Genomic DNA, 113,658 nt, shown 5'->3' on the forward strand with positions numbered 1-113,658 from the left:
CCGCCACCGGACTGCGACGGCACCGACGACACCGCCGAGTCGCCGCTGCCGCCCTGGTGGCGGGTGGCGCTGCCGTACCTCCCGGTGGGTGGGGCGATCATCGCGGTGGTGCTGGCCCGTCGGCCCACCGGGCAGACCCCGCAGTTGGTGTTCGTGACCATGATGGTGTTGCTGGCGGCCCTCGCCGTCCGGCAGGGGTTGGCCGCCAACGAGAACCTCCGGTTGGTGGCCCGGCTGCGCCGACTCGCGTACGGCGACCAGCTCACCGGGCTGCCCAACCGGCTGTTGTTCAACCGGCGGCTGCGCCTGGCCCTGCGCGACGGGCGACCGGTGGCCGTGCTGCTGCTCGACCTGGACGGGTTCAAGCAGGTCAACGACCGGTTCGGGCACGCCACCGGTGACACCCTGCTGACCGGGCTCGCGGCCCGGATGCACACTGCCGTGGACGGCGACGGCACCATCGCCCGGCTCGGCGGGGACGAGTTCGCGGTGCTGGTCGACGGCGACCGGCCGGTGTCACCCGAGCGGCTCGCCGAGCGGCTGCTGGACGCGTTGCGGCCCTCCGACGACGAGGAGGACGTGGGGGTGCACCCGTCGGCGAGCATCGGGATCGCCGAGTTCGGCCCGCAGCACGCCTCCCACACCGACCTGCTGCGCGACGCGGACATCGCCATGTACGCGGCCAAGGCGGCCGGGAAGTCCGCGTACCGGACGTGCACCCCGGCGCTGCGGGAGTCGGCCGTCTCCCGCGCCGAGTTGATCGCCGACCTGCGCCGCGCGGTCGACGAGGACCAGCTGCACCTGGAGTTCCAACCCATCGTCGACCTGGCCACCGGTGCGGTGCGCAGCGCCGAGGCGTTGGTCCGTTGGCGGCACCCTCGGCTGGGGATGTTGCCGCCGTCGAGGTTCCTGCCGCTGGCCGAGGAGACCGGGCTGATCCTGCCGATCGACCGCTGGGTGATCCACGAGGCGTGCCGGGCCGCCGCGACCTGGCGGGGCCGGGTGCCGGAGGCGACCGTCGCGGTGAACATCGCCGCCGCGCACCTGCGTCGGCCGGACCTGATCGCCACGGTGACCGCGGCGACCAGCGCCGCTGGGTTGGCACCACGGGCGTTGACCCTGGAGTTGACCGAGTCGGCGCTGATCGAGGGCACCGAGGCGGTGCTGGAGCGGCTGCACCAGCTCCGGGAGTTGGGCATCCGGATCGCCATCGACGACTTCGGCACCGGCTACTCGTCGCTGAGCTACCTGCACCGCATCCCGGCCACCGAGCTGAAGATCGACAGGTCGTTCGTGGCCCGGCTGGGCACCGACGACCGGGCGTACGCCACGGTGGAGATGGTCACCCGGCTGGCCGGCGCGTTCGACCTGGCGGTGGTCGCCGAGGGGGTGGAGACCGAGCGTCAGCACGAGGCGGTCACCACGATCGGCTGCCCACGCGGCCAGGGCTATCTGTACGGGCGGCCGGACGGTGCCGCCATGGTGGGCCAGAATCGGGGTTGACTCTCACGTAACGGCAGGCAGGAGCCTGGTTCCCGGAAGGGAGGGGGACCATGGCGTACACGGTGGGTCAGGTGGCGAAGGTCGCCGGCGTGACGGTGCGGACGTTGCACCACTACGACGAGATCGGGTTGCTCTCGCCCAGCGGGCGCACGTCGGCCGGTTACCGCCGCTACGACGATGCGGACCTGCAACGGCTGCAACTCGTCCTGTACTACCGGGAGCTGGGTTTCCCGCTTGAGGAGATCACCGCGATCATCGACGACCCGGCGGCCGATCCGGCCGCGCACCTGCGCCGTCAGCACGAGCTGCTGACGGTACGGCTCAAGCGGTTGCAGGAGATGGTCGCAGCGATCGAGTTCGCGATGGAGGCGAGCAAGATGGGCATTCAACTCACCCCCGAGGAGCGGTTCGAGGTCTTCGGTGACTTCGATCCGGAGGAGCACCAGGCCGAGGCGGAGCAGCGGTGGGGCGACACCGACGCGTACCGGGAGTCGAACCGGCGGGTCGCCCGCTACAGCAAGGAAGACTGGCTGCGCAACAAAGCGGAGAACGAGGACTGGGGTCGGCGGATGGTCGCCGTGCTGGCCTCGGGCGCGCCGGCGGACAGCCCGGAGGCGATGGAGTTGGCCGAGGAGCACCGGCAGCTCATCAGCCGCTGGTTCTACGAGTGCTCGTACGAGATGCAGACCGGGTTGGCCGACATGTACCTGGCCGACGAGCGGTTCACCGCGTACTACGAGAACATCGCCCCGGGGCTGGCCGCCTATCTGCACGAGGCGATCCACGCCAACGCGATCACCCGGGCCTGATCGGCCGGGAGGCCGACCGGGAACAGCAGCGGGCGCGGTCCGGCTAGTCTGGCCGGACCGCACCGCCCGGGGGAGACGATTGTGCCGAAACCGAAGCTGATCGCCGCTGTCGCCGTGCTCGTGGTGGCGGTCGGTGCCGGGGCGTGGGCGCTGGCCGGCGCCGGCGACGACGGACCAGACGCCAGTCGTCCGGCGGTGTCGGCGGGCGCGACCGACCCGGTCGGTGTGCTGAAGGCCGCCGCCGCGAAGGCCGACGAGCAGCCGTACACGTTGACAGTGGGCACCGGTGGCGCGGACGGGGACGCCACGGTGCTGGTCTGGGACCCGAAGGCGAAGCGTGGTCTGGAGACCACCTCGCTGAAGGTGCCCACCGGCGTGGTGAAGATCGAGCGGTTGACCACCGGGCCGGACGTGTACGTGCGGGTCACCGCCCCGGACCGCCGCGTCCCGGTGTGGGACGGCAAGACCTGGTGGCACGTCGGCGCCCCGGGGGCCCCGGCGGCCAAGCAGGGCCTGGACAACACCCGGCTGGCCAGCACGCTGGGCGCGCCGGCGGGAGTCCGGCAGACCGCCGAGCGGGAGTACGCCGGCACCCTGGACCTGCGCCAGAGCGGCGCGGTGCTGGGCAGCGGCGTCGGCAGCGTGCTCGGTGACCGGGCCGGGGCGGTGCCGTTCACTGCGGCGGTGGACGAGCAGGGTCGGCTGGTCCGCTACCGCATCGAGCTGGCCAGCGCGCAGTCGCAGACCGCCCAGCTCGACCTGACGTACTCGGATTTCGGATCACCGGTGTCGGCGGACCCGCCGGCGGCCGACCTGGTGGGCGAGGACCCGCCGGCGAACATCCCGGGCGCCTGAGGTCGACTCACTCCTCGACCGCCCCGTCGACCGGGGTGACCAGGAAGTCGTAGACGGTGCGGGCCATCCGCCGGACCGTCTCGTCGCCGGTGGCCATGGCGCCGGCGGTGAGGAACGCGACGGCGGTCTCGGTGCCGGGGATCAGGTAGTAGCCGACGTCGTGTGAGGCGTCCGGCAGGTCACCGGTCTTGTGGGCCACCGGCACGCCGGGTGGCAACGCGGCCGGGATCTTCGTGTTCAGGGTCTGTTCCCGCATGAACCCGATCATCAGGTCGCGGGAGGCGGGGGTGAGGATCTCGCCGTCCCAGACCGCGCCGAGCAGGGACACCACGTCGTCGGGACTGGTGTAGTTCTCCTCGCCGCGTTGCGCGGCCGCGCTGTCGAGCATCCGGCGGGCCAGAATGGTGGACCGTTGGTTCATCGAGTCGATCAGCGCGTTGACCGGGGCGAACCCACCCAGGTAGGTGATCAGCACGTTCGCGGCCACGTTGTCGCTGTACTTGATCAGGTACTGGGCGAGCCGGCGCAGGGTGACCACCTGCGGGAACGTCTCGAACTGCAACTGACCGGTGCCGCCGACCACGTCCTCCGGCGTGACCAGCACACCGTCGTCGAGAAAGACCTGTCCACAGTCGACCCGGCGCAGCAGCTCGACGAGGATCCACAGTTTGATGACGCTGGCCGCCTTGGGGCGCAGCGAGCCGTTGACGGCGATCTGCTGGTCGCCGTAGCGGCCGGACAGGTCGCGGACGGTGACCCCGGCCGGGTTGAGGCTCGCGTCGGCGACCACCCGGGCGAGCTGCCCGCTGAGCGGGAAGAGCCGGGCCCCGGCGACCGGGTCGGTGGGCGGCTGCGGGCTGGTGACCACCACGCCGGTCAGCGTCGTCGGCGGGCGGTGCCGTTGGATCACCTCCAGCGTGCCCTCGCTGCGCCCGACCAGCGGCACCCGGTAGCGGTAGGCGGTGCCGCCGACGACGACCGCCCCGCTGGCCACCCCGGCGGCGACCCGCATGGTCGGGTCGGCGACCCGGCCGGTGTCGCCGTCGCAGGCGCGGTAGCGCACGGTGTGCCCGAGCGAGTCCACCGCGAACACCCCACCGGGGAACGACAGCCAGGACACCTCGCTGGTCGGTGGGCGCTCCGGTGTCGGGTCCACCCCGGGCTCGTGGCTCTGACCGTCGCCGGGCTCAACTCCGTACCCCGGCTCGGTCGTCTGCGCCGGGTCCGCGACGGGCCCGCGGCCCGGGCCGTCCGCGGTGGCCGGCCCGGTCGTCACGAGCACCGCGAGCGCGACCGCCGCCGACAGCACCTTCAGGGGTACGCGGGCAGAGTTCCCCAGCAGGGAAGATGAGCGCCTCTTGTCGCTTTTTCTCACGTTTGCACGATATGAAGCGTCGGAGGCTGATGAGACCGGCGGGACCGGCGTCACCCGTCCGGGCGGCAATGTCCCGGCGAGCGCCACGACCCACAGGTATAACTGTGACGCACAGGCATCACGCTTTGCTCTGCACCCGCCCATGCGCCAGTTACGGACCGTGCGTGTCGCGCGGGCGGGTGCAGAGCAAAGGTCAGCCACTCACCCCGGAGGACCCATGCTGATCATCGCCGGCAGTTTGCAGGTCGAACCGGCCACCCGCGAGGCGTACCTGTCCGGCTGCGAACAGGTCATCGCACGGGCCCGCGCCACCGCCGGTTGCCTCGACTTCCTGCTGGCGGCCGACCCGTTGGAGCCCGGCCGGATCCACGTCTACGAACGCTGGGAGTCCGCGGAGCAGTTGGCCGCGTTCCGTGGCTCCGGGCCGGACGACGCGCAGGAAGCGGCCATCCTCGACGCCGACGTGCAGCGCTACCTGATCGCCGGCGTCGAAGCGCCCTGACCCACCGGCGCGAGCCGGCACCGGTCAGGCCGGTGGTGGTGGGCCGGTGGGCAGGCCGGGTGCCATCCGGCGGATCGAGGCGAAGGCGGGCGTGAGGGCCTCGTACAGCTCGGCGAAGAGCGGCAGCAGCGCCGCGTAGGTGGCGGCGGCGGCCGGGTCGGGGCGGACCGTCTCCTCGATCTTCACGAGGTCGGCGGCGACGTCGATGCTGGGAATCAGGCCCAGCGCCTCCATGCCGAGCAGCGCCGCGCCGAAGCTCGACCCCTCCTGCGCGGCCGGGAAGCTCACCGGCAGGCCGAGGGCATCGGCCAGCATCTGCCGCCACAGGCCGCTGCGGGCGAAGCCACCACCGGCCCGCACCTCGCGGACCTCGTTGCCGGCCGCGCGCACCGAGCTGAGCACCAGCGCGAGCTGCTGACAGACGCCCTCCAGCGCGGCCCGCACCAGATGCTCGCGGCGGTGCGCGTGGGTCAACCCCACGTACGCGCCGCGCGGCAGAGCACTCCAGTGTGGTGCCCGTTCGCTGTGCAGGTACGGCAGCATGATGAGCCCGCCCGAGCCGACCGGCGCGCGGGCCGCCAGGGCGACCAGGTCCTCCTCGGAGTGCTCGCCCAAATCCGGGGCGAGCGCCGCACCGGCCCACTTGAGCACGATGCCGCCGTTGTTGATCGCGCCGCCGACCGCCCAGCGATGCTCGGTCAGCGCGTAGCAGAACACCCCGCCGAGCGGGTCCACCCCGGGCCGCTCGACCATCACCCGCATCGCGCCGCTGGTGCCGATCGAGCAGGCCACCATGCCCGGGTGCACCGCGCCCAGGCCCAGGTTCGCCAGCGGTCCGTCGCCCGCGCCGACCACCACCGGGGTGCGCTCCGGCAGGCCGGTCTCGGCCGCGGCCTGCGGGGTCAGGTTGGGCAGCACGGCGGTGGTGGCGACGAGCTGCGGAAGCTTTTCCTGGGTGATGCCGGCGATGCTCAGCGCCTCGGGGTCCCACTCCAGCTCGTGGATGTCGAGCAGGCCGGTGGCCGAGGCGATCGAGTGGTCGGTGACCAGCGTGCCGCAGAGCCGCAGCAGCACCCAGTCCTTGATGCCCACCCAGTGCGCCACCCGCTCGAAGAGTTTCGGCTCCTGCTCGGCGTACCAGAGCAGCTTGGGCAGCGGCGACATCGGATGCATCGGCGTGCCGGTGCGCCGGTGCAGGGCCAGCCCCGACGGCACCGCCCGCAGCCGCTCGGCCTGCCGGGTGGACCGAGAGTCGGCCCAGGTCACCGACGGGGTAAGCGGATCGCCGTCCCGGTCCAACCCGATCAAGCTGTGCATGGCGGAGCCGAACGACAGCCCGGCCACCGGCTGGACCAACTCCGCCACGACCATGCTGATCGACGTGAGCACCGCTTCGAGGATGAGCTGCGGGTCCTGCTCGGCGTAGCCGGGTTGCGGGTTGTTCAGCGGGTAGCCGACCAGGTGACTGCCGAGCTGCCGCCCGTCGGTGTCGTACGCGACGGCCTTCGTGCTGGTGGTGCCGATGTCGACCCCGATCACGACCCCGGGCAGCGTGACTGCCGGCACGACCGCCACCCCCTCGGAGAACATGAACGTCGGCATCAGTATCCCCCTATCGTGTTGGTTGCTCCGCCGATCGGGTAGTTCGCCCGTTTCGGCGTGTCCGGGCGCCGCGCCGGACCTGTTAAACCTCGTGACACCCCAGATTGGTGGCCAGCGCGGCGAAGGAGTCGGCGTGGCGAAGACTGATTCGACGGGTTCCACTTGGCGGTACCGGTGGGCGCACCGGCAGAACGTGCGGCGGGTCAGCACGTACCGCGGCGCTGAGGCGGCGTGGCGGCGACGCGACGACGAGTTACGGCGGCTGCGCGCCCTGGCCGCCGACTTCCAGGGCTCGGCAGCCGCCGGCGCCGGGCTGGCGTTGGAGTTGGCCGCCGACGAGGTGGTGCTCTGGGCACTACCCGCAGCACAACTGGTCGAGATGCGGCACACCACCGTGCTGCCCGCGCCCGACCTCACTGTCGCCCCGCGAACCGGGCCGCTGCGCCCACGCCGCCCGGACGGCGTACGCGTCACCGACGCCGGCATGGCGGTGATCACCAGCCGTCGGCTCGTGCTGCTCGGCGGGCGGGGCCGGCGCGACTGGGCGTACGGCCGAATAACCGGCCTGGCCCACGACCCGGCGGCGCCGGTCACCCTGATCCAGGTGCTGGACCGGCGGCGCACCTCCGGGTTGTTGCTGCCCACCGACGCCGCGCCGGACTTCCGGTTCAAGCTCACGCTGGCCTTCGCCGACGCGATCGAACAGCGCGCCGCGGTGATCGCCCAACTCGACGAGCTGATCGCCGAACACGCCCAGCTCAAGCCGTTCCGGCCGGCCGCAGCCACCCCCGGGCAGGCCCGGCTGTCGTCGTTCGTGCCCGGTGGCCGCAGGACCATCGCGGTGGCGGCGGCCATCGCGCTGCTGGTGCCGGCGGCGCTGATCGAGTCGGACCCGTCCGACCCGACCGGCGGCCCGGAGGTCGCCGTCGCCGCCACCCCGGCACCCACCGCCAGCGTGGCACCGGCGCTGATCCCGGCCGGCCCGGCGCTCGCGCTGAGGACCCCGCCGCCCAAGCCGACGACGTCGCCACGCCCGTCGCCCAGCGCCACCCAGGGTCCGCGTTGTGGGGCGCCGGAGAACCCGCTGGGGTACGGCTTCTGTGGCGGCACGCGGATCCGCAAACCGGCCGCCGAGGTGTGCGACTGGTTCGACTGCGTACCGCAGTTCTGGGCCGGGCGCGGTTACCTCGTGCAGTGCCGCGACGGTTCGGTCAGCCTGGCCGGCGGCCGGTCCAACGCCTGCGCCGAGCACCAGGGAGTGCGGCGAACCATCATGAAATGACCGATTCGGGAGCTAAAGTCCGCTTCGCTCGGCCAGAATGATCGAGTGGAGATCCGGTCTGACGATGGTGCTCGGGTGCGGATACGCCCCGTCGGCTACCAGCCCGGCATCGACCCGCCCGACGACCCCGACGGGGCCACGCCCGGCTGGCACGACTGGCTGCTCATCGAGGTGGACGCCCGCACCGCCGACGGTCAGACCTGGTCACACCACTACCCGAGCCTCATGGTCGAGGAGGCCCGCGCGCTCGGCGGCTGGCTGCACGGGCAGTCCACCGCCGCCCTCGGGCTGAGCGCGCCACCCGCGATGGTCCGCTTCACCGAACCCAACCTGGCCCTGCGCAGCCGGGTGCTGCGTCGGCGGCGGCTGGAGCTGATCGTGGAGTTCTCCGCCGAGTCGCTGCCACCGTGGATGCGCCGCCCGTCCACAGCGATCTACCCGCTGATCCTCACCGTCTCCGCGGACGCCCTGGCCACCGCCGCCGAACACTGGGCCGAGCACTGCGAGGCGTACCCACCACGTACCCAATCGCGGTTTCCGACCCACGACCCGCAGCCGTACCGACGGCAGGCCGGCTGATCACCTGCAACTCTCTCCTTCCGGGCAGAAGGGGACACATCGATCCTGGTCGCGTTGCCTGTCACGTACGTGAGCGGTTGTACCGCGTGTGACCGTGACCTCTGTGTCCTGCGCCCCCTGGCGGATCGCCTGGGCCGAGCGCGAGAACGAGCGCCGGCAGCGCGCGTACCGCGACGCCACCGACGCCTGGCGGCACCGCGACGACCACCTGGCCCGGCTCCGCATCGAAGCCGCCAGCTTCCTCGGGTGTACGCAGCCCCGCACCGGCCTACCGGTGGAACTCGACGACGACGAACTCGTCTTCCGCGTCCTCCCCGTCGCCCAGCTCGTCGAGGCCGAGGCGCGGCACATCCCCGGCCTGCCCAGGGCGGGCGGCTTCTGTTCCTTCGCTGAGACTTCTTCCCAGGCGCTGCCGGCGGGCCTGCGTGTCGTCGACACCGGCATGGCGGTGGTGACCAGCCACCGGGTGGTCTTCGGCGGCCGGGAGCACCGCCGCGAGTGGCGGTACGCGGACCTGGTCGGCCCCGCCCACCACCCCGACGTGCCGGTCACCCTGCTGCCCGACCGCAGTCGACTGCAGGGGCTGCTGGTCCCGGCCAACGCTGTGGTGAACTTCCGCTTCTATCTCACAGTCGCGGCTGCCGACGATCGCGGTGCCGTCATCGCGCAGGTCGACGAGCTGCTGGCGGCGCACCGGGCCGCCCCGCCAGCGCCTCTCTTGTTGGTGGAGCCCGACGACGCACCGCTGACGGCGGTACGCCCCGACCGGCGGGCGCTCGGCGCTGCCGCCGTCGCGGCCGTGGTGTTCGTGACGCTCGGCCCGGGCGCTCTGGGGCCGGGCGCATGGGGTCCTCGCGGGCCGGTGCCCTCGGCGGAGATCGTCTCCCTGGATGTGCCGAGGGCCGGGGCGACTCTCCTTCCGATCGGGCCCGTCGGGCCGGTGGCGCCCGAATCGCGGATCGGCTCAGCCGAGAGTGCGGTATGGAGTCCGCCGAATGTCCCGGTTGCGCGGCCGTCTGCTGTCTCCACGGTGGCGGAAGCCGCTGTTGCGGTGGCCCTGCCGCCGACCGCTGCGCCGTCCGTTGCTCCCGTACCGTCCGCCAGTTCGGTGCCGACGCCTGGTCCGGTCCCCACCACGGACCCGCCCGCGTCAGCCCTGCCGACGCCGCCCGTCGTGTCGGCCTCGCCAACGCCGACTGTTACGGCGACGCCTTCGCCGGATCCGGGACTGCTGGCGATCTGCCTGGACCCTCTTCAACTGCCGTTGTTGGACCCGTTGCTCTGCCCGTCTCCGGTGCCGTGATCAGGGTCTTCTTTCCTGCGGGGCTCAGTTTGTGGCGCCTCAGTCCATGGCGCTGAAGTCGGGGACGGTGAGGGTGCCGTCGTCCGCGAGGGTGAAGCCGGGGTTCCAGGCGATCTCCCAGAGGTGACCGTCCGGGTCGGCGAAGTAACCGGCGTAGCCGCCGTAGAAGGTCTCCCGGGCCGGCTTGGTCACCGTGGCACCGGCCTTGGTCGCCGTGGCGATGACCTCGTCGACCTCGGCTCGGGAGCGGACGTTCTGGGCGAGGGTCATCGCGCCGGTGCCCGGCCCTTCGATGCCCGCGTCGTCGGCGAGCGTGTCGCGGCCCCAGAGGACGAGGGCCAGGCCGCCAGCCTGGAAGAAGACCGTCTCCTCGATCTCCTGGCCCTGCCAGCCGAGCTGCTCGTAGAACGCCTTCGCGCGGGCCACGTCCGTGACTCCCAGGGTGATCAGACTGATCCGCTGTTCCATGGTCCTCAACCTAACGCCAAGAGCAGGCTCGCACCCTGGACGTCAGGTTCGCCTCGAACGCGGACGCGGCCTGACCAATGGTCGGAGAAGGCTAGGCGGCGATCGTTCGGGCGGTGGCGTACACGTCTGCGGGTAGGGCGTGGCGGAGCTGCCACAGGACGCGCATGGGTCGGTCCCCGGTGTGCGACTTGTACGTCATGGTGCCGGCGTAGAGGTACGGCGGCGCGCCCAGGTCGCGGTCGGCGATGCGGGTTTCTCGAACGAAGAGGTGCACGGTCGAGCCGCCCGACGTGTAGCGCTGCCCGGTCGCCGACGCCGCAGACGTGGTGCTCTGCGACTCCCACTGGAACAGGGTGTCGGTGATGGCCCGGTCGGCGTACATGGTGGTGGGGGAGTAGTGGGCCTCCGACTTGACCAGGGTGACGAAGAACAGGTCGGCCTGGGCGTCGGGCAGCCACTTCACCCCTTCGCGCAGTGACCCCGGGTTGGTCATTCCAAAGGCGGCGCATGCCTCGTTGCGGCTGTACCGGGCGTGCACCCGCATCGGCACCGCCCCCGGAGCGGCGGTTGGCGTGACTCGGTGGATGCGGTCCCGCAGCACCTCGGCGACTTGCCGCAACTCGGCGCAGCGGGCCGGCTCTTTCCACAGCCGCGCCAGCCGTTCGTCCCGCGTTGCCAGCGGGGCATTCGGCCCCCAGAGGCTGAAGTGCAGCATGTCCAGCAGTCGATCGTTGCCCGCGTACACCTGCTGGCCTGGCGCGGGCGGTCCGGCCGCGACCCTCGTTAGCAGCTCTAGCCGGTCGATGTCGTCGGTGTGCAGCATGCGACCGATGGCCCGGCCCAACTCGCGGTCGTCGGGACCGGGTGTGGACGTCTCGGTGCCGGCGAGCCGCCGCAGCCCGACCCAGCCGCCGAAGCTGGCCGATCGGTACACGTCCTCGATCTCCAGGCCGGTTTCGCGGAGGAACGTTGCCAAGCTGACGTCGCCGAGTTGGCGCAGCTCAGAAACGAGGCCGGCCTTCGAGGTGGGCAGCGCCGATCGTAGGTTGGCGAGCACGACTTCCTTCGCTACCCGGTCCAATTCGACGTGGCAGCCGCTCGGGAGGCTCGGGAAGTCGTCGCGGACGGCTTCGGTGATTGCCCGTCGGCTGACCCCGGTCAGGGCGCGCCAGCGTAGGTCGAAGCGGAAGTTGGCGTGCTGCCCGCCGATGAAGTCGAGCACCGTGAGGCAGGGCTTGTCGTCGTCGAGGCGCAGGCCACGGCCGAGCTGTTGCAGGAAGATCGTGGCGCTCTCAGTGGGCCGCAGCATCAGGATCGTGTCGACCATCGGCAGGTCGACGCCCTCGTTGAACAGGTCCACAGTGAAGAGCACGCGCAGCTTGCCGGCCTTGAAGTCCCGCAACAGCGCGGCCCGATCGGTGCCGGCCCGCGAGGTCACCGCCGCCGACGGGACGCCGCGCTCACTGAACCAGGCGGCCATGAATTCGGCGTGCCCGATGCTTACGCAGAACCCGAGCGCCCGCATTCGCCCGACGTCCACCTTGTCGCGGACCGCCCGCAGCACCGTCCTCGCCCGTGCATGGTTGCCGGTGTAGATGGTGTTCAGCTGCGTCGGGTCGTAGCCCTGGCCGCGCTTCCAGGCGACGTGCGACAGGTCCACGTCGTCGTGCAGCCCGAAATACTGGAACGGCGCTAGCAACTGCCGCTCCAACGCGTCCCACAGGTGCAGCTCAACGGCCGCGCGCCCGTCGAACCACCGGCGCACGTCGCCGCCGTCGGTCCGGTCGGGGGTCGCGGTCAGACCCAGGAGTACGCGGGGACGCAGCCGCTCCAACAGCCGCGTGTACGTCGGCGCTTCGGCGTGGTGGAACTCGTCCACGATCACCATGTCGTACGCCTCGGGGTCGACCTCCCGCCGGTGTAGCGACTGGATGGAGGCGAAGACGTGCTTCCAGCCGTTCGGCTTTTCGCCCGCGACCAGCGTCTCGCCGAAGCTGCCGTCTCCCATGACCTGCCGGAACGTCGACAGGCTCTGCCGCAGGATCTGCTCCTGATGAGCGACAAAGAGCAACGAGTCGGCTCGTCCCGCCTTGTGCAGCCGGCGGTAGTCGAGAGCGGCCACCACGGTCTTGCCGGTGCCGGTCGCCATCACCACCAGGTTGCGCCAGCGCCCGTGCACCAGGCGCTCGGCGTCCAGGTCGGCCAGGATCTCAGCCTGATAGGGGTACGGGCGCACGTCCAGGTTCGAGATCGCGGTCGGTGCTTCGTCGCGGCGCTCCCCGCTCAACGCGTGCCGTAGCCGTTCGGCGTCTCGGGCCGCGTCGTACGCCTCGAACGCCGGATCGTTCCAGTAGTCCTCGAACGTCGCCGTGAACGTGTCGATGACGTGCGGCTGCTCCATGTTCGAGATGCGCACGTTCCACTCCACGCCGTCCACCAGCGCGGTCTTCGACAGATTCGACGAGCCGACGTACGCGGTGCTGGTGCCGTTGCTCCGGCGGAACAGCCATGCCTTGGCGTGCAGGCGGGTGGTCCTCGTTTCGTACGACACCTTGATTTCCGCGCCCAACTCGGCGAGCCGGTCTAGCGCTCGCTGGTCGGTTGCACCGAGGTAGGTGGTGGTGATGACGCGGACCTTGCCGCCTCGGGCGATCAGCTCGCGGATGGCTGGCTCGACGATGCGCAGGCCGTACCACTTGATGAACGCGCAGAGCAGGTCCACCTGGTCGGCGGAGGCCATCTCGTGGTTGACCTCATGGCCGATGCGGGGCTGGTGGCGGCCGTTGACCAGCAGCGCTCCGGTGGAGAGGGGAGTGGTGGGGCGCTGCGGAAAGGTGGGCTCGGCGGGTGGGGTTGGTGGGGCGGCGATGGCGTGGAGCAGGTGCTTGGCGTCGGTTACCTGGTCCTGCTCTGTGGCCGCCTTGGGGCTCAGGGTGGCGATGGCTTCGGCGATTTGGTTCGCCATGGCGATCTGGTGATGGAGCTTGTCGTCGCCGCCTGGGACGGACTGGAGGGCTCGGGCGGCCAGGGTGGCGATGTGGCGGGCGAGGGTGTGGTGCGCATCAGCCGGGTCGAGCTTGTGATGCTGGATCAGGGCGGGATCGACGCGCTGGAGGCGGGTGGCCAGCTCACGGGTGATCAGGTGCTCGTAAACACCCCGCTCAAGATCCGTCATCCACGCAATCTAATCGGTCGTGACGCCCGGATCGAGCGTCAAACCCGGCGGCTCCACGGCTAGCTAAAAGGACGAGGGCAAATCGGGGCGATGCGAACCATGACATCGAAGATTGGTGCGGTTTCCCAGTTGGGACGCAGCTTGGTGACCTTGTTCCAGCCCCAGGAGCGGTACGCCATCTGGGCGACAGCATTGTCGGGACGGACCAAGAGCGTGGATCGCGGTTCAGCCCGGCCCGCGACCAGCTCGTCGTGCAGTGCCGCCGCAATGCCCTTACGTCGCCAGGCAGGGTGTACCAGCAGCTCGCTGATCGCAAAGGTGCGTTTCCCGTCCTCCTCGGTGAACCCGGGCGGGACGGGCTCATGGATGCCCTCCCACCACCGTGTCTGCGGAGGTAGCGGAAAGCCATAAATGTAGCCGACCAGAGACCCATCGACCGATGCGGTAATCAACTCCCATCCAACTCGCTGCATATGCAGGTCAAGCTGACGCCGGTAGCGGTCCTCGCTGTAGAACTCGCCGCCACCCGCGTAGACCTCCAGGTAGAGGCCCACGAGCTGATCGAGGATTTCCTTAGCCTCGTCGGCGCTGTGATGACGAAGTTGCAAGCCCTCGATCATGCCTGGACCGCTCGGTCATAAGCGTTGACGAACTGGCGCGTTGCCGTGGTCGCCTGCCGTGGTGCCGCCAGGTTCGAGCGCACCTGCGCAAGGTGCCGGCTAATCCTCCCCGAGTTCATCTGGCTCACCGCGGGCAGGACGTCCAGCGCGATCCGCGCTGCCTCGTTGACGTCGCCCTGCTGATACGCGGCTTCCGAGAGGTGCACGGTGTAGTAGACCTGGTTGCGTCGATGGCTGGGCGACGGATTGGCGATGATCGCGCGGAACGACTGGGCGGCCCGGTCGGGCCTGTCCAGCGCGAGGTACGAAAGCCCCTGGATGCCGTTCACTTCCTGCTCGTTGACGAAGTCGACAAACCCGAGATCATCCTCGTGCGGTCCGCGCTCCAACTCGCGGCGGGCCTTGGTCATCTCCCGACTGAAGCCGCTCGCATCCGTAAGCACGGCGTACGTGTGTGCTCTCCGTAGATGTAGCAGCGTGGTGAGTCGGGGTGTCGCCCATCTGGCGGAGACGCGTAGTGCGGCTTCGGCGCAGTGCAGCGATTCGCCGGGCTGACTCTCGCGTAGCAGCATAGATAGCTGGGTCAGGGCTTGTACTTCCATACGTGGGTCGTCGGCGATGCGGGCACGCGTAATGGCCTCGTTCAGGTAGGGCCTGGCTTCGGGCCTGCGTTCGGCATCGGTAGCGAGCCATGCGGCCTGGATGCTGAGGTCAGCGAGGGCGCTTTGAAGGGCATCGCCGACTTCTCGGCTGTAGGTCGCCCTCGCTGCCCATGTTGACAGCCTGGCGTGCGCCTGGACGGCAATGTCGCAGAGTTGGTCGGCACCGGCTGCCGCATCGGCTCGTCGGAAATCTTGAACCAGCGAACTAGCCAGTCGTACCTGGTCCATGCCAATGTTCCGGGGCACCTCGGCAGGGCCAGTGAGCAGGTAAGGGTGACCGGCTGCGGCGAGTCCTGCGAGCGCGGCCATTGCGTTGAAGCGTCGCCGGTCCGTAGCGCCACCCCCTCCGATTGATGCCCCCTCCACGGTAACCGCCATGGCCGGCAATTCGCCCTGCTCAGTTGTCGGGTCGTGGGCATGAGGATCGTCTGTTGTGCCCTCTGCGGCGCCGTCGTCGAACCGGTAAGGCTGGCCAGGCAGACCGAACCAGAGGCAGGAAGCAGGTATCCCGAGAAGCTGTGCCCAATGCGCCAGCCTGTCCAGGTGCACGAGCGGCGGGCCATTTTCCACCCGACTCAGCTGCGCCTGCGTGATCCCCAGCCATCCCGCCACCACGGACTGCGGCAACGCGACCCGCCCGTGGTACGGATGGCACCGGTACGCCCTGATCACCCGCCCCAGATGCCGCTCCATCAGCCCGAGTCGTACCGGCTCGTGCTCCCAGAAGCTCGCCGGAACCTTCGGCGGCGCGCTCAGCCGGTCCCGCTCCGCGGCCTGGCACGGCGCACACCGTCCGCTGTCGTTGTCCCGGGCCAGCCGTCCGCCGCACCGAGGGCAGTTCGCGTGGGTCACCGGCGGCTCCGTTCGTCTCGCCTCATCGAGCGTATCCATTGAACACGCTGCGTGGAGCGCTGGTATACGCGCGACGCATATCGTCAAAGGACCGCCGAAAAGCGAACCGACTACAACTACTCAGGACGGGCGTACCGCCCGCAGCGCCTCGACGACCACGCTCCACCGCCCCGGCCCGTTCACCGTTCCCAGCGGCTTTCCGTCCGCCACGACCACGCCGGCAGCGCGCAGCACCGCCAGGTGACCCGCGTACGCCGGATGAGCGGCCAACTCCGCCTTGGTGTGCGGAAACGCGATGATCGGCAACCCACCCCCCAACGACTCGTTGAGGACGCCGAGCGCCAGCGTGTCGTTGATGCCCAACGCCCACTTCGTCACCGTGTTGAACGTGACCGGCGCGGCCACCACCACATCAGCCGGCGGGTGCGGCTCCGGGTCGCCGGGCATCCGCCACTCCACGCGTACGAGATAGCCGGTCTTGTCTTGCAACGCCGCCCGGTCGAGCCACGGCGCCGCATTCGGGCTGACGATCATGCACACCCGCCACCCGTCGCCGATCAGGAGGTCGACCAGCTCGTCGATGTGTTCCGCCGGGCCCGCAGCGCAGACGACCAGATAGAGCACCGGGCGTTCCGTCATGCCCGCAGTCTGCCCGATTCGACAGTCGCGACGTCGAGCGCATATACCGATCGCGTATGCCGCCCATGATCACGGTGGCATGCCGTTGTGCCTGGTCAGCCGCGACAGTCGACGCATGGCCCGGGGCGGGTGCTCGGTCCCGGAGCTGCGCCGGCCCTCAACGGCGCAGCTCCTCCGCCCCGGTGCCAGCCCATGAATCAACGACTTGGAGCCGGCATGCCCACCGTGAACGACGACCATCCGGCTCGCGGGAGGCTGGCCGCCGCCTGGGAGTCGGTCGACGTGCGGGCCGCCGGCGACTTCTGGTGCACCCTCGAAGACCGCCGACCCGGGCTGCTCCCACACCGCGACGCGCCGCTGTTCTTCACCGCGCTGGGCCGCCTCCTGGTCGGCGGGGACGATCCGGCGAATCGGGCGGCGCTGCTCCGGGTGCTCGGCCACGCGTACCGTCATGTCGACCTGCTCCCGCACGCCGCCACCATCGGCGACGCGCTGCTCGCCATCGTTGCTCGCCACGCGCACCCACTGTGGACGCCGCAACTCGCCATCGCCGCCGAGCGCGCCCTGTGCCGCGCCGGGCACGCCATCCGTCGCGCCGCCGCACGGGCCGGCGACGGTCCGGCCTGGTGGCACGTCGAGGTGATCGGCCACGATCGGCCGTCGCCCGACATCGCCATCCTGACGGTACGGCCCTGGCGGCGACTGCCCTTCCAGCCAGGTCAGGCCGTGCCGGTCTGCACGCCGCGCCTGCCCGGGCACTGGCGCTGGCTCTCACCGGCCAACGCCCCACGCGCGGACGGCACCGTCGAACTGCACGTCCACGCCGTACCCGCCGGCACCGTCTCCCACCGCCTGGTTCATGAGGTACGTCCCGGCGAGCTGCTCTGGCTCGGCCCACCCGGCGACACCGGGCTGAGCCTCGCCCCGGCGAGCACGAACAATCTGCTGCTCGTCGCCGGTGGCACCGGCCTGGCGCCGCTGCGCGCCCTGGTCGAGCAGGTCGCCGCCGCACCGGACGGCCGACGGGTGACGCTGATCGTCGGCGCGCGCACCTTCACCGACCTGTACGACTCGATCGCCCTCGACAAGCTGCAATGCGCCCACGACTGGCTGACCATCGTGCCGGCCCTCTCCAACGACCCCTGCGCCGAGCCGGCCGAGCAGGGTGACGCCCTGACCATCGCGCTCGACCACCACCAGCCCGGCCAGGACATCTATCTCTGCGGCCCGCCCGCGATGCTGACCGGCGCGCGCCCACGGCTGCGCGCCCTCGGCATCCCCGCCGCCCGCATCCACCTGCCCAAGAGCTTCGCCCACTGATGGCTGTCTGCGCAGCGGTGAGGGTCACCGCGTCCGTGCGGCGATGACCCAACGGCTCAGCACCCAGGGCGTCAGGCGGCCGGGAGTAGTTCCCGGTAGAGCGATATTCCTGTGAGGTATGAATATGACTCACAGGAATATCGCTCGTCAGGGCAAGACCGGCCGGACGCCCGCTCGCGCCGGCCGCCCGGCGCGCGGTCAGGAGTAGGTGTCGCCGAACTCGCGGACCCCGTCGACGTCCAGCGTGATCCGGTCGTTCTGGGTCCACTGGCTGGTGGCGGCGAGCCAACTCGGGTCGTCGCGTTCGTCGATGACGCTCCAGCTATGCCGGTGGTGCCGTAGCTGGATCGGCCCGGTCGACTGGCCCGGCGCGAGCGTGCCGTCGGTGAAGGTCAGCTCGACCCAGCCGGGGACCGGCGTTCCCGGGATCGGGTAACCCGGCGGCGCTGGCGTCGTCATCCCGCCGGGCGGCCCGCCCGGCGGGATGAAGAACTGCACGGTTTGCCGGATCCGGCTACAACCCAGTGCGGCCCAGTCGCAGTTCGGTACCAGTGAGGTGTTGGCACCCTCGAAGCGCAGGTGGTAGCGCACCTGCACCGTGCTCAGGTCCAACGGCCCGGTGCCGGTGTTGGTGACCTTCAGGAGGTGCTGGATCTGGTTGTTCGTGGGGGACCAGTCCAGGTTGAGGTAGCTGACCGTCGCGCGGCCGGCCGCGGTGCGCACGGTGGTGGTGGGCGAGGTGTCGGAGTAGCCGCCGAGCGCGCGGGCGGCAATCGCGATCCGGTACGTCGTGCCGGGTGCGAGGTCGGTCAGCGTGATCGTGGTGTCGGTGGTGGAGCCGAGGAAGCGGTACGTGTTCGGGCCCAGCGGCACCTGCACCTCGTAGTTGATCGGCTGTTGCTCGGTGCCGGGCTCGACCCAGGCGGAGGGCGCCCAGCTGAGCGTGAGCTGATGTGGGTCGTTGGCCACCACCGTGGGGGCGCCGGGGGTGCTGATCGCCGGCCCGTCGGCACGGGCGGCGTTGGCGGCGAGCAGGCTCGCCAGCGCGGCGAGGGCGATGGTGACGGTGACACGGCGAGCAGGCATAGCCGAATGGTAGCCGCCATGCATCAAAGTCAATGCATTGTCCCACTCGTTGGCCGGGCCGTGCCCGAATGGCGCATTGTCAAAATTCTGCACCGATTCCACCTGGCGATCAATCAATCCCACTCAATACGCTGACTATGCGGCGTATCCATCGGTTCTCCGCGCACGCCGCCCAGCTGACCTGGCCGGCGCTGCCGCCCGTCCGTCCCTGCGCGCCCACATCGCGAGGTGTCGAATGGTCATTCCCCGTCGGGTTCTTGCCGTGCTCGCGGCCGTACTCTGTTGGCTTTTGATCGTCTTTCCAGGGCCCGGCACGGCCGGTACCGGCGCGACCGGAAGTCAGGAAATAGCCGATTATCTGGCTACCCACCCGGGTGGGAAGGCGCTCAACGACAACGAGATCAGCTACGACGGCGGGGCGCTCATCGTGACCCTGCGCCGACCGATCGGGACGCTGGCCACCGCCGACTGTCCCTCGGGCTGGTACTGCTTCTACGAGTGGCCCAACTACGGCTACCCCCGAGGTCGGCTCTCCGACTGCGGCCGGCAGAGCCTCGCCACCTGGCACTGGCAGTTCCGGGTCGAGTCGGCGCACTACAACCTCGGCAGTGGCACGGTGTCGTTCTCCTACTACGACACCCGACTCTTCGAGATCGGGGCGGGCAACCGGGTCCGCAGCGACGCGTCCCCCTACCGGAACTGGCCGAACTACGTGGACCGTCGCTGCCGATGACCCGCGCGGCGCGATCGCCTCAGGAGCAGTCGGGCGCGGTGGTCCGGTCGGTCCGCCCCTTGGCCCGGATGAGCACGTACCCGAGGATCTGCTCATCTGCCACGGTGGTCGTCTGGTGGCTGAGCAGCTCGCCGGTGAGCGGGTTGAACTGCAACGTCTCCCGGCGGTTCTGCGTGTCGTCGGCGCTGAAGGCGAGCCCGGGCCGGTCGTCCCAATCCGGGTACGCGCCCCGATCCTGGATGCCCGTCGTCCCCGCCAGCTCGAACAGCAGCGCCGAGATCTGACCCGGGCTCAACAGGTGGTAGCGGAAGATCCGGCTGACCACGGTCAGCATCCCGGCCGCCGTGCGCATCTCCGGCGGTAGCTCACCCAACTGCGCGGCCAGCTGCTGCCGCAGCTCCTGCGGGTCCACCGACGGCGCCGGCGGAATCTCGGACAGGTCACCCGGGAGATAGCGGAACGTCTCCGGCGCGCCCGATCGGCGTCCCTTGGTGACCGGGGTGACGACCCGGCGGCCGGACAGCTCCGCGGTCCACCACAGCGTCTCGTCCCGGTAGCTGTTCCGATCGATCCCGGGCGCGAGGTCCGCCGGTGCCCAGACCCGGAGACAGGAGACGGTGTACGCCCCGGTGGCGGCGGTCGGCGCGCTGGCCGCCACGGTCAGCGCGAGATCGGTGAGACGGCCCGACCTGCCGGCAACCGTCGGGGTGCTGCCCGTCGGCGGCTGAGTGTCAGGTGTTGCCTTGGTCGTCGGTACGACTCGGGCCTCGTCGCGCGTCCTGATCGCGGCGGCTCCGATCGCCACCAGCGGCGTCAGGGACAGGATCGCCAGAACGGCCCGCACCCTCGGTGGCAACCGGCTGATCCGGCTGGTGGCGCTCGGGGCCAGCACGATCTCCTCGACCGCCGGTCGGCGCGGCCGGGGAATTCTGGTCGTCCGGGCGGAGCCGACGTGCCGTGGGGCCGGCCGGTTCACCCGACGATCTGCGTCCCGACCCGAGGACCAACTCGACGTGCTGCTGCGGGCAGTGGGCGAGGTCGCCGATCGGTGGGGAGGTGCGTACCAGCCGGCCGAGGTCTGCCGCTGGGGGATCGGCACCGCGCCCCGCTGCCGCGCCGGCGCCTCCGCGTCCAGAGGGCGAGACGTGTGTTCGAAGGGCAACCGGTCCAGCGGGGCGCCGCGGTTCTGCTGGCTCGGTTGCGGTCCCACCGCGTTGAACCGGGCCGACTGGTCGTTGCTCGGAAACGGGAGCTGCGGCAGCGGGTCGGCCTGCGGCAGGGTCGGCAGGCCGGCCGCCGTCGGCGGGACGACATCGCGGCGGAACTCACGCTGATAGGCGTGGGCGGCGTAGGCGGCCAGCTGGAAGTACCAGGCCCGCCCGGTGCGACCGGCGTCCTCGTAGGTGCAGCAGATCAGCGCCTGACTCAGCAGGGAGAGCAGGTACTGGGCCCGCCAGCTCACCCCCCAGTTGCCCGTCCTGGCCACCGCCAAACCGACCGAGTAACTGGCCTTGATCGCCTTGACCTGCCGCGCGGACAGCCGGTCCGAAGGGCGTTCCTCCGGGTCGATCAGCAGGGCGCGAAGGGCGTCCGTGTCGACGCTGCGCGGGCTGTTCGCCACGTCCGGGCGGACGGCGTCCAGGAGCAGGGTGGCCAGGTCGCGGGTGAGCGGCGCGTCCACGGCGAACCGGTCCGTGTCCACCAGGCAGAACTTCTTGACCTGCACCTGGCCGGCTCGGGAGCAGGCATAGAGAACGTTGCGCGCGTGCAGGTCGCCGTGCGACGCCCCGCAGAGCTGGTCGAGCTGGTCGTCGTGAAAGAGCGAGCCGGTCTCGGCGAATCGCAGTGGGTGCGGCAGCACCTCGCCGGTCGCGACGTCGTGCAGCCAGTCGCCCTGGACGGTGCCGAGGCCGAGCGCATTCGTGGCTTCGGACAGCTCGTCCTGGGCCCCGGCGTCGGTCAGTTCCCGTCGCACGAATCGGCCGACACTGATCCGGCTGGTTCGCCGTCCCTGGCGGTACCAGTGGTTCCACACCCCGTCGAGCAGAGCTTTGTAGGCGTCCTTGCGTTGGTCGTCGCTGACGTCGGCCAGTGGAAGGACCTGCTCGGCGCCGTGCGCGATGTCCTGGAACATCAGGTACCGGCCGTCGCGCACCGGGTACGGCGGGTACGGCTGACCGACCAGGTGGCGCTCCGCGAAGCCGGGATCGAGAGTGGCTGCCCTCGCATGCCGAGCGGCCTCCTCGGCAGCCTGCTCCGCGGGCAGCACCTTGACGTACAGCTGCTCGGCGTTCCGGCCGTCATGCCGCTCGGCAATGACCGGGATCAGCTCGGCGCCGCTGTGCCCACCTCGTCGGCGGGGATGGCACGGGGGGCGAACGACGGCGTCGCGCCCGGCCGCCCAGTCCCGCAGCGTGGCCGTGACTGTCGTATCCGCTATGTACCGTTCGAACTCGTCAACGAGACCGTCGCCCATGTCCGCCGTTGGACCTTCCACGAGTGGTGAAAGTGGACGCGGACGGGCAGGGGTGGCACGTCCGAGTGAGGGATGCGCGGGTAAACGCGAAGGCCAAGCTACCTCAACTTTCGGGCGAACGCGGTATTAATTCGCAGCCGATCCCGCACCTACCTAAAGGTAATAAAGGGTCACTTTACGCTCCCGGGAAAATGCAATCCGTGACATGCCGATGAATGGATATACGATCGTCACGGAACGGGAGGTCGAAGTGACAGAGCGCACGGAAACCCTGCTCCAGCGGCAGCGCCGACCTGAGATGATGGCGTTGCTGCACGCGATGTCGGTCTGCCACCGCAGGGCCCAGCGCCTCGACAACCTCCGAATGGCGCTCTCCGTCGCCATTGGCGTCGCCGGGGCGGTGGTCGCCTTCACCGGGGTATCCGCCAACGCGGTCACCGCCGTGGGTGCCCTCTGGGCGGTGGTCAACGCGATCGGCCTCGGCTCCTGGTCGACCGGGCAACTCCGCCGGGCGGCCGTCCTCCAGGAGATGTTCGACGTACGACTCTTCCAGCTGCCCTGGAACGCGGTCGCGGCCGGTGACCCGGTCGGCCCGCCAGAGGTCAGCCGCCTCGACCGCGCCTACCGGGGCGACGAACAGTACCTCCGGGACTACTACGAGGTCCCCGATCTGCCCCGCCCGTACGACGTGCTCGCCTGTCAGCAGCAGAACCTCGGGTGGGGCGCCCGGGTGCGCCGACGGTACGCGTACACCGTGCTCGCCGGGGTGGCGCTCTGGGCGACCGTGGGGGTCGTCTTCGCGGTGACCGCCGACCTGACCGTGTCGGCCCTGCTGACGCAGTGGTTCGTGCCGTCGCTCGGCGTCCTGCTGCTCGGCCTGGAGATCTATCGGGGTCAACGCGGGGTGGCCGCCGAGCGGGACCGGGCCCACGCGCTTCTCCAGCAGCAGGTCACCGCCGCCGCCCGGCACGACGCCGACCCGGCGACCGAGGCGGAGTTGCTGACCCTCGCCCGGCAGACCCAGGACCTGATCTTCCACAGTAGACAGGGGCAGGCCCGCGTCCCGGACTGGTTCTTCCGACGGTTTCACGCCGCCGACCGCACCGACTTCCAGGCCGCGATGGACGACCTCGCGAGCCTGCTACGGACCGGCGCGCCCGCCGCCCACCCCGACTGACATCCGCCGTACCTCCGGAGCCGCACGCGTGATTGATTCATGAACCGTCAGGCCGAATGGTCTGTTACGCGACGTAGTCGGCTTGGAGATAATGCCTGGTCAGGCGGATACCTAGCGTGAACCCGTCATCACGAACGGCCTGGACGTCGGCGTCTCACCTGCCGCCCGTCCGGGCCTCAGACGGGAGAAACATATGCGTGCTCAGAACGAAACCCGGCGGTTCGGTGCCCGAGCGTCCGTACTCGTGCTCGGTCTTGTCGCCACCGGAACGGTGCTCGCCCCGGCGAGCCCGGCGTCCGCCGCGGTCCCCGGTCTGGTGCGGGTCGCCGCTACCAGCGTCACCAACTCGGCCGACTTCCGCAGCGTCACGGCGACCTGCCCGGTCGGGAAGGTGCTCACCGGCACCGGCTACGAACTCAACGGCATCACCGGCGAAGGTGTCGTCGACGACCTGCGCCCCAACGGTGGCGTCGCCACGGCACCGACCTCGGTCACCGTCGGCGCCTACGAGACCGAGGCGTTCGCCGGGAACTGGTCGGTGACGGCGTACGCGATCTGCGCCAACCCGCTGCCCGGCCTGGTCCGGGTCACCACAACCAGCGTCAGCAACTCGACCGACTTCCGCAGCGTCACGGCGACGTGCCCGGTCGGGAAGGTGCTCACCGGCACCGGCTACGAACTCAACGGCATCACCGGCGAAGGTGTCGTCGACGACTTCCGCCCCAACGGCGGCGTCGCCACGGCACCGACCGCGGTGACCGTCGGCGCGTACGAGTCGGACGCCACGGCCCTGAACTGGTCCGCGACCGCGTACGCGATCTGCGCCAACCCCCTCGCGGGCCTGGTGCGCACCTCGGCCGTGGGGGCCAGCAACTCCCTCGACTTCCGCAGCGTCACGGCTACCTGCCCGGTCGGTAAGGTGCTGACCGGCGCCGGCTATGAACTGAACGGGGTGATCGGCGAGGGCATCGTGGACGACTTCCGCCCCAACGGCGGCCCCGCGACGGCCCCGACGTCCGCCGCGTCCGGCGCGTACGAGGAGGACGCGTTCGCCGGGAACTGGTCCGACACGGCGTACGCCATCTGCGCCACGCCGTAGAACCCGGTCAGCCGGTGCAGCCGCCCTGCGAACGTGCGAGCCGCTGCACCGGCTGAGTGGTCGGCTCAGGAGCCGCCTTGGCGCTGGATCCGCTCGTCGCCCGAGACCTTGGCCCGGCCCAGGTCGCCTTCGGTGCCGGCCGGGCCGGTCGCGGTACGGCGGTGCCGTTGATCGGGCGAGTGCTCCACGGGCGAGCCCTGGCGGCCCGGAGCGCCGCTGCCCGAATGCCGCCGGCCTCGCGCCGACTCGCCGCCGCTGTCGTGTTTGTTCTGCTTGTGGCTACCCATGGATCGCGCGTACCCGGTCACTGTGCGGCTAGTCCTGAACCCTCGTCAGCTCCAGTGCCGTCCCGACCGGCTCTGGTCCACTGGCTGGCAGCGATCGGCCCGGTCGACGCTCACGGGGGCGAGCGGACTCACGGGTTCCAGTAGACGAGGACCCTGGCCTGGTCGAAGCGTCGCTCTTTCAGGTCGGCACGCTGGATCACCCAGTGGATGCTCGCGCCGCCCTGTCTGCCGCCGTGGAACTCGGCCAGCACAACCCAGTCACCATGGTCGGGTGCCCCACCATCGCGCCCCGACCCGTCGTGGCCGGACCGGCCCGAGGGGTTGGCGCCCAACCACGCGGGGTTGAAACCGTTGCAGTCAGTGCCGTAGCCGCCCAACAGCAGCGGCGTTGTCCCGCCTTCATAGGAGAACGGGCCGTCCGGCACCTCGCCCAGGACGTCCTGCCACACCTTGGTCATCTCTTCGAACGGGGGATCTCCCGGCAGCGGCGGAGACCACGGGGGCCCCGGGATCGTCTTGACGTAGGGCAGAGAGATGTCGACAGTGAGGTGCAGATCGCCCTGCGGGATCTCCGTGTAGACCTCGGCGAACTCCTCGTCGTCGGGAGGGAAGTCAGGCGGATACTGCTCTCGCTCCTCGACCGCCACGCCTGCCGGCACATACCTGACCTCGCCCCAGCCGCTTTCCTCGGGCCAGCCGAACAGCAGCAGTTGGCCGTCGGACGGTAGGGGAAGGTCGGTCACGTCCGCCGGAAGAGCAGCGCAGTCGATGGTGGCGATCAACGGGTACTCGGGGTCCTCGGCGTCGGCCGGAAGCATCACCGGCCCACGGATGGCGCCCACTACCGGCCCGTCACCCCCTTGTGTCAGAAAGGCAGACGGGCGGGCGAGCCCCAGCCAGCGCTCCACGTCGGCGGCGGATATGCCGCGGCGCAGCGCCTCGGCGCGGACCTGATCGATGATTCTCACGTTTCGGGGAAGCACGGGAGCACCGTAGGTCAACCGTGCGACGTCCTCGACCCCGCCGGATGGTGGCTGCCCGGAAGGCAGGCGCCCCTGCAATCGATACCGCGATTTGCCGGCAACGGGTGCTCGCCTGAGGAGTGGCTGGCCTATCTGCGCTGGGCGGCCGAGCAGGCTCGGGTCAGGGGCGTGGAGCCGGACGCGGTGGAGACGGCGGTCGTGCCCGACCGGTGAGGTGGCTATCGGGCAGCCCGGAGGCGGGCGTCGAGTGCGTCCAAGTCGGGGACGAACCAGATCTGCCCGCCCTGGTTCGACTCGTGCACCAGGGCGCGCAACGCGGAACTCTCCGCGAGCTGCGCCGAGATGTCACCGACGACGGCCAGCCGCACCCGGTAGTTGACGAACTTCTGCATCACGTCGCCGGCGAAGCGGGTGCCCAACGAGAAGAAGCGCTCGTCGAGCCGGTCGGCCGGCACGGCCACCACCTGGGCGCCGAGGAACGCCGCGCCGATCAGGTCCAGCGCGTCCTGCTCGGTGGCGACCGGCGGCCCCGCCGGGTCGCAGACCAGCACCGGCACCCCGGCGCGTTCCTGGATCTCGTCAGACATCGCGAACCTCCCGGTTGAGCAGGCCATTGTCGGCGTTGAGGACGGCGTCGAGCAGGTGCAGCAGTTCCGCGGTGGCGGCCGGATCACCCAGGATGATGATCTTCATGCGGTGGCGTGCCTCGTCGTGCACCGTCTGCACCCGCAGCGGGTGGGCCTGGTCGTGGCCGGTGTTGGCGCTGGTGAGCACGAGCGTGCCGAGCCGGTCGGCGGCGGCCCGGTCGACACCGTCGATCTGGACGATGCTCGACACCTCCGCCTGCCTGGTGACGCTGGGCGCGGCCGGGGCCTGCCCGGTGAGGGCGTCGAGATCGTTGGCGGCGATCCGGTACTGCTTGCCGATCCGCACCGCCCGGAGCCGGCCCGAGCGGATGTAGCCACGCACAGTGCGCACGTGCAGGTTGAGCCGGTCGGCCACCTGCTCGACCGAGTACATTTCTTCCGTCATCGTCTGGCAACACTACCCGTATAGGGAAGTTTAGGGAAGGTTGATGCCCGATTCGTTCACGACATCAGCTCCACAGGGCCCGAAGCCAGCAGAAGGGCCACACCCCGCGAGGCGTTCGGCCGGTTAACCCGCCCGCGCTGTCGGACGGTTCCAGTACCGTCTGGAAACCATGGACGCGCTCGGCGACGCCATCATCGGGCGGGATCACCCCGCGGGCCTGCTGCGCGCCGAGTTGGATCGCGCCACCACCAGCCACGGCGGTCTCGTCCTGGTCACCGGCGAGCCGGGCATCGGCAAGACGACCCTCGTCACGTCGGCGGCCCGGGAGGCCCGGCAGCGAGGCGCGCTGGTGCTCGGTGCCGCCTGCTGGGATTCCGACAGCGCCCCCGGCTACTGGCCGTGGGTGCAGGTGCTGCGTGCCCTGCGGCGCTCCGCCGACGACTGGGCGGTGGCGCGGCAATCCGCCGAGCCGGCCCTCGCGGCCCTGCTCGGCCAGTCCGGCGCCGACGGCGAGCAGACCGGCCGCCTCGTCAGTTGGGCCGGCGTCGACCCCGGCCCGGACGTCGCCGATCAGGAGGCGTTCGCGCTGTACGACGCGGTGACCGCCGCGCTGGTCGCCGTCTCTCAGCACCGGCCGGTCGTGGTCGTCCTCGACGACCTGCACTGGGCCGACCCGGCCTCACTGCGGTTGCTGAGCTTCGCCGCCCAGCACACCTGGTTCGAGCGGCTCCTGCTGATCGGCACCTACCGCGACGCCGAGGTCGACTCGGGCGAGCATCCGCTGCGCCCGCTGCTGATGCCGCTGGTCGCGAAGGCCACCACGATCACCCTCACCGGTTTCACCCGCGACGAGGTGGCCGCACTGATGACCCGGACCGCCGGCCGGGAGCCCGAGGCCAGCCTGGTCGACGAGGTGCACCGGCGCACCGGCGGCAACCCGTTCTTCGTCGAGCAGACCGCACGGCTGTGGCACGCCGACGACGCGGTCGGCACGATCGCACCCGGCGTACGGGAGGCGGTGCGCCGCCGCCTGGCCCAACTGCCCGCCACCGTGGTCGAGGCGCTGACCGTCGCCGCCGTGCTGGGCCGCGAGTTCCACCGTCAGGTCCTCGCGGCCTGCGCGGCCGCACCGGCGGCGCAGGTCGACCGGCTGCTCGACCGGGCGGTGACCGCCCGACTGGTGATCGCCCGCGGCGGTGGCCGCTTCGCCTTCGCCCACGACCTGGTCCGCGAAACCCTCTACGACGGGCTGACCGACGACGACCGGCGGGCCCGGCACGGCGCGGTCGTCCGGGCGGTCGACGACCTGCAAGAGCTCACCGATCGGCTGATCCCGGCCGACCTCGCCCGCCACGCCTACCTGGCCGGCCCCGCGCTCGACCGGGCCCGGGTGGCCACGCTGCTGGTCGCCGCCGGCCGGGACGCGTTCGCCCGACTGGCCGGCGACGAGGCGGCGGTGCACTTTCGCCGAGCCCTCGAGGTCGTCGAGGACCCGGCACAACGAGTACGGATCCTCGTCGAGTTCGCCGAGTCGCACTACCACCACTCCGGCCGGGAAGAGGTCACGCGACTACTGACCGAGGCCGCCAGGCTGGCCCGTTCACTCGACGACCCGGTGCTGCTGGCCCGGGTCGCGCTCACCGTGAACCGCTCCCGCCAGGTGGACACCGCCCAGTCGATGGAGGCGGCAGAGCTGGTGCGCGAGGCGTACCGCCGGTTGATCGGCGAACCGGGCGACACCGCGACGGTCGGCGCCCTGGTCGCCGACCTGATCACCGCCAGCGAGACGATCGCCCGTCGAGGGCAGGACGACGAGGCGCTCACCTTCAGCCTCTGGGCCCGCCACGACACGACCTGGGGGCTCGGCACCGCCGCGACCCGAGCCGCGCTCACCGCCGAGATCCGGGACGTGGCCCGCCGGACGGGCGACCGGGAGACCGAGCTGTGGGCCACCTCGCTGCGCTGGGTGGCGCTGCTGGAGTTGGGCGACCCCCGCTTCGCCGAGGAGCTCACCACCTTCGTCGAGGCCGAACGGGAGGGCGACTTCGCCCGGCACCGGATGGCCGCCGCCGTCGACAGCGGGATCATCGCGGCCTTCCGGGGCGACTTCGCCAGGGCCGACGAGCGGTTCGCCGTCCTCACCGACCAGACCGACCCGGGCCACATCGAGTTCGGGTTCATGGGCCATCACCTTCGCTGGTCCCGGCTGCTGCTCCAGGGCCGGGTCGCCGAGGCCGCCGCGCTCGTGGACGGGCTGGCCCCGACCGACTACCCCTACCGGGAGCTGCTGCGGGCGATCACCGCGGCCGAGCGGGGCGACGGCGAGACGGCGATCCGGCTGACCGCCGGCATCGAGGCCGCCGGCATCCGGTACCCGCGCCCGGTGTCACCGCTCTGGCTACGGTTACGCGCGCAGGTCGCCGCCGCGTCCGCCGACCCCAAGCGCTGCGACGCCGCGCGGGCCGCGCTGACCCCGCACCGTGGAGAGTGGACGGTGGGGCTTTTCGGTTGCGATATCAGTGGCCCCGTCGACCACTGGCTGGCGCTGATCGACGCCGCCCAGGCACGCTGGGACGACGCCATCGTCGGCTTCGCCGCCGCCCGTGACTCCGCCGATCGGCTGGGCTCCCGGCCCTGGTCGCTGCTCGCCCGCACCGGCCTCGCGAACGCCCTGGCCGGCCGAGGCCAGCCGGGCGACACCGCGACGCTGACCGCGCTGCGCGCCGCCGTCGCCCAGGAGGCGACCGCGCTCGGCATGACGCAGGTGCTCCATTGGCTCGCCGACCCGACGGCCGCCGACGCCGACCGCTCGGGCCAGGCCGTCGGGTTGGTCCGGGCTGCTGGGTCGGGTCAGGTTGTCGCGCCCGGCCAGGTCGCGCCGGTCGCGGCTGCGATCGAGGGGTACGAGTTTCGGCGCGACGGGCCGGTCTGGCAGCTCGCGTACGACGGTGTCGTGGTGCACCTGCCCGACGCCAAGGGGTTGCACGACCTGCACCTGCTGCTCAGCCGCCCGGGCAGCGACGTACCGGCGGTCGAACTGCTCGACCCGACCGCAGGGCCGGAGCTGGTGGCCGCCCGCCGGATGGGCGCCGACCCGGTCCTCGACGACGAGGCGAAGGCCCGCTACCGGCGGCACCTGGCCCGCCTCGACGAGGAGATCGACCGGGCTGCCGCCCGCGACGACGACCGGAAGGTGTCCAGGCTGGACGCCGAGCGGGGTGCGTTGCTCGACGAGCTGCGTGCCGCGGCGGGCCTCGCCGGCCGGAGCCGCCGCCTGGGCGACGAGGCCGAACGGGCCCGCAAGACGGTGACCGCGCGAATCCGCGACACGCTACGCAAGCTCGACGACCGACACCCGGCCCTCGCCGGCCACCTGCGCGACTCCGTCTCCACCGGCAGCACCTGCCGCTACCTGCCGCCCGAGCCGCTGCCCTGGCGGCTCTGACCCCACCCCCACCCCTGCGCGATCTTGCACTTTCGGTCGCCGGTTCAGGTGGATTTGCCACCTTTATCGGGCCAGTAAGTGCAAGATCGCGGGGGTGGGGGTGGGGGTGGGGTTAGGAGCGCCGGGTTCAGCGGCGGTTGTACTTGTACATGGTCAGGGTGCCGAAGACGAGGACGAAGCCGGCGCTCCACAGCAGCAGCCACATGGTGGCCGCCGGGTCGGAGTCGCCGCTCATCGCTCCCCGGATCGCGGCCACCAGCTGCGTCACCGGGTTGACCTTCACGAACGCCTGGAGCCAGCCGGGCATGGTGCTCGGCTCGACGAAGACGTTGCTCAGGAACGTCAGCGGGAACAGCACCATCATGCTGACCCCCATCACCGACTTCTCGCTGCGCAGGATCAGCCCGAAGAACGTCCACACCCAGGAGAACGCGAACGAGAAGACCACCAGCAGCCCGATCCCGGTGGCGACCCCGACCACCCCGCCCTCGGGCCGGAACCCGAGCACCAGCCCGAGGCCCAGGATCACCACGGCGGCGAGGATGTAGCGCAGCACGTCGCCGAAGATCATGCCGACCAGGGCGGCTGGGCGCCAGACGGGCAGCGTCCGGAACCGGTCGAAGATGCCCTTCTCGATGTCGGTGTTGAGGCCGATGCCGGTGTACATGGTGATCATGACGACGCTGGTCACCATGATGCCGGGCAGGAAGAACTGCAGGTATTCGCGCGGGCTGCCGGCGAGGGCGCCACCGAACAGGTACGTGAACATCAGCACCATGATGATCGGGAACGCGGTCACGTCGAAGAGCTGCTCCGGCACGTGCTTGATCTTCAGCATGGCCCGCCAGCCGAAGGTGAGCGACGCGCCCAGCGCACTCGGCCGGGGCGGTCGGGCACCGGGCGCGAGCACTGTCGCCAGCGCCTCGGCGGACGGGACGTAGACGGACGGCGCCCGTTCGGTCGTGGTGGTCGTGGTGTCGCTCATCGGGCTGCCTCCAGCTCGTCGTCGCGCTCGTCGGTCGGCACGGCGGGGTGGTCGGTCAGGGCCAGGAAGACCTCATCGAGGCTCGGCTGGCCGAGGGAGAAGTTGTCGACCACGATGCCGGCGCGAGCCAGGTCGCTGAGCACGCGAGCGGCCTGGGCGCTGGCGTCGAGGTCGGTGCCGGCTTCACCGACGCGGGCGGTCAACGCCACCGGATCCGCGGCGAGCTGGACCGGCACGCCGAGCGCCTCCCGGAGCACCCGCTCCGCCTCGGGCCGCTGCCCGGGATCGCGCAGTCGCAGGTGGACGGTGCCGGAGCCGATCGACGACTTCAACTCACCCGGGGTGCCCTCCGCGATCACCCGGCCGTGGTCGACGACCGCGATCCGCCCGGCGAGCTGGTCGGCCTCGTCGAGGTACTGGGTGGTCAGCAGCACCGTCGTGCCGTGCGACACCACGGCCCGGACGATCTCCCACACCTGGTTGCGGCTGCGCGGGTCGAGGCCGGTCGTGGGCTCGTCGAGGAAGAGCAGATCCGGGGTGTTCAGGATGCTGGCGGCGATGTCGATGCGTCGTCGCATCCCGCCCGAGTACTTCTTCACCTGGCGGTCGCTCGCCTCGGTCAGCCCGAACGCGGCCAGCAGGGTCGCCGCCCGCTCCCGAGCGGCCGGCTTGCGCAGGCCGAGCAGGCGGGCGAGGAGCACCAGGTTCTCCGTACCGGTCAGGTCCTCGTCGACGGAGGCGTACTGGCCGGTGAGGCTGACCCGGGAACGGACCTTGTCGGCCTCGGTGAGCACGTCGTGCCCGAACACCCGGGCCGAGCCGCCGTCGGGTCGCAGCAACGTGGCGAGGACCCGGACCGCGGTGGTCTTGCCCGCGCCGTTCGGGCCGAGCAGACCGTAGACGGTGCCGGCGGGCACCTGGAGATCGATGCCGGCCAGGGCCCGGGTGTCCCCGAACGAGCGGGTGAGACCCTCGGCCTCGATGGCCAGACCGGTGGTGCGTCTACTCATGATCCTTACCTTTCGTGTTGGACGTGTTCAGGAGACGTAGGGTCGAGCCGCCCGGCCGTCGCGCAGCGCCAGACCCCACCAGCGCAGCTGGTCGAGCAGGACGCCGACGTCGCGGCGCAGCTCGTCGGTGCACTGCGCGGTCGGTTCGCCGGCGAGCAGGTCGATCCCGACGACGTCGCGCACCGTCATCGCGTGCAGTGCGGTGAAGACGGTACGGAGCTGGTCGACCGCGTGCAGGCCGGTGGACCGACAGCCGTACGACACGAAGCCGACCGGTTTGGCCTGCCACTCGTCGTACGCGTAGTCGATGGCTTGTTTCAAGGGTGCCGGGAAGCTGTGGTTGTACTCGGGGGTGACCACGACGAACCCGTCCGCCCGACCCACCTCGCGGACGAACGCCCGGATGGACGCGGTCGGCTCGGCGGGGTAGCTGGCCGGGAAGTCGTACTCGGTCAGGTCAACGACCGTCACCGCCAGGTCGTCGTGCCGCGCGGCCTGCTCGACGAACCAGTGGGCGAGGCGGTCGCCGACCCGCCCCTCCCGGGTGCTGCCGACGATCACGGCGATCCGCAACGGTGTCATGGCCACCCCCTTCCATCCTGAAGGCGCGAGGTGACGACCGGCGCCCGCTAGATCCGATCTAGCGGGCCCGGTTTCGGGGCGGAATGTCGGTGGGATCGGCTTGACTGGGGTCTCGACGAACGGGGGAGTGGGATGGCACAGGTACGCATCGAGCCGTGGCACGAGGACGACCTCGACCTGCTGCGGCAGCTCAACTCACCGGACACCCGCAAGCACACCGGCGGCCCGGAGACCGACGAGCAGGTGCTCGCCCGGCACGACCGGTACGTGCGCTTCTCCGGCACCGGGCAGGGCTGCATGTTCACGCTGGTGCTGCCGGACGGGGCACGGGCGGGCAGCGTCGGCTACTGGGCCCGCGAGTGGCGCGACCAACCGGTGTACGAGCTGGGCTGGGCGGTGCTGCCCGCGTACCGGGGGCAGGGTTTGGCCACGGCGGCGGTGCGCGCGGTGCTGGACGCCGCTCGCGCCCGACGGGACCGGCACTACGCCCACGCCTACCCCTCGGTCGACAATCCCGCCTCGAACGCGGTGTGTCGCAAGGCCGGCTTCACGCTGCTCGGCGAGACCGGTTTCGAATACCCGCCGGGGCGGATGATGCGGGCCAACGACTGGCAGCTCGACCTGACCGCCCCACCGACCGTGAGCTGAGGTCGGCGGGGCGGCTGGTGACAGGTCACCAGGTGGTGTCGAGGCGGTGCCGCTGCTCGGCGGTCAGCTCCAGGTCGACCGCTGCCAGGCTCTCCTCCAGTTGCGCCACCGAGGAGGCGCCGACCAGTGGGATGGACGGCAGCTCACCGCCGAGCAACCAGGCGAGCACCACCTGGTTGACCGTGGCGCCGCTCTGCCCGGCCACCTCCCGCAGCGCGGCCAGTCGCCGGGGCGCGCTCGGCAGGTCGTACGCCGCGCTGAGCGGTTTGTCCGCCCGGGTGAACGCCCCCTTGAGCAGTGGCGAGTACGCCACCAGGGTCAGCTTGGGCTCGGCACGCAGGTAGCTGAGCAGGTCACCGCTGACGCCGCCCGGCTCGCCGTCCGGGTCCAGCTCGCTGACCAGGTCGGTGCGGTTCGGCAGGTAGCTGCGGTGGTACTGGAGCACCTCGTACCCGGGCAGGCCGGCGGCGGCGGCCAACGCGCGGGCCCGCTCCACCCGCCAGGCCCGGTGGTTGCTGGCGCCCAGCAGACCCACCGTGCCCTCGGCGACCAGCTCGGCGAAGCCCTCCACGGTTTCCTGGAGCGGCACGGTCCGGTCCTCGATGTGCGCGTAGAGCAGGTCCAGCCGCTCCACCCCGAGCCGTTCCCGGCTGCGCTCCGCGGACTCGCGGATCACCTTGGCGGAGAGCCCTTCGGCGTTGTCCAGGTAACTGGTCCCCGGAGCCAACGGTCGGGCGCCCAGCTTCGTGGCGATGACGATCTCGGCGCCGACGCCCCGGCTGCGCCGCCACCGGCCGAGCAGCTCCTCACTCTGCCCGCCCTGCCCGCCGTCCACCCAGAACGCGTAGTTGTCCGACGTGTCGATGAACGTGCCACCGGCCTCGACGTACCGGTCGAGGATCGCGTACGAGGTGGCCTCGTCGGTGGCGCTGCCGAAGAGCATCGCGCCGAGGCTGAGCACGCTGACCTCGCGCCGGGTCGCCGGGTCAGCGCCGATCGTGCGGTACCGCATGGGGATCTCCTCTCGTGCGCCCTACCGGTGGGCGCACAGGTCACCCTGCCGGCTGGAGCGCACTCCAGGTCAAGCGCTCAGTCACCAGGGCAGCACGCCGTATCCACCGCCGGCGTCCATCTGGAAGCCCCAGAGCAGCCCGTTCGGCCCGTCGGCCGGCAGGGTCGCCAGGTGCACGCTCACCTCGGCGCCCTGTTCGGCGGTGCGGAAGCCGCTGTTGCCGTTCAGGTCGGTGGCGCAGTAGCCCGGGTTCGCCGCGTTCACCTTGATCGGGGTGTCCCGCAGCTCCTTGGCGTACATCGCGGTGAGCATGTTCAGCGCCGCCTTCGACGACGGGTACGGCACGGAGGTCAGCTCGAACAGCGCGCCGTTCGGGTCGGTCATCACCGCGATCGAGCCGACCTCGCTCGACACGTTGACGATTCGGGCGGCCGGTGCGCGGCGCAGCAGCGGCAGCAGCGCGTTGGTCACCGTCACCACCCCGAAGACGTTCGTCTCGTACAGCCGGCGCAGCGTCGTCACGGTCGTCTCGCTGGGTAGCCCCCGCGCACCGTCGGCGAGGATGATGCCGGCGTTGTTGACCAGCACGTCGAGTCGGCCGTACTCCGATTCCACCCGCTTCGCGGCGGCCGTCACCGACTCGGCGTCGGTGATGTCGAGTGGCACGAACACCGCGTCCGCGCCGCCGTCGCGCAACTCCCGCTCGGCTGCCCGTCCGCGCTCGGCGTCCCGGGCGCCCACCAGCACTGTCATCCCGAGGGCGCCGAGCTGCCGGGCGGTGGCGAAGCCGATCCCCTTGTTGGCCCCGGTGATCAGGGCGGTCATGTTCGTCATGCCGTCGAGCGTGTCCGCGCCGACGGCGTGCGGGGAGAGCCGGGCCGAGGCTGGGATCGGTGGTACCACCCTGGCCGGACCAGCCCGAGGCATGCTGGGGGCATGACGAGCAGCGGCCTGCGGCGTGACGAACTGGCGGCGTTCCTGCGTACCCGCCGCGCCCGGCTGCGGCCCGCCGAGGTCGGGCTCCCCGAGGGCGAACGCCGACGCACCCCGGGGCTGCGCCGGCAGGAGGTCGCCCAGCTCGCCGGGATGTCGATCGACTACTACATCCGGCTGGAGCAGGGCCGCGGCCCGCACCCGTCTCGGCAGGTGCTCGCCTCGATGGCCCGGGCGCTGCTGTTGACCCGCGACGAGCGTGAGTACCTGTTCCGGATCGCCGGGGAGAACCCGCCACCGACCGTCGGCCCGAGCCGGGAGGTCGCCCCCGGGCTGCGGCACCTGCTCGACGCGATGACCGAGACTCCTGCGTACCTCGTCGACGCCGCGTACCAGGTGTTGGCCTGGAACCGGCTGGCCACGTACTTCGTGGGTGATCTCGCGGCCGTGCCGGACGCGGACCGCAACATGATCCGTTGGACGTTCCGGCAGCCGGTGACCGACGCCCACTGGACCGACGCGGACGCACGCTGCTTCCTCCAGAGCACGGTGGCGGACCTGCGCGCCGCCTACGGCCGCTACCCGGCCGACCCGGCGATCCGTGAGCTGGTCACCGAACTGCTCGGCACCTCGCCCCGGTTCGCCCGGCTGTGGGCCGAGCACGACGTCGAGGAGCGGCGTCCGTTGATCAAGCGGGTGCCGCATCCCCACCTCGGGTCGTTGGAGTTCGAGTGCCGGGTGTTGCTGGTGCCGGAGACCGAGCAGCGGCTGATCGTCTACGTCCCCGAGCCCGACTCGCCGACTCAGGCGGTGTTCCGCCGGATCGCCGAGCGCGTGGGCTCCTGACCTGAACGGCAGCCGACCAGCCCGTCCCCGTGGTCGGACCGCCGGTAGAGCACGCTGTGGCGCTCCCGGGTGCGCACCACCAGGCCGGAGCGCAGCAGCACCCCCAGGTGGTAGGAGACGGTGGCCGGGGCCAACCGGTGTCGCTCGCTGAGCTGCCCGGTGGACCGGGGTACGTCCAGGTCCGCCAGGATCGCCGCCCGGCTCGCACCGACCAGGTCACCGAGCCGATCCGCGCGGCGCTGGCCCGTCGGCCCGGCGCCGACCGGGTAGACCAGCACGGCGTTGCCCTCGTCGCACAGCTGGGTGGAGAGCTGGGGCCAGGCCAGCGCCGACGGCGCGAGCACCAGCTCCGCGCCGGTCAGCGCCGTGGTGATCCGGTACGAGCTGTCGATGGTCAACGATCTGCCGGTCCAGCCGACCTTCGGGTGCAGGCCGTTCAGCATGCTGCCCACTCCGGCGGTGGCCATCGTGGTGGCCCGCAGGGCCAGCTCAGCCTCCAGCGTGGTCCGCACCACTGGCCACTGCTCGGCGAGCGCGGCCCTCCAGAAGTGGCGCAGCCCGTTGGTGACCCGCCGGGCCAGGGTGCCGTCCTCGACCGCCGTGCGGACCCGCGCCGGGATCCCGCCCGCCGGAAACCGCTCGTTCACCTGCACCGCCACGTCGTCGGCGGCCGTCGCGGCCGTGGCCGCCAACTGCTGCTCGAAGGCCGCGTCGAGCGGGCCCAGCGGCGGCTTCGGCGTGAGCAGGTCCGGCGTGTAGCCGAGCCGACCGGGCGGTGTCACCAGCTCCGCGACCAGGGCCACGTCGGGGTGCCGCAGCGCGGCGCGGGCGGCCGGACCGGGATCGCCGTGCACCGGGTGCCCGAAGCGCGACAGCGCGGCCCGCAGCCAGGACGTCACCTCCGAGGCCGGCGATATCGCCAACCGCAGCCGGGCGAGGCTCGAACCGTCCAGATGCGCGACCATCACAGCGCGGATCGTACAAGCGGGGGCATCGATGTGTGGTCCGCATTCGAGCTGGCTCGAATCACTGGCCGGTTGCGCGTCGGGTCAGGTTGGCTGCGACGGCACAACCACTCGTCCTGAGGAGAACCGATGCGCCCACCTGCCTTCGCCCGTCCCGCCGGCCGGCTCGGCCGTACGATCGCCCTGGTCGGGCTCACCGCCGGTCTGCTGGCCTCGGCTCCGGCCGCGGTGTCGGCCGCCACCCCGAGCCCGGCCGACACCACAACCGGGGACGCGGCGGCCCGCGGCTGCGAGCGCGCCTTCGACCGCGCCGTCCGCGCGTACGTGGAGACCACCGCGCGCCGTGACCTGGATGGCTTCGCCGCGCTGCTGCACCCCGATGTCACCTCCGTCTTCGCCTCCGACGGGGAGGTGCTCGACGGCAAACGAGCCACCGTGGACTGGCTACGCGGGTTCTTCGCCGACGACTCGTGGACCCAGTCCTTCAGCGTGGCGAAGCAGACTGTGGTGGGCTGCCAGACGGGCTTCGTGCTGTTCGACTCCGTCTACGCGGTGCCGGCCACCGGCACCAGGGTGCCGCTGCTGATCGGGGTCAGCTACACGTATCAGCACGGCCGTTGGTTGGTGCTGCAGAACCAGGACTCCGTGGGCCGCATCTGACCGCGGAGGCTGGCAGGGGTCGCCGGCCGGGGGGAGGGGCGGGCGCGCCAGCAGCGGCGACCGCCCCGCGGCGGCGTTCAGGCGGCCTTCTCCAGGGCGGCCACCGCGAGTGGAGCGATCTTCGCGATCAGCGCGCTGCCGGCCGCCAGGTCGCCGTTGCTCGCCGCGGCGTCCACCTCCATGACGAAGTTGCCGCGCACCAGGACGAGAGTGCACTGGTGCCGGATCGCCTTCCCGCTCAGCCGCTCGCAGAAGGTGATCACATCTGGGCCGTCCGGCAGCGGCGGGGGCGACGGCCGCAGGACCGTCGACGTGCGCCCGTCGTCGGGCACCTCGTACCGCTTGCAGGTCGCGAGCACCGACCGCAGTTCGTCGGCGAGCTTGCGCCCGGGCACCTTCAGGTAGCCGACCACGTACTGCCGGACCCACACGGACTCGCCGTCCCAGGTCCGCTCCCGGTAGGCGGTGCGTTTGATGTCCGACGGCAGACTCGCCCTGCACAGGGATATCAGCTTCCACGCCTCGGTGTTCTCGTCGGTGTACTGCGCCGTCTCCGGATGGAACCGGGCGTCCAGGTCCAACATCGCCGCGGTCACCCGGCTGCGGACCTCGCCGGTGGAGGCCGGCGCCGGGCGTGGCTTCGGCGGAGTCGGCGAGGCCGACACGGTCGGCGCGGACCAGCGGGGGGCCTCGGCGGCCTGGCTCGGCGCGCAGCCCGCTGGCCCGAGGAGGAGCAACGACAGCAGAGCCGGGGTGGTGCGGCGGAACGACATTGCCGGGGACGGTCCTTTCACACGGAAGGGGGCCCGGCCGGGCCCCCTTCCGCTGAGCGCCGTCGCCGGCCCGGGCGTTACGCGGGCAGGTAGGCGAAGGTGTCCGGGTTCGGGCCCTGCCGGCCGGCCTCGCCCTTGTCGAGGGCGGTGATCCGCTCCATCGCCGCGTCGTCCAGCTCGAAGTCGAAGATCCGGGTGTTCTCCTCGATCCGCTTCGGGGTGGTCGACTTCGGGAAGATGATGTCGCCGCGCTGCACGTGCCAGCGGAGCACCACCTGCGCCGGGGTCCGGTCGAGCTGCTCGGCGATGTCGACCACGGTCGGGTCGTCGAGCACCTTGCCCTGCGCGATCGGCGACCACGCCTCGGTGAGGATGTTGTGCTCACGGCCGTAGGCGCGGACCTCGTCGTTGGTGAAGTACGGGTGCGCCTCGATCTGGTTGACCGCCGGCACGACGCTCGCCTCGTCGGCCAGCCGCTCCAGGTGCGACACCTGGAAGTTGGACACGCCGATCGAGCGGGCCCGGCCGTCGCGCTGGAACTCCTCCAGCACCTTCCAGGTCGAGACGTAGTCGCCGTCGTACAGGGTCGGCAGCGGCCAGTGGATCAGGAACAGGTCGATGTAGTCCATCTTCAGCGCCGCGAGCGTCGAGTCGAACGCCCGGCGGGCGTCGTCGGGGCGGTGGAAGCCGTTGTTCAGCTTGCTGGTCACGTAGACCGAGCCCCGGTCGAGGCCGGACACGCGGACCGCCTCGCCGACCTCGGCCTCGTTGCCGTACATCTCGGCGGTGTCGATGTGCCGGTAGCCCACCTCGAAGGCGGTGGTCACCGCCGCGACGGTGTCCTTCGGCTCGATCTGGAACACCCCGAAGCCGAGCTGCGGAATGGTGGTGCCGTCGTTCAGGCTGATGTCGGGAATCGTGGGTGCCACTGCGGCTCCTTCGCGTCTTTGTTACCTGTCATCCATACCCGGCCGGGTGGACGATCCACCGCCCAACCGAAGGTGACGAACGCAACGGCGGATCGGTTCACCCGGTCGTGTCGAACAGCACCGGCCACGGCCGGGCCGCCGGCACCGACGGCGCGGGCGGCGCGGGGGCGGTGGGCTCGGCGTCGGCCAGCACCTCCGCGGCGAGTTGACCGAACATCGCCGCCGCCGGGTGCGCCGACCGGTCCGGCCAGGCCGCCGAGGTGCGCTTCGCCAGCGGCGCGTCGGTGACCGGCCGCCAGGCCATCCGAGGTTCCCGGCGGGCCACCGCCGCCGGTTCCACCGCCACCCCGCCGCCGGCCAGCACCAGCCCGCACAGGAACTCCGGGTTGCGGGCCGGGCGCACCCGGGCCGGGCGCCAACCGTGCTGTCGGCACACCGCCAGCAGGTGGTCGTGCCAGCCGGGGGCGGTGGCGCGGGGCGCGGCCACCAGATCCAGACCGGCCAGCGACGCGAGCGTCACCTCGCGGCCGCGGGCCAGCGGCGAGGTCCGCGGCAGCAGCACCCCCAGGGGTACGTCGACCGGCGCGCCGAAGCGCAGCCCGTCCGCCGCCACCGGGTGATGCACGAGCCCCACGTCCAGGGTCCGTTCGGCGAGCATCCGCACCTGCTCAGCCGTGGTCAGCTCGTGCAGCTCCACGTCCAGGCCGGGCGCCCGGGTGGTGAGCCCGTCCAGCAGCGAGCGCAGCGTCACGGCGGGCGTCTCCGGTGGCACCCCGGCCCGGAGTACGCCCAGCTCACCGGCGCGGATCTGCCCCATCAGGCTGCGCAGCCGACCCTCGCCGGCGAGCAGCTCCTGCGCCTCGCCGAGCAGCAGCTCACCGGCGGTGGTGAGGCGTACCTGGCGGCGGGACCGGTCGAACAGCTCGACCGTCAGCTCCCGTTCCAGCCGCTGGATCGACTGGCTCAGCGGCGGCTGGGCCATCCCGAGCAGCTCCGCGGCCCGCCCGAAGTGCAGTTCGTGTGCGACCACCACGAAGTGCCGCAGGTGCCGGAGCAGATCCACGGCCGGGACCCTACGCCAGCGCCGCCCCGGCGGCGCTGGATACCGTGCTGGCGTGGACGTGGAGGAACGTATCGAGGCCATCTTCGCCGCCGTCGGGGTGACGGCCAGCCTGCACGTGGTGGACGTGGACGCCACCGACCTGACCCCCGGCGGCCTAGCCGACGACGTTCCGGAGATCGGGGTGCGGGCCGACGAGCAGGTGGTGATCGCCTCGATCTTCAAGATCCTTCTGGTGCTGGAGTTCGCCCGGCAGGTCGAGGCCGGCCAGCTGGATCCGACCGAGCGGGTCCTGGTCAGCGCCGCCGACCGGCTCGGTGGGTGGGGTCTGGCCGGCTGCGCCGACGACGCCGAGGTGTCGCTGCGCGACCTTGCGTACTTCGCCATGTCCGTCACCGACAACACGGCCGCCGACCTGCTGCTGCGCCGGGTCGGCCCGGACCTGCTGCCGATGCTCGCCGTCGAGCTGGGGTTGACCCGTACCCGCGTCCTCGGTGGTCCACGTGAGCTGGTCGAGATGATGCTCGCCGACGTGGGCGCCCGGACCGAGGCGGAGTTCGCAAGGATCTTCCCCACGCTGCCGGCCGACCGGGTCCGGGCGATGCGGGTCTTCGACCCCGCGCACACCACGTCCAGCACCGCCCGGGAGATCACCCGGCTGCTCACGCTGATCTGGCGGGACGAGGCCGGGCCGGCGGCGGCCTGCGCGATGGTCCGCACCTGGATGGCCCGGCAGATCTTCTGGACCCGGCTGGCCGCCGGTTTCCCGCCCGGCGTCCGGGTCTCCGGAAAGACCGGCACCCTGCCCGGGTTCCACCTGGAGGCCGGCGTCGCCGAATACCCCGACGGCGGCCGGTACGCGATCGCGGTCTTCGCCCGCGCCGAGCAGTTGACCCCGCGCCGCATCGACGTGGACCTGGCCATCGGGGAGGCTGCCCGCACGGCCGTCGAGGCGCTGCGCGGCGACTGATTTCGCGCACCTCCGAGCGTCGCCGCACCCCCGCCGAGCAGGGCCGATATCCGGTGGCGTATCGAAGCCGACGGCCCTTGATCTTGGACCGCGGCCCGGTGCCGCTGGTTGGCTCGTGGTCGACACATCGCCCGACCACGGGGAGTAGATCCGCATGCCCAGTCTCGACCGCCGCCGCTTTCTGCGCGACGCCGCCGCCACCACCGCCCTGGTCTCCGCCGGTGGACTCGCCGCCGGCGTCGTCACCCCGGCCCAGGCCGCGCCCTCGACCACCGCACCCACGCCGGCCGCTCGCCGCAAGGGGGCGGTCAGCTTCCGCTGGTGGGGTACGGCCGGCTGGCGCGTCGACATCGGCGACCGCACCCTTCTCGTCGACCCGTTCCTCAGCCGGATCGACACCGGGCTGTTCACCGGCGCGTTCCGGACGGACACCCCGTTGACCGTGCGCGCCGACGTGATCGACCCGCGCGTCGACCGGGCCACGACGGTGCTGGTCACGCACACCCACTGGGATCACTTCATGGACGTGCCGTACATCGCCAAGCGCACCGGCGCGCGGGTGTTCGGCACGCTGACCGCGTACCACCTGGGGTTGGCGTACGGGTTGCCGTCGACGCAGCTCAGCGCCGTGAAGGGTGGGGAGGTGCTGGACTTCGGCGACCACAGCGTCGAGGTGGTCGGTTCGCTGCACAGCCGCAACCCGTCGTACTCGGTGGCCTTTCCCGGGGTGCGGGTGACCCCGCCGCCGCAGCCGGCCACCATCGCGGACCTGCCGGAGGGGGACACGCTGGGCTACCTGCTGCGGGTCGACGGCGGCCCGTCGGTCTACTTCACCGGGGCCAGTGACGTCGCCGAGCGGAATCTCACCGGCCTCGCGCCCGACGTGGCGATGGTGGCCATGCAGAACGCCACCACCACCGGCGACTACCTGCCCCGGCTACTGGCCGGCCTCGACTACCCGAAGGTCGTGGTGCCGGTGCACTACGACAACTTCGAGACGGCGTTGCAGAACCCGCCGCCGGTCGCCCCGACCGACCGCACCCGGCTGAACGACATGATCGCGGCGGTGCGCCGGATCTCGCCGCGCAGCCGGGTGCTGGTGCCCGAGTACGAGACCGCGTACCACTTCTGAACAGCGCCGGCGGGGGTCGCCAGGCTGCGACCCCCGCCCCGGTCAGGAGCCGGCCAGCTCAGCCAGGGCCCGTAGGCAACCCGCTCAGCGTAGGCCGCCCGGCCCCACCAGGCCCGTCTCGTACGCGACGATGACCAGTTGCGCCCGGTCGCGTACCGCCAGCTTGGTCAGCAGCCGACCGACGTGCGTCTTGACGGTGGCCTGGCTGAGGTTGAGGTGCGCGGCCAACTCGGCGTTGGACAGGCCCGTGGCGATCAGCGCGAGCACCTGCCGTTCCCGATCGGTCACCCCGTCGAGCCGCCGGGGCAGCGGCCGGGTCGGCTCCGGCTGCCGGGCGAACTCGTCGATCAGCCGGCGGGTCACCGTCGGTGCGAGCAGCCCCTCCCCGGCGGCGACCACCCGGATCCCGGTCAGCAGGTCCGCCGGTGGGGTGTCCTTGAGCAGGAACCCGCTGGCCCCGGCGCGCAGCGCCCCGTAGACGTACTCGTCGAGGTCGAACGTGGTCAGGATGATGACCCGGGTGCCGGCCGTCGCCGGGCCGGCGCAGATCCGTCGGGTCGCCTCGATGCCGTCCATCTCCGGCATCCGGACGTCCATCAGCACCACATCCGGCCGGTGCTGCTCGGCCAACGCGACGGCCTCTACGCCGGTGCCCGCCTCACCGACGGTGGTGCAGTCCGGGCTGAGATCGACCAACAGCCGGAAACTGCCGCGCAGCAACGCCTGGTCGTCGGCGATCAGCACGCGGATCACGCGGCCACCCGGTAGGGGAGGCTGGCCGTCACCACGAAGCCACCGTCGGAGCGCGGGCCGGCGCGGAAGTCCCCGCCGTGCAACGCCACCCGTTCCCGCATGCCGATCAACCCGTGCCCCTCCCCGCCGATCAGGACCGGCCGCTGGCCGTCGTCGGTCACCTCCACCCGCACCTCGTCGGGCAGGACGGTCACCGTGGCCCGGCAGGCGGCCGGCGCCGCGTGCTTCACCACGTTCGTCACCGCCTCCTGCACGATCCGGTACACCGCGAGGCCCACCGACTCCGGCACCGCGCCGGCCGGCTCGTCCCGCCGCACGTCGAGCTGTACGTCGACGCCGCCGATCGCCGCCTGCCGGGCGAGGGCCGGCAACTCGTCCAGCCCGGGCGTCGGCGCGTACGGGCTGTCCTCGCGCAGCACGCCGAGCACCCGCCGCACGTCGGTCAGCGCGGTCCGGCCGGTCTCCTCGATGACGCGGAGCGCGGCCCCCGCCTCGCGGGGGTCGGCCTCGGCGACGTGGTTGGCGACGGCCGCCTTCACCACGATGAGGCTCAGCGTGTGCGCGACCACGTCGTGCAGCTCGCGCGCCACCCGCAACCGCTCCTCGGTGGCCGCCTGACGGATCAGTTGGTCACTCTGCCGGGCGGCGAGGGCGCGTCGCTCCCGGATCAGCCAGCCGATCACCCAGGCCGGCGCGACCATGACGGCGGCGTAGACGACCGCGCCGGTCCGCGACCACAGGTCGCCAGCGGTCAGCACCAGGGCGACGCTCACCAGCGCGAGACAACCGGCGGCGCAGAGCATCGACCGGCGGGTGGGCGTCGAGACGGCCACCGTGTAGAAGGACAGGCCGATGGCGAACGCCGGCGCGGCGGCCGCGAAGTTGGGTATCACCCCGGTGACCAGGGCAACGGTGGCGATGGAGCTGATCACCACGGCCACCGTCATCGGCCACCGTCGCCGGACGGCCAGCGGCAGCCCGAGGGCCATCCCGACCAGCACGGACACCCAGAGCGGCTCGCGTACGCCGCCGTGCAGCGGCGACTCCAGCGCCGCGTACGGGCAGAGCAGCCCACCGACGGCCACCGCCAGCAGGGCGTCCACGGTGTACAGGTCCACCGGCCGCATCCGTCGGGTCAGCAGGAGAGCGGTCACCCGTCGAACGGTATCGGCCGGCTGGGCCGGCCGCGTCCGCCTGCGGGTGGTCATCCCGCAGGACGACGTACCGGCGCCTGCGGGCCTCGGACTCCACCCGGGGGAGGGCCGGAAAGTGCCCGCTCCGGCCCGACGCGCCGTATCCCCGTATTCGGGACCGTAACGGTCATGACCACACACACGGTGACCCTGACGGGGCTGCGCGCGGTGTACGGCACCGGAACCCGGCGGGTGACGGCGCTCGACGGCGTGACCACCAGCTTCGCGAGCGGCACGTTCACGGCGGTGATGGGCCCCTCGGGCTCCGGGAAGTCCACCCTGCTGCACTGCGCGGCGGGGCTGGACCGTCCGACCGAGGGGATCGTCACGATCGACGGCACCCGCCTCAACGACCTCGGCGAGGACGAGCTGACCCGGCTGCGGCGGGACCGGATCGGCTTCGTGTTCCAGGCGTTCAACCTCGTGTCCACGCTGACCGCCGCGCAGAACGTCGAGTTGCCGTCGCGCCTGGCCCGCCGCCGTCGGCCGGCCCGGGACGTCGCCGCCGCCCTCGACGCCGTCGGACTCGCCGACCGGGCCGGGCACCGGCCGAGTGAGCTGTCCGGCGGCGAGCAGCAACGCGTCGCCGTGGCCCGAGCGTTGATCAGCCGTCCGGCGGTGGTCTTCGCCGACGAGCCGACCGGGGCGTTGGACAGCGCGTCCTCCCGGCAGGTGCTCCGGCTGCTGCGGGCGCTCGTCGACGAGCACGGGCAGACCGTGGTGATGGTGACCCACGATCCCGCCGCCGCCGCGTACGCCGATCGGGTCCTTCTGCTGGCCGACGGCCGGGTCGTCGACGAGCTGACCGGCCCGATCACCGCCGCTGTCGTCGCCGCGCGGATCGCCGAGCGGGAAACCGTCGCGGAGTCCTCGTGCTGAGCGTCCGGCGGTCGGCCAGCGCCTTCGTGGCCGTCGCCATCGGGGTCACGCTGGTCGCGGCGGCCACCCTGCTGCTCGCGTCCGGGCGTCCGCAGGTGCCGGACCGGCTGACGCGGGCGGCGGTCGTGGTGCAGAGCCCCGAGGCGGGTGCGTCCGCCGACGAGTTCGTGCCGACCCGGCCCTGGTCGGCCAGCGCGGCGGCGGATCTCGTCGGCAGGCTGGCCGGTCTGCCGGACGTCGTGGCGGCGGTGCCGGACCGGACCTTCTACGCTCAGCCGCTCGTCGACGGCCGACCCTCGGCCGCCGACACCGGGCGGGAGGACGCCTACCAGGGGCACGGCTGGTCCAGCGCCCAACTGGGCAGACTGCGTCTCACGGCGGGCGAGCCGCCCCGGCGGCCCGGCGAGGTGGTCGTCGATCGCGCGCTCGGGCTGCGCGCCGGCGCACCGGTCACCCTGCTGACCGCCGTGGGCCCGGAGCCGTACACCGTCACGGGTCTGGTCGACGGGCCCGGCGTCCATGTCGCGGACGAGGTCGCCGCCGCACTCGCGCCCGGCGTCCGGGCCATCGGGCTGGTGCTCACGCCCGGGGCCGATCCCGAGCGGGTCGCCACGGCGGCTCGCGGAGTCGTCGGCGGCGACGGACAGGTGCTGACCGGTGACGCCCGGGGTGCGCTGGAGCCGCGCGGCGACGCCCGTACCCGTTGGATCGGTATGCAGGTACTCACCGCCACGGCGGCCCTCGCCGGTTTCGTCACGGTGTTCGTGGTCGCCTCGACCTTCGCGTTCACCATCGCGCAGCGCCGCCGTGAGCTGGGCCTGCTGCGCGCCGTCGGCGCCACCGGACGCCAGGTCCGCCGCATGGTGTACGCGGAGGCCCTCACCGTCGGCGTCTCGGCGGGGCTCGTCGGTCTGCTGGTGGGCGCGGCGCTCGCCCCGCTGCTGGGTCGGCTGCTCGTCGATTTCGGCTACGAACCATCGACCTTCCGGGTCCGCTACGAACTCTGGCCGGTCGCGGTCTCACTCGCCGCCGGGCCGGTGATCGCGTTGCTGGCCGTCTGGTCGGCGTCCCGCCGAGCGGCGCGGTTCCGCCCGTTGGAGGCGTTACGCGAGGCCGCGGTGGAACAGCGGCCGATCGGGCGGCTGCGGGCCGTCACCGGGGCGCTGCTCCTGGCGGCGGGGGGCGCGCTCAGTGTTGGCACGGCGACCGCCGACGAGGCTCGGGTGGGGGCGCAGTACGCGCTCTACGCGGTGATGGCGCTGGTGGCCGGTGCCACCGTGCTCGCCCCGGTGGTGGTCGGGCCGCTGGTGCGACTGCTGCGCTCTCCGGTGCGTCGGCCCGGTGGCGCGATCGGGATGCTGGTCCGGGGCGGGGCGTCGACCGCGACCCGGCGGACCGCCGCCATCGCCGCGCCGGTGCTGCTCACTGTCGCGTTCGCGGTGCTGGTGTCCGGGATGGTGCGGACCACCACCGCCGCGTACGCGGCCGGTCGGGCGGACAACGTGAACGCCGGCTGGATCGTCGTGCCGGACCGCGCGCCCGGCCTCTCCGACCGAGCCGTCGCCGCGACCGGTGGCACCGCCCTCCTGCCGACCACCGTCTACCGCACCGACCCCGGAGTGTCGCCGCGGAACCGGCCGATGACCGCGCTGGGCGTGGATCCGGAGGGCTTCGCCGCCGCGAATCGGGTGCTCACCGTCGTCGCCGGCTCGCTGGACGACCTCACGGGCGACGACACGGTGGTGGTCACCGCCTCGGTGAACCGGCTGCCGTCCGAGCCGTACCCGGTGGTCTTCGCCGACGGGACGTCGGTGTCGTTGCGCGTCGTCGCCGTGGTCACCGACACCTCGATCCCCGGCGACCTGCTCGTGCCCCGGGCCGTGGTGCGCGCCCACGACCCGTCGGCGCTGACGTCCACCGTGTACGTCCGGGAGCGAATCGATCCGCCCGTCGGCGCGCGGATCCTCGACGTCCCGGCCTGGGCGGCCGAGGCGGACGCCGCCGAGGATCGCCTCGTCTGGCTCTTCACCCTGCTGCTGATCGGGGTGTCCGCCGGCTACGGGGCCATCGCGGTGGCCAACACGCTGCTGCTGGCTGCCGCCGGGCGGGCCGCGGACCTGCGGCTGATCCGGATGGCCGGGGCGACCCGCCGACAGGTCATCTGGCTGGTCACGGCGGAGTCCGCCCTGGTGGTCCTGATCGGCGCGCTGTTGGGCGGGGCGGTCGCGTTCGTCGGTCTGCTGAGCATCAGTGCCGGCCTCGCCGAGCAGGTCGGTGCCCCCGTCGACCTGGTGGTGCCGTGGTCGGTGGTCGCCGGGGTGGTGGGGCTGTGCCTGCTGCTCGCGGTGCTGTCCAGTGTGCTGCCGACCTGGCGGCTGCTGCGTCACCGTCCCGCCCGGTCACCGGTCGGCCTCGTCGGATGACCGCGCCTCCCAGGAGGGCGGCCGGGCCGCTACCGTCCACGGATGCGATCCGCGCGCCCGGTCGGGCTGCTCCTCTCCGCCGCCGCCGTCGCGCTCTGGGCGTACGGCATGACCACGTGGCAACCGCTGACCGAGCCGATCGGCCCGTGGTCGGAGAGCCTGCCGGGCAACAACGCCTACTGGGCGCGCGATCTGCGGTTCATGGCGATCATGGCGGTGCCGCTCGGGCTGCTGCTGGCCGGCCGGGGGCAGGTGCGGTGGGGCGGTCCGGCGGTGGTGCTGGGCGGCTGCTGGGTCGCCGCCGACGTGGCGATCGACCGGGCCGACCCGATTGGCTCCGACGCGACGGTGCTGCTCGCCGTCAGCGGTTGCGCCGTGCTCGGCGTGGTCGCGGCGATTCTGCTGTGGTGGGAACGGGCCACACCGCCAGCGTGGGACTCCGACACGCAGTCGACAGGGGAGCGCGGCACGCCGTCGGCCGCCGACCGGCGGGTGCTGACCGGCGCGGCCTGCGTGGCCGGGGTGCTGACGCTGGTGGCGGCCGGAATGGAGTCTCCGACCGACCGGGAGCCGGAGCTGAACCAGGGTGCCTTGGCCACCGCGGCGCTGCTGGTGGTTCTGGCCGTCGGCGCCGCGCTGGCGGCGGCTCCGGCCTGGACCCAGGCTCGCCTCGGGCTGGCGGCCGGCCTCACCGTGGTGGCCCTGCTCGGCGTCGGGCTGGTCCGTACCGTGGCGCCCGGCACACGACTCCTGCCGGAGGTCGCCCTCGGAGCGGTGCTGCTCACCGGGGTCACCCTGCTGGCCTGGGACTGGCCGGGCGGCCGGCCGATCTGGCGGCACCACGCCCTGGCCGCGCTCATCGCGCTGGTGGGCCCGGTGGTGTTCCTGGTGGCCACGGCCGTGCCCATGATGATCATGATGCCGATCGGCCCGACGTTCACCGAGCTGGCCGGCAACAGCCCGATCAACGCCGCCGACTCCGACCTGTTGGTCTCCCTGGTCGGGCTGATCGCCGGGCTCGGCATGGCCGTGCTGCTGGCGCGGCCGAGCGTCGAGGACCGTCGGCAGCTCAGGTAGCTCACTCGACGACCGGCAGCACGACCTCGTTGCGGCGCAGAAACCACGGCTTCCACGGCAAGTCGAAGCGCGCGTAGCGGATGGCGCCGGTCGGTTGCAGCCCGGCGGCGGTCACCGACCGACCGAGCATGGTGGCCCGCTGGCTGAACGCCTGCTCCGTCCACCGTCCGGAGAACCGCATCGCCGCCGCCAACCGGGCCGGAACCGCATGGATCCGCACCCGCGGATCCACCGGCTCGGGCAGGGTGGCGGTGGTGAAGGTGGCCGGCATCACGAACTGGATCAGGTACGCGCCCGGCCACTCGCCCTCGATCTGCACCACCGGCACGGTCATCGCGATCTTCTCCGAGCCGGCCGCCGCCATCGTGGGTGCCGCCGAACCGATCGGGTGCCGGGCCCGATTGGCGCCACCGATGTACGCGGCCAGCGGCCGGAACGCCTCGATCGGCGCCCGGGTGAACGACGCCTGGATCTGCATCTCGGCCACCAGGTGGGCGGGGTACCGACGCAGCTCGAAGCCGGGGTGTCGGGACACCACCCGGTACGGCTGCTGTTCGGTCATCGCGCGGCTCCCAGGGTCTGCTGGGACAGACGCTACCGCCCGTCCGCCTCCCGCTCGGCCGAAGTCGGCTGCTCCGGCCCTGCGACGAGGGCTCGACCGGTCAACCGCCAGTACTGCCGCTTGCCCTCGTCGCGCAGCACCACCCCGATCTGGCCCAGCTCGCGGCGCAACTCCCGGGCGTCGTCGCGCCGGTCCCGCTCGATCGCCCGTTCCCGGGCGCGCAGCAGCGCGTCCGCGCCGGCGGGCAACCCGGGCAGGTCCGGTACCCACAGCCGGTACGCCGACCGGTGCGGGTCGTCGTCCGCCCAACCCCAGCCGTGCTCCCGGAACGCCGCCGCCAGTTGCCCGGCCGGCAGGTCCGTCGACTCCCGGACCAGTTCCGCGCCGTCGGCGTCGAGCAGCACCAGGTGCTTGTCGGCGAGGAAGACCACCCGGGTGTCGACCCGGGCGATGGTTCGGTTCTCGTCGGAGCGGCGCAGCCCGACCTGCGCCGCGTCGACGGTGACGATCAGCCGTTCGGCGGTGCCGATCCCGGCGATGACCAGGCCGGCGAGGACACCCACCGTGATGGTGCCGGCGGTGACCTGCGGCTCGGGCAGCCGGTCCAGCCACTCGATCAGGCCGCCGAACGGCACCCAGGGCAGCCGGGCGAGCCAACCCGTCGCCGCCGCGAGGAGCCATCCGGCGCCCGCGCCGAGCAACGGGAAGCCACCCCACAGGACCGCCAGCTCCAGCGGGCCGCCGGTGACCACGGTGCGCGATCGGTAGCCGGCCACGTCCATGGTCAGGACACCTCGCGGCGCAGCGTCCGGAACAGGCCAGCGGCCAGCGGAAGGACCATCCAGACCAGCAGGGAGACCACTATCCGCCCCCACTGCTCGCCGGTGACGGCGTCGCTGCTGAACAACGGTTCCATCGTCTTGCTGGTGTCCAGCCATTCGGACGGACCGCGCAGGGGCTTGACCATCTCGCCGAGCACCCCCCACAGGGTGGGCAGCAGCAGGTAGCCGACGATCGCCAGCGGCGGGTTCAGCAGCAGCAGACCGAAGGCGGCGCCCATCAACACGCTGGTGACCTGGAGGATCGCCGCGTTCAGGATCAGCGACCCGTCGAGCTGCCAGGTGCCCGCACCGCCGGTGGCGGAGGCCACCAGCGTTCCGGCGGCGGCCACGGCCAGGCTGGTCAGCACCGAGGCGAGCGCGGTGAGCATCACGGCGATCAGCTTCGCGGCGACGACCCGCTCCCGCCGGGGCACCAGGGCGTACGTGGTGAGGGCGGTGCGCTGCGACCACTCGCTGGTGATCGACAGGATGCCCAGCACCGGCAGCAGCACCGACACCGGCAGCAGCGAGGGGACGAAGAAGTTGGGGAAGGTCTGGTCGGCGTCCTTGGCGTAGATCAGTTGCAGGGCGACGATCGCCGCGGTGATGAGGCCGATGGTGATCAGCAGCCACCGACCGGCCCGGGTGTCGACGAGCTTGCGCAGCTCCACGAGGGTGAGCCGGAGCAGCGACGGTCGGCGTACCGGAGTGTGGTGCCGGGGCGCGACGGCGCCGGCGGGGGGTGCGGTGGTGGTGGTCATCGAACGGCCTCCTTGGTCGATTCGCCGGCGGTCAGGGTGAGGAAGAGCTGTTCGAGGCCGCCGCCGCTGGCGGGGCGCAGCTCGGCCAGCGCGACGCCGGCATCGGCGGCGGCCTGGCCGACCGCCTCGGCGTCGGCCTGCACGAGCAGCCCCTCCGAGCTGTCGGCGGCGGTCAGGTTGGCCACCTCCAGCGCCCGGCGCAGCGCCGCGCCGTCGCGGGCGCGGACCACCGTGCCGCCGCCGGCCAGCAGCTCGTTCTTGTCGCCCTGGGCCACGATCCGGCCACCCCCGATCACCACCAGCCGGTCCGCGACCGCCTCCACCTCACGCAGCAGGTGGGAGGAGAGCAGCACGGTGCCGCCCCGGTCAGCGAAGTCGCGCAGCAGGCCGCGCATCCAGAAGATCCCCTCCGGGTCCAGGCCGTTGGCCGGCTCGTCGAGGATCAACACCCGGGGGTCGCCGAGCAGCGCGTGGGCCAGCCCGAGCCGTTGGCGCATACCCAGCGAGTACGCCCGTACCCGACGCTTCGCGGCCACCGTGTTCAACCCGACCAGGTCGAGCTTCGCGTCGACCTCACGCCGGTCCAGACCCATGGTGTACGCGGACAGCGTCAACGCCTCGCGGCCGGTGCGTCCGGCGTGCTGGGCGGAGGCGTCCAGCAGCACCCCGACCTCCCGCCCCGGGTTGGGCAGCTCCTGGTACGGGTGCCCGGAGACGGTGGCCCGGCCGGCGGTCGGCGTGGTCAGCCCGCAGATCATGCGCATGGTCGTCGACTTGCCGGCGCCGTTGGGGCCGAGGAAGCCGGTGACGGTGCCCGGCTCGCACTGGAACGACACGTCGTCCACGGCCGGGTGTGGCCCGTATCGCTTGGTGAGGTTCTCCACGGTGATCATGTCGTCGAGTCTGCCCGCGCCGACCGGCCATCCGCTGCGGCCACCGGTCGGTGCCGCGTCGACCTTGGTCGACCGGCGGGTCTCGACTTTGGTAGCTGGTTGCCGGACCCCGATGCTGCCTAGCATGGGCGCGTGACCAGCATCGCCGTCCCGGAGCATCCCTGGCTGCTGCCAGGGGAGCTGGTGGTGCCGGCTGACGTTGGGCGTACGCGTCCGCGCCGCACCACCCGCGACTGGATCGTGGACAGCGTCGCCTTCCTGCTCTCCCTGCTCTGGGTGCTCTTCGTCACCGCGGACGCCCTGTCGCCGGATCCGGCGATGGCGATCCCGCTGCCGCACGACTGGATGACCGGCGTGGACGCGCTGCTCGGTCTGGTCTGCTGCGGGCTGCTCTGGCTGCGCCGACGGTGGCCGCTCGGGCTGCTCGTGGCCACGACACCGCTGACCCTGTTCTCGATGGCGTCCGCCATCCCGCTGCTGATCTTCTACTTCACCGTGGTGGTGCATCGACGGACGGCCATCGCGATCGCGGTCACCGGCGTCGGCCTGGTCACCAACATGGTCTTCAGTTGGGTGCGTCCGGATCCGCACATGTCGTACTGGGCCACCGCGTCCTGGGGCGTGGTGCTCAGCTTCGCCGTGCTGGCCTGGGGGATGTTCGTCCGGGCCCGGCGACAGTTGATCGTGTCGTTGCGGGAGCGGGCCGAGCGGGCCGAGGCGGAGCAGCAGCTGCGGGTCACCCAGGCCCGGCACCTCGAACGCACCCGGATCGCCCGGGAGATGCACGACGTGCTGGCCCACCGGATCTCGCTGCTCAGCCTGCACGCGGGTGCGCTGGAGTTCCGCCCGGACGCGCCGGCCGACGAGGTGGCCCGGGCCGCCGGGGTGATCCGGGGTAGCGCGCACGCCGCCCTGCAGGATCTGCGGGAGGTGATCGGGGTGCTCCGGGCCGAGGAGGGCGGCGGCGACGCACCGGAGCCGCCACAGCCCACCCTCGCCGACCTGCCGGCCCTGATCGCCGAGTCGCGGTCGGCCGGGGTGCGGGTGAACGTCAGCGACAGCGTCGCCAGGCCGGGGGAGGTGCCGGCGGCGCTGGGCCGGGCCGCGTACCGGATCGTGCAGGAGGGGCTGACCAACGCCCGCAAGCACGCGGCCGGCGCGGCCGTCACCGTGGACGTGGCCGGCGGGCCGGGCACCGGGCTGACCGTGGCGATCGGCAACCGGTGGCCGGTCGGCGCACCGGCCGGCGGCACCCTACCGGGTGCCGGCACCGGCCTGGTCGGCATCAGCGAACGGGTCACCCTGGCCGGCGGGCGGCTCGCCTACGGTCGGGACGACAGCGGTGACTTCCGGCTGGCTGCCTGGTTGCCGTGGCCGGCGTGACCGACCCTGCCGGCGCAGCCGGGCCGCCGGTGCGCGTGCTGATCGTGGACGACGACGCGCTGGTCCGGGCCGGGCTCTCGATGATCCTCGGCGGTCTGCCGGACCTGACCGTGGTCGGCGAGGCGGCCGACGGTGGCGAGGTGCCGGCGGCCGTCGCCGCGTACGCCCCGGACGTGGTGCTGATGGACATCCGAATGCCCCGGGTCGACGGGCTGACCGCCACCGAGGCGCTGCGTGCCCAACCGCACCCGCCGGAGGTGTTGGTGCTGACCACCTTCGACGCCGACGAACAGGTGCTGCGGGCGCTCCGCGCCGGGGCGGCGGGTTTCCTGCTCAAGGACACCCCACCGGCGGAGATCGTGCGCGCGGTACGTCGGGTCGCGGCCGGCGAGGCGACGCTCTCCCCGACGGTGACCCGGACGTTGATCGCCCACGTGACCGCCGCCGCCCCCGCCCCGGTCGGTCCGGACCCGCGCCGGGAACGGGCGCTGCGGCTGCTCACCGGGCTCAGCGAGCGGGAGCGGCAGGTGGCGGTCGCGCTGGGGCGGGGCCACACCAACGCGGAGATCGCGGGGGAGCTGTACATGAGCGTGGCGACGGTGAAGGCGTATGTCTCCCGGCTACTGACCCGGCTGGAGCTGAACAACCGGGTCCAGGTGGCCCTGCTCGTGCACGACGCCGGCCTCGTCTGACGCGTGGTTTCGCCGGGCCGAATGGGTCGGGGACACCAACTGGATGAGGTTACACTCATTTCTGGTTGTTCCATCGTTGGTAGTGTCAGGAGTAGTCGTGGACGGCTTTGTCGGACGGGACCGTGAACTCCACCTCCTGGGCGGCATGCTCTCTCGGGTGCAACGGGGCGGCCGTGCTGGTCGGCCGGGGCGGGCGCTGCTCATGCGTGGTCGCCGGCGGGTAGGCAAGTCCCGACTGGTCGAGGAATTCGTGGAGCGGGCCGAGGTGCCGTACCTCTTCTTCACCGCCTCCGCGCAGCCGACCGTCGCAGCCGAGCTCGCCCTCTTCGTGGAGGAGGCGGCCGCCTCGACACTGCCGGGCGCGCAGATCCTTCGAGAGCAGCAACCACAGACCTGGGACGCCGCGCTGACCCTGCTCGCCGCCGCGCTGCCGTCCGATCGGCCGAGCGTCGTCGTCCTGGACGAGATGCCGTACCTCATCGCGAGTGACCCGGGCTTCGAGGGGACGCTGCAAAAGGTCTTCGATCGCGAGTTCTCCCGGCGACCGGTACTGCTGATCTGTGTCGGATCGGACCTGGCCATGATGGAAGCTCTCAACGACTACGGCCGCCCGTTCCACCAGCGAGCCACGGAGATGGTCATTCCGCCGCTGAGCCCGGCCGACGTCAGCGACATGCTCGGCCTGTCCGCCGCCGACGCGTTCGACGCCTACCTGGTGTCCGGCGGTTTGCCGCTGATCCTCGACGAGTGGCCGACCGGTGCATCCGTCCACGAGTATCTGACCGACGCGGTACGGGATCCGACCTCTGCCCTGCTGGTCAGCGGCGAGCGCGCACTGGCGGCGGAGTTCCCGCCCCAGTCCCAGGCGGGTCTGGTGCTGCGGGCCATCGGCTCCGGTGAGCGAACCTTCTCGCTGATCTCCCGCGCGGCGGGGGATCTGCCGCAGGCATCCCTCAACCGCGCCCTGCGCCTGCTGACTCAGAAACGGGCCGTGGAGGTCGCCGTTCCGCTGTCGACCAAGCCGTCGCGGGAGACCCGGTACGCGGTGGCCGATCCGTACCTGCGCTTCTGGCTGTCCTTTCTGGGGCCGCACCTCTCCGAGATCGAGCGGGGACGGGGCGACCTGACCCTGGACCGGATCGACCGGTCGTGGACGTCCTGGCGGGGTCGGGCCATCGAACCTGTCGTCCGGGAGGCGCTGCGCCGGCTGCCCAGTGACCATCTGCCGGCGGAGGCGGCGACGATCGGCGGCTACTGGACCCGGACCAATGATCCGGAGATCGACATCGTCGGTGCCGACCGTGCGCCCGTCGCTCAGAGCATCAGCTTCGTCGGATCGGTCAAGTGGCAGGAGAGCCGGCCTTTTGACGCGCATGACCTGGGCCGGCTACTCCTGCACCGGTCTCGGCTCCCCGGTGCCGACGAATCGGTGCCTGTCGTCGCCGTGTCGCGCAGCGGCACCGCTGTCGACGGCATCCGCGTGTTGTCGGCGGAGGATCTGCTTACCGGGTACGGGAATTGAACTTTCGTCGGGTGCCCGCCGTACCCATGGCTGAGGATGTCGGTGCGGTGGGTCCGCCGTACCGCTGCCGAACTGCGGGAGGCCTGCCGTGCGAGTTGGTGAGCAGTCGACGGATCCCATCGATCAGGTACTGGGTGAGGTGCCAATGCCGGCACCGCTGACTCCGGAGGATGTCCGGCTCGCGGTCCGGGCGGTGGTCGTGCACACCGCCGAGGAGTGGCCCACCGGGCCGCTGTGCCGTAACGACGGCGCCTCCTACCCGTGCCGGCTGCACCGCTGGGGGCGACGGGTGTTGGAGACACACGGGCTCAACGAGCGGCAGATCGAGGCGTTGATCCGGCATGGCAATCCGTTCGTGCACGTGCCGTTCCCGTTCACGGCGACCGGGCCGTCGCGGCAACAGGCCGCGCGGGTCGTCCCCCAGGGCGTACGGCCCACCGCTGCTGGCCGGTCGGTGACTCCCCCCGTCACCGCGCCGCGCTGGCCCCGGGCGAGCTGAGCGCGTTACCCCTCCGCCCACCAGACCCGGGGCGACATGACGTCGGCCCGGCGCGAAGATTCCCCCTCCGCGTCGGGCCGACGTCGCTCTGAGCGGGTGGCTCAGTTGCCGACCCCGCAGTCCGGAGCGGCCCAGCTCGTCGTGTTCGAGCTGCGGTCGCTGTTGTTCTCCCGGCGCGAGTCGACGTGCACGTGGTCGTCGTGGTCGGGGTAGCCCGGCCCGTAGATCCCACTGAAGCCGTTGTTACGGGCGCCGCGGGCGACCTGGCACAGCGAGGATGTCCGTGAGGTCACGTCCGCCGCGTTGCCGTACAGGTGTTGGCTGTCGGACGCGCCGCCGACCTGGTTGTTGCAGGCGTGACTGCGGAAGCCGCTGGACACGTTGAGCGGTTTGTCGCCGAGGCTCTTGCGCAGCGCCTCCAGCTTCCACATGGTGCGCAGCGCGTTCTGCTTGGTCTGGTTCGCCGACAGTGGGCCGCCGCTCCATCCGCTCCCGCCGCACCCGTTGTCCAGCTCGTTGTAGCTGAAGTGTGCGGGCGTGCAGTCGTTGTCCTGGAGTTGGTACAGCTTGGCGAAGGTCTGTGGGCCGGCGACGCCGTCGGCGCGCAGCCCGTACGCCTGCTGGAAGCGCTTGACCGCGGCGGCGGTCTTCGGCCCGTAGCGGCCGTCGTTCTCCACGATGTCCCGGTAGCCGGCCCACCCGGCGACCCGGATCTGCAACTGGCGGACGTCGTCGCCGGAGCGCCCCTGGGTCAGGGTGCGGTTCCAGGTGTAACAGCCGTCCGCGTGCGCCGCCGGTGCGGCGATCACCGTGGCGATTGCGGCCCCCGGCAGTGCCAGGGCGAATGCGACGGCTACCCGCTTCAAGGTGTTTACGCGCACAGAAGTCCTCCCGATAGGAGAGCGAATGGGGTGGCTCCGGGACATCGACCGAGAAGTCCCGTGATTTCCACCCTCGCACTGATCAGTGCCGTTGGAGGTAGTTAACGAGAATCGTCCTCACAATCCGCCGTCCCTGTGTATTGGCTGGGAATTCGGTTGATTTGCGAAACAGTCATTTCCGGCTGATCAGCCATCCTGCGGCCAAGCGCACCGAACGTCGCAATCTGCCACACGCAGGGTGATGTTCCCGAGGCGATGGCGGCCGGTAACGTCAGCCCCGGGCGGTGGACTGGCGGAGGTGCGCGTGGCACGCGGTGGCGTCTTCTGTGTCGAGGGTCAGTGGCACCGTGACCTCAACGAGCGGGGCTCGGTGCTGCCCACCCTGGAGCTGCTGGAGCGGCTCGGCAAGATCCGCTTCATCCACAAGGACGCGGCCACCCGCGACGAGCTGTTCTACTTCCTGGACCGCTGGCTGCTCAAGCAGTACGCCGACCACCGGGTCGGCTTCTTCGCCATGCACGGCGAGCCGAGCCGGCTCTGCCTCACCGACTGGCAGTCCGTGGAGTTGAACGAGGTGGCCGAGCTGATGGCCGGCCGCGCCGAGGGGCGGCGACTCTATTTCGGCAGCTGCTCGGTGCTGCGCGCCTCGGACGCGGTGCTACGCGAGTTCCTGGAGGTCACCGGGGCCGCGCTGATCTGCGGTTTCACCCGAGAAGTCGACTGGGTCGAATCGGCGGCCTTCGAAACCGTCCTCCTCGACGTGCTCGCCAACGGCCAGCGACACAACGCCGCCGAGCTACGGATGGGCTCCGCCCACTGGGCGCCACTCGCGTCGTACCTCGGTTTTCGGGTGATCTACGCCAACGGTCGGGCCTGGCGTCCGTCCGGCCGCCCCCGGGTGCCCACCCAGGCGGTGCACCGCACCGCGGCCCGCTGACCCGCTGCCGCCGCGGGGCCGGCGCCCTGGTAGGAACGGGGGATGGCGCGCAGCATCGCAAGGAACACCCGGGTCGACCGGGACGGCCTGCTCGACTTCCTCCGGCCGCGACACCGCGTCGTGCTGATGACCACCCGGGCCGACGGGCGCCCGCAGTCCTCCCCGGTCTCCGCCGGGGTCGACGGGCAGGGGCGGCTGGTCGTCTCCACCTACCCCGAGCGGGCCAAGGTGAGCAACATCCGCCGTGACCCCCGGGTCTCGGCCTGCGTGCTCAGCGACGACTGGAACGGCCCGTGGGTGCAGCTCGACGGCACCGCCGAGGTGCTGGACCTGCCCGAGGCGCTGGAGCCGCTGGTCGAGTACTTCCGCAGCATCTCCGGCGAGCACCCGGACTGGGACGACTACCGGGCGGCGATGGTGCGTCAGGGCAAGTCGCTGATCCGGGTCACCATCGACGCCTGGGGTCCGATCGCCACCGGCGGCTTCCCGGCCCGCCTCGCCGACTGACCACGGCTGGCCCGCACTCCGGTCAGTACGCAACGGTGAAGCGGGCGTTCTGGTGTCGCGGCTGCTCGATCTCGTCGATGACCGCCACCGCCAGGTCCTCGTAGGTGAGCACCGAGCGGCCCTGACGATCGGTGACCGGCTGGTCGGTGCCGGTGCGGTAGTGCCCGGTGCGCGAACCGGGGTGGAACTCCAGCGGGGGTGGCGAGACGTACGTCCAGCTCACCCCGTCGGCGGCGGTGCGGTAGTAGTCCAGCGCGTCAGCCTGGCCCAGCGCCGACTCCCGGTACTCCGCCGGGAAGTCCGGCTCGTCGAGAATGCGGGTGCCGCCCGGGGTGAGCAGGGTGGACCCGCCGCCCAGGTGGATGATCCGCGGTGCGGCCGGCATCCCCCGCAGCGTGGTCACCAGGTTCTCCGCCGCGTTCCGCCACAGCTCGCGCTCGCCGCCGCCGATCGCCACGACCAGCGCGTCGGCGTCCGGCGCCAGCTCCCGGACACTCCGCTCACTGGTCGCGTCGCCGGTGACCGTCCGTACCCCGGCCGGCAGGTACGAGGTGGCCTCCGGGCGGCGGACGGCGGCGATCACCCGGTGCCCTCGGTCGACCGCCTCGGCGGTGATCCGCGACCCGGCGGTGCCGCCCGCGCCAAACACGACGATGGTGCTCACCAGCCCAGGCTAGGGACTGGGCCGGCCGCCCGTCGGCGGAACGACGATCCCGTCAGTCGACCAGGGCGGCGTAGACGAGCTGGCGTAGCTGGGAGCGGAGCGGGTAGGTGCTCGACGGCATCAGCTGGGTGAACAGCAGCGCGGTGATCTCCTCGGCCGGGTCGACCCAGAACGCGGTGCTGGCCACCCCGCCCCAGTAGTACTCGCCGACGCTGCTCGGCAGCCGGCTGGGGATCGGGTCGTCGACCACCGCGAAGCCGAGGCCGAAGCCGACCCCGTCCAGGGTGGTCTCGGCGAAGCCGCCGGTGGAGAGGGTGCCCAGGTCCTGACCACCGGGCAGCTGGTTGCGGGTCATGAACCGCACCGTGCGCGGCCCGAGTAGCCGGACGCCGTCCAGCTCGCCGCCGCGCAGCAGCAATTGCGTGAATCGGTGGTAGTCGGCGGCGCTGGAGATCAGGCCGCCACCGCCGGAGAGCAGCGCGGGCTTGCTGAACGCGAGCTTGCCGAGGCTGTCGTAGCGGACCGCCCGGCCGCTGCGCGGTTCCGGTACGTAGAGCGCGGCCAGTCGGTCGGCCTCGTCGCCCTCCACCCACCAGCGGGTGTCGGTCATGCCCAGCGGGCCGAAGATCCGGTCGGCGAAGAACGCGTCGAGACTCTGCCCGGAGATCACCTCGACGAGCCGGCCGAGCACGTCGGTGGCGACGGAGTAACCCCACGCCGAGCCGGGCTGGAACAGCAGCGGAAGCTCGCCGAAGGCCGCGCAGGCGGTGGCCAGGTCGACGTCCGCCGGCGGGTACAGGTCGTAGCCGGCGGCCCGGTAGAGCCCGTCGACCACCGAGGTCTGTATGAAGCCGTACGTCAGGCCGGCCGTGTGGGTGAGCAGGTGCCACACCCGGATCGGCTCGACCGCCGGCACCGTGTGCGGCTTGAGCACCGACCCCTTGGAGTAGACCCGCAGGTCGGCGAACTCGGGCAGCCAGCGGCCGATCTCGTCGGTCAGCTCGAACCGGCCCTCCTCCCACAGCATCATCGCCGCGACCGAGGTGACCGGCTTGGTCATCGAGTAGATCCGCCAGAGCGTGTCGGCCTCGACCGGCGTGCCCGACTCCCGGTCGCGCAGTCCGTACGTCGAGGAGTGCGCCACCTCGCCGCGACGGGTGACCACCACCTGCCAGCCGGCCAGCCGGCCGTCGTCGACGTACCGACCGAAGTGCTCGTCGATCCGCGCCAGCCGCGCCGGGTCGAAACCGATCTGATCCGGGTCCTTGCTCCGAGCCACACTCACGCCGCCGAACCTACTCGCCGGTACGCCGACCCCGGAAGGGGCCCGGTGCCGGCCACGCCGGCCGCCGGCTGTCGGCGGCGCCCACTAGCCTGGCCGGATGCCGGAGTTGATCGAGGACGTGACCTACCGCAACGAGGACTGGTACGGCGAGGAGCTGACCGACCGGCACTTCGTGGGTTGCGAGTTCTTCGGGGTGGACCTGACCGAGGCGGTGAGCAGAGGCGCGGTCTTCACCGGGTGCACGTTCGGCAACGTGGCGTTCAACGCCTCCCGACACGTCGACTCCGCCTTCACCCGTTGCGTCTTCCGGCGGTGCAACTTCTTCGAGGCCGAGTTCACCGGCTGCAAGCTGGTCGGCAGCACCTTCAGCGAGTGCGATCTGCGTCCGTTGACGGTGGACGGCGGTGACTGGTCCTTCGCCGCGCTGCCCGGCGCCGACCTGCGCGGCGTGCGACTGACCGGGGTGCGTATGCGCGAGGTGGACCTCACCAGGGCCAATCTCACCGGTGCTACCGTCACCGGTGTCGATCTTTCCGGCGCGCAGCTGAACCACGTTCGGCTCGGTGGCGCCGACCTGCGGGGCAGCGATCTCACCGCGCTCGACCCGACGGTCGTCGAACGGGCCGGTGCCGTCATCGACGTCGAGCAGGCCGTGGTCATCGCGCAGTTGCTCGGCTTCCGGATCGGTTGACACCAAGGGCGCTCGTGGTCTGCCGAAGTGTCCGTCCAGGCGGGCCAGGTTGTCCGACAGCGTCCCATTGTGGGCTGGACACGTCCGGCAGTCCGGATCTAGCGTGTCGTCCACGCCCGTGTAAACGTGAAACGGCCCACAGTGGACGGTGTGGTCCGCGGCGGTCCAGAACGGCCGGGCGGTGGAGTTGGAGGGGTCGGTGGCGGACGAAGACCGCACGCGGGCTGGTTCAAGGGCTGCTGATGCGCCGCCGAGGCACCGTCCGCGTGCCATTACCGCCGGGGTGACCCGCAGCGTGTCGCGCCGAGCCCGACAGCGGCGACGCTGGGCGGTGGAGGGAGTCGCCGTACTCGCCTGCCTGGTGGTGTTGATCTCGTACCTCAGCACCCGATCCGGCCCGGAGCCGGACGACGACCAGGCGGGTCCGGGCGGCGTGCCTGCCGGGGCCGCCCGTTCCCCCGGTCTCCCGGCCGCCGACGGGCGCACCGGCGAGGCGGGGCCGGCCACGCCCGGCCTACGTCCGCGCCAACGCCCGCCCTCACCGGACCCGACGCCGTCGGCCAGCGCGCCCGCCCCGCCCCCGGCCAAGCCGGGTCCACCGACGCTGTCGGTGAGCCGAGCCGAGATGCCCGCCTCCGTCGACCTCACCGCCGTGGGCACCCGGGACTGGGTGCACTGGGGGGAGCGGGACGGCAGGTCGACGAACCGCAAGCGCTCCGGCTCCGGCGAGATCATCGACGGGGGTGGCACCGGGAGGCGGGTCGGCTGGGACGGCAACCAGGAGTACGTGCGCTGGTCCGACGGCGCGCCGGAGCGGTCGACGAACGGCAGCTCCAACGGCGTCTACACCTGCGGTGCCGGGAACGGGTTCAACCTCGCCATCGCCGGCAGCGGCGGGCCGCGCACGGTCCAGCTCTACGGCGGCATCTGGATGGCTCGGGGGCGGCTGGAGGCGCGGCTGTCCACCGGCGGGCCGGTCAGCACCGCACGACTGGAAGACCCCTACACCAGTCAGAGTGCCCAGTTCACCATCCGTTTCACGCTGCCGAAGGGTGCCCGACTGCTGTTGAACTGGACCGTCGAGAAGGTCTTCACACCACACTGCGGCAACGTCGGCCTCCAGGCCGTGACGGTGCGCTGACTGACTGACCGATCGCAGCGCCCGCAGACAGCGGGACAGTTTGTCCGTCGCCGACTGTCGAACGCGTCGTAACTTTCTGCTGTCCCCATCCGACCATCCAGTGTGGAGGCAGCGGAGATGAGTAGCAGCACCGCCCACCGCGTCCGTCGTGCCGCTTCGTCCGGCACCGGTGAAGGGTCCGGGGAGGTTCTTCGCGACATTCCCCTGCCGCCGTACGTGACGGGCGAGGACACCCAGTTCGCCGTACGGGCGGTGGTGGTACACGCCCCCCGGCGGTGGTCCGGGGGCGTGGTCTGCCGCAACGATGCCAGCCCGCACCCGTGCCGCCTGCACCGCTGGGGCACCCGGGTGCTGGCGCTGCGCGGGCTGCGGGCCGCTGAGATCGCCGCGCTCATTGAGCGTGGTGACCCGACGGCGGTGGTCCCCCCGCCGAACCGTCCGGCCTGAGCGCTCGCCGGGCCGGGAGGCGCGTTGACGCCTCCCGGCCGCCGCTCAGCAGGTGATCGGTTTGACCCAGGAGCACTCGACGCCCTCCGGGGTGCGCGGCGTCTCCGGCACCGCCGGCGGTGCCACCCGTGCCGTCGACGCGCCGCCCTCGCGGAAGCCGGCCAGCGCCACGGCGATCTGGTCCTCCAGTGACTTCACCGACGCCGTCAGGTAGTTGTTCAGCAGGATGGAGAACGCCAGCAGCCGACCATCGGCGCTGGTGACGTAGCCGGAGAGCCCGGAGACACCGGTCAGGCTGCCGGTCTTGGCGTGCACGTTGCCCGCCGCCGGCGTGCCGGCCATCCGGCTGCGCAGGGTGCCGCCGACGAACCGCTCGGGCTGGCCGGCGATCGGCAGCGCCGCGTACCAGGTCGCGAACCACGGTTCGGCGCGGACAGCGCTCAGCAGGTCGACGAACTCCGTCGCCGGGACGAGGTTGCGCCGGGACAACCCTGAGCCGTCACGCTGGCGCAGTTTCCCGGTGTCCATTCCGGTGTCGGCGACGTACTCGCTGATCGCGGTGAGTCCGGCCGTCCAGGTGCCCGAGCCGGAGAGCACTCGACCGATCTCCTTGGTCAACACCTCGGCGTGCCCGTTGTTGGACAGCTTGAGGAATGGCGTCATCAGCTCACCCAGGCTCATCGAGTCGTGGCGCGCCACCGGGTGGGCCGCCTCCGGGGTGGGCTGGCCGAGCACGGTCCGGCCGAGCACCCGGACGCCGTGACGGTGCAGCGCCGCCCGGAACACGTCGGCCGCGTAACCGGTGGGTTCCCAGACGGTGACCCAGTCGCTGGCGGGCTCGTCGCCCACCGCGATCTGACCGGTCACCACGACGGTGTTGCCGCCGTGTTCGCGCTCGATCGAGATCGAGGTCTCGCCGTCGCTGACCGTCTGGGCGCGGTTGTCGACGCGGACGTACCCGGTGGCTGGGGTGGTGGTGACCACCGGCGGGGCACCGGCCCGGTCGGCCGGTGCGGCGTGCACGATCACGGTGCCCGCGTCGTAGTCGGTGTCCGGGGCGACGGTCAGCGCGGAGACCTGGGCGGCGTAGTAGTAGGGCTCGTCGTCCCAGGTCCAGTCGGGGCCGAGTCGGGTGCGGTCGTAGCGGGTGTCGTCGGCGACCAGGTTTCCGGTGACCACCCGCACGCCGTCGGCGGCGACCTGCGCCGCGAGCGCGTCGTAGTCGGCGGCGAGCATGGTCGGGTCACCCCCGCCACGCAGGTAGAGGTTGCCGGAGAGCAGGCCCGCACGGCGCTTGCCGCTGGCCCGTACGTCGGTGCTGAAGCGGTGCCCCGGGCCGAGTAGCTCAAGGGCGGCGGTCGAGGTCAGCAGCTTGGTGTTGGACGCCGGCACCAGGCGGCGGTCACCGTTGCGGTCGTAGAGGGTCTGTCCCGTGCTGGTGTCGACCACGACCACCGACGCCTGCGCGCCGGTCAGCCGGGTGTCGGCGAGGATCGCGTCGATGGTGGCGCGCAGGTGGGTCGTCGCGGCGGTGGGCGACTCGGCCGTGGCACCGGGCGCGCCGGCGGTGGCCGCGGTGGCGACCAGCACGAGCAGCGCGAGGGCCCGGGGAAAGTGACGGCGATGCATCCGCTGATGCTGCCACGGAGATATTCGCCGGAGAAGGGCCCCAGGCGAAAGATATTGCCGTCTGGGCTATTTCGGGGTGCCCACCGACTTCTCGTGGCCACCCCAGTAATGCCGCTGCGCCCCCATGACCAGTGGTGCGACCAGTGCGGCGAGCGCCCCGCCGAGCAGCGGGAAGACGATGAACACCCAGAGCTGCCGTAGGGCCACGCCGCCCTCGAAGACCGCCGGGCCGAACGCGCGGGCCGGGTTGACCGCCGCGCCGGTCAGCGTCACGCCCACGAGTTGGGTCACGGCGAGGGCCAACCCGATGGCCAGCCCGGCGGTGCCCGGGTTCTCGCTCCGACTGGTCACCACGAGCACAACCAGCACGAAGAGGAAGGTCAGCACGACCTCCAGCACGGCGGCGCCGCCCCGGTTGATGTTCGCTCCGTACCCGTTCGTGCCCAGCGCGCCGGTCTGGTCCGCGACGTCACCCCATCGGGTGAGCGCCCAGAGTACGAAGGCCGCGACGGTCGCGCCGACGAACTGCGCGATCCAGTACGCCACCGCCCCGAGCACCGAGATCTTTCCGGAGAGCAGCACACCGAGCGTCACCGCTGGGTTGACGTGGCTGCCGGAGAGTGGGCCGATCGTGTAGACCAGAGCCACCATCACGAACCCGAAGGCCAACGCCACCACCACCACGCCGCCCTGGACCCGTGCGGCGATCGCGCTGCCCACTCCGAAGAACACCAGCAGCAGGGTGCCGAGGAATTCGGCCGCGTACCGACGGAAGTCGCTCATTCACTCAGCGTAAGTGCAGGTCAGGTGGTCGAAGCCGGAATGGGGGTCTGTGATCGGCGCGACGGTCGAGAGCGGGCACAGCGGCGACATCCGGGGCGTTGTAGCCCACGTGGACACCCACTCCGCGGACGTCGTGGTGATCGGTGCCGGGCAGGCCGGCCTGAGCGCCGGCTATCACCTGCGCCGCACCGGCTTCGCGCCCGGCAGCGGCTTCGTCATCCTCGACGCCGACGACGGGCCCGGCGGCGCCTGGCAGCACCGCTGGCCCACGCTGGTCTTCGACCGGGTGCACGGCTTCCACGACCTGCCCGGGCTGCCGCTCCCGCCCACCGAGCCGCAACGCCCGGCTGCCGAGCAGGTCAGCGCCTACTTCGCCGCGTACGAGAGCACCTTCGACCTGCCGGTGCGGCGGCCGGTGCGGGTCCAGGCGGTGCGCTCCCGCCCCGACGGCCGGTTGGATGTGCACACCGACCGGGGCGCCTGGACCACCCGGGCTCTGATCAACGCCACCGGCACCTGGACCCGACCGTTCTGGCCGCACTACCCGGGCCGGTCGACGTTTCTCCGACGCCAGCTGCACACCGCCGACTACCGAGGGCCGGCCGAGTTCACCGGCCTTCGCGTGGTGGTGGTCGGTGGCGGCACCTCGGCCGTGCAACTGCTCGGCGAGGTCTCCACCGTGGCGGCGGCCACCACCTGGGTGACCCGTCGGCCGCCGACGTTCAACGACGAGGAGTTCGGCCCGGAACTGGGCCGCGCCGCGGTGGCCCGGGTGGACGAGGCGGTCCGCGCCGGCCGACCGCCGGGCAGCGTGGTGGGCGTGACCGGACTGCCGGTCACCCCCGAGGTACGCCGACTGCGCGAGCGCGGCGTCCTCGACCGGCTACCCATGTTCGACCGGATCACGCCCGACGGGGTCGCCTGGACGGACGGGCGGTTCGTGCCGGCGGACGCGATTCTCTGGTGCACCGGCTTCCGGGCGGCCATCGACCATCTCGCCCCGCTGGGGCTGCGTGCGCCGGGCGGCGGTATCACGATGGACGGCACCCGGGTGGCCGCCGACGCACGGGTTCACCTGGTCGGGTATGGCCCCTCGGCCAGCACCATCGGGGCCAACCGGGCCGGCCGCGCGGCGGTCAACGAGATTCGCGCGTTGCTGGCCCCGGCCGCCGCTCTCCACTGACCCGGCTCTATTTGACGGATGCCCGGTGAGCAGGCACGGTGGGAGTGACGGGGCCGTCAGCTGCCCCGATCCGATGCGACGGCGACGACCGTTCGCCCCTCTGTCGCCTCCCACGTGTGCTCGTACGCGGGCCGATCGTCCGGTCCGCGCGGTATCCGACCGCGAGCCGAGAATCCACGAGGAGTTCCGCCCATGCTCACCATGACCGATAACGCCGTACTCGTCATTCGTGACCTCGCCAACCAACAGGACGTCGCCCAGGACGGCGGGGTGCGGATCGCCGCCGACGCCGAGGCCGGCTCGCTCACCGTCGAGTTGGTGCCCGAGCCGGCACAGGGCGATCGGGTGGTCGACAACCAGGGCGCCCGGATCTTCCTGGACGAGGACGCCGCCGAGCTGCTCGGCGACGCGTCGGTGGACGCCACCGTCGACGACGAGGGCATCATCCAGTTCGGTTTCACCGAGAAGCAGTAGACCCGGCCGTCACCGCAGCGATCGGCCCCGCTGCGGCGGGCCCTGCCCGGGGTGCCACCTCGGCGCGCCGTCACCGGCCGGATGCAACAGGGTGGCGAGCACGTGGGCCAGGTGGTGCGAGGTGCTCCACGCGGCCCAGTTGGCGGCCGAGCCGGCGCCGGCGCCCCTGCGGGCCCGGCGTAGCAGCTCGTGGTCACCCCAGGAGAAGGCCGCCCCGGTGGGTGGCCAGTGTGGTGCCGACACCAGCGTGCGACACAGGTCGGCGAACCGGTCGTCACCTCGGCCACCGCGTCGCGCCCAGCGGTAGACCCACCAACTGCCGTCGTCGGTGTACCGCACGGTGGGCAACCGGTCTCCGGGATCACCGGTGCCCGGCCCGGCCGGGTGAACGCCGTAGTCGCCGTAGTCGACCCCGGTGTCGGCCAGTCGTCGCCACAGTTGCCAGTCCCAACGGTCCAGTTGGACCGGTTCGTCGGTGGGCAACCGGGACAGCGTCGGCGGCATGCCACCGGCGGCCACCGTCACCGACCGCCAGGCGTGTCGGCGCGCCCAGTCCAGCAGGCGGCGCACCCGGGGTTCGGCGGTTCGCACATCCGCCGGGCAGCACACGTCCCCCGCGTCCACCAGCAGGTCGCACTCCTCCGGGGCGAGACCGGTGAACCGCCAGATCCGTTCCACGGCGGTGGTGCTCGCGTCCGGCCCAGCCCGATCCTGGCCGGTCCGCAGCCGGATGAGCGCGCGCCGGCCGTACGACCGCGCCGCCGCGCCGTGCGCGACCAGCCGGTGGTCGCCCTCCGTGAGCCCGATGACCGGAACCACCGGTACGCCCCAGTGGGTCAGCTCCGCCTCGGGGATGTCGGGTAGCGCGCTGACGTCGACGGCGGGCAGCAGCCCGGCTGGCAACCGGCCGACGGCGTCCATCATGGACCGATCGATCGCGCCGACCTCCAGGACGGGGGCGATCAGTGCGGCGTACGAGGGATCGAGGTGGCTCAGGGCCTCAAGCTCGCCTCGTCGGCTGGCGAGGATGGGGCGGTAGACCGGCGCCGCCGCCCGGCCCCCGTGGGCGGGCACCATACTTCAATCTAGCCAGGTATACGCAGAGCCCCCAGGAATGTAAGCCGGAATTCGGCTGCTCGACTGTCGGTTCGGCGACTACCATCCACCGATGCCCACGCCAATTCGCCGCTACCGATCCGACGAAGAGGACAGCGCGCGCTGGACCGGCTTCCCGTTCCGCGACGGCGACATCGTGATCAGCACCCGGTCCAAGAGCGGCACCACCTGGATGCAGATGATCTGTGCGCTGCTGGTGCTGGGCACCCCGGAGTTGCCGGCGCCGCTGACCGTGCTGTCGCCGTGGCTGGACTGGTTGGGCGAGCCGCGGGACGCCGTGTACGACCGGCTGGCCGGCCAGCCGCACCGGCGGTTCATCAAGACGCACACCCCGCTGGACGGGGTGCCGCTCGACCCTCGGGCGCACTACGTGGTGGTGGCCCGGCACCCGCTGGACATGGCGGTCTCCCTCTACCACCAGGGCGCCAACCTGGACCGGGCGCGCCTCGCCGAGCTGACCGGCCAACCCGCCCCGGCCGGGCCACCTCCCGGGCGGCCTCCGGTGCGGGAGTGGTTGCTGAAATGGGTCGACCGCGAGGCGGACCCCCGCGCCGAGTTGGATTCGCTGCCCGGGGTGCTGATGCACCTGACCGACGCGTGGGCCCGCCGGCACGAGCCGAACGTCGAGCTGGTGCACTACGACGACCTGCTGGCCGATCTGGGCGGTGAGATGCGCCGCCTCGCCGACCGGTGGGGCATCGCGGTCCCCGCCGGTCGCTGGCCCGAGCTCATCGAGGCGGCCACCTTCGGTCGCATGCGTGAGCGCGCCGACCAGCTCGCACCCGACACGCTCGGCGTGCTGCGTGACCGGCAGGCGTTCTTTCGCCGGGGCGGCTCTCAGGGACGCGACCTGCTGGACGAGGCTGGCCTCGCCCGCTACCAGAAACGGCTCGCCGCGCTCGCCCCGCTCGCCCCGCCCGACCTGCTCACCTGGCTGCACCGCTGACGTCTCACCGTCGCGCCGATCTTGCGGTTTCGGTTGCCGACACGCGTGATATGCCCTCTATGTCGGGACAGTAAGTGCAAGATCGCGGGGCGCGGGCGCGGGGCCCAGACGAGCGCACGGCGCCGCTCGACCGTGGTCGGAACGTCGCCGCGCTCTGGCCGTCTCCCACCATCGCAGCCGTTCGGCGGTACGCCGGCGGGGACCTGGCTCGACCGGCCCTTCGTGCCGGTCCGCGCTCTCGATCCCCGGTCCAGCCGAATCCAAACCCGCTGACCGTGGGGAATTCCACCATTCGCCAGTCCCGGCGTGGCGCACTGCCGGACGGGGTATGAGCATGGACATGGAGCATTTCACTATCGCGACTGTCGCCGAGAAGAGCCCGGATTTCCGGCGGGTGCTGTGGACCGGTGAGCACACCCAGCTGGTCATCATGACCATCCCCGCCGGTGGTGAGATCGGCGAGGAGGTGCACGAGGACATCGACCAGATCCTCACCTTCGTCAGCGGCGTGGGCGAGGCCCGGGTCGCCGGCGCGAAGCGGAAGGTCGCCGCGGGCGACCTGGTCGTGGTGCCGGCCGGCACCAAGCACAACTTCGTCAACACCGGCCCCAACCCGCTGGTGCTGTACACGGTCTACGGGCCTCCGGAGCACGCCGACCAGGCCGTGCACAAGACCAAGGAGGAGGCCGACGCGGCCGAGGCGGCGGGCGAGGACGAGCCTCCGACCGAGTGAGCCGTCCCGCCTGATCCGGGCCGATGCGGGTACCCCCGGCGGGTGGAGCAGCAGCCGCGGATCTCCGACTACGGGTTCCTCTCGGACTCTCGTTCGGGTGCCCTGGTCGGGAAGGACGGCTCGATCGACTGGTGGTGCCCGCACCGGTTTGACGGGTCGTCCGTGTTCGCGCGGTTGCTCGACCCGAAAGCTGGCCACTTCCGGCTGGCGCCGGTCGGGGTCGGCGGCCCGGGTCACCGGGTGGAGCGCGCGTACCTGCCGGACTCGTTGGTGCTGCGGACGGTGCACCACACCCCGGACGGCAGCGTGGCGGTCACCGACGCCCTGGCCGCCGAGACCGGCGCCCGTGCCCACGAGCTGGGCAAGAACTCACCCGCCGTGCTGATTCGGGTGGTGGAGGGCCTGTCCGGGCGGGTGCGAATGGCGTTGGACTTCGCGCCCCGCCCGGAGTACGGCCTGCTCACGCCGTACCTGCACGAGCAGCCGGACGGCGGGGTGCTGGCCGGTGCCGGCCCGGTGGTGCTGATGTTGCGCGCCGGAGGTCTGCACCTGCGGGCGGGCACCGATCGGGTGAACCACGAGTTCGAGGTCTCCGCCGGTCAGGTGATCGGGATGGACCTCGCGTTCGGCGAGGCGTACGGCGACCCGCCGGCCCGGATGGACCCGCTGACCACCCTCGCCGAGACGACGCGGGCGTGGCAGGCGTTCCGGGAGACGCACGGGTACTCCGGCCGCTACCCCGAACTCGTCAAGCACAGCTCGACGGTCCTGACCGGCCTCACGTACGCCCGCAGTGGCGCGGTCGCCGCGGCGCTGACCACCTCGCTGCCGGAGCAGATCGGCGGCGACCGGAACTACGACTACCGCTACTCCTGGCTACGGGACTTCTCGTTGACGATGCGGGCGCTCTGGGTGGCGGCCTGCCCCGACGAGACGTCCCGGCTGTTCGCCTGGGCGACCCGCTCGATCGGCCGGTTCGGCGACGAGCCCGTCCCGGTGCTCTTCGGGCTGGAGGGCGAGCGCGACCTCTCCGAGCACCACTGCCCCCACCTACGCGGCTACCGCGACAGCAGGCCCGTGCGGGTCGGCAACGATGCCTGGCGACAGCGGCAGCTCGACGTGCCGGGTGAGGTGATGTCGGCGGTGTGGCGGCTGCGCGACTACCTCGGCGCGACGTTCGAGGACGAGCTGCGGGAGATGGTGCTCGGGCTGACCGAGCAGGTGGCCTCGACGTGGCACCTGCCGGACCGGGGCATCTGGGAGACTCGCGACGAGGAGCGGCACTACGTCTCGTCCAAGGTGGCCTGCTGGCTGACCATGGACCGGGCGGTGGGGCTCGCTGACCGGCTCGGCGAACGGGCCGACCCCCGTCGCTGGGCTCGGGTGCGCGACGAGATCCGCGACACCGTGCTGCGCGAGGGGTGGAACGACCGGATCGGGGCGTTCACCGGCGCGTTCGGGTCGGCGGAGTTGGACGCCTCGGTGCTCGCCCTGCCGGTCACGCACTTCCTGCCGGCCACCGACCCGCGGATGCGCTCGACCATCGCGATGGTCGAGCGCGAGCTGGGCACCGAGGACGGCCTGCTGCGGCGCTGGACGACCGACCCGGCCGGATTCCTGCTGTGCTCGTTCTGGCTGGTGGAGTGCCTGGTGATGACGGGTGAGCAGCAGCGGGCCGAGGCGCTCTTCGAGCGGGTCGTCGGGTACGCCAACGACGTGGGGCTGTTCAGCGAGCAGATCGACCTCACCACCGGGATGCAGCTCGGCAACACCCCGCAGGCGCTCTCGCACATCGGCCTGATCAACGCGGCCTGGCGGATCACCGAGCCGGAGAGCTACTGATCTCTCGGCGTTTCTTCCCGGCCGGAATCCTGCAACAGACCTGCAAGCGTCAGGCATTGACGCTGATGCTTGGGCAGTCCTAGCCTCGAAGGGTCGGGAAAGCCCTTTCCCCAGGGTTGTGATCCCGCTTCACCCCGCTTCGGATCCGGGCGTCCGACGGGGACGCACACCGATCCCGTTCACGCGCAGCACGCCGTGCCGACACGTCTCGGTACGGCCGCGGCGGGATCACCACCACATGCGTCAAGGAGGACACCTGTGCAGAAAAGACGACTCTCCGGCCGCCGACCACTCCTGCTGGCGGTGGGTGCCGGGGCGACCGCCGCGGCCCTCGCCGCCGGCATGACCTCGGCCTTCGCGGCCACCGTCTTCAGCGACGACTTCGCCGACGGCGACACCTCCGGCTGGTCCAAGTCCGGCGGCACCTGGACCGTCGACGGCTCCGGCGTGCTCAACCAGTCCAACGCCGGCAGCGAGCTGGCCCGCCAGTTCGCCGGCCAGACCAGCTGGACCAACTACTCGGTGCAGGCTCGGGTCAGGCCGACGAGCTTCGGCTCGTCCAGCGCCCTGGTCGGGCTCGCCGCCCGCTCCGCCAGCAGCACCAAGATGTACCGGCTGGCCCTGCTCGGCTCCGGCCGAGCCGAACTCCAGGCGGTCAACGGCAGCTCCGTCACCGCGATCGGGTCCGCCTCGTTGGGCATCGGCGCCGGCACCTGGTACACCCTGCGCATCGAGACCAGCGGCAGCACCATCCGCGGCTTCGTCAACGGCACGCAGATCGCGTCCGGCAGCAACAGCCTTGCCGGCGCCGGCCGGATCGGGCTGGTCACCGCGTACGCCAGCGGCGGCTTCGACGACGTGGTGGTCGACTCGTCCGGTGGCGGCACCCCGACCACACCGCCGCCGACGACCACTCCGCCGCCGCCCACCACGCCGGGCCCGACCGTCCCGCCGGCCGGCTGGCCGACTCCCACCGGCAGCCAGAAGGTGGACGCGACTGTCGCGGTCTCCGGCACCTTCGACGGTGGACTCAAGCGCTACTACGGCATCGGTGACGGCGGGCAGAGCGAGAGCCAGGACCCGATGTTCGAGCTGGCCGCCGGCGCCACCCTGCGCAACGTGATCATCGGCGCCCCGGCCGGTGACGGCGTGCACTGCGAGGGCAACTGCACCCTGATCAACGTCTGGTGGGAGGACGTCGGCGAGGACGCGGCGACCTTCCGCGGCGGCACCACGTACACCGTCGACGGCGGCGGGGCCCGCTCCGCCAGCGACAAGGTCTTCCAGCACAACGGCTCGGGCACCGTCCACATCAAGAACTTCCGGGTGGAGAACGCCGGCAAGCTCTACCGTGCCTGCGGCAACTGCTCCACGTCGTACCAGCGGCACGTGGTGATCGACAACGTGACCGTCCGGAACACCGACGCGATCGCCGGCATCAACACCAACTGGGGCGACACCGCCCGGTTCAGCCGGATCACCATCGTCGGCGACCCGGACCGGGAGACCTCGATCTGCGTGAAGTACAAGGGCGTGCCGAAGGGCAGCGAGCCGACCGAGATCGGCGAGGGCGCCGACGGCGTCAACTGCCTCTACTCACCCTCGGACATCACCTACCAGTAGACCGGCACGCACGACGCACCCCGCGCACCGCCGGTCCGCGGGGTGCCGTCACCTCACCCCACCAGGGGTACGCCGGACACGTCGACCGTGTCCGGGTACTTCAGCCCGGCGCCGGTGTTCAGCACCACCACCCGTTCGCCGGCCCGGATCCACCCGCCGGCGCGCAGCTGCCGAGCCGCGGTGAGGCAGGCCGCCCCCTCCGGGCAGAGCAACAACCCCTCCCGGGCGGCGAAGTCCCGCAGGTCGGCCAGGATGTCCGCGTCGTCGACGGCGACGGCCGTGCCGGAGGACTCCCGCAACGCCGCCAGGATCAGCTCGTCACCCAGCGGCGCCGGCACGGTGATGCCGAACGCCACCGTGTGCGCGTCCGCCCACGGCTGCGCCCGATCCTCGCCGGTGGCGAACGCCCGCACGATCGGCGCGCAGCCGGTGGACTGCACCGCCACCAGGCGGGGCAGCTTGTCGCCGATCCAGCCCAGCTCACGCAGCTCGTGCAGCGCCTTGTGGATCCCGATCAGGCCGACCCCGCCGCCGGTCGGATAGATGATCACGTCGGGTGCCTGCCAGCCGAGCTGCTCGACGATCTCGTACCCCATCGTCTTCTTGCCCTCCAGCCGGTAGGGCTCGCGCAGCGTGCCGGCGTCGAAGATCGCCCCGTTCGACTCCGCGATCAGCTCGGCCACCCACCGACCGGCGTCGCCGATCAGCCCGTCGATCAGGCGCAGGTCGGCCCCGGCGGCGACGCACTCGCGCCGGCAGATGCTCGGGGCCTCCAGCGGCATGACGATGGTCGCGCCCATCCCGGCCCGCGCGGCGTACGTGGCCCAGGCTGACCCGGCGTTGCCGTTGGTGGGCATCGCGATCCGCTCGACGCCCAGCTCGCGAGCCCGGCTCACGCCGACCGCCGCGCCCCGGGCCTTGAACGAGCCGGTCGGGATCAACCCCTCGTCCTTGACCATCAGGTCCGCGACGCCGATCTCGGTGCCGTACGCCGGGGCGCGCAACAGCGGCGTCCAGCCCTCACCCAGCGTGGTGACGTGCCGAGGGTCGGCGACCGGCAGCAGCTCCCGGTAGCGCCACAGGTCGGCCGGGCGCAGCGGAAAGCGTTCCGGGGTGACCGCCTTCGCCACGGCCGGCAGGTCGTAGCGGGCCAGCAGCGGCGACCCGCACTCGCAGAGGTTCTGTAACCGGTCGGCGGCGTACTCCTTGCCGCAGCGCGGGCAGTCCAGGTGGGTCAGGTACACGTCGCTCCTCGCCGTCACACCGCGTCGATGCTCAGCCAGTGCCGGCTGCGCCGCCCCGGCTGGTAGACCGAGTCCAGTCGCTTGGCGACCACGCCCGGCAGGCCCTGTTCCTGGCCGGCACGCAGGGCCTCGTCGCCCGCGCCCGGGAACCACGGCGGAGTCTGCCAGTGCGTACCGGCCAAGACCAGCCCATCGAGCAGCTCCCGGCGTTGCGCGTACGGCACGTCGACGCTGCTCACGCCCTCCAACCAGAGCAGGTCGACGATCAGGTACTGGGCGTCGGCGGGAACCCGGCTGCCGGTGGCCGGCCGGATCGGGCGGACCCGCCCGGCACCGTCGATGCGGACCAGCACACCGTCGAGCACCGCCTCGGTGGGCGCGAGCGCCTCGGCCATCGCGCGCAGCCACGGATACCCGCCGGTGATCTCCTCGTCCGTCTCGGAGAGCAGCCGTAACCGTCCGCCGGAGACGTACGCCATCGCCCGCACGCCGTCCCAGCGCAGCTCGTACCCCCAGGCGGCCCGGTCGCGGGGGAGGCCGGCGGCGGGCGTGGCGTGCATCGGTCGGACCACATCCGGCATCGGTGTCCAGCCCGGCGGCGCCGGGTCGGTGCGGCGGACCATCCAGTCCCGCCCTCCGGTGGCGAAGAGGACGTAACGGCCGGCGGTCCGCTCACCGGAGAGCGTCACGATCACCTCGTCGTCGCGCCACTTCTCGCACCGGTAGGTGCCCCGGTCGTGGATCAGCATCCGGCCACCGCCGTACTCGCCGGCGGGGATCTCGCCGGCGAAGTCGAGGTATTCCATCGGGTGGTCCTCGGTGTGCACGGCGAGGTGGTTGCGACCCGGGTCGCGGGGCAGACCGCGTGGCACCGCCCAGGACGCGAGCACCCCCTCGTGCTCCAGGCGCAGGTCCCAGTGCAGGCTGCGGGCATGGTGCTGCTGGATGACGAAGCGGGCGGCGTCGGCGTCGGGGCCGGCCGACGAAGGGCGCTCCGACGGCACCGGCTCCGGCGTGCGGGCCGCGTCCCGCCGTCGCCGGTACTCCTCCAGCCGGTCGGTCACACCCGCATTCTCCGGCAAACCGGACCGGTGCGCTGGCCGCCCGAGTGTCCGGTTCGCTCGGCGGCCGGGGGTGCAGCGGGGTAGAACGGACCTCATGGACCTCACCGACCAGCCCACCGCCCTGCTCCCCGGTGACGTGCGGATGCCCCTGCTCGGCTTCGGCACCTGGCAGGCCACCGGCCAGGTCGGTTACGACGCCGTGCTGGCCGCGCTCGACACCGGCTACCGGCACCTCGACACCGCCACCGTGTACGGCAACGAGCGGGAGGTCGGCCGTGCGGTGCGGGAGAGCGGGCTGCGCCGGGAGGACGTCTTCATCACCACCAAGCTCCCGCCGGACCGGGTGGGCCGGGAGCGCGCGACGCTGGAGGCCAGCCTGGAGGCGCTCGGCGTCGAGCACGTCGACCTCTGGCTGATCCACTGGCCGCCGTCGTCGCCGGGGGACAGCATCCCGCTCTGGCGCGAACTGCTCGCCGCCCGGGACGAGAACCTGGCCCGTGCGGTCGGGGTGAGCAACTACAGCACCGCGGAGATCGACGAGCTGATCCAGTCCACCGAGGAGAACCCGGCGGTCAACCAGATTCGGTGGAGCCCGTCGCTGTACGACCGGCAGCGGCACGCCGAGCACCGGGACCGGGGCGTGGTGCTGGAGGGGTACAGCCCGTTCAAGACCAGCGACCTCAGCGACCCGGTGCTGACCCGGATCGCCGCCGCGCACGGCGTCTCCCCGGCGCAGGTGGTGCTGCGCTGGCACATCGACCACGAGATCGTGGTGATCCCGAAGTCGGTCACCCCGGAGCGGATCAGCGCCAACTTCGACGTCTTCCACTTCTCGCTCACGGCCGAGGAGATGCGCGACATCGACGCGCTCGGCGAGGTCTGAATCGGCGGTTTTCTTCAGCCGGCGACCCGGCAATGAAGGGTATCGACATCGACGTACGTGACGGTATAGCGTGCCCGTCATCACGTTCGTCGATCCGTTCGTACCCGCCGTCGCTGGAGGATCGCCATGGCCCGAACACCGTCCATCCGTCTGCGCCGCCGTGGGGTGCTCGGCATCCCCGCCCTGGTGGTCGCCGCGCTGACCGTCGTCGCCCGACCCGCCGCGGCGAACGCCGCGCCGAAGGCCGAGTGCCTCGCCGACCTGCTTCAGGACGCCTGATGGCGACGATCCCCTGGCTGGTGGACGTGCTGCGCTCCGCCGGGGTTCAGGTCGTGGTCGAGGGGGACTGGCTCAACCGGATGCGGCCCGGCTCCTTCGACCCGATCGGGGTGCTCTGGCACCACACCGCCTCGACCTCCAGCGCCAGCAACCCGCACCCGGCGCTCGGCATCTGCATCAACGGCCGCTCCGACCTGCCGGGGCCGCTGTGCCAGGCGCTCGTCGACTACCACGGCGTCTTCCACGTCATCTCCGCCGGCCGGTGCAACCATGCCGGGGTCAGCGGCGGCAGCGGGCCGATCCCGGCCGGGGACGGCAACACCCTCATGATCGGGTGGGAGATCGACTACAACGGTGTCAACCAGGAGATGACCGCCGCGCAGTACAACGCGTCGCTCGCCGCCACGGCCGCCGTGCTCACCCGCCTCGGCCGGGACAGCAGCTACGCCCGGGGCCACCGGGAGACCAGCACCACCGGCAAGATCGACCCGTCGTTCATCGACCTGAACGTGATGCGCGCCGACGTGGCGGCGAGAATGGCCGGCGGCGGCACCGCCTGGACAACCACTGTGGACAACACCACCAGCGGGCGGTTCACCGCCAGCGCCAACTGGGGTGTGTCGTCGTACTCCAGTCAGCGCTACGGCGCCGACTACCGGTACGCGGACCCGGTCGCCGCCAGCGATGTGGCGTGGTACCGGTTCAACGTCCCGGCCACCGCCAGCTACCGGGTCGAGGCCTGGTGGCCGGCGAACTCCGGCTACAACAGCGCGGCCCCGTACATCGTCGCCACCAGCACCGGCAACCAGACCGTGCGGGTCGACCAACGGGCCACCGGCGGGCAGTGGCGGGTTCTCGGCACGTTCACGCTGCCGGCGGGCGACGCCAACCGGGTGGGCGTGAGTCGGTGGAGCAACACCGCCGGCCTGGTCGTCGCCGACGCCGTACGCCTCACCCGGGTCTGACCCCGTCCACGTCCGCCCCGGCTTGACGCGTCCGCCCGGGCTTGATCGACTCGACTTCCCGGAAGTCGGGGTGTCCCACGTGCGAGGATGCCCCGACTTCAAGGAACCCGAGTGGATCTCGGCAGGGTGGAAGGTGCCGTTCGTCGAGAGAGACGCGAACGTGATGGCGGTGTTACGTCGCCTGGATGATCCCGAATGGCTGGAGTTCCCCGCCGGCTACAGCAGAAGCCAGCTTGCGGCCATACTCGGCATCCTGGTTGCGGACATCGATTCTCGCTTCGCGACGACCTGCGGAGTTGAGCGGGACATCCAAGACTCCGCTCAGTACGGGCGAATCGAAGTGCCGGAGGAATCCACGATCTGCGGGACGCGGATCGTTGTCCTGGTGAGCAAGTTCAAGCCGTTGGCCATGGTGGCCACCGACAACCCCAAGGATCATTCTGATGCGACCTTCATCCAGCCGAGCTGGATGAGGATGCCCCGATTTTACGGAACTCGAGGGTTTGCGAGGGGCGGTGCAACGTGCCCATGCGCATCCGGAAACTGGCGACCCCGAGCCACGCACGGGGAGGTGCGTTTGCCGGTGCCGAGCCCGTCGGTGCCCGCACGGTGCAACCACGAGCCGTGTACCTCGTTGACCTGGACGGTGCCACCGGACCGCGTGTAGGACGCCTGCCAGCCGCGGATGGTTTCGTAGGCGCCGTGGTCGAGATAGTCCAGGTGTAGTTCGAGGACGACGTGCTGCCCCGGGGGCAGGGCGGCGAGCCGGCGGGTGAGTCGTCCGGAGGCGACGAAGGCGAGTGTTCCGATGATCGACACGAGCCAGCTGCCGGAGTTCGGCTCGGTGACGTGAATCTCGCACCGGGCCAACCGCCACAACATGAAGAGCACCGCCGTCGCCATGCCCAGCCCGACCCCGATGAGCAGGTCGGTCGCGGCAACGCCCACTGCGGTGATCATATAGATGGGCAGTTCCCGGTGCCGGGCGTACGTGCGGATCTGGGCGAGGCTCACCAGTCGCAGGCCGACCACCACGAGGACGGCGGCGAGCACGGCCATCGGGATCATTTCCAGCAGTACGGCGCCAGCCATCACGAACCCGGCGATCCAGACTCCGTGCAGGATGGCCGAGGCGCGGGTGCGTGCCCCAGCCGCGACGTTGGCCGAGCTGCGCACGATGACGCCGGTGACCGGGAGGCCGCCGAGCGTTCCGGACACGGCGTTCGCGGCGCCCTGAGCGATGAGTTCGCGATCGAGGTTCGCCCGTGCGCCGTGGTGCATGCGGTCGACGGCCACCGCCGAGAGAAGAGATTCCACGCTCGCTACCAGGGCGATGGTGATGACTGCCGGGAGGACCTCCCACAGCGGTGAGTCGGGCCAGCGGGCGAAGGTGAGCGCGTTCAAGGGGTTGGCGGGCAGGTTCACCCGCTCCACGTCGGCACCGAGGGCCGTCGCGACCACGGTGGCAACCACCACCGCCACCAGGGTCGCCGGCAGCATTGTGGTCTTGACCAGACGGGCCCAGACCAGCAGCAGCGTCATGGTCAGCGCGCCGAGCAGCACGGACACGCTGTGGTAGTCGGCGACCTGGCCGGGTAGGTCACGGAGATTCGCCCACGCGGAGCTCTGGGGCGCGCCGCCGAGCGCTACGTGGACCTGGCTCAGCGCGATGACCAGGCCGATGCCGGCCAGCATCCCGTGTACGACCGTCGGCGAAAGAGCGAGCGCGGCCCGCCCGAGGCGGGTGATGCCGAGCAGGATCTGCAGCAGCCCGGCGAGGGTCACGATCGCGGCGGTGCCGGCGAAGCCGAACTCGGCGATGGTGCCCGCGACGATCACGGTGAGCCCAGCCGCTGGTCCGCTGACCTGGAGCGGCGCGCCGCTGAGCGCGCCGGCGACTATCCCGCCCACGACGGCGGCGATCAGCCCGGCCAGCAGGGGTGCTCCGGAGGCGGCAGCGATGCCGAGGGACAACGGGATGGCGATCAGGAAGACAACGATCGACGATGGGACATCGTGCCGAAATAGCGCTTTGACCGACATGTTCGGAAGGTACGCAGATAATATTAATGCATAGTTAAGCGTGATTCTTTCACCCGCGACCAGCGACGTGCGGGGGCGTGACCGACCAGGTCACGCCCCCGCACGTCGTGGTGTTGGCTCAGGTGCGGGAGCAGGTTGCCCCGTTGAGCGAGAAGCTGGTCGGTGACGAGTACGACCCGCTCAGGGTGCCCTGGTAGCCGAAGCTGGCCGTGCCCCCGGGTGCGACCGACCCGTTGTGGCCGGTGTTCCGGGCGGTCACCGTGGACCCGCTCTGGCTCACCGTGGCATTCCAGGCGTTGGTGACCTGCTGCCCGCTGGGCAGGCTGTAGGTGAGCGTCCAACCGTTGATCGCGCTGGAGCCGGTGTTGGTGATCTGCACGTCGGCCGTGAAGCCGTTGTTCCACGAGTTCGCCGTGTACTTCACCGCGCACGCGGCGCCACCGCCCGGCGGCGGGGTGGTCGGAGGCTGGCCCCCACCGTTGACGTTGGCCGAGAACGACGTCACCGCGAGGCCGACGCCGCCCTGCCACGGCTCGAAGCCGGCCTGGATGCTGGTCAGGTACCAGGAGTTGGTGATCGCGCCCCGGTTGCGGGTGTCGTTGATGAAGTCCAGCACGCTGAAGTTCAGGCTGGAGATCGCCGACGACGCGACGTAGGAGATGACGTTGTTGGAGCCGTTGCTGCCCCGCCAGACCTCCCAGGTGCGGCCGGCCAGGTTGGTCGTGCCGACGACCGAGCCGATGGGCTGGATCGGGCCCTGCCGGTTGAGCCAGATCATGATCTCCATCTGGTTCACCCCGTCCCGCTTGGGCGACGGGTCCAGCCAGATGTCGTACGACGCGTTGTAGGTGGCGCCGCTGACGTAGCGGTAGGAGATGCTGCTGGTGGCGCTGCTGATCTGGCTCACCTGGATCGGCAGGTTCGTGCCGGGGGAGCAGTTGGTGTAGTGGCAACCGAAGAACACCGAGGGGTACGCCGTCGGCGCCCCGTTGGTGGGGCTGCTGCCGTTCTGGGTGGTGATCTCGAAGCCGTTGTTGGTGACGTTGATGCACTGCTGGGCGGTGGTGCCCCAACGGTTGTTCTGCACCACGTAGCGGCCCTGGATGACGGCCGAGCCGTACTGTTCGCAGATCTGGGTGTCGGCGGAGGCGCTGCCGCCGAGGGCCACTGCCACCAGCGAACTGGCGACCAGCAGCCCGGCGGCGGCCAGGGCCCGAAGTTGACGTTTCATGACGCTCCTTGACTCGGCGCGTGCCGGGCGCCGGATGTGGTGGGGCAGTGCGGGAGCGCTCCCACGCTCAACGACACATTTACATGTCTGAAACTGCTGCGCAACCGTACGCGTTGAACTGGTGAATTGTGAGGATTGCCATCCGCCGCCGGACGGCCGGCACCGCAAGGCCAGCCAAGCGGCGTGGGTCGCCGACGGGCGGCGGGGTACGGGCCGATTGGGCCTGGTGTGCGCCGATCGCTCCGAGTAGCGTGTTGCCTCCAACGCGTGCCGCTCCCCCTCCGGAGGCGTACACCACCATGGGTGGCTCCCCCCTGCGCATCCTCGTCGTCGGCGCGGGCATCGCCGGCCTGGCCGTAGCCCGGGCGCTGCGCCTGGCGGGCTTCCGGCCCGACGTCACCGACAAGCTGCCACCGGGGGAGTCCACCGAGACCGGCCTCTACCTGCCCGGCAACGCCGCCCGCGCACTGCACCGCCTCGACCTGCACGACCCGGTCCGGCCGACCGGGCAGGTGATTCACCGGCAGCGGTTCTTCGACGCCGCGGGCGCGCAACTCTGCGAGGTCGACCTCGACGCCCTCTGGGCCGGCGTCGGTGAGTGCCGGGCCCTGCCCCGGGCCGACCTGCACCGGGTGCTGCTCAGCGGCGCCGGCGGCGCCGTCCGCCACGGCGCCGAGGTCCGCACCCTGGATCTCCTCCCGGGCGCGGTCGGCGTCACCTTCACCGACGGCACCACCACCGAGTACGACCTGGTCATCGGCGCCGACGGGCCACGCTCCTCGGTTCGTGCGCTGGCCGCGCTCGGCGGGCCGCCGCGCCCGGTCGGGCAGGTGGTCTACCGGGCCGTCCTGCGCGACGGTCCACCGGTCACCGAGTGGACCGCACTGCTCGGCCAGCGCTCCGGGTTCCTGATGGTGCCGATCGGTGCCGGGCGGCTGCACCTCTACGCCGACGAGGCCGGCACCGAGGAACCCGCCAACCCGCTGGCCCGGCTACGGGACCTCTTCGCCGACTACCGCGGCCCGGTCCCCGAGGTGCTGGCGGCGCTCGACGAGGTGCACGTCGGGATCACCGACGAGGTGGAGTTGGGCCGCTGGTACCGGGGGCGAGTCCTGCTGGTCGGCGACGCCGCGCACGCCACCGCGCCGACGCTGTCGCAGGGTGCGGCCATGGCGTTGGAGGACGCCGTGGTGCTGGCCGAGTCGCTGCGCGCCGCCAACAGCGTGGAGGCGGCGCTCGTGGCGTACGAAAGCCGTCGCCGTCCGCGTACCCGATGGGTGCGGGACCGGACCCGGGACCGCAACCGGACCAGGGACGTGCCGCCGGCGCTGCGCGACCCGCTGCTGCGCGGACGCGGCGACCGGATCTTCGGGGAGCACTACCGGCTCCTGCTCGGCCCGCTGTAGGCCCGTTGTAGATCGTGTCACGCCACCCCACGCGGCGCTGCGACCTGCCGGGGACTATCCTCCTTGCGGATGACGGCCCGCCGATAACCAGCGTGTGCCGAGCGGGACAACCGAGAACCGGAGGCCACTCGTGACCACCGTCGCACCCAAGCCGGTCGTGACCCGGCCCTGGCCGGTCCGGGAGCCGGTCAAGGGGTCGGCCATCGCGCGGCTGCTGCGAACCACGGACGCGAAGCAAATCGGGATCATGTACATGGTCACCGCGTTCGTGTTCTTCATGATCGGTGGCCTGATGGCCCTGATCATGCGGGCTGAGCTGGCCCGACCCGGGCTGCAGTTCCTGTCGCCCGAGCAGTACAACCAGCTCTTCACCATGCACGGCACGATCATGTTGCTGTTCTTCGCGACGCCGATCGTGTTCGCGTTCGCGAACTACATCGTGCCGATCCAGATCGGCGCGCCGGACGTCTCCTTCCCCCGGCTGAACAGCTTCGCCTACTGGCTGTACCTGTTTGGCGGGACGATGGCGACCGCCGGGTTCATCACCCCGGGTGGCGCCGCTGACTTCGGCTGGTTCGCGTACGCGCCGCTGAGCAGCGTCGAGCACTCGCCCGGCGTCGGCGCCAACATGTGGATCATGGGTCTGGCCATCTCCGGTCTGGGCACCATCCTCGGTGCCGTGAACATGATCACCACGATCCTCACGCTGCGCGCCCCCGGCATGACCATGTTCCGGATGCCGATCTTCACGTGGAACATCCTGGTCACCAGCCTCCTGGTGATCCTGGTCTTCCCGCTGCTGGCCGCCGCGCTGTTCGCGCTCGCCGCGGACCGCATCCTCGGTGCGCACGTGTACGACCCGGCGACCGGTGGGCCGATGCTCTGGCAGCACCTGTTCTGGTTCTTCGGGCACCCCGAGGTCTACATCGTGGCGTTGCCGTTCTTCGGCATCATCAGCGAGGTCATCCCGGTCTTCTCCCGCAAGCCGATCTTCGGCTACAAGGGTCTGGTCGCCGCGACCGTCGCGATCGCCGCGCTCTCCATGAGCGTCTGGGCGCACCACATGTTCGCCACCGGCCAGGTGCTGCTGCCGTTCTTCAGCTTCCTGAGCTACCTGATCGCCGTGCCGACCGGTATGAAGTTCTTCAACTGGATCGGCACCATGTGGCGGGGCCAGATCAGCTTCGAGACGCCCATGCTCTGGGCGGTCGGCTTCCTGGTCACCTTCCTCTTCGGTGGTCTCACCGGTGTGCTGCTGGCCAGCCCGCCGATCGACTTCCACGTGTCGGACTCGTACTTCGTGGTGGCGCACTTCCACTACGTGCTCTTCGGCACCATCGTGTTCGCGGTCTTCGCGGGCATCTACTTCTGGTTCCCGAAGATGTTCGGCCGGATGCTCGACGAGCGCCTCGGCAAGGTGCACTTCTGGCTCACCATGATCGGCTTCCACACCACGTTCCTGGTGCAGCACTGGCTCGGCAACGAGGGCATGCCCCGCCGGTACGCCGACTACCAGCCCATCGACGGCTTCACCACGTTGAACATGATCTCCACGATCGGCGCGTTCATCACCGGTATCTCGACGCTGCCGTTCATCTACAACTGCTGGAAGTCGTACAAGACCGGCCCTGTGGTCGAGGTGAACGACCCCTGGGGTCACGGCAACTCGCTGGAGTGGGCGACCAGCAGCCCGCCGCCGCTGCGCAACTTCGACCGGATGCCGCGGATCCGCTCCGAGCGGCCGGCGTTCGACGCGAAGTTCCCGGAGCTGGCGGCCGGTGGTCAGAGCCTGGCCGGCCCGCCGGAGGGTGGCGCCAAGCCGCTCACCAGCGAGTCGGACGGCGGAGCCAGCTACCGCGAGGACACCGCGAGCGACATCGACCGGCACTGACGCTCAAGCTCAGCAGTACGGCGGGCGCCGCCCCCGGGACACCGGGAGCGGCGCCCGCCGCCATGTCCAGCCACTGTCACGCCCGCGTCTTGCCACGCATCGGGCGCGCCGCGTCGCTCACCGGCGGCGCCTGCGTGGCCGGGTCTCCGGGTGGCGGTAGTGCTGACGAGCGATATACCTGTGAGGCATAAATATGCCTCACAGGTATATCCGCTGTGAGCATGTGCCGTCCGTCGGCGGTCGGGTTGGTCGCCGACCGGTGTGGAGCGGCAAGTTCAGGCAGAGCAGCCCGCTCCAGTGCGACGCGATCCCGCACACCCCGCCTCAGCGCAGGCGCGCTCCGACGCAGGCCGCTCCAGCGCCGCGCGGTCCAGCGTGCCCGGCCCCAGCGTGCCCGGCCCCAGTGCGGCGCGGGCCCAGTGCGGCGTGGCCCCAGCGCGCCCGGCTCCAGCGCGGCGCGGTCCGGCGCGCCCCGGCCCAGTGCGGTGCGGGTCCAGCGCAGGCGCTCCAGCGCAGGGCGTTCAGGCGCGGCGGGACCGTCGCGGTCAGACAGCCCAGTGCTCCGACCGGCGCAGGGCGCCGACCTCCAGCTTCGCTGACGTCGGCGGGGGCCGTCAGCGGGCGGCGGGGGTGAGGTCGGCCTCGACGGGCGGCGGGGCGGCCGCCTCGGCGTTGCGGCGGCGGCGCAGCTCGATCGGGAGCACCACCAGGGTGACCAGCGCGCCGAGCGCACCAGTCACCACGAAGCCCCAGAGTGGCGCGCTGGCGTCGATCACCGCGCCGGCGAGCGGTGCGCCGATCGCGATGCCGACGGTGACCGCCGACCCGTGCAGCCCCATCGCCTCACCGCGTACCTCGGCCGGAACCAGGCGGCTGACCGCGTCCGAGCCGGCCGCGATGGTCGGCGCGCAGAGCGCGCCGGCGGGGATCAGCGCCAGGCACAGCAGCCACCAGTGCGCACCGCCCAGCCCCACCGGAATGGTGCACAGGGCCAGTGCGGCGGTCAGTGCCAGCGGGGAGAACGAGCGGTGGACGGCTCCGTAGGCGAAACCGCCGGCCAGCGAGGCGACCGCCCAGATGGCCAGGACCGCGCCGGTCCAGCCGACCTCGCCGCTGGCCCGCAGGACGGCGACCACCGCCACGTCGGTACCGCCGAGCACCAGGGTCGCGGCGGCGCTGAGCGCCAGCACGGCGAGCAGTCGGGGGGTCAGCCACTCCCGGCGCGGCACCCGGCGTTGTGGGCCGGTGGGCTCGGCGGCATCCCGGATCGGTGGGTTGACCCACCACAGGGCGATCCCGGCGGCGACGATGCCGCCACCGACCAGGTACATGGTGGTCTGCGCGGAGATCGCGGTGACCAGGGCCACCGCCAACGCCGGGCCGATCATGAAGGACAGCTCCACCGACATCGAGTCCAGTGCGTAGGCCGGGCGGCGTTGGTCCTCGGGGACCAGCGCGGCGATCGACTGACGGACGACGGAGAAGATGGGCAGGGCCAGGGAGCCGGCCACGAAGGCGGCCGGCAGGAGCACGGGGTACGCCAGCGAGGGCGCGGTGGACCAGAAGATCGCCTCGGCGATCCCGGTGAGCACCAGGACCGGGCGCAGTCCACGCCGGTCCACCAGTCGGCCGAGCAGCGGCCCGCCGATCGCCGCGCCTACGGTGACGGCAGCACCCACCAGGCCGGCCGCCCCGTAGCCCCGATCAAGATCGAACACCACGTGGAAGGTCAGCGTCACCCCGGTCGCGGTGAGCGGAATGCGGGCGAGGACGGCGACCAGTAGCAACGATCGCAGGCCGGGCAGGGCGAGCGCCCGCCGGTAAGGCTTCATGTTCACGTGGGTCCGTACCTCCGGCGACATCCTCGACCGGCGGCGGCCCCATGGCCAACCAATTAGCGCCTCATGCGGCCCTGATCACAGGCTGACCGTGCATAGTCACCCCGGCGCTGTCCATCGCGTGCAGAGCCACGTCGGTGGTCGCCGGGGCGACGGCGGCGGTCAAGTCGAGCAGCACGGTGGTGGCGAAACCCTCCCGGGCGGCGTCCAGCGCGGTCGCCCGGACGCAGTGGTCCGTGGCGATGCCCACCACGTCGACCCGGTCCACGTCGTGCCGGCGCAGCCAGTCGGCCAGGCACTCGCCGTCGTCGGCATGCCCCTCGAAACCGGAGTACGCCGCCGCGTGCTCGCCCTTGTGAAAGATCGCCTCAACCCGTGCGGTGTCCAGTTCGGGGTGGAATTCCGAACCGCTGGTGCCGACCACGCAGTGCCGGGGCCAGGACTCCACGAAGTCCGGCGGATCGCCGAAGTGGGCACCCGGGTCGACGTGGTAGTCCTTGGTGGCGACCACGTGCGCCCAGCGGTCCGGCTCGGCGGCGAGTAACCGGGAGATCCCGGCGGCCACCCCCGCCCCGCCGCCGACGGCCAGTGAGCCGCCCTCACAGAAGTCGTTCTGCACGTCCACGATGATCAGCGCGTTGGCCATCGGACGGTTTCCTCTCTCGTACGGTCGGTCTGTGGCGTCGGGGGTGGCTCAGTCAGCGGGTACGACGGTGACCGGCACGGCCGGGTCGCCGGCCGAGAGCTTCAGCCCCTCCCACGGGATGGAGATCAGGCATTCCCGCAGGTGCTCCCGTGACTCGTCGAGGGTGGGTAGCGACACCAGCTCACCGGCCACCACGTACGACTGCTGGAGCAGGCGGTCGTTGGGCTGCCGGTCCGGAACGCCCTGCGGGACGATGACCTCCTCGGTGGCGGTGCCGGTCGGCTTGTGCCGGCGGACCGCGACCTTTCGGCCGCCGATGGTCGCCTTGTGCTCGGAGCGCTTCACCACCGGCCGTCCCTCGACCTCGACCAGCTTGTAGACCAGCCCGGCGGTCGGTGCCCCGGAGCCGGTGACCACGGCCGTGCCGGCGCCGTACATGTCCACCGGTTCGGCGGCCAGCGCCGCGATCGCGTACTCGTCCAGGTCACCGGATACGATGATCTTGGTCTCGGTGGCGCCCAGCGAGTCGAGCAACTCCCGGGACTGCTGAGCGATCACCGCGAGGTCGCCGGAGTCGATCCGTACCGCCCGCAGTTCCGGCCCGGCCACCGCGATCGCGTTGCGGATGCCCTGGCTGATGTCGTACGTGTCGACCAGCAGCGTGGTGTCCTTGCCCAGCGTGGCGACCTGAGAGGCGAACGCCGCCCGCTCGTCGTCGTGCAGCAGGGTGAACGCGTGCGCCGCCGTGCCCGCCGTCGGGATGCCGTAGCGCGCACCGGCGGCGAGGTTGGACGTGAACCGGAACCCGGCCAGGTACGCGGCCCGCGCCGCGGCCACCGCCGCCTCCTCGTGCGCCCGACGCGACCCCATCTCGATCAGTGTCCGGCCCCGCGCCGCGGTCACCATCCGGGCCGCCGCGGCGGCCACCGCGCTGTCGTGGTTGAGCACGGAGAGCGCCAGCGTCTCCAGCACCACGCACTCGGCGAAACCACCGGAAACGGTGAGGATCGGTGAACCGGGGAAGAACAGCTCACCCTCGGCGTACCCGTCGACGTCGCCGGTGAAGCGGTAGTCGGTGAGCCACGCCGCCGCCGCCTCGTCGACCACCCCGTTCCGCAGCAGGAACTCGACCTCGGTGGGGTCGAACCGGAAGTCGCGGATCAGCTCGATCAGCCGGGCCGTCCCGGCGACCACGCCGTACCGGCGGCCGCTCGGCAGCCGGCGGCTGAACACCTCGAAGACACACCGGCGGTCGGCGGTGCCGTCCTTCAGTGCCGCGCTGACCATGGTCAGCTCGTAGTGGTCGGTCAGGAGCGCGGGGCGGTGGTTGCTCACCGCCCCAGCCTAAGGTTCAGCTCGGGTCGCCGCCGTCGTGGCCCGGGATCGAGCGCAACGCCGCCCACAGCTCGGCCCGGCTGGTGACGCCGAGCTTGGTGTAGATCCGCTGTAGGTGGTTCTCCACAGTGCGCGCCGAGAGGTAGAGCCGTTCCGCGATGGCCCGGCTGGCGGCGCCGTGCGCGGCGAGACGGGCCACCTGCCACTCCCGCTCGGTGAGCACCGGCGCGCCGGCCTGGAGCGCCGGCGTCCGGATCAGGTCACAGCGCCCGAGCAACCCGGCGAGGCGCTCCCGGGCGTCGTTGGCCGCGGCCGACTGCTGTCGGCGCAACCGCTGGACGGCCTGGGAGGTGGCCTCGGCGGCGTACACGGTCAACTCCAGGGCGACGTAGTCGTCGGCGACCGCGAGCAGATCAGTGGGGGAGTCGGTCACCGCGGCGCGGGCGTGTCGGGCCAACAGCGGCGGGAGCACCCCGTCGACCCGCTCGGAGAGCTCGGCGAGGCGCTGCGCGACGGTGCGCCGGCCACCGTCGGAACAGGTGGGCCCGACCGCCATGCCCGCCTGGTCCAGTCGGACGAGGTCGTGCAGGACGTGCACCTCGTGCCCGGCGAAGCCGTCCGAGCGCAGCCGATCCACCAGATCGCCGAGGTGTTTGACAGCGCCCGGCAGGTCGCCCGACACGGCGAGCGACGCGCCCCGAGCCTGCTCCAGCCAGGGGTAGAGAACCGCCATACCCGGAGCGTGGGTGCGGTCGGCCTCGGCCATCGCCGCGACCGCCTGCGCGGCGTCACCGCGCAGCGCCGCCGACTGGGCGCGTTCGGCCTGGGCCAGACCGGCGTAGACCCGACTGGTGGCCAGCACCGCGCAGGCGCCCAGGGAGGTCCGCATGGCCGCGTCGCTCTGCCCACGCAGCCGGGCCGCGTACGCCTGGAGAATGGCCAGGTAGCCGGTGCCGAGGCGGAAGTCGCCGGCTCCGGCGAGGTCGGCGAACTCGTCGGCCACGATCGCGTCGATCCCGGCCAGGTCGCCGGTGAGCATGAGTCGGGTGCCCCGGGCCAGCTCCAGGGCCAACTGAAGGTAGGGCATGTCGGTGCGCCAACTGGCCGCGGCCGAGTGCACCTGGGCGATCGCCGTACCGCTGCGGGTCAGCTCGCCCTGCGCGGCCTGGACGTACGCGATGGTGGACCGGGCCAGTTCGCGGGCGGCGACGCCGGCCGCCGGCCGGTCCAGGACGCGCTGGCTGAGCCGCACGGCGGTGGCCGTGTCCAGTCGGTGCAGGCGCATGATCGCCTCGAAGGCGTGCACCCGGGAGCGGTCGGCGGAGTCGCTGAGCTGCTCGACCCGGCTCGCGATCTCCTCCACCGTGGACTGTCGGCTCAGCCCCCAGTAGCTGACCATGCCGCGCACGGTCAGCCAACGGCAGAGCCGCCGCTCGTCGCCGGGCTCCGGGGTCACCGCGTCCAGGACGTCGATCGCCTCGTCGGGCCGGTCGGCGAACATCAGGATGGTGGCCAGCAGCTCCGCGGCGTCGTAGCCGCCGTCGGCGTTGAGCGCGGCCCGCGCGAGGCGGGTCGCCAGCGGCACGTCGTAGCGGGTGAACGCCTGCACCGCGGCGTCCAGCAGCAGGGCCGGGTCCTGTGCGGTGCCCGAGTCGAGTCGCCAGACGGCCACCCGCAGCAGGTCGTCGCGGCGGCGTTTGCCGACCTGCTCAAGGAGTTCGGCGAGATGTGCCTGAAGCCGGCGGGTGCGGCTGACCGGACAGCGACGGCGCATGACCTCGCCGTAGAGCGGGTGCGCCAGCCGGACGTTGGTGCGCCGGTCGTGTTGGACCACGGTGATCAGCCCGCGTTCCTCGGCGGTCTCCACGTCCGACTGCTCGGCGGCCTGTCGCAGCAGGTGCAGGCCCAGTGGTTCGCCGAACGCGACCAGCTCGACGACCGCGCGGACGCCGTCGGTGAGCTTGCCGACCCGGGTGTCGATGAGGTCGGTCAGGTTGGGCGCCAGCTCCAGTCGCCCGGTCCATTTCCAGATCCCGTAGGTGCGCTTCAACTCGGCGCTGCCGTTGGCGGCGTGCACCAGCTCGCGCAGCAGCAACGGGTTGCCGGCCGACAGCCGACCGAGCCGGTCGGCGGAGCCGGCGTCGACCGGGCCGCCCAGGATCGCCGCCAACAGGTCGGTGGTCTCCGCCTGCGGCATCGGGGTCAGCTCGACGTGCTCGACCAGGTCGTCGGTCCAGAGTGCGCGGATCGGCAGCGGGATCTGCTCGCCGTCGCGCAGGGTGCCGACCACTGTGGCGTTCTCGGCGCGGGCGACCAGGTGCACCAGGGCGGCCGAGGGTGGGTCGAGCAGGTGGGCATCGTCGATGGCGAGCACGATCCGTCGGCCGGCCGCCTGCTGTTGCAGCACGTTGAGCGCCCAGCGCAGGACGCCGGCGGGGGAGAGACCCTGGGGCTGCTCGGCGGGGAGGACCTGGACCAGCCCGCCGAACGGCAGCGCCGCGGTGGTGGCGCTGGCGGCGATGGACCAGATCGCGAACCGGTCGGTGGGCAACGCGCCCACGCCCTCGCGCAGGAGCCGACTCTTGCCGATGCCAGCGCTACCGCTGAAGAAGAGCCCCCGGCCGGCCTCACCGGTCACCGCCTCCAGCAGGCGGTTTAGCTCATCCGTGCGGCCGACGAACTCCCATCGACTCATCCGCGCAGCATATCGATCGAAATCCGTCCGCGCCCGCACCGTCACCGTACGAAGTTGAGTAATCGCACAATTACCGGTGAGTATTCGGGGTGTTCCGCCCGGTCGCCGGCCCGCCCGTAGTCTTCCGACATCCGGGTTAACGTACCGGAATTTTCGCGACCGGACCTCCGGTCACCTGCAACGGGAGGCACCTGATGAAGCAGGGCCCTCTCCCCTCGGTCGACTCGCCCGACGACATGACCGGCCCAACCGACCTACCCACCTGTGGCCCGCTCCCCACCCGGGTCGGCGTGGCCGGCGCCGCCCCGGACGAGCCGCTCGGTGTGGTCGCCGTCGGCCCGGCCGGTGCCGAGCGGCGTGCCGTGCTCGCCACCCTGCTCGGGCTCGACCCGTTCATGCTCACCGTGCCGGCCGGCAGCTGGTTGGTGGTGCGCAACGCCAAGGTGCCCACCCGGGCGGCGTTCGTGCCCGGTTACCGGCAGCCGCACTCGTACGGCGCGGACCGGGACGCCGCCGGTCCGGCATTGGCACGCCCGCCCCGGCGGGTCGAGCTGAGCGTGCCCGAGCCACTGCTGCGGCACTTCACCCTGATCGACGTTCCGGACACCGCCACACTCGGCGTGTCCGGCACCCGGGTGCTGCTCGAGGCGGTGGGTCGAGCCGGCGCGCTGCTCTTCGTGATCGCCGCCGACCAGGCGTTCACCGCCGCCGAGTTGAACCTGCTCGCCGAAGTCGCCCCGACCTCGGTGGAGGTCGTCTTCGCGGTCACCCCGGGCGCGGCGGGTTGGGCTCCGCTGGCCGACGACGCGGCGACTACGGAGGGCGCGGGGGCGTCCGTCCCGCCGGTCGGAGGTGCGGAGACCGAGGTGGATGCGGTCGCGGTGACGGTGGAGGCACATCGGGCGGCGCTGCTGGCCGCGGTGCCGGCGCTGGCCGGCGCGCGGTGGTTTCCGGTCGACGACGCCGACTCCGCCGCGGACCTGCGGCGGGCGCTGGTGGGTTGGTCGTCGCGTGAGGGGTTGCAGCGGGCCAGCGTCGACCCACCGGTTTTTCCGGGCCAGCAGGGCCGCGTCGCCGTGGCCGCCGATCCGGGTGACTGGTCCGAACGGCTCGACCGCCACGCCCGCTCGTGCGCTCAGCGGATCCGCCAACACCTCGCCCTGGAGTTGGCGAACATCCACCTGCGGGCCGTTCAGGAGATCGTGTTCGGAGTCGGCTGCGCCGGCCTACCGGATCTCCTCGACCGGGAGATGGCGGCGTTGTCGCTGTTGGCCACCGCGCAGTGCGATCAGGCGGTACGCGGCATCGTGACCGACGTTGCGTCCCGGGTGCTCGGCGCGCCGCCGGCCGAGGGCGTGCGACGCCGGATCGCCAGGGCCGTGCAGTACGGTCTGGCCGATCACCGGCCCGGCCACGAGTTGGACAAGGTGCTTCTGATCACCAGCACGGCCGGGGTGGCCGAGTTGACCGGCCCGGAGGCGATCGACGCCACCGCCAGCTATCCGGCGGCGTCCCGTGACGAGGTGCTGCCGCCGGTGGCGGTGGCGCTCTCCGGCGGGTGCTGGCAGCAGTGGCGTACGCCCGGCAACGACGACCACAGCGCGGCGCGGGCCTGGTCGCAGCGGGCGGTGCGCGAGGTCGAGTTGGGGTTGTCCAGGGAGATCTCCCGACGGTTCGAGGTGATCCGCCTCTCGCTGGGCGCGGTGCTCTCCGATGCAGTCGATCACGGCATTCTGCTCGCCTGACGGCGTGCCCACCGGTTGGTCCGGGTCCGGGCCGGACCCCGCGTCCGAGGGCGTCGGGGCCGGGTCGGGCGTGCCGGGGGTGGGCGATCCGCGCCGTGCCGGCGTTCCGGTTCCTCGGTTCCGGGAAACCGGTGGCACGATGGGGGGCATGGCAGCTCCGCAGGTTGTACCGGTCGAGACGCCGGACACTGACGAGGTGCCGGCGTCCGACCGGCAGTGGGTGACGATCGTGTGGGACGACCCGGTCAATCTGATGACGTACGTGACCTGGGTGTTCCAGAAGCTTTTCGGCTACAGCCGGGAGAGGGCCGAACAGCTAATGCTGGACGTGCACCACAAGGGCCGTGCCGTGGTCTCCACCGGCGCTCGGGAGCGGATGGAGCACGACGCGTCGCAGCTGCACGCGTACGGGCTGTGGGCGACGGTGGACAGATCATGAGCATGTTCCATCGCCAGGCCGGTCGCTACGTCGCCGTCTTCGCCGTCGACGAGGTGCGGGTGCTGCGCAAGGTCGCCACCGAGGTGGTGGGTCTGCTCACCGATGGCTTCGACCACACCGACCCGGTCGTCGGTCGGCTCTTCCCGGCGGTCTACCCGCAGGACGCTCCGGGCACCGCCGAGTTTCGCCGCTACACCGAGGGCGACCTGAAGACCGCGAAGATCGACCAGGCGGGGGCGATCCTGGCCGCGTTGCCGGACGACGCCGGCGGCGAGGTGCGGCTGGACGCCGAGGCCGCCGAGGCGTGGTTGCGGGCGCTGAACGACGCCCGGCTCGCCATGGGCGTCCGCCTGGAGATCAAGGACGGCACGGATCTGGGCGAGGAGTTGGACGACGCGGTCGCCGAGGACCCGGGTTCCAGCCGGGTGTTCCAGCTTTCGGTCTACGCCTATCTCGGGTATCTACAGGAGTCGCTGCTCAACGCCTTGATCGACTAGGGGTGACCGGCACCACTTCGGCCCGTGCCCGGCAGGCGTTAGGCTGGTGCACGTGCTGAGCATCGACCGGTCGATCATCGACGCGATCGTCGCCCACGCGCGCCGGGATCACCCTGACGAGGCGTGCGGCGTGGTCGCCGGTCCCGTCGGCAGCGACACCCCGACCCGGCACATCCCGATGGACAATGCCGCGCGGTCGATGACCTTCTACGAGTTCGACTCGATGGAGCACCTGCGCGTGTGGCGGGAGATGGACGACCGGGACGAGGAGCCCGTCGTCATCTACCACTCGCACACCGCCACCGAGGCGTACCCCTCGCGGACGGATGTCTCCTTCGCCGGTGAGCCGGGCGCGCACTACCTGCTCGTCTCGACCCGTGAGCCCGACTCGGAGGAGATCCGGTCGTTCCGGATCGTCGACGGCGTGGTCACCGAGGAGCCGGTCCGTGTCGTGGAGGCCGGTGTCGACCCGCACGCCGTCCAGTCCTACATGTTCGGGCAGAGCCCGGCGACGGTCGATTACGAGTGTTCCGGCCGCTGACCTGTCAGCGCCGCAACCGTCTCGTCCCGTCACCGTAGGCACACCCGATCGAGGAGTTCGACATCATGGCTATTGAGGTTCGCATCCCCACCATCCTGCGCAGCTACACCGGCGGCGCGAAGGTCGTCGACGGCGCCGGCGACACGCTCGCCGAGCTGCTTACCGACCTGGATTCTCGGCACGGCGGTCTGCGCGGCCGGCTGATCACCGACGCGGGCACGCTGCACCGCTTCGTCAACGTCTACGTCAACGACGAGGACGTCCGCTTCCTCGGCGCGCTGGACGCGAAGCTCTCCGACGGCGACAGCGTCACCATTCTGCCGGCCGTGGCCGGCGGCGCGTTCGGCTTCGCCGCAGCGGCGGCGATCAGCTCGCACAGCGTCAGCTCGCACAGCGCCGCCGCCGCGGTGGCCCGCGACGCCGTCGCGGCTCGCTGAGGTCGGCCGCCGTGGCGCGGTACGACAGCCTGTTGGACGCCTGCGGGGGTACGCCGCTCGTCGGCCTGCCCCGGCTCTCCCCGACGGTGCCTGACGGGGCCCCTCCGGTGCGGCTCTGGGCCAAGCTGGAGGACCGCAACCCCACCGGCAGCATCAAGGACCGCGCGGCGCTGTTCATGGTCCGGGCGGCGGAGGAGGCGGGCCGGCTCCGCGCGGGTGACACCATCCTCGAACCGACGAGTGGCAACACCGGCATCTCGTTGGCGATGGTGGCCAAGCTGCGCGGCTACCGGCTGGTCTGCGTGATGCCCGAGAACGTCTCCACCGAGCGGATCCAACTGCTCCGGATGTACGGGGCGGAGATCATCTTCTCGCCGGCGGCGGGCGGTTCCAACCAGGCGGTGGCCACCGCCAAGCAGATCGCCGCCGAGCACCCCGACTGGGTGATGCTCTACCAGTACGGCAACGAGGCGAACGCGCGGGCGCACTACGAGACGACCGGGCCGGAGCTGCTGCACGACCTGCCCAGCATCACGCACTTCGTGGCCGGGCTGGGCACCACCGGCACCCTGATGGGCACCGGGCGTTACCTGCGGGAAAAGGTCGAGGGCATCCAGGTCGTGGCCGCCGAGCCGCGCTACGGCGAGCTGGTCTACGGCCTGCGCAACATCGACGAGGGGTACGTGCCGGAGCTCTACGACGCGTCGGTGCTCTCCCGGCGGTTCTCGGTCGGCACCCGGGACGCGGTGTTGCGTACCCGCCAGCTGGTGGAGGTGGAGGGCATCTTCGCCGGGTTCTCCACCGGTGCCATCCTGCATGCCGCGCTGGCGGTGGCGCACGAGGCGGTGCGCGACGGCCGGCGGGCCGATGTGGCGTTCGTGGTCTGCGACGGCGGCTGGAAGTACCTGTCCACCGGGGCGTACGGCGGCACGCTCGCCGATGCCGAGGACGCCCTGGAGGGGCAGCTCTGGGCCTGACCGATCTGGTCTGCCGACTACGGGCCGTCGACATTTGTCGACGGCCCGTTCGCTGCCCGGCGTACCGCGAGCGGGTGTCACGTTCGTGACAACTTCCGTTGGATGATTCTTGCCGCCGGGTGCGCCAGCGTAGGCTGCGCAGCGTGGCGTACGCGTCGGTAGAGATCATGGCCGGGACCATCGCCGGCACGGGTGCTACTGATAGTGACAGCGAGACCACTCGATGCGACTGACCGTTCTGGGAAGCGCCGGCAGTTTTCCTGGCCCCGAATCCCCCTGCTCGGCCTATCTCGTCGAGGCCGACGGCTTCCGGCTCCTGGTCGACTTCGGCTCGGGGTCGCTGTCCAGCCTCCAGCGGTACGCGGGGTTGCACGCCCCGGACGCGATCCTGCTGACCCACCTGCACTGCGACCACATGTTCGACGCCGTGCTGTACGTGGTGGTGCGCCGGTACGCCCCGGACGGCCCCTACCCGGCGCTGCCGGTGTACGCGCCCGCCGGCGCGCCGGACCGGCTCAGCGCCGCGTACGGCGACGACGGTTCGGTGGAGGACGTGTACCAGTTCTACGCGCTCCAGCCGGGCACCTTCCCGATCGGCCCGTTCAGCGTCACCGTCGACCGGGTCAACCACCCCGTCGAGACGTACGGCGTGCGGCTGGAGCACGACGGCCGTTCGCTGTGCTACTCGTCGGACACCGCGCCCTGCGACGCGCTGCTGCGGCTGGCCCAGAACGCCGACGTGTTCCTCTGCGAGGCCAGCTACCTCGACGGCATGGACAACCCGCCGGATCTGCACCTGACCGGTCGGGAGGCCGGTGAGGCGGCGACCAAGGCCGCGGTGGGTCGGCTGCTGCTCACCCACCTGGTGCCCGCCTGGGGCAGCGAGGCACACACGCTGGAGTCGGCCGCCTCCGCGTACACCGGGCCGCTCGAGGTGGTCCGGCCCGGCGCCAGCTACGACGTCTGACGCGGCACGTCTGGTTCGCGAGGCCGGGCCGCGGTGTTGTGCCGTACTGTTCGCCGGCCGGTCAGCGGACGGTCGTCTGGCGCACCCATGGCACCCGCACGGTGTGGGCATGCGGATCGCCATCGTGACCGAGTCGTTCCCACCGGATGTGAACGGCGTCGCGCACTCCGTGGTGCGGACGGCGGAGCACCTGCTCGACCGGGGCCATCAGCCAGTGGTCATCGCGCCCGCCCCGCCCGGCGCCGGCCGGCAGGGCATCGACCGGCTGCCGTACCCGGTGGTGCGCATCCCGAGCGTGCCGCTGCCCCGCTACCAGGGCTTCCGGCTGGGCGTGCCGACCACCGCCCGACTGACCGGGGCGTTGCTCTCGGCCGAGCCGGACGTGGTCCACCTGGCCAGCCCGTTCGTCCTGGGCGCCCGGGCGGCCACCCTGGCCAGCCGGCACGGGCTGCCCACGGTGGCCGTCTACCAGACCGATGTGGCGGCGTACGCCCGGGCGTACCGGGTGAGTTGGGGCGAGGCTGCGGCGTGGCGGCGGATCCGCGAGATCCACAATTCGGCGCAGCGCACCCTCGCCCCCTCGACCCGGGCCGCCGCCGACCTGATCGCCAACGGGGTGCAGCGGATCTGGCTGTGGCGGCGCGGGGTGGACGCCGTTCGCTTTGATCCGGCCAAGCGGTGCGCGGCGCTGCGGGGCCGGCTGGCGCCCGGCGGTGAGCTGCTGGTCGGCTACGTCGGTCGGCTCGCCCCGGAGAAGCGGGTGGAGTTGCTGGCGGCGACGTCCCGGCTGCCCGGCGTACGGGTGGTGGTGGCCGGCGACGGCCCGACCCGCCGCCAGTTGGACCGGGAACTGCCCGGGGTGACCTTCCTGGGCGTGCAGCAGGGCGAGGACCTGGCGCGGCTCTACGCCAGCCTGGACCTGTTCGTGCACACCGGACCGCACGAGACCTTCGGTCAGACCATCCAGGAGGCGCTGGCCTCCGGGGTGCCGGTCGTGGCGCCGGCCAGCGGCGGCCCGGTCGACCTCGTCGACCAGGGCGTGACCGGGCTGCTGGTGCCGCCGAACGACGGCGACGCGCTCGCCGCGGCGGTGGCCGAACTGACCGGCGACGCCGACCGGCGGCGGGCCTACGGGCTGGCCGCCCGGGTCGCGGTCAGTCGCCGTAGCTGGGCGGCGGTCGGCGACGAGCTGATCGGGCACTACCACGCGGTACGCGCCGTCGCCGCCACCGTCGGCCTGCCGGCCGCGTCGTGACCGGGGCCGCCGGCGGGCTGCGGATCGTGCGGCTCGCCAACTTCGTGACGGAACGCTCCGGCGGCCTGCGTACCGCGCTGCGGCATCTCGGTGCGGGCTACCGGGCGGCCGGGCACGATCCGGTGCTGGTGATACCCGGTCAGCGGGCCGCCGACGAGACCTACCCGTGGGGGCGGGTGGTCACCCTGCCCGGACCGCGGCTGGCGGGCAGTGGTGGCTACCGGCTGCTGGCCGGCCGACGCCGGTTGGCCCGGCTCCTCACCGACCTGGCACCGGACCGGTTGGAGGTCTCCGACCGGTCGTCGCTGCGCTGGACCGGCCGGTGGGCGCGGGCGCACGGGGTGCCGTCGGTGATGGTGTCGCACGAGTCGCTGACCGGGCTGCTCGGCCAGTGGGGTGTGCCGGACCCGGTGCGCCGGCCGACCGCCGACCGGCTCAACCGGGCGACCAGTCGGGCGTACGACCGGATCGTCTGCACGACCCGGTGGGCTGCCGAGGAGTTCGACCGGATCGGCGCCGACAACGTGGACCTGGTGCCGCTCGGGGTGGACCTGGACACCTTCGCCCCGCACCGGGCCGACCCACGGGTGCGCGAGCGGTACGCCGACCCCACCGAGTTGCTGTTGGTGCACTGCGCCCGGCTCTCCCCGGAGAAGCGGCCGGAGTTGGCCGTGCAGACCCTCACCGAGCTGCGCCGGGCGGGCGTACCGGCGGTGCTGGTGATGGCCGGCGACGGCCCGTTGCGCGGCGCGCTGGCCCGACGGGCGGCGGAGCTGCCGGTCACGTTCACCGGTTTCCTGCCGGACCGCGCCGCGGTGGCCGCGTTGCTGGCCAGCGCGGACGTGGTGCTGGCACCGGGCCCGGTGGAGACCTTCGGTCTCGCCGGCCTGGAGGCGCTGGCCTGCGGCACTCCGGTGGTGGTCAACGCGGCCAGCGCGCTGCCCGAGGTGGTCGGCGGGGCCGGGCTGGCGGCGTACGGCTCGGGGGCGTCGATGGCGGCGGCGGTGAGCCGCCTGGCGGCCCGGCCGGAGGCCCAGCGGCGGCGGGCCGCCCGGGCGCGGGCCGAGGAGTTCGGCTGGCCGACCGCGGTCGCCGGGTTCCTCGGTGTGCACGGCGCGGACGTTCCCCAGGGCACCCCGAGCGAGGTGGATCGCCGCACCGCATAGGGTGCAGGCATGGCGCGACCTGACGGGCGAGGGCCCTCTCAACTCCGACCGGTGACCCTGACCCGTGGCTGGAGCACCCATCCGGAGGGCTCGGTGCTCGTCGAGTTCGGCGGCACCCGGGTGCTCTGCACGGCGAGCGTCACCGAGGGGGTGCCCCGCTGGCGCAAGGGCTCCGGGCTCGGCTGGGTGACCGCCGAGTACGCGATGCTGCCCCGGGCCACCAACACCCGCTCCGACCGGGAGAGCGTCAAGGGTCGGGTCGGTGGTCGTACCCACGAGATCTCCCGGCTGATCGGCCGTAGCCTGCGGGCCAGCATCGACCTCAAGGCGCTCGGCGAGAACTCGATCGTGCTCGACTGCGACGTGCTCCAGGCCGACGGCGGCACCCGCACGGCCGCGATCACCGGCGCGTACGTCGCGTTGCACGACGCGGTGGGCTGGCTTGCCGCCCGGAAGGCGTTGGCCGGCAAGCCGGAGAAGGTGATGCACCGTTCGGTGGCCGCGGTCAGCGTGGGGATCATCGCGGGGGAGGCCCGGCTCGACCTCTGCTACGAGGAGGACGTCGCCGCCGAGGTGGACATGAACGTGGTGTGTACCGGCGCGGGCGACTTCGTCGAGGTGCAGGGCACCGGTGAGGCGGGCGTGTTCGCCCGCGACCAGCTTGACGCCCTGCTCGACCTGGCCGTCGCCGGCTGCGCCGAGTTGGCCGAAGCCCAGCGGAAGGCACTCGCGTGAGCGCGAGGAGTGAGCTTGCGAGCCCCGCAGTCGCGAACAGAGGTGACTCAGTATGAACAAGGTCCTGCTCGCCACCCGTAACCGCAAGAAGCTGGTCGAGCTACAGCGGATCCTGGACGGCGCGCTCGGCGCGCACCGGATCGCCCTGCTCGGCCTGGACGACGTCGAGCAGTACGCGGAGCTGCCGGAGACCGGCCTGACGTTCGGCGAGAACGCGTTGATCAAGGCGCGGGAGGGTTGCCGGCAGAGCGGGCTGCCGACCATCGCCGACGACTCCGGGCTCGCGGTCGACGCGCTCAACGGGATGCCGGGGGTGTTCAGCGCCCGCTGGTCCGGCCAGCACGGCGACGACCGGGCCAATCTTCAGCTGGTGCTGGACCAGATCGCCGACGTCCCGGACGAGCAGCGGGCCGCCTCGTTCGTCTGCACGGTGGCGTTGGTGCTGCCCGGCGGCAAGGAACACCTCGTCGACGGCCGGCAGTCCGGGCGGGTGCTGCGCGCGCCGCGCGGTGACGGTGGGTTCGGCTACGACCCGATCTTCCTGGGCGACGGACAGGACCGGACCAACGCGGAGCTGACCCCGGCGGAGAAGGACGCCATCAGCCACCGGGGCAAGGCGCTGCGCGAGCTGGCCAAACTGATCGCCAAGGTGCTGCCGCCCGCCGCCTGACGGGCGCGAGGTGCTGCCGCCCGCCGCGTGACGGGCGCGAGGTGCTGCCGCCCGCCGCGTGACGGGCGCGAGGTGCTGCCGCCCGCCGCCTGACCCGCGGCGGACGACAGCGACCCGACGGAGGTCAACCCAGCGGGCCGACCTCCCGTTCGATGGCGGCGCGCAACTCCGGCCCGGCGACGACGGCACGGGCCGCCTCCATCACCGGGGCGAGGAACACGTCCGGGCCGGGCTCGCCGGCTGCCGCACCGAGCGCGGCGACGGCCGCCCGGCCGGCCGGGGACGGCTCCAGTGGGGCGCGCAGTTGCAGGCCGCGTACGCCGGCCAGCAGCTCCACCGCGAGCAGGCTGGTCAGGTTGTCCAGCACGGTCCGCAGCTTCTTGGCCGCCGCCCAGCCCATCGAGACGTGGTCCTCCTGCATTCCGCTGGTGGGCAGCGAGTCCACCGAGGCGGGGGCGGCCAGCCGACGGTTCTCGGCGACGATCCCGGCCGCCGTGTACTGGGCGATCATCAGCCCGGAGTTGACCCCGGCGTCGGGGGAGAGGAACGCCGGCAGTTCCCGGGAGCGGGTGACGTCGAGCAGCCGATCGACCCGCCGCTCGGCGATCGCGCCCACCTCGGCGGCGGCGATGGCCAGGAAGTCCGCGGCGAAGCCGAGCGGCGCGCCGTGGAAGTTACCGGTCGACTCGACCCGGCCGTCCGGCAGCACCACCGGGTTGTCCACCACGGACACCAGCTCCCGGCCGGCGACCGTGCGGACGAAGTCCAGGGTGTCGCGGGCCGCGCCGGCCACCTGCGGCGCGCAGCGCATCGAGTACGCGTCCTGCACGGCGTGCGCCAGGTCGTCGCGGTGTGAGTCCATCACCCGGGAGTCCTGCAACAGCCGGTGGATGTTCGCCGCCGACGCCGCCTGACCGGGGTGCGGGCGGATCGCGTGCAGCTCGGGCAGGAACGGCCGCTCCGAGCCGAGCATCGCCTCGATGGCCAGCGCGGCCGTCACGTCGGCCATGGCGAACAGGTGCGCCGAATCGTGGATGGCCAGCAGCAGCATGCCGAGCATCCCGTCGGTGCCGTTGATCAGCGCCAGCCCCTCCTTGGCGGCCAACTCGATCGGCTTGAGCCCGGCGGCGGTCAACGCGTCGGCCGCGTCCTGCCGCTCACCGGCCGGACCGAGCACCCAGCCCTCGCCGAGCAGCACCAGCGCGCAGTGCGCCAGCGGCGCCAGATCGCCGGAGGCGCCCAGCGAGCCGTGCTCCGGCACCCACGGGGTGATGTCGTGGTTGAGCAGGTCGACCAGGGCCTCGGCGACCAGCGGCCGGACCCCGGAGCGGCCCAGGGCGAGGGACCGGACCCGCAGCAGCATCATGGCCCGGACCACCTCGCGCGGCATCGGAGCGCCCACCCCGGCGGCGTGCGAGCGGATCAGCGCGTGTTGCAGCTCGGCCCGCCGCTCCGGGGCGATGAAGGTGTTGGCCAACGCCCCGAACCCGGTGGACACCCCGTAGACGGGACGGCCCGACGACTCGATGCCGTCCACGATGGCCCGGCTGGTCGCCATCGCCTCGATGGTGGCCGGGGCGAGGACGACCGTGGCGGTGCCGCGGGCCACCGCGAGAACGTCGTCGGCGGTGATCCCGGTGGGCTGGATGGTCACGTTCGTCATTGCGGAACTCCGTTGCGTATTACCTGGCGGATCAGGGGGACACCGGGCCGGTAGGCCAGGTGCAGGTGCGACGGCGCGTCGAGGACGACGAGGTCGGCCCGCGCGCCGGGGGTGAGGACACCGATGTCGTCGCGGCGCAGCGCCCGCGCGCCACCGGCGGTGGCGGCCCAGACCGCCTCCGCCGGGGTCATCCGCATCTCGCGGACCGCGAGGGCCACGCAGAACGGCATCGACGAGGTGTACGACGAGCCGGGGTTGCAGTCCGTCGCCAGCGCCACCGTGACACCGGCGTCGAGCAGCCGGCGGGCATCCGGGTAGGGCGAGCGGGTGGAGAACTCCGCGCCGGGCAGCAGGGTCGCCACCGTGCGGGTGCCCGACCCGTCGCTGTGGGCCGTGTCGGCCAGCGCGGCCACGTCGGCGTCGCTGAGGTGGGTGCAGTGGTCGACGCTGGCCGCGTCCAGCTCCACGCCCAGCTGCACCCCGGGGCCGGGGTGCAGCTGGTTGGCGTGCAGTCGTACGCCCAGCCCGGCGGCCTGACCGCAGGCCAGGATGGCGCGGGCGTGGTCCACGTCGAAGGCGCCCCGCTCGCAGAACACGTCGATCCACTTCGCGTACGGAGCGGCGGCGGCCAGCATCGGCCCGCAGACCAGCCCCACGTAGTCGTCGGGGCGGTCGGCGTACTCGGCGGGGACCACGTGCGCGCCGAGGAAGGTGGTCTCGGTGCTGGTCTCGGCGGCGATCCGCAGCGAGCGGGCCTCGTCGGCGACGGTCAGGCCGTACCCACTCTTGATCTCCATGGTCGTGGTGCCCTGGCGCAGCGCCTCTCCGCGCAGCCGGCGCACGGTGACCCGCAGCTCGTCGTCGGTGGCGGCCCGGGTCGCGCCGACCGTGGTCCGGATGCCGCCGCCGGTGTAGGGCTGACCGGCCATCCGGGCGGCGAACTCGGCGGCCCGGTCCCCGGCGAAGACCAGGTGGGCGTGGCTGTCCACGAAGCCGGGCAGCACGGCTGCCCCACCGGCGTCGATGTGATGGTCGGCGGCCGGCGCGTACGCGGACGGCCCGACCCAGACCATCCGGCCCTCCTCGACCAGCACTGCGGCGTTGCGGCGGATGCCGAGCGGCCCCTCGCCGGCACCGTTGGTGACCAGCTCGCCGATGTTGTCGACCAGCAGGCTGCCGCTCATGAGGGGGTCACCGCCTCGATCGCGGACGACAGTTCGGTCGGCACGTCGACGGTCAGGTGTCGGCCCTCGGCCACCACCACCCGACCGTCCACCACGACCTGCTCGACGTCCGCCGCGCCGGCCGCGAAGAACGCGCCGACCGGCGGCACCCCGGCGGTGCGGGCGCTGTCCAGGCGTACCGTCACCAGGTCGGCGCGGGCCCCCACCGCGATCCTCCCGGCGTCGGCCCAGCCCAGCGCGGCGTGCCCGGCGAGGCTGGCCGCGCCCAGCAGGTCGAGCGGCGCGAAGTGGCCGCGCCGGCGGGTACGCAGCCGCTCGTCCAGCTCCACCGCCCGAGCCTCCTCGAACAGGTCGATCACGGCGTGACTGTCGCTGCCGAGGCTCAACCGGATGCCCGCGTCGGCCATCCGCCGGGCCGGGCCGATGCCGTCGGCGAGGTCCCGCTCGGTGGTCGGGCAGAGGCACACCCCGGTCCGGCTGTCGCCGAGCAGCGTCAGGTCCGCGCTGGTGGGGTGGGTGGCGTGCACGGCGGTGGTGTGCGGCCCGAGTACGCCGTGCTCGGCGAGCAGCGCGGTGGGCGTACGCCCGTGCACGGCCCGGCACTCGTCGTTCTCGGCGGGCTGCTCGGAGAGGTGCACGTGCAACGGCGCCTGCCGCTCCCGGGCCCAGTCGGCGACCGTGCGCAGCTGATCGGCCGGGACGGCCCGCACCGAGTGCACGGCCGCGCCGACCCTGGCGTGCGAGTCGGTCGGCTGGAACGTTGCGACTCGCTCGGCCCAGCGGGCCGCGTCACCGTCGCCGAAGCGGCGCTGCGGCCCGGCGAGGGGTCGACCGTCCACGCTGGAGGTCAGGTAGCAGGTGTTTAGCAGGGTGAGCCGGATCCCGGCGTGCGCGGCGGCCTCCACCAGCGCCGCGCCCATCGCGTTCGGGTCGTCGTACGCGCCGCCGTCCGGTCGGTGGTGCAGGTAGTGGAACTCGCCCACGCAGGTGATCCCGGCGAGCGCCATCTCGGCGTACACGGCACGGGCCAGGGCGAGGTAGGTGTCCGGGTCGAGTCGGTCCGCCACCGCGTACATCTGGTCCCGCCAGGTCCAGAAGTCGCCCCGCCCGCCGTGGGTACGCCCGCGCAGCGCCCGGTGGAAGGCGTGCGAGTGCACGTTGGACAGGCCGGGCAGGGTCAGCCCGGGCAGCCGCACGGCGTCGGCGTGCACCTCGACCCCGGCCGGTGGCCGGCTGCCGGGCGTCAGTGGCGTCACCGCCGTGATCCGGCCGTCCTCGACCTCGATCAGTACGTCGGGCGTGGGTTCGGCGTGCTCGGGCAGCCAGGCGTACTCGGCGAGCCAGCGGGACGGTGTCACCGACATGTCAGCTCCTCCAGCACCCGGGCCAGCGCCCGTACCCCGGCCGCGCAGTCCTCGTCGGTCGCGGCCTCGGCGGGGGAGTGCGACACCCCGGTCGGGTTGCGCACGAAGAGCATCGCGGTGGGCAGGTGCCCGGCGAGCACCCCGGCGTCGTGCCCCGCGCCGGTGGGCAGCACCGGCGCGTCGAGCAGCGTGGCCAGGCGTTTGGCCAGCCCGCCGTCGAAGGCGACCACCGGGGTGGCCGACTCCTCGGTGACGGTCACCGTCGTACCGTCGCGGCGGGCCCGCTCGGCGAGCTTGCCGCGCACCGCGTCGACCAGCCCGGTCAGCGTCTCCGGGTCGGCGGCCCGGGCGTCCAGCCAACCGGTCACCTTCGACGGGATCGCGTTGGTGGCGTTGGGCTCGACGGCGACCCGGCCCACGGTGGCGTGCGCGCCGCGCAGCCGGGCCTCCTTGTTGGCCGCCAGCACCGTGAACGCGTAGGTCAGCATCGGGTCGCGGCGGTCGGCCATCCGGGTGGTGCCCGCGTGGTTGCCCTCGCCGACCACGTCGAAGCGCCACCGGCCGTGCGGCCAGATCGCGCTGGCCACCGCGACCGGCGCGTCCGTGTCGACGAGCGCGCGGCCCTGCTCGACGTGCAACTCCACGAAGGCGCCGAACCGGCCCAGCAACTCCGGGCGGGCGCCCGCCGGCCGGTCACCGAGCGCCTCGGCGAAGCTCACCCCGGCCGCGTCGCGCAGGCCGGCCGCGCGCTCGGGCGACAGCGCCCCGGTGAGCAGCCGCGACCCCAGACACGGTACGCCGAAGCGCGCCCCCTCCTCCTCGACGAAGGCACCCAACACCAGCGGCCGGTCCGGCGTGACACCGGCGGCGCGCAGCTCGTCCACGGCGAGGAACGCGCTCACGATGCCGAGCGGCCCGTCGTACGCCCCGCCGTGCGGCACCGAGTCGAAGTGGCTGCCGGTGAGCACCGCGTCCTCGGCTTCCGGGTCACCCCACTGGGCGAAGAGGTTGCCGTTGCCGTCCTCGGTGACCGGCATGGCACGCCGCTCGGCCTGCGCGCGGAACCAGCCGCGCAGCTCCATCTCCGGCTCGGTCAACGCGTACCGCAGGTAGCCGCCGCTGTCGGCGTCCCGCCCGACCGGCGCGATCTCGTCCCACAGCGCCCGGAACCGGGCAGCAAGGTCGTCGCTCATGCGGGTCCCTCGGTCATGGGAACCCGAACTCCGGTGCGCTCGGCGACCTCGCGGGCGCTGTCGTAGCCGGCGTCGACGTGCCGGATGACCCCCATCGCCGGATCGTTGGTGAGCACCCGCTCGATCTTCTGACCGGCCAGGGCGGTGCCGTCGGCCACGCACACCTGCCCGGCGTGGATCGACCGGCCGATGCCCACGCCGCCGCCGTGGTGGATGGACACCCAGGAGGCACCGCTGGCCGTGTTGACCAGGGCGTTGAGCAGCGGCCAGTCGGCGATGGCGTCGGAGCCGTCGGCCATCCCCTCGGTCTCCCGGTACGGGCTCGCGACGCTGCCGGTGTCCAGGTGGTCCCGGCCGATCACCACCGGGGCGGAGAGTTCGCCGGAGGCGACCATGTCGTTGAACCGCACGCCCGCCTTGTCACGTTCGCCCTGGCCGAGCCAGCAGATCCGGGCCGGCAGGCCCTGGAAGGCGACCCGCTCACCGGCCAGCTTGATCCAACGGGCCAGCGACTCGTTCTCCGGGAACAGGTCGAGGATGGCCCGGTCGGTGGCCGCGATGTCGGCCGGGTCGCCGGAGAGCGCCGCCCACCGGAACGGGCCCCTACCCTCACAGAACAACGGCCGGATGTACGCGGGCACGAAGCCCGGGAAGTCGAAGGCGCGCTGGTAGCCGCCGAGCTGCGCCTCACCCCGGATCGAGTTGCCGTAGTCGAACACCTCGGCGCCGGCGTCGAGGAAACCGACCATCGCCTCGACGTGCTGCGCCATCGACGCGCGGGCCCGGTCGGTGAACTCGGCCGGCTTCGCGGCGGCGTAGTCCCGGCCCTCGGCCAGCTCCACGCCCACCGGCAGGTACGCCAGTGGGTCGTGCGCGCTGGTCTGGTCGGTCACGATGTCGATCTCGACGCCGCGGTTCAGCAGCTCCGGGAAGACCTCGGCGGCGTTGCCGACCACGCCGACGCTCAGCGCCCGGCGGTCCCGCTTCGCCGCGCGGACCCGGGCGATCGCGTCGTCCAGGGAGTCGGCGACCTCATCCAGGTAGCGGTCGTGCACCCGACGGTCGAGCCGGCTGCGGTCCACGTCGACGATCAGGCAGACGCCGCCGTTCATGGTGACCGCGAGGGGCTGCGCGCCGCCCATCCCGCCGCAGCCGGCGGTGAGCGTCAGCGTGCCGGCGAGGGTGCTGTCGAACCGCTTGGCGGCCACCGCCGCGAACGTCTCGTAGGTGCCCTGGAGGATGCCCTGGGTGCCGATGTAGATCCACGAACCGGCCGTCATCTGCCCGTACATGGTCAGGCCGAGCTGTTCGAGGCGGCGGAACTCCGGCCAGGTCGCCCAGTCGCCGACCAGGTTCGAGTTGGCCAGCAGCACCCGGGGCGCCCACTCGTGGGTGCGCATCACCCCGACCGGACGGCCCGACTGCACGAGCATCGTCTCGTCCTCGCGCAGGTCGGTCAGCGTGCGGACCAACGCGTGGTACGACGGCCAGTCCCGCGCCGCCTTGCCGGTGCCGCCGTAGACCACCAGGTCGTCGGGGCGTTCGGCCACCTCGGGGTCGAGGTTGTTCATCAACATCCGCAGGGCGGCCTCCTGCTGCCACCCGCGGGTGGTGAGCTGGCTGCCCCGTGCGGCACGAATGGGCTGGGTCATCTCTGGTTCTCCTCCGGTCAACCGAGGAACAACTGTCGGCGGGCCGCGGAGGCTTCGAACGCCTCCAGTCGGCGCTGGGTGTCGGCCGGCGCGGCATCGCAGATCGCCTGCAACAGCACCATGGCCAGGGTCATCGGGGCGGTGTGCAGGTCGAAGACGAGCTGCGCGCCGACCGCGGCGGCGAGCACCACGTCGGCGTGTTCGGTGGCCGGGCTGACCGGCGAGTCGGTGATCGCCACCACGGTCAACCCGGCCTGGCGGGCGTCGCGCAGCGCGTCCAGGGTCTCCCGGGGGTAGCGGGGCAGCACGAAGGCCAGCATGGCGGACGCGCCGGCCTCGGCGGCCTGCTCCAGACGGTCGGTGAGCAGGCTGCCGCCGTCGTCGAGGACCCGCACGTCCGGGTGCACCTTCGCCGCGAAGTAGGCGAAGTACGCGGCCAGTGGCGCGGCGGCGCGCAGACCGAGCACGGGCAGTGGGCGACTCTCGGCGAGCAGCCGCCCGGTCTCGGCTATCCGGTCCCGGTCGGCGAGCTGACCGGCCAGTCGGTCCAGGTTGCCCATCTCGGCGCGTACCGCCTGCTGGAGTTCGTTGCCGGCGTCCGTCGATCCGCCCGGAGTCGCGCCGGTGAGGTCCCGCAGCCGGCGGCGCAGCGCCGGGTAGCCGTCGTGCCCGAGCGCGACGGCGAACCGGGTGACCGACGGCTGGCTCACGCCGGCCAGCTCGGCGACCTCGGCGGCGGACAGGTACGCCACGCCGGGGGCGTGCTGCACCAGGCAGTGCGCGATCCGGCGCTGGGTGGGGGTGAGCCGCACCCCTTGGAACAGGTCGAGCACCCGGTCAGCGGGGGCTGCGACAGCTCCTTCATTCATGAGCTGACTCTATGCATAGAAACTTTCATGGGCAACCACCTCGGATCACCCCTGCCCCCCGTCAAGCCGGCGCGACTCGTACCATGCGGGCGTCCAGTGCGAGCAGGATCTGCGTCACCGAGGAGCGTCGTGGTCGTAGTCGAGGACGCCCCGCCCATTCGCGCCGCCCCGCCAGCGCCCGCCCGGCGCGTCCGGGCGACGGTCGGTGAGGCGGTGCCGATCATCGCTCTGTTCGGGGCCTTCCTCGTCGTCAACGACATCCGGTCGTGGCTGACAGCCCAGTACTGGGGTGACGAGGCGTGGGTCGCGCTCTCGGTCCGCTTCCCCCTCGCCGACCTGCCGGTGACGACCTCATCGAGCCCGATCGGGTGGAGTTTCCTGCTCCGACTGGTCCCGGACATCGACCACCTCCGGGTCGTACCCCTCGGTTTCCAACTGCTGACCGTTGTCGCGGCCTACCTCCTGGGCCGCTCGTTGGCGTCCGAGCGCGCTCGGGGCATCCTCATCGGCGTCGTCACCGGGCTCGCCGTCCTGCTCCTGCCGGTCCAGCAGACCCGCCACGACCTGAAGCAGTACACCGCGGACGCCGCCATGGCGGTCTGCCTGCTCGCCCTGGCCGCCTGGACGGGACGCTCCTGGTCTCGGTGGCGACTCGCGGTGGTGGTGGCCGCGGTGGGCCTGGGCATGCTGCTGAGTCACACCACCGCCATCGTCGCGGTCTGCGTACTCGGCGGCCTGCTGCTCTCCGTCGCCGTGCGCCGGGAGTGGGCGAGGACGGTCGAGGCGACCGTCGCCGGTATGGTCGCCGGCGCGCTCATCGCCGCCGTCTACTTCGGAGTGTCCGCCAAGGGCAACAGCGGTGCCATGCGGGACTACTGGGACGCCTTCCTGCCGAGCATCTCCGAACTGCCCGCACACCTCGTGCGGCAGAGCAAAGCCCTGTCGCCGATGCTCGGCGCACCCGTGCCGATCCTCGCCGTGCTGCTCGTGCTCGGCGTCCTCACGCTGTTCCGACGAGGACACGCCGCCCCGGCAATCACCGTCCTCCTGCTGCCGGTGGCGGCCATCGGGCTGGGCGTCGCGGGGATCTACCCCCTGCTCGACCCGCGCACGTCCCACTTCCTGATCGTGTCGACGGGCCTGGTGGCCGGCATCGGCATCGTCGGTCTGGCCGACCTGACCGTCGCCCTGGCCCGCCGCGGGCTACCCCGGCTACTACCGGGCGTGGTGGCCGCCGTGACCTGCGCCGTCCTGCTCGCCAGCTTCGCCGCCGTCAACCACCGCTGGTACCGCCTGGACGGCGACGAACCCGGGGTCTGGCGGGCACACCAGGCCATCACCGACATCGGGTCGTCGACCCGGTACGTCGCGGCGCACAAGGGGCCACACGACCTCGTCGTGGTCAGCGGGCCCGCCTGGTTCGGGTTCACGCTCTACTCCGACCAGGATCCGCTGAAGCTGGTCGCGCCGGTCGCCGGCACCGTCGGTTGGACCGTCACCATGCCCACCCGCGCCGATGTGATCCTTCCGAAAGCGGCCGATGTGCCGTCCATTCAAGACGCCCTCGACGAGATTCTGGCCCGGGCCGCGAAACAACCGCCCGGCACCCGGGTCTGGCTGGTCCGCGCGTACACCCACCCGAGTGAGCCGGTGTGGCAGGCGGCGCTCGCCGACTATCGCGTGCAACGCGTCACGTCCGGACCGGAGCCAGTGGTCGTGATCAGCAAAAGGTGACGGCGGCGACGAGCTGACGGGTGACCGCCGGGCGACTGACTGTGGCACCGGTCGGTACCATGCGCCTGGCGGTCGAGCGGAGGAGTTGGCATGCAGCCGGAAGGCCCCTACAGGTTCACCCACTTGCTGGGCGGTTCACCGGTGGGCAAGGCCTGGGCCGCCATCGACGAGCAGGGCCGGTTCGTGAGCGTGGCCGTGCTGGACGCGACGGTTGCCGCCGCCCCCGGTTGGCGGGAGGCGTTCGCCGAGGTCGCGAACGCGCTCGCCCAGTCGCCCGACGGACCCCCGATCACGTACGCCGACTTCTCGGCAGCCGCGCCCTGGGTGGCGTACGCCGCCGAGGCCGGACCCGCCCCGGAGAAGCTGTTCCGTGCGCTCGGCGTGGAGTACCAACCGGTGCCCGCCGCCCCCCGACCCGTCTCCGCCCCTCCCCAGCCGGTGTCGGGCGTGCCCCAGCCGGTGTCCGGTGTGCCCCAGCCGGTATCCGGTGTGCCGCAACCCGTGTCGGGCGCGCCGCAGCCGGTCGTCGACATGCCGCACGCCCCGTGGGCGGTGCAGTCGGCCGCGATCCCGAACCAGCCGCCCGCGCCGGCACACCCCGTCTCCGCCGCACCGGCGTCGAGCGCACCCGCCTCGCCCGCCGGGCCGGCCGGCCACGACGTCGCCCCGATGCCGGCCACCGTGTCGGGCCCACCGGCCGAGGTGCCCCCGTTCGACCCCTACGCCGCCCCCGTACGACGGATCAAGCCCTCGGCGCCGCCCAAGCGGCGTACCGGTCTCTGGGCCGGTGTGGCCGCGCTGGCCCTGGTGGCCGTGGTCGGTGGCGGCGCTGGCATCTACGCCCTCAGCTCGGACGAGCCCGGCGAGCCGGATCCCCCGCCGACCGCCACGTCCACCGGCTTTCCGGCCGCGACCCCGCTCGCCCCCGGCCTCAAGCCCTGGGCGCAGGCCGCTCTGCGCAGCCCCGAGGAGCGCGCACTGGCCGTCGCCGGTCCGTCCATGGTCTTCATGGAGGTCATCTTCACCGGGTACGTCCGCAACAAGGCCGATGGCGTCCTGCTGAACAAGGCGCCGGTGACCTTCAGCCGCCGCTGTAGCGGTGTGGTCGTCCACCACGAGGGGCACGTCCTCACCAACAGCCAGTGCGTGCAGCCCACCCCGGACGTCCTGGTCGGTAGCGCCCTGAACGCCGTGGCCAATCGGCTGGTCGCCGAGGGCAGCCTGCAGGGCAAGGACATCAGCACCTACACCCGCAGCCGGGTGAACACCTCGACCCTCACCGGCGCGAATGCCGCCGATCAGCCGGAGTCCCGGCTGTACGGGCAGCTCAACATCGCCAAGGGCGAGGTGACGGACAGCCCGGCGATTCCGGGCGCCGTCGTCCGGGCCCTCCCGATCGAGGCGGGGAACGTCGCCCTGGTCAAGCTGGAGCAGAAGAACCTGCCCACGGCGGAGCTGAACACGTCGGCCAGCGTCAGCCCGGAGACGTCACTGCTCGTCCTGGGCTACGGCACCACCGACACCAGCTTCCGGGCCGCCACCTACACGGTGTTCTCCAAGACGGTGACCGTGACCGGGGTCGACACCTCGACGCCGCTGAACCCGTACCGGATCAACGAGGATCTCGGGCTCTACTCCCGGGGCGGGATCGCCATCGACCCGAGCGGCCAAGTCGTCGGCATGCTCGACAACGACGTGCTGCGGCCCGACAAGGCGAACCGTCTCGTCGTGCCGGTCTCCGCCATGACCGGTCTGCTCCAAGCCGCCGGCGTCACCAACGCGCTCGGCGAGGCGGACAACCAGTACCGCAGCGGCCTCGACGCGTACTTCGCCGGGGACGAGTCGACAGCCATCGCCCGCTTCGACGAAGCCGCGCGGAACTCCCCGACCAACCTGCTGGCCCAGTCGTATCGACAGGCGGCCGTCGACAGCCGGGGGCCCGGCGACGGCTCGGGCGGGTCGAGCTGGGCCGTGCCGGTGATCGCCGCAGCCGGGGGCGCGCTCGCCGTCGCCATCGTGGGGGCGGTGGCGATGCTCCTCGCGCGGCGCCGTAACAGCCGCTTCTAGCGCGTCTGCGCGGCGCCCGGCCGAGGCGCCACGGCGCTGGTGACCCGCGCGGAACCGCCGACCCGCGTGCCGGTCAACCACGGACCCAGCGGCGTGCTGATGACGATCCACGCGAACACCCACGGGACCACGAGAGCGGCGACCAGGTCGACCACCCGGCCGGCCCTCGGCGTTTGGAGGACCCACAGAATGCCCGCGTGACTGAGCACGACGGCGATGCCGCAACCGGCCAGCCGACCGATCACCCGCGACGCCCGTACGCCGATGCGCAGGTCAAGCTCCTCGGCGAGCCGGATGAGGCCGACGCTGATCAGGATCGCGGTCAGCACCCCCAGCACCGGGGAGCCGAAGTCGCCGGCCTTGAGGTCCAGGTCGCGGTTCAGGCCGAGGAGCACGAACCCTGCGCCGATTGAGAGTGACGCCGCACCGGCACGGGCCGGGAGGCGCGGACGCATCCGGCGCAGCAGCCGCCCGGCCAGCACGAAGACCAGGCACGCCGGGACCAGGAAGAGCCCGAGCGGGCCGGCCGTGACGACGCCGGGAGCGAGGTACGCGGTGACCAGGCCGACCACCGCGACCGCCCAGGCGACCGCAGCGGGGAACCGCTCCAGCCACCGGAACGCGACCGCCGCGATGAAGAGCACCGAAACGAACCAGAAGGCGGAGAACGGCCGTACCGCGGCCGTGCCGCCGTAGAGCGCGTCACCGAGAGTCCCCGGCGCGACCTGGCCCGTCGCGGCGTCCGCCGCGAGCAGTGCCGCGACCAGGATGAGGAACCACACCACGTAGGGCACGCCCAGGGTCGTCCACCGCTTGCGCAACTCCCCGCCGAGCGGTCGACCGGGCGACCAGAAGTAGCCGGTCAGGACGAAGAACACGGGAACGTGCCAGGTATAGATGGATGCCCGGGTCAGGGTGTCGCTCCAGACGTGGCCTACGACCACCGCGGCGATTCCGACAATCCGGAGGAGGTCGACACCGGCGGAACGGTTACCCGCCGCCGTTGTCGTGCTCGTTGCCGCCATGGCGGGAATCATTTCAGACAGCGGGACCGACCTACGCCCCGGATCCGCACTGGTTTCGGCCGCAGCGTCGTGCCGGCGTCGTCGGATACGGCGCATCGCCTAATCTGAGGCGCGACACGCTGCCCACACTGTGGAGGTTTCCCGGGTGTCTCGTCCCCACCCTCCGTGGGCCCGCCTCCGCTCGGTGCCCCGGCCGGCCTGGATCGGCTTCGGGGTGGTCGTCCTGCTCCTGGCGGCCGTCCCCGTGTTCGGCTGGTCGCCGTCGAAGTCCGCCGCGCCGGACGCGGCCTGGTCGGCAGCCGACGCGGACACCCCGCCGCCCGCCGCGCCCATAGACGGCACCGCCTGCGCCGCGAACGCGCACGGCATGGCCGGCTTCACCCCGGTCAGCGCCCTCGACCTGCCCGAGCGGAACGACCCCAAGCGGCCCACGCCCCTCTCGTTCGACCGGGCCGGCGCGGTTGCCGGCGGGTTCGACCGGATCGGCTACTGCCTGGAGTTGACCGGCCCCACCGGTACGCAGTGGGTGTGGACCGCCATGTCGCCGTTCACCACCGATGCTCGACGCCTCGGCCTGCCGACCCGGGCCGGTCAGATCGTCCGGCAACGGATTGCCGATCTGGAGGTCGCCACCAACGCGCCGGGCCTGGCCACCGGCACCGGCCTCACGGGCTATCTGGAGATGTGGCCGAACAAGTACGGGCCAGCCAGCTCCGGCCAGATCCCCGGTGCCGCCACCGACCGGTACGACGCCGACGACGACGTGTACTCCTCGATCGGGTACGGCTCCTTCCAGGTGCACGCGGTCGCGGCCACCCGCCCGGCGCCGGCGGCCCCGCAGACGGTTCTCGCGGTCAACGGCTTCACCTCAGACGACCAGCCGCTGTCGGTGGGCATCGGGACCGCCCCCACCGGCCAGCCCGACTGGACGACCGCCGGTAACGCCGGCACGTACACCCAACGTCGTCTGACGACCTACGCCCGCGCGTCGGTGCTCACCGTCAGCCAGCACCCTCGGGACCGGCAGCTGTACCCCCGGGACGCGGCCGGCGGCGCGGTCGTGCCGGTGGCGGGAAGGACGACCGACCCGCGGGTCCGCGCCGTACGCCTCAAGGTCGTCAGCGGGGCTGACGGCTGGGACGAGACGGTGCCCGTCGGGGCTCGCGGCGAGTTTGCGTTCCGGCAGCGGATCACCGCCGCTCTTCGGGAGTACCGATTCGAGTTGCACGTGCTCGGCGACGGCGTCGCC

Annotated in this window: 103 protein-coding genes (2 of these 103 only partly in view); 54 read left to right on the forward strand and 49 right to left on the reverse strand. The window is 72.0% G+C overall.

Going from position 1 to position 113,658, the window contains the following annotated elements; genetic code table 11:
- The 3 genes from AC5L30_RS17345 to AC5L30_RS17355 form a co-directional block, all read left to right on the forward strand.
- Window positions 1–1,503, forward strand: the 3' portion of a protein-coding gene (locus AC5L30_RS17345; protein WP_494868416.1) for a putative bifunctional diguanylate cyclase/phosphodiesterase. The gene continues 753 nt to the left of window position 1, outside the view; only the last 1,503 of its 2,256 coding nucleotides appear in the window; its start codon lies off the left edge, out of view; its stop codon occupies window positions 1,501–1,503.
- Between the two features lie 50 nt (window positions 1,504–1,553).
- Window positions 1,554–2,312 (forward strand): MerR family transcriptional regulator, encoded by a 759-nt coding sequence (locus AC5L30_RS17350; protein ID WP_494868417.1) that lies wholly within the window; start codon window positions 1,554–1,556, stop codon window positions 2,310–2,312.
- 81 nt (window positions 2,313–2,393) lie between these two features.
- The gene (locus tag AC5L30_RS17355; RefSeq protein ID WP_494868418.1) at window positions 2,394–3,167 is read left to right on the forward strand and encodes a hypothetical protein; all 774 of its coding nucleotides are present in this window, start codon (window positions 2,394–2,396) and stop codon (window positions 3,165–3,167) included.
- Window positions 3,168–3,174: 7 nt separating this feature from the next.
- Here the strand turns inward: AC5L30_RS17355 and AC5L30_RS17360 are convergent, their stop codons facing one another.
- Window positions 3,175–4,542, reverse strand: coding sequence for a serine hydrolase (locus tag AC5L30_RS17360; protein WP_494868419.1), 1,368 nt, complete (start codon window positions 4,540–4,542; stop codon window positions 3,175–3,177).
- Window positions 4,543–4,759: 217 nt separating this feature from the next.
- Between AC5L30_RS17360 and AC5L30_RS17365 the strand changes: the two genes are divergently transcribed.
- The gene (locus AC5L30_RS17365; protein ID WP_494868420.1) at window positions 4,760–5,044 is read left to right on the forward strand and encodes a putative quinol monooxygenase; all 285 of its coding nucleotides are present in this window, start codon (window positions 4,760–4,762) and stop codon (window positions 5,042–5,044) included.
- A gap of 24 nt (window positions 5,045–5,068) precedes the next feature.
- On the opposite strand, the gene AC5L30_RS17370 is transcribed toward AC5L30_RS17365, so the two are convergent.
- On the reverse strand, window positions 5,069–6,646 hold the full coding sequence (locus AC5L30_RS17370; RefSeq protein ID WP_494868422.1) for a gluconokinase: 1,578 nt from the start codon (window positions 6,644–6,646) through the stop codon (window positions 5,069–5,071).
- 133 nt (window positions 6,647–6,779) lie between these two features.
- On the opposite strand from AC5L30_RS17370, the gene AC5L30_RS17375 reads away from it, so the two are divergent.
- The 3 genes from AC5L30_RS17375 to AC5L30_RS17385 all read left to right on the forward strand — a co-directional run bounded on the left by AC5L30_RS17375 (window position 6,780) and on the right by AC5L30_RS17385 (window position 9,810).
- Window positions 6,780–7,928 carry a DUF3761 domain-containing protein gene (locus AC5L30_RS17375; protein ID WP_494868423.1) on the forward strand — a complete coding sequence of 383 codons (1,149 nt, stop codon included), beginning with the start codon at window positions 6,780–6,782 and terminating at the stop codon, window positions 7,926–7,928.
- A gap of 45 nt (window positions 7,929–7,973) precedes the next feature.
- A complete protein-coding gene (locus AC5L30_RS17380) occupies window positions 7,974–8,507 on the forward strand; it encodes a WapI family immunity protein (RefSeq protein WP_494868425.1) in 534 nt (177 codons plus the stop codon).
- A 94-nt stretch (window positions 8,508–8,601) separates the two neighbouring features.
- Window positions 8,602–9,810, forward strand: a complete 1,209-nt coding sequence (locus AC5L30_RS17385) for a hypothetical protein (protein ID WP_494868427.1) — start codon at window positions 8,602–8,604, stop codon at window positions 9,808–9,810.
- A gap of 39 nt (window positions 9,811–9,849) precedes the next feature.
- On the opposite strand, the gene AC5L30_RS17390 is transcribed toward AC5L30_RS17385, so the two are convergent.
- The 5 genes from AC5L30_RS17390 to AC5L30_RS17410 all read right to left on the reverse strand — a co-directional run bounded on the left by AC5L30_RS17390 (window position 9,850) and on the right by AC5L30_RS17410 (window position 16,226).
- On the reverse strand, window positions 9,850–10,278 hold the full coding sequence (locus AC5L30_RS17390; protein ID WP_494868429.1) for a VOC family protein: 429 nt from the start codon (window positions 10,276–10,278) through the stop codon (window positions 9,850–9,852).
- 91 nt (window positions 10,279–10,369) lie between these two features.
- Entirely contained in the window at window positions 10,370–13,453 is a 3,084-nt protein-coding gene (locus tag AC5L30_RS17395) for a DEAD/DEAH box helicase (RefSeq protein ID WP_494868430.1), read from the reverse strand.
- 59 nt (window positions 13,454–13,512) lie between these two features.
- On the reverse strand, window positions 13,513–14,073 hold the full coding sequence (locus tag AC5L30_RS17400; protein ID WP_494868431.1) for a GNAT family N-acetyltransferase: 561 nt from the start codon (window positions 14,071–14,073) through the stop codon (window positions 13,513–13,515).
- Entirely contained in the window at window positions 14,070–15,587 is a 1,518-nt protein-coding gene (locus AC5L30_RS17405) for a helix-turn-helix domain-containing protein (RefSeq protein WP_494868433.1), read from the reverse strand. Before AC5L30_RS17405 ends, AC5L30_RS17400 begins: the two co-directional genes overlap by 4 nt.
- A gap of 120 nt (window positions 15,588–15,707) precedes the next feature.
- Entirely contained in the window at window positions 15,708–16,226 is a 519-nt protein-coding gene (locus tag AC5L30_RS17410; protein WP_494868434.1) for a flavoprotein, read from the reverse strand.
- Between the two features lie 216 nt (window positions 16,227–16,442).
- Between AC5L30_RS17410 and AC5L30_RS17415 the strand changes: the two genes are divergently transcribed.
- On the forward strand, window positions 16,443–17,546 hold the full coding sequence (locus AC5L30_RS17415) for an FAD-binding oxidoreductase (RefSeq protein WP_494868435.1): 1,104 nt from the start codon (window positions 16,443–16,445) through the stop codon (window positions 17,544–17,546).
- 198 nt (window positions 17,547–17,744) lie between these two features.
- Here the strand turns inward: AC5L30_RS17415 and AC5L30_RS17420 are convergent, their stop codons facing one another.
- Entirely contained in the window at window positions 17,745–18,632 is an 888-nt protein-coding gene (locus tag AC5L30_RS17420; RefSeq protein WP_494868436.1) for a cellulose binding domain-containing protein, read from the reverse strand.
- Window positions 18,633–18,867: 235 nt separating this feature from the next.
- On the opposite strand from AC5L30_RS17420, the gene AC5L30_RS17425 reads away from it, so the two are divergent.
- The gene (locus tag AC5L30_RS17425; RefSeq protein ID WP_494868437.1) at window positions 18,868–19,365 is read left to right on the forward strand and encodes a peptidase inhibitor family I36 protein; all 498 of its coding nucleotides are present in this window, start codon (window positions 18,868–18,870) and stop codon (window positions 19,363–19,365) included.
- A gap of 19 nt (window positions 19,366–19,384) precedes the next feature.
- On the opposite strand, the gene AC5L30_RS17430 is transcribed toward AC5L30_RS17425, so the two are convergent.
- A complete protein-coding gene (locus AC5L30_RS17430; protein ID WP_494868439.1) occupies window positions 19,385–21,841 on the reverse strand; it encodes a hypothetical protein in 2,457 nt (818 codons plus the stop codon).
- Between the two features lie 250 nt (window positions 21,842–22,091).
- On the opposite strand from AC5L30_RS17430, the gene AC5L30_RS17435 reads away from it, so the two are divergent.
- A complete protein-coding gene (locus AC5L30_RS17435) occupies window positions 22,092–23,018 on the forward strand; it encodes an S-4TM family putative pore-forming effector (RefSeq protein ID WP_494868440.1) in 927 nt (308 codons plus the stop codon).
- A 193-nt stretch (window positions 23,019–23,211) separates the two neighbouring features.
- Window positions 23,212–24,117, forward strand: a complete 906-nt coding sequence (locus tag AC5L30_RS17440) for a hypothetical protein (protein WP_494868441.1) — start codon at window positions 23,212–23,214, stop codon at window positions 24,115–24,117.
- A gap of 65 nt (window positions 24,118–24,182) precedes the next feature.
- On the opposite strand, the gene AC5L30_RS17445 is transcribed toward AC5L30_RS17440, so the two are convergent.
- From AC5L30_RS17445 to AC5L30_RS17460, 4 genes are all read right to left on the reverse strand, one after another.
- Window positions 24,183–24,404, reverse strand: coding sequence for a hypothetical protein (locus AC5L30_RS17445; RefSeq protein ID WP_494868442.1), 222 nt, complete (start codon window positions 24,402–24,404; stop codon window positions 24,183–24,185).
- A gap of 128 nt (window positions 24,405–24,532) precedes the next feature.
- Window positions 24,533–25,387 (reverse strand): YwqG family protein, encoded by an 855-nt coding sequence (locus tag AC5L30_RS17450; RefSeq protein WP_494868443.1) that lies wholly within the window; start codon window positions 25,385–25,387, stop codon window positions 24,533–24,535.
- A 218-nt stretch (window positions 25,388–25,605) separates the two neighbouring features.
- Entirely contained in the window at window positions 25,606–25,974 is a 369-nt protein-coding gene (locus tag AC5L30_RS17455) for a DUF4180 domain-containing protein (RefSeq protein WP_494868444.1), read from the reverse strand.
- Window positions 25,967–26,419: a helix-turn-helix domain-containing protein gene (locus AC5L30_RS17460; protein WP_494868445.1), complete on the reverse strand. Its 453-nt coding sequence runs from the start codon at window positions 26,417–26,419 to the stop codon at window positions 25,967–25,969. The genes AC5L30_RS17455 and AC5L30_RS17460 overlap by 8 nt, the downstream gene beginning before the upstream one ends.
- A gap of 169 nt (window positions 26,420–26,588) precedes the next feature.
- On the opposite strand from AC5L30_RS17460, the gene AC5L30_RS17465 reads away from it, so the two are divergent.
- The gene (locus AC5L30_RS17465) at window positions 26,589–29,864 is read left to right on the forward strand and encodes an ATP-binding protein (RefSeq protein ID WP_494868446.1); all 3,276 of its coding nucleotides are present in this window, start codon (window positions 26,589–26,591) and stop codon (window positions 29,862–29,864) included.
- A 127-nt stretch (window positions 29,865–29,991) separates the two neighbouring features.
- Here AC5L30_RS17465 and AC5L30_RS17470 read toward each other — a convergent pair whose 3' ends face one another.
- From AC5L30_RS17470 to AC5L30_RS17480, 3 genes are read right to left on the reverse strand one after another with little or no spacing between them, the layout of a single operon-like run.
- Window positions 29,992–30,849 carry an ABC transporter permease gene (locus AC5L30_RS17470; protein ID WP_494868447.1) on the reverse strand — a complete coding sequence of 286 codons (858 nt, stop codon included), beginning with the start codon at window positions 30,847–30,849 and terminating at the stop codon, window positions 29,992–29,994.
- Entirely contained in the window at window positions 30,846–31,859 is a 1,014-nt protein-coding gene (locus AC5L30_RS17475; protein WP_494868449.1) for an ATP-binding cassette domain-containing protein, read from the reverse strand. Before AC5L30_RS17475 ends, AC5L30_RS17470 begins: the two co-directional genes overlap by 4 nt.
- Before the next feature lie 27 nt (window positions 31,860–31,886).
- On the reverse strand, window positions 31,887–32,441 hold the full coding sequence (locus tag AC5L30_RS17480; RefSeq protein WP_494868450.1) for an NADPH-dependent FMN reductase: 555 nt from the start codon (window positions 32,439–32,441) through the stop codon (window positions 31,887–31,889).
- Between the two features lie 132 nt (window positions 32,442–32,573).
- On the opposite strand from AC5L30_RS17480, the gene AC5L30_RS17485 reads away from it, so the two are divergent.
- Window positions 32,574–33,089, forward strand: a complete 516-nt coding sequence (locus AC5L30_RS17485; RefSeq protein WP_494868451.1) for a GNAT family N-acetyltransferase — start codon at window positions 32,574–32,576, stop codon at window positions 33,087–33,089.
- Between the two features lie 25 nt (window positions 33,090–33,114).
- Here the strand turns inward: AC5L30_RS17485 and AC5L30_RS17490 are convergent, their stop codons facing one another.
- Window positions 33,115–34,101, reverse strand: a complete 987-nt coding sequence (locus AC5L30_RS17490) for an aldo/keto reductase (RefSeq protein WP_494868452.1) — start codon at window positions 34,099–34,101, stop codon at window positions 33,115–33,117.
- Between the two features lie 81 nt (window positions 34,102–34,182).
- A complete protein-coding gene (locus tag AC5L30_RS17495) occupies window positions 34,183–34,935 on the reverse strand; it encodes an SDR family oxidoreductase (RefSeq protein ID WP_494868453.1) in 753 nt (250 codons plus the stop codon).
- 102 nt (window positions 34,936–35,037) lie between these two features.
- Between AC5L30_RS17495 and AC5L30_RS17500 the strand changes: the two genes are divergently transcribed.
- Window positions 35,038–35,880: a helix-turn-helix transcriptional regulator gene (locus AC5L30_RS17500; protein WP_494868454.1), complete on the forward strand. Its 843-nt coding sequence runs from the start codon at window positions 35,038–35,040 to the stop codon at window positions 35,878–35,880.
- Here AC5L30_RS17500 and AC5L30_RS17505 read toward each other — a convergent pair.
- Window positions 35,838–36,845, reverse strand: coding sequence for an ArsR/SmtB family transcription factor (locus AC5L30_RS17505; protein ID WP_494868598.1), 1,008 nt, complete (start codon window positions 36,843–36,845; stop codon window positions 35,838–35,840). The two genes, AC5L30_RS17500 and AC5L30_RS17505, sit on opposite strands and share 43 nt — an antisense overlap.
- 129 nt (window positions 36,846–36,974) lie before the next feature.
- Between AC5L30_RS17505 and AC5L30_RS17510 the strand changes: the two genes are divergently transcribed.
- Window positions 36,975–37,505, forward strand: a complete 531-nt coding sequence (locus AC5L30_RS17510; RefSeq protein ID WP_494868456.1) for a nuclear transport factor 2 family protein — start codon at window positions 36,975–36,977, stop codon at window positions 37,503–37,505.
- A gap of 77 nt (window positions 37,506–37,582) precedes the next feature.
- Here the strand turns inward: AC5L30_RS17510 and AC5L30_RS17515 are convergent, their stop codons facing one another.
- From AC5L30_RS17515 to AC5L30_RS17525, 3 genes are all read right to left on the reverse strand, one after another.
- Window positions 37,583–38,278, reverse strand: a complete 696-nt coding sequence (locus AC5L30_RS17515) for a hypothetical protein (protein WP_494868457.1) — start codon at window positions 38,276–38,278, stop codon at window positions 37,583–37,585.
- A gap of 77 nt (window positions 38,279–38,355) precedes the next feature.
- Window positions 38,356–39,207 carry an aldo/keto reductase gene (locus AC5L30_RS17520; protein WP_494868458.1) on the reverse strand — a complete coding sequence of 284 codons (852 nt, stop codon included), beginning with the start codon at window positions 39,205–39,207 and terminating at the stop codon, window positions 38,356–38,358.
- Between the two features lie 97 nt (window positions 39,208–39,304).
- A complete protein-coding gene (locus AC5L30_RS17525; RefSeq protein ID WP_494868459.1) occupies window positions 39,305–40,270 on the reverse strand; it encodes a LysR family transcriptional regulator in 966 nt (321 codons plus the stop codon).
- 52 nt (window positions 40,271–40,322) lie between these two features.
- Between AC5L30_RS17525 and AC5L30_RS17530 the strand changes: the two genes are divergently transcribed.
- Complete coding sequence (locus AC5L30_RS17530) at window positions 40,323–41,237, forward strand: serine hydrolase (RefSeq protein ID WP_494868460.1); 915 nt, start codon at window positions 40,323–40,325, stop codon at window positions 41,235–41,237.
- Window positions 41,238–41,391: 154 nt separating this feature from the next.
- A complete protein-coding gene (locus AC5L30_RS17535; protein ID WP_494868462.1) occupies window positions 41,392–42,369 on the forward strand; it encodes an MBL fold metallo-hydrolase in 978 nt (325 codons plus the stop codon).
- A gap of 84 nt (window positions 42,370–42,453) precedes the next feature.
- Here the strand turns inward: AC5L30_RS17535 and AC5L30_RS17540 are convergent, their stop codons facing one another.
- Complete coding sequence (locus AC5L30_RS17540) at window positions 42,454–43,122, reverse strand: response regulator (protein ID WP_494868463.1); 669 nt, start codon at window positions 43,120–43,122, stop codon at window positions 42,454–42,456.
- Complete coding sequence (locus AC5L30_RS17545; protein WP_494868464.1) at window positions 43,119–44,276, reverse strand: sensor histidine kinase; 1,158 nt, start codon at window positions 44,274–44,276, stop codon at window positions 43,119–43,121. Before AC5L30_RS17545 ends, AC5L30_RS17540 begins: the two co-directional genes overlap by 4 nt.
- Window positions 44,277–44,444: 168 nt before the next feature.
- Between AC5L30_RS17545 and AC5L30_RS17550 the strand changes: the two genes are divergently transcribed.
- Genes AC5L30_RS17550 through AC5L30_RS17560 form a run of 3 tightly spaced genes read left to right on the forward strand, consistent with a single transcriptional unit; the run spans window position 44,445 to window position 48,694 of the window.
- On the forward strand, window positions 44,445–45,194 hold the full coding sequence (locus tag AC5L30_RS17550) for an ABC transporter ATP-binding protein (RefSeq protein WP_494868465.1): 750 nt from the start codon (window positions 44,445–44,447) through the stop codon (window positions 45,192–45,194).
- On the forward strand, window positions 45,188–47,617 hold the full coding sequence (locus AC5L30_RS17555; RefSeq protein ID WP_494868466.1) for an ABC transporter permease: 2,430 nt from the start codon (window positions 45,188–45,190) through the stop codon (window positions 47,615–47,617). The genes AC5L30_RS17550 and AC5L30_RS17555 overlap by 7 nt, the downstream gene beginning before the upstream one ends.
- 42 nt (window positions 47,618–47,659) lie before the next feature.
- Window positions 47,660–48,694, forward strand: a complete 1,035-nt coding sequence (locus AC5L30_RS17560) for a hypothetical protein (RefSeq protein ID WP_494868467.1) — start codon at window positions 47,660–47,662, stop codon at window positions 48,692–48,694.
- Window position 48,695: 1 nt separating this feature from the next.
- Here the strand turns inward: AC5L30_RS17560 and AC5L30_RS17565 are convergent, their stop codons facing one another.
- From AC5L30_RS17565 to AC5L30_RS17580, 4 genes are read right to left on the reverse strand one after another with little or no spacing between them, the layout of a single operon-like run.
- Window positions 48,696–49,256, reverse strand: coding sequence for an SOUL family heme-binding protein (locus AC5L30_RS17565; RefSeq protein ID WP_494868469.1), 561 nt, complete (start codon window positions 49,254–49,256; stop codon window positions 48,696–48,698).
- 32 nt (window positions 49,257–49,288) lie between these two features.
- Window positions 49,289–50,038 carry a YqeB family protein gene (locus AC5L30_RS17570; RefSeq protein WP_494868470.1) on the reverse strand — a complete coding sequence of 250 codons (750 nt, stop codon included), beginning with the start codon at window positions 50,036–50,038 and terminating at the stop codon, window positions 49,289–49,291.
- 2 nt (window positions 50,039–50,040) lie between these two features.
- Window positions 50,041–50,838: an ABC transporter permease gene (locus AC5L30_RS17575; RefSeq protein ID WP_494868471.1), complete on the reverse strand. Its 798-nt coding sequence runs from the start codon at window positions 50,836–50,838 to the stop codon at window positions 50,041–50,043.
- A complete protein-coding gene (locus AC5L30_RS17580; protein WP_494868472.1) occupies window positions 50,835–51,731 on the reverse strand; it encodes an ABC transporter ATP-binding protein in 897 nt (298 codons plus the stop codon). Before AC5L30_RS17580 ends, AC5L30_RS17575 begins: the two co-directional genes overlap by 4 nt.
- A gap of 132 nt (window positions 51,732–51,863) precedes the next feature.
- Here AC5L30_RS17580 and AC5L30_RS17585 point away from each other — a divergent pair, with 132 nt between their 5' ends.
- The 4 genes from AC5L30_RS17585 (at window position 51,864) to AC5L30_RS17600 (ending at window position 55,827) form a co-directional block, all read left to right on the forward strand.
- Window positions 51,864–53,114 carry a sensor histidine kinase gene (locus AC5L30_RS17585; RefSeq protein WP_494868474.1) on the forward strand — a complete coding sequence of 417 codons (1,251 nt, stop codon included), beginning with the start codon at window positions 51,864–51,866 and terminating at the stop codon, window positions 53,112–53,114.
- Window positions 53,093–53,806, forward strand: coding sequence for a response regulator (locus AC5L30_RS17590; protein WP_494868599.1), 714 nt, complete (start codon window positions 53,093–53,095; stop codon window positions 53,804–53,806). Before AC5L30_RS17585 ends, AC5L30_RS17590 begins: the two co-directional genes overlap by 22 nt.
- A gap of 97 nt (window positions 53,807–53,903) precedes the next feature.
- Window positions 53,904–55,328 (forward strand): ATP-binding protein, encoded by a 1,425-nt coding sequence (locus AC5L30_RS17595; RefSeq protein WP_494868476.1) that lies wholly within the window; start codon window positions 53,904–53,906, stop codon window positions 55,326–55,328.
- A gap of 145 nt (window positions 55,329–55,473) precedes the next feature.
- Window positions 55,474–55,827, forward strand: a complete 354-nt coding sequence (locus tag AC5L30_RS17600) for a hypothetical protein (RefSeq protein ID WP_274525072.1) — start codon at window positions 55,474–55,476, stop codon at window positions 55,825–55,827.
- A 101-nt stretch (window positions 55,828–55,928) separates the two neighbouring features.
- Here the strand turns inward: AC5L30_RS17600 and AC5L30_RS17605 are convergent, their stop codons facing one another.
- On the reverse strand, window positions 55,929–56,708 hold the full coding sequence (locus AC5L30_RS17605; RefSeq protein ID WP_494868478.1) for a D-Ala-D-Ala carboxypeptidase family metallohydrolase: 780 nt from the start codon (window positions 56,706–56,708) through the stop codon (window positions 55,929–55,931).
- Window positions 56,709–57,012: 304 nt separating this feature from the next.
- Between AC5L30_RS17605 and AC5L30_RS17610 the strand changes: the two genes are divergently transcribed.
- Together AC5L30_RS17610 and AC5L30_RS17615 are read left to right on the forward strand one after the other, a co-directional pair.
- Window positions 57,013–57,645, forward strand: a complete 633-nt coding sequence (locus AC5L30_RS17610; protein ID WP_494868600.1) for a DUF6642 family protein — start codon at window positions 57,013–57,015, stop codon at window positions 57,643–57,645.
- 42 nt (window positions 57,646–57,687) lie between these two features.
- A complete protein-coding gene (locus AC5L30_RS17615) occupies window positions 57,688–58,152 on the forward strand; it encodes a PPOX class F420-dependent oxidoreductase (RefSeq protein ID WP_494868479.1) in 465 nt (154 codons plus the stop codon).
- A gap of 22 nt (window positions 58,153–58,174) precedes the next feature.
- On the opposite strand, the gene AC5L30_RS17620 is transcribed toward AC5L30_RS17615, so the two are convergent.
- Entirely contained in the window at window positions 58,175–58,816 is a 642-nt protein-coding gene (locus AC5L30_RS17620; protein WP_494868481.1) for an NAD(P)-dependent oxidoreductase, read from the reverse strand.
- Between the two features lie 52 nt (window positions 58,817–58,868).
- The gene (locus AC5L30_RS17625; RefSeq protein WP_494868482.1) at window positions 58,869–60,101 is read right to left on the reverse strand and encodes a serine hydrolase domain-containing protein; all 1,233 of its coding nucleotides are present in this window, start codon (window positions 60,099–60,101) and stop codon (window positions 58,869–58,871) included.
- Window positions 60,102–60,198: 97 nt separating this feature from the next.
- Between AC5L30_RS17625 and AC5L30_RS17630 the strand changes: the two genes are divergently transcribed.
- The 3 genes from AC5L30_RS17630 (at window position 60,199) to AC5L30_RS17640 (ending at window position 62,380) form a co-directional block, all read left to right on the forward strand.
- Window positions 60,199–60,792, forward strand: a complete 594-nt coding sequence (locus tag AC5L30_RS17630; protein WP_494868483.1) for a pentapeptide repeat-containing protein — start codon at window positions 60,199–60,201, stop codon at window positions 60,790–60,792.
- A 295-nt stretch (window positions 60,793–61,087) separates the two neighbouring features.
- Window positions 61,088–61,933, forward strand: a complete 846-nt coding sequence (locus AC5L30_RS17635; RefSeq protein ID WP_494868484.1) for a hypothetical protein — start codon at window positions 61,088–61,090, stop codon at window positions 61,931–61,933.
- A 117-nt stretch (window positions 61,934–62,050) separates the two neighbouring features.
- Window positions 62,051–62,380, forward strand: a complete 330-nt coding sequence (locus tag AC5L30_RS17640; RefSeq protein WP_494868486.1) for a hypothetical protein — start codon at window positions 62,051–62,053, stop codon at window positions 62,378–62,380.
- Window positions 62,381–62,425: 45 nt separating this feature from the next.
- Here AC5L30_RS17640 and dacB read toward each other — a convergent pair whose 3' ends face one another.
- Window positions 62,426–64,009, reverse strand: coding sequence for a D-alanyl-D-alanine carboxypeptidase/D-alanyl-D-alanine endopeptidase (dacB, locus tag AC5L30_RS17645; protein ID WP_494868487.1), 1,584 nt, complete (start codon window positions 64,007–64,009; stop codon window positions 62,426–62,428).
- Window positions 64,010–64,075: 66 nt separating this feature from the next.
- Window positions 64,076–64,792: an MIP/aquaporin family protein gene (locus AC5L30_RS17650; RefSeq protein WP_494868488.1), complete on the reverse strand. Its 717-nt coding sequence runs from the start codon at window positions 64,790–64,792 to the stop codon at window positions 64,076–64,078.
- Between the two features lie 49 nt (window positions 64,793–64,841).
- Here AC5L30_RS17650 and AC5L30_RS17655 point away from each other — a divergent pair, with 49 nt between their 5' ends.
- A complete protein-coding gene (locus tag AC5L30_RS17655) occupies window positions 64,842–65,975 on the forward strand; it encodes an NAD(P)-binding domain-containing protein (protein ID WP_494868489.1) in 1,134 nt (377 codons plus the stop codon).
- A gap of 192 nt (window positions 65,976–66,167) precedes the next feature.
- Entirely contained in the window at window positions 66,168–66,449 is a 282-nt protein-coding gene (locus tag AC5L30_RS17660) for an adhesin (protein ID WP_494868490.1), read from the forward strand.
- 9 nt (window positions 66,450–66,458) lie between these two features.
- Here AC5L30_RS17660 and AC5L30_RS17665 read toward each other — a convergent pair whose 3' ends face one another.
- Entirely contained in the window at window positions 66,459–67,526 is a 1,068-nt protein-coding gene (locus AC5L30_RS17665; RefSeq protein ID WP_494868491.1) for a beta family protein, read from the reverse strand.
- Window positions 67,527–67,617: 91 nt separating this feature from the next.
- On the opposite strand from AC5L30_RS17665, the gene AC5L30_RS17670 reads away from it, so the two are divergent.
- The 4 genes from AC5L30_RS17670 (at window position 67,618) to AC5L30_RS17685 (ending at window position 72,709) form a co-directional block, all read left to right on the forward strand.
- A complete protein-coding gene (locus AC5L30_RS17670; protein ID WP_494868492.1) occupies window positions 67,618–68,511 on the forward strand; it encodes a sulfotransferase domain-containing protein in 894 nt (297 codons plus the stop codon).
- Between the two features lie 340 nt (window positions 68,512–68,851).
- A complete protein-coding gene (locus tag AC5L30_RS17675; protein ID WP_141908058.1) occupies window positions 68,852–69,244 on the forward strand; it encodes a cupin domain-containing protein in 393 nt (130 codons plus the stop codon).
- 42 nt (window positions 69,245–69,286) lie between these two features.
- Complete coding sequence (locus AC5L30_RS17680) at window positions 69,287–71,086, forward strand: glycoside hydrolase family 15 protein (RefSeq protein ID WP_494868493.1); 1,800 nt, start codon at window positions 69,287–69,289, stop codon at window positions 71,084–71,086.
- 258 nt (window positions 71,087–71,344) lie between these two features.
- Complete coding sequence (locus AC5L30_RS17685) at window positions 71,345–72,709, forward strand: pectate lyase (RefSeq protein WP_494868494.1); 1,365 nt, start codon at window positions 71,345–71,347, stop codon at window positions 72,707–72,709.
- 53 nt (window positions 72,710–72,762) lie between these two features.
- On the opposite strand, the gene AC5L30_RS17690 is transcribed toward AC5L30_RS17685, so the two are convergent.
- Both AC5L30_RS17690 and AC5L30_RS17695 read right to left on the reverse strand, forming a co-directional pair.
- Entirely contained in the window at window positions 72,763–73,953 is a 1,191-nt protein-coding gene (locus AC5L30_RS17690) for a threonine synthase (protein ID WP_494868495.1), read from the reverse strand.
- A 14-nt stretch (window positions 73,954–73,967) separates the two neighbouring features.
- A complete protein-coding gene (locus AC5L30_RS17695) occupies window positions 73,968–75,017 on the reverse strand; it encodes a DNA polymerase ligase N-terminal domain-containing protein (RefSeq protein ID WP_494868496.1) in 1,050 nt (349 codons plus the stop codon).
- Window positions 75,018–75,111: 94 nt separating this feature from the next.
- On the opposite strand from AC5L30_RS17695, the gene AC5L30_RS17700 reads away from it, so the two are divergent.
- From AC5L30_RS17700 to AC5L30_RS17710, 3 genes are all read left to right on the forward strand, one after another.
- Complete coding sequence (locus tag AC5L30_RS17700; protein ID WP_494868497.1) at window positions 75,112–75,900, forward strand: aldo/keto reductase; 789 nt, start codon at window positions 75,112–75,114, stop codon at window positions 75,898–75,900.
- A 126-nt stretch (window positions 75,901–76,026) separates the two neighbouring features.
- Window positions 76,027–76,179: a hypothetical protein gene (locus AC5L30_RS17705; protein WP_167457661.1), complete on the forward strand. Its 153-nt coding sequence runs from the start codon at window positions 76,027–76,029 to the stop codon at window positions 76,177–76,179.
- Window positions 76,179–77,144: a golvesin C-terminal-like domain-containing protein gene (locus tag AC5L30_RS17710; RefSeq protein WP_494868499.1), complete on the forward strand. Its 966-nt coding sequence runs from the start codon at window positions 76,179–76,181 to the stop codon at window positions 77,142–77,144. The genes AC5L30_RS17705 and AC5L30_RS17710 overlap by 1 nt, the downstream gene beginning before the upstream one ends.
- Before the next feature lie 486 nt (window positions 77,145–77,630).
- Here AC5L30_RS17710 and AC5L30_RS17715 read toward each other — a convergent pair whose 3' ends face one another.
- Both AC5L30_RS17715 and AC5L30_RS17720 read right to left on the reverse strand, forming a co-directional pair.
- Window positions 77,631–79,187, reverse strand: a complete 1,557-nt coding sequence (locus AC5L30_RS17715) for a SulP family inorganic anion transporter (RefSeq protein ID WP_494868500.1) — start codon at window positions 79,185–79,187, stop codon at window positions 77,631–77,633.
- Between the two features lie 118 nt (window positions 79,188–79,305).
- Entirely contained in the window at window positions 79,306–80,418 is a 1,113-nt protein-coding gene (locus AC5L30_RS17720; protein WP_494868501.1) for a glycoside hydrolase family 12 protein, read from the reverse strand.
- A 299-nt stretch (window positions 80,419–80,717) separates the two neighbouring features.
- Here AC5L30_RS17720 and AC5L30_RS17725 point away from each other — a divergent pair, with 299 nt between their 5' ends.
- Together AC5L30_RS17725 and ctaD are read left to right on the forward strand one after the other, a co-directional pair.
- Window positions 80,718–81,824 (forward strand): FAD-dependent monooxygenase, encoded by a 1,107-nt coding sequence (locus AC5L30_RS17725; protein WP_494868503.1) that lies wholly within the window; start codon window positions 80,718–80,720, stop codon window positions 81,822–81,824.
- Window positions 81,825–81,954: 130 nt separating this feature from the next.
- Window positions 81,955–83,715 (forward strand): aa3-type cytochrome oxidase subunit I, encoded by a 1,761-nt coding sequence (gene ctaD / locus AC5L30_RS17730; RefSeq protein ID WP_494868504.1) that lies wholly within the window; start codon window positions 81,955–81,957, stop codon window positions 83,713–83,715.
- A 614-nt stretch (window positions 83,716–84,329) separates the two neighbouring features.
- Here ctaD and AC5L30_RS17735 read toward each other — a convergent pair.
- Genes AC5L30_RS17735 through AC5L30_RS17750 form a run of 4 tightly spaced genes read right to left on the reverse strand, consistent with a single transcriptional unit; the run spans window position 84,330 to window position 90,229 of the window.
- Window positions 84,330–85,577, reverse strand: a complete 1,248-nt coding sequence (locus tag AC5L30_RS17735; RefSeq protein ID WP_494868506.1) for an MFS transporter — start codon at window positions 85,575–85,577, stop codon at window positions 84,330–84,332.
- Window positions 85,578–85,617: 40 nt separating this feature from the next.
- The gene (locus tag AC5L30_RS17740; protein WP_494868507.1) at window positions 85,618–86,199 is read right to left on the reverse strand and encodes an isochorismatase family protein; all 582 of its coding nucleotides are present in this window, start codon (window positions 86,197–86,199) and stop codon (window positions 85,618–85,620) included.
- 48 nt (window positions 86,200–86,247) lie between these two features.
- Window positions 86,248–87,534: a nicotinate phosphoribosyltransferase gene (locus AC5L30_RS17745; protein ID WP_494868509.1), complete on the reverse strand. Its 1,287-nt coding sequence runs from the start codon at window positions 87,532–87,534 to the stop codon at window positions 86,248–86,250.
- 16 nt (window positions 87,535–87,550) lie between these two features.
- Window positions 87,551–90,229 (reverse strand): LuxR C-terminal-related transcriptional regulator, encoded by a 2,679-nt coding sequence (locus AC5L30_RS17750; RefSeq protein WP_494868511.1) that lies wholly within the window; start codon window positions 90,227–90,229, stop codon window positions 87,551–87,553.
- Between the two features lie 194 nt (window positions 90,230–90,423).
- Between AC5L30_RS17750 and AC5L30_RS17755 the strand changes: the two genes are divergently transcribed.
- The 11 genes from AC5L30_RS17755 (at window position 90,424) to rdgB (ending at window position 99,658) form a co-directional block, all read left to right on the forward strand.
- Entirely contained in the window at window positions 90,424–91,974 is a 1,551-nt protein-coding gene (locus AC5L30_RS17755; RefSeq protein ID WP_494868512.1) for a P-loop NTPase family protein, read from the forward strand.
- 148 nt (window positions 91,975–92,122) lie between these two features.
- A complete protein-coding gene (gene clpS, locus AC5L30_RS17760; protein WP_030331276.1) occupies window positions 92,123–92,413 on the forward strand; it encodes an ATP-dependent Clp protease adapter ClpS in 291 nt (96 codons plus the stop codon).
- Entirely contained in the window at window positions 92,410–92,910 is a 501-nt protein-coding gene (locus AC5L30_RS17765; protein WP_238661313.1) for a DUF2017 domain-containing protein, read from the forward strand. Before clpS ends, AC5L30_RS17765 begins: the two co-directional genes overlap by 4 nt.
- A 52-nt stretch (window positions 92,911–92,962) precedes the next feature.
- Window positions 92,963–93,451: a M67 family metallopeptidase gene (locus AC5L30_RS17770; RefSeq protein WP_030487200.1), complete on the forward strand. Its 489-nt coding sequence runs from the start codon at window positions 92,963–92,965 to the stop codon at window positions 93,449–93,451.
- A 65-nt stretch (window positions 93,452–93,516) separates the two neighbouring features.
- Window positions 93,517–93,888 (forward strand): MoaD/ThiS family protein, encoded by a 372-nt coding sequence (locus tag AC5L30_RS17775; protein WP_494868514.1) that lies wholly within the window; start codon window positions 93,517–93,519, stop codon window positions 93,886–93,888.
- Window positions 93,889–93,899: 11 nt separating this feature from the next.
- A complete protein-coding gene (locus tag AC5L30_RS17780; RefSeq protein WP_196921333.1) occupies window positions 93,900–94,865 on the forward strand; it encodes a PLP-dependent cysteine synthase family protein in 966 nt (321 codons plus the stop codon).
- A 223-nt stretch (window positions 94,866–95,088) separates the two neighbouring features.
- Entirely contained in the window at window positions 95,089–95,832 is a 744-nt protein-coding gene (locus tag AC5L30_RS17785; protein WP_494868517.1) for an MBL fold metallo-hydrolase, read from the forward strand.
- Window positions 95,833–95,941: 109 nt separating this feature from the next.
- Entirely contained in the window at window positions 95,942–97,087 is a 1,146-nt protein-coding gene (locus AC5L30_RS17790) for a glycosyltransferase family 4 protein (protein ID WP_494868518.1), read from the forward strand.
- Complete coding sequence (locus AC5L30_RS17795) at window positions 97,084–98,253, forward strand: glycosyltransferase (RefSeq protein ID WP_494868520.1); 1,170 nt, start codon at window positions 97,084–97,086, stop codon at window positions 98,251–98,253. Before AC5L30_RS17790 ends, AC5L30_RS17795 begins: the two co-directional genes overlap by 4 nt.
- A 9-nt stretch (window positions 98,254–98,262) precedes the next feature.
- The gene (gene rph / locus AC5L30_RS17800) at window positions 98,263–98,988 is read left to right on the forward strand and encodes a ribonuclease PH (RefSeq protein WP_030487206.1); all 726 of its coding nucleotides are present in this window, start codon (window positions 98,263–98,265) and stop codon (window positions 98,986–98,988) included.
- Window positions 98,989–99,040: 52 nt separating this feature from the next.
- Entirely contained in the window at window positions 99,041–99,658 is a 618-nt protein-coding gene (rdgB, locus tag AC5L30_RS17805) for an RdgB/HAM1 family non-canonical purine NTP pyrophosphatase (RefSeq protein WP_091393561.1), read from the forward strand.
- 124 nt (window positions 99,659–99,782) lie between these two features.
- Here rdgB and hutH read toward each other — a convergent pair whose 3' ends face one another.
- From hutH to AC5L30_RS17835, 6 genes are read right to left on the reverse strand one after another with little or no spacing between them, the layout of a single operon-like run.
- Complete coding sequence (hutH, locus tag AC5L30_RS17810; protein ID WP_494868522.1) at window positions 99,783–101,321, reverse strand: histidine ammonia-lyase; 1,539 nt, start codon at window positions 101,319–101,321, stop codon at window positions 99,783–99,785.
- The gene (gene hutI / locus AC5L30_RS17815; protein ID WP_494868523.1) at window positions 101,318–102,505 is read right to left on the reverse strand and encodes an imidazolonepropionase; all 1,188 of its coding nucleotides are present in this window, start codon (window positions 102,503–102,505) and stop codon (window positions 101,318–101,320) included. The genes hutH and hutI overlap by 4 nt, the downstream gene beginning before the upstream one ends.
- Window positions 102,502–103,869, reverse strand: coding sequence for a formimidoylglutamate deiminase (locus AC5L30_RS17820; protein WP_494868524.1), 1,368 nt, complete (start codon window positions 103,867–103,869; stop codon window positions 102,502–102,504). Before AC5L30_RS17820 ends, hutI begins: the two co-directional genes overlap by 4 nt.
- The gene (locus AC5L30_RS17825; protein ID WP_494868525.1) at window positions 103,860–105,062 is read right to left on the reverse strand and encodes an allantoate amidohydrolase; all 1,203 of its coding nucleotides are present in this window, start codon (window positions 105,060–105,062) and stop codon (window positions 103,860–103,862) included. The genes AC5L30_RS17820 and AC5L30_RS17825 overlap by 10 nt, the downstream gene beginning before the upstream one ends.
- Window positions 105,059–106,714, reverse strand: coding sequence for a urocanate hydratase (hutU, locus tag AC5L30_RS17830; RefSeq protein ID WP_494868527.1), 1,656 nt, complete (start codon window positions 106,712–106,714; stop codon window positions 105,059–105,061). The genes AC5L30_RS17825 and hutU overlap by 4 nt, the downstream gene beginning before the upstream one ends.
- A gap of 17 nt (window positions 106,715–106,731) precedes the next feature.
- Window positions 106,732–107,583: a MurR/RpiR family transcriptional regulator gene (locus AC5L30_RS17835; RefSeq protein WP_494868529.1), complete on the reverse strand. Its 852-nt coding sequence runs from the start codon at window positions 107,581–107,583 to the stop codon at window positions 106,732–106,734.
- 129 nt (window positions 107,584–107,712) lie between these two features.
- Between AC5L30_RS17835 and AC5L30_RS17840 the strand changes: the two genes are divergently transcribed.
- Complete coding sequence (locus tag AC5L30_RS17840) at window positions 107,713–109,317, forward strand: DUF6541 family protein (protein WP_494868531.1); 1,605 nt, start codon at window positions 107,713–107,715, stop codon at window positions 109,315–109,317.
- A gap of 141 nt (window positions 109,318–109,458) precedes the next feature.
- Entirely contained in the window at window positions 109,459–111,384 is a 1,926-nt protein-coding gene (locus tag AC5L30_RS17845; RefSeq protein ID WP_494868533.1) for a trypsin-like peptidase domain-containing protein, read from the forward strand.
- Here AC5L30_RS17845 and AC5L30_RS17850 read toward each other — a convergent pair.
- Complete coding sequence (locus AC5L30_RS17850) at window positions 111,381–112,409, reverse strand: acyltransferase family protein (RefSeq protein WP_494868535.1); 1,029 nt, start codon at window positions 112,407–112,409, stop codon at window positions 111,381–111,383. The two genes, AC5L30_RS17845 and AC5L30_RS17850, sit on opposite strands and share 4 nt — an antisense overlap.
- A gap of 145 nt (window positions 112,410–112,554) precedes the next feature.
- On the opposite strand from AC5L30_RS17850, the gene AC5L30_RS17855 reads away from it, so the two are divergent.
- Window positions 112,555–113,658, forward strand: partial view of a sialate O-acetylesterase gene (locus AC5L30_RS17855; RefSeq protein WP_494868536.1) — the 5' portion only. It continues 1,074 nt past the right edge of the window; 1,104 of the gene's 2,178 nt are visible here — the first part of the coding sequence; its start codon is at window positions 112,555–112,557; its stop codon lies beyond the right edge, outside the window.

This window comes from Micromonospora sp. BQ32 (assembly GCF_059358895.1).

What these genes read in the sequence shown, in the direction of transcription:
- AC5L30_RS17820 (WP_494868524.1), bottom strand. Translation starts at nt 103,869, where the DNA reads ATGTCGGTGACACCGTCCCGCTGGCTCGCCGAGTACGCCTGGCTGCCC.
- AC5L30_RS17535 (WP_494868462.1), top strand. Translation starts at nt 41,392, where the DNA reads ATGCCCAGTCTCGACCGCCGCCGCTTTCTGCGCGACGCCGCCGCCACC.
- AC5L30_RS17490 (WP_494868452.1), bottom strand. Translation starts at nt 34,101, where the DNA reads ATGCGGTACCGCACGATCGGCGCTGACCCGGCGACCCGGCGCGAGGTC.
- AC5L30_RS17430 (WP_494868439.1), bottom strand. Translation starts at nt 21,841, where the DNA reads ATGGGCGACGGTCTCGTTGACGAGTTCGAACGGTACATAGCGGATACG.
- AC5L30_RS17825 (WP_494868525.1), bottom strand. Translation starts at nt 105,062, where the DNA reads ATGAGCGACGACCTTGCTGCCCGGTTCCGGGCGCTGTGGGACGAGATC.
- AC5L30_RS17665 (WP_494868491.1), bottom strand. Translation starts at nt 67,526, where the DNA reads ATGGTGCCCGCCCACGGGGGCCGGGCGGCGGCGCCGGTCTACCGCCCC.
- AC5L30_RS17740 (WP_494868507.1), bottom strand. Translation starts at nt 86,199, where the DNA reads ATGGCCAACGCGCTGATCATCGTGGACGTGCAGAACGACTTCTGTGAG.
- AC5L30_RS17550 (WP_494868465.1), top strand. Translation starts at nt 44,445, where the DNA reads ATGACCACACACACGGTGACCCTGACGGGGCTGCGCGCGGTGTACGGC.
- AC5L30_RS17790 (WP_494868518.1), top strand. Translation starts at nt 95,942, where the DNA reads ATGCGGATCGCCATCGTGACCGAGTCGTTCCCACCGGATGTGAACGGC.
- clpS (WP_030331276.1), top strand. Translation starts at nt 92,123, where the DNA reads ATGGCAGCTCCGCAGGTTGTACCGGTCGAGACGCCGGACACTGACGAG.
- hutH (WP_494868522.1), bottom strand. Translation starts at nt 101,321, where the DNA reads ATGACGAACGTGACCATCCAGCCCACCGGGATCACCGCCGACGACGTT.
- AC5L30_RS17850 (WP_494868535.1), bottom strand. Translation starts at nt 112,409, where the DNA reads ATGGCGGCAACGAGCACGACAACGGCGGCGGGTAACCGTTCCGCCGGT.
- AC5L30_RS17670 (WP_494868492.1), top strand. Translation starts at nt 67,618, where the DNA reads ATGCCCACGCCAATTCGCCGCTACCGATCCGACGAAGAGGACAGCGCG.
- AC5L30_RS17390 (WP_494868429.1), bottom strand. Translation starts at nt 10,278, where the DNA reads ATGGAACAGCGGATCAGTCTGATCACCCTGGGAGTCACGGACGTGGCC.
- hutI (WP_494868523.1), bottom strand. Translation starts at nt 102,505, where the DNA reads ATGAGCGGCAGCCTGCTGGTCGACAACATCGGCGAGCTGGTCACCAAC.
- AC5L30_RS17640 (WP_494868486.1), top strand. Translation starts at nt 62,051, where the DNA reads ATGAGTAGCAGCACCGCCCACCGCGTCCGTCGTGCCGCTTCGTCCGGC.
- AC5L30_RS17480 (WP_494868450.1), bottom strand. Translation starts at nt 32,441, where the DNA reads ATGACACCGTTGCGGATCGCCGTGATCGTCGGCAGCACCCGGGAGGGG.
- AC5L30_RS17400 (WP_494868431.1), bottom strand. Translation starts at nt 14,073, where the DNA reads ATGATCGAGGGCTTGCAACTTCGTCATCACAGCGCCGACGAGGCTAAG.
- AC5L30_RS17415 (WP_494868435.1), top strand. Translation starts at nt 16,443, where the DNA reads ATGCCCACCGTGAACGACGACCATCCGGCTCGCGGGAGGCTGGCCGCC.
- AC5L30_RS17475 (WP_494868449.1), bottom strand. Translation starts at nt 31,859, where the DNA reads ATGAGTAGACGCACCACCGGTCTGGCCATCGAGGCCGAGGGTCTCACC.
- AC5L30_RS17410 (WP_494868434.1), bottom strand. Translation starts at nt 16,226, where the DNA reads ATGACGGAACGCCCGGTGCTCTATCTGGTCGTCTGCGCTGCGGGCCCG.
- AC5L30_RS17470 (WP_494868447.1), bottom strand. Translation starts at nt 30,849, where the DNA reads ATGAGCGACACCACGACCACCACGACCGAACGGGCGCCGTCCGTCTAC.
- AC5L30_RS17660 (WP_494868490.1), top strand. Translation starts at nt 66,168, where the DNA reads ATGCTCACCATGACCGATAACGCCGTACTCGTCATTCGTGACCTCGCC.
- AC5L30_RS17575 (WP_494868471.1), bottom strand. Translation starts at nt 50,838, where the DNA reads ATGACCACCACCACCGCACCCCCCGCCGGCGCCGTCGCGCCCCGGCAC.
- AC5L30_RS17445 (WP_494868442.1), bottom strand. Translation starts at nt 24,404, where the DNA reads ATGGGTAGCCACAAGCAGAACAAACACGACAGCGGCGGCGAGTCGGCG.
- AC5L30_RS17460 (WP_494868445.1), bottom strand. Translation starts at nt 26,419, where the DNA reads ATGACGGAAGAAATGTACTCGGTCGAGCAGGTGGCCGACCGGCTCAAC.
- AC5L30_RS17425 (WP_494868437.1), top strand. Translation starts at nt 18,868, where the DNA reads ATGGTCATTCCCCGTCGGGTTCTTGCCGTGCTCGCGGCCGTACTCTGT.
- AC5L30_RS17705 (WP_167457661.1), top strand. Translation starts at nt 76,027, where the DNA reads ATGGCCCGAACACCGTCCATCCGTCTGCGCCGCCGTGGGGTGCTCGGC.
- rdgB (WP_091393561.1), top strand. Translation starts at nt 99,041, where the DNA reads ATGAACAAGGTCCTGCTCGCCACCCGTAACCGCAAGAAGCTGGTCGAG.
- AC5L30_RS17700 (WP_494868497.1), top strand. Translation starts at nt 75,112, where the DNA reads ATGGACCTCACCGACCAGCCCACCGCCCTGCTCCCCGGTGACGTGCGG.
- AC5L30_RS17560 (WP_494868467.1), top strand. Translation starts at nt 47,660, where the DNA reads ATGCGATCCGCGCGCCCGGTCGGGCTGCTCCTCTCCGCCGCCGCCGTC.
- AC5L30_RS17365 (WP_494868420.1), top strand. Translation starts at nt 4,760, where the DNA reads ATGCTGATCATCGCCGGCAGTTTGCAGGTCGAACCGGCCACCCGCGAG.
- AC5L30_RS17835 (WP_494868529.1), bottom strand. Translation starts at nt 107,583, where the DNA reads ATGAATGAAGGAGCTGTCGCAGCCCCCGCTGACCGGGTGCTCGACCTG.
- AC5L30_RS17495 (WP_494868453.1), bottom strand. Translation starts at nt 34,935, where the DNA reads ATGACGAACATGACCGCCCTGATCACCGGGGCCAACAAGGGGATCGGC.
- rph (WP_030487206.1), top strand. Translation starts at nt 98,263, where the DNA reads ATGGCGCGACCTGACGGGCGAGGGCCCTCTCAACTCCGACCGGTGACC.
- AC5L30_RS17615 (WP_494868479.1), top strand. Translation starts at nt 57,688, where the DNA reads ATGGCGCGCAGCATCGCAAGGAACACCCGGGTCGACCGGGACGGCCTG.
- AC5L30_RS17465 (WP_494868446.1), top strand. Translation starts at nt 26,589, where the DNA reads ATGGACGCGCTCGGCGACGCCATCATCGGGCGGGATCACCCCGCGGGC.
- AC5L30_RS17750 (WP_494868511.1), bottom strand. Translation starts at nt 90,229, where the DNA reads ATGAGTCGATGGGAGTTCGTCGGCCGCACGGATGAGCTAAACCGCCTG.
- AC5L30_RS17510 (WP_494868456.1), top strand. Translation starts at nt 36,975, where the DNA reads ATGCGCCCACCTGCCTTCGCCCGTCCCGCCGGCCGGCTCGGCCGTACG.
- AC5L30_RS17565 (WP_494868469.1), bottom strand. Translation starts at nt 49,256, where the DNA reads ATGACCGAACAGCAGCCGTACCGGGTGGTGTCCCGACACCCCGGCTTC.
- AC5L30_RS17675 (WP_141908058.1), top strand. Translation starts at nt 68,852, where the DNA reads ATGGAGCATTTCACTATCGCGACTGTCGCCGAGAAGAGCCCGGATTTC.
- AC5L30_RS17715 (WP_494868500.1), bottom strand. Translation starts at nt 79,187, where the DNA reads ATGTCGGTCAAAGCGCTATTTCGGCACGATGTCCCATCGTCGATCGTT.
- dacB (WP_494868487.1), bottom strand. Translation starts at nt 64,009, where the DNA reads ATGCATCGCCGTCACTTTCCCCGGGCCCTCGCGCTGCTCGTGCTGGTC.
- AC5L30_RS17420 (WP_494868436.1), bottom strand. Translation starts at nt 18,632, where the DNA reads ATGCCTGCTCGCCGTGTCACCGTCACCATCGCCCTCGCCGCGCTGGCG.
- hutU (WP_494868527.1), bottom strand. Translation starts at nt 106,714, where the DNA reads ATGACCCAGCCCATTCGTGCCGCACGGGGCAGCCAGCTCACCACCCGC.
- AC5L30_RS17725 (WP_494868503.1), top strand. Translation starts at nt 80,718, where the DNA reads ATGGGTGGCTCCCCCCTGCGCATCCTCGTCGTCGGCGCGGGCATCGCC.
- AC5L30_RS17370 (WP_494868422.1), bottom strand. Translation starts at nt 6,646, where the DNA reads ATGCCGACGTTCATGTTCTCCGAGGGGGTGGCGGTCGTGCCGGCAGTC.
- AC5L30_RS17515 (WP_494868457.1), bottom strand. Translation starts at nt 38,278, where the DNA reads ATGTCGTTCCGCCGCACCACCCCGGCTCTGCTGTCGTTGCTCCTCCTC.
- AC5L30_RS17500 (WP_494868454.1), top strand. Translation starts at nt 35,038, where the DNA reads ATGACGAGCAGCGGCCTGCGGCGTGACGAACTGGCGGCGTTCCTGCGT.
- AC5L30_RS17765 (WP_238661313.1), top strand. Translation starts at nt 92,410, where the DNA reads ATGAGCATGTTCCATCGCCAGGCCGGTCGCTACGTCGCCGTCTTCGCC.
- AC5L30_RS17395 (WP_494868430.1), bottom strand. Translation starts at nt 13,453, where the DNA reads ATGACGGATCTTGAGCGGGGTGTTTACGAGCACCTGATCACCCGTGAG.
- AC5L30_RS17455 (WP_494868444.1), bottom strand. Translation starts at nt 25,974, where the DNA reads ATGTCTGACGAGATCCAGGAACGCGCCGGGGTGCCGGTGCTGGTCTGC.
- AC5L30_RS17775 (WP_494868514.1), top strand. Translation starts at nt 93,517, where the DNA reads ATGGCTATTGAGGTTCGCATCCCCACCATCCTGCGCAGCTACACCGGC.
- AC5L30_RS17720 (WP_494868501.1), bottom strand. Translation starts at nt 80,418, where the DNA reads ATGAAACGTCAACTTCGGGCCCTGGCCGCCGCCGGGCTGCTGGTCGCC.
- AC5L30_RS17735 (WP_494868506.1), bottom strand. Translation starts at nt 85,577, where the DNA reads ATGTCGCCGGAGGTACGGACCCACGTGAACATGAAGCCTTACCGGCGG.
- AC5L30_RS17600 (WP_274525072.1), top strand. Translation starts at nt 55,474, where the DNA reads ATGCCGGCACCGCTGACTCCGGAGGATGTCCGGCTCGCGGTCCGGGCG.
- AC5L30_RS17785 (WP_494868517.1), top strand. Translation starts at nt 95,089, where the DNA reads ATGCGACTGACCGTTCTGGGAAGCGCCGGCAGTTTTCCTGGCCCCGAA.
- AC5L30_RS17580 (WP_494868472.1), bottom strand. Translation starts at nt 51,731, where the DNA reads ATGATCACCGTGGAGAACCTCACCAAGCGATACGGGCCACACCCGGCC.
- AC5L30_RS17755 (WP_494868512.1), top strand. Translation starts at nt 90,424, where the DNA reads ATGAAGCAGGGCCCTCTCCCCTCGGTCGACTCGCCCGACGACATGACC.
- AC5L30_RS17650 (WP_494868488.1), bottom strand. Translation starts at nt 64,792, where the DNA reads ATGAGCGACTTCCGTCGGTACGCGGCCGAATTCCTCGGCACCCTGCTG.
- AC5L30_RS17630 (WP_494868483.1), top strand. Translation starts at nt 60,199, where the DNA reads ATGCCGGAGTTGATCGAGGACGTGACCTACCGCAACGAGGACTGGTAC.
- AC5L30_RS17710 (WP_494868499.1), top strand. Translation starts at nt 76,179, where the DNA reads ATGGCGACGATCCCCTGGCTGGTGGACGTGCTGCGCTCCGCCGGGGTT.
- AC5L30_RS17350 (WP_494868417.1), top strand. Translation starts at nt 1,554, where the DNA reads ATGGCGTACACGGTGGGTCAGGTGGCGAAGGTCGCCGGCGTGACGGTG.
- AC5L30_RS17440 (WP_494868441.1), top strand. Translation starts at nt 23,212, where the DNA reads ATGCGTGCTCAGAACGAAACCCGGCGGTTCGGTGCCCGAGCGTCCGTA.
- AC5L30_RS17485 (WP_494868451.1), top strand. Translation starts at nt 32,574, where the DNA reads ATGGCACAGGTACGCATCGAGCCGTGGCACGAGGACGACCTCGACCTG.
- AC5L30_RS17505 (WP_494868598.1), bottom strand. Translation starts at nt 36,845, where the DNA reads ATGGTCGCGCATCTGGACGGTTCGAGCCTCGCCCGGCTGCGGTTGGCG.
- AC5L30_RS17570 (WP_494868470.1), bottom strand. Translation starts at nt 50,038, where the DNA reads ATGGACGTGGCCGGCTACCGATCGCGCACCGTGGTCACCGGCGGCCCG.